This window comes from Neolewinella xylanilytica (assembly GCF_002934605.1).
Lineage (GTDB): Bacteria > Bacteroidota > Bacteroidia > Chitinophagales > Saprospiraceae > Neolewinella > Neolewinella xylanilytica.
In genome coordinates this window covers 1554728-1670070 of record NZ_PTJC01000006.1, presented here as the reverse complement: position 1 = coordinate 1670070, position 115343 = coordinate 1554728, and the positions used below count along the sequence as shown (strand labels likewise).

The following is a 115343-nucleotide window of genomic DNA, read 5'->3' as shown; positions in this document are numbered from 1 at the left end:
GGCGGAAGTATTGCGCCGGAGCGCGGGAACGGGGTGGGCAACGGCCATCGTGATCGTGGCCCTATTCGCTACCAGCAAGACCATCCTTTCCAATATCCTCGGAACGAGCCGCCTCCTTTACGACGTGGCCCGTGACGGGGAGATGCACTGGCTGAAGCGGCTCACCCGGGTCAATCAGCGGACGGAGACCCCCATCTTTGCCATTCTCCTGATCACGGTCCTGGCCATATGCTTCGGGATGATCGGTAACCTTCAGGTAGTAGCCAGCATCAGCAACATCTTTATTATGCTGGTCTTCCTCGCGGTGAACGCGGCGCTGCTGAATTACCGTCGGCGCTTCACCGATAAAGCGGAGGCGCCTTTCCGGGTACCCCTGAACGTCGGTAACTATCCGGTACCTACCGTACTGGCCTTCGCGGGCATTTTGGTGCTCCTGGGTTTCAACCTGGCTAATCTCTTCTAACACTTGGCCGATTTTGAAATGGAGAATTTCCGCGGACGCTCCTTGCATTTAGATCCAACAACATCACTAATAGCAAGCATGCTACCCCGGATCGCTTCCCCTAGTTCGGTTGTCGGGGTTCGACTGCGCTGCAGTCGATTGCGCTTAACCTCCACATACCCGGAGTTTTACTCCGGGCAATGTGGGTTGGACCGCGCTGTGGTCCTGAGTCGCTCGGAAACCCTGAGAATTGTGGTACGCAACTGTGGAGTAGTTAGGAGGCGAGGCACGGAAGGCAAAATCTCCGGGCCCTTGGGCGTCCTTTTAGGGTCGCATCGCTCGAGCAGTTTTCTCCAACGAAGCATGGCGGTAAAAGAGACCGTGAAGCCCTTACAATGCTAACCTGACAGCGCAATAGTGGCCCCGGATCCTCGATCGGGCTTACCGGGCGGCGAAGGTGGTACTCCCTTCCAACTCCGTAAACTGGACGGGCACGACGCCGGAGCCACCCTGCTCGGTAGTGTAGACGCCGTAGATGCTGTCCACCGCCTCCATCGTCAGCTTGTTGTGGGTCACGATGATAAACTGGCTGTCCTTGCTGAACTTCTTGATAATCCGATTGAACTTGGCGATGTTGGCATCGTCCAGCGGGGCATCGACCTCGTCGAAAATACAGAAGGGTGCCGGTTTGAGCAGATACAGGGCAAAGAGCAGCGCGGTGGCCGTCAGGGTTTTTTCTCCCCCCGACAACTGGCTGATCGTCTGCGGCCGTTTCCCCTTCGGCTTAGCCACGATTTCGATGTTGGATTCCAGGGGGTTCTCCGGGTCGAGGAGGATCAAGTCGCAGTTGTCGTCCTCGGTGAAGAGGCTGCGGAATACGTCGATGAAGTAGATCCGCACTTGCTCGAAGGCGTGTAGGAACTGAACGGTGGCCGTATCCTCGATCTCCTTGATGGTCTTGATCAGGGTTTCCTTAGCGCTCACGATATCGTCCCGCTGCTCGGTGATGTTGTCGTGGCGCTCCCGCATTTCGTCGTAGGCCTCCACGGCCATGGGGTTGATCTCGCCGTAGTTCCCGATGCGGCTGCGCAGCCGATCGACCTTCATTTCCAGCTCGGCGACGGTCCCGGTCCACTCCTCCACCTCCACCGCGGCCAGTTGTTCCAACGTGAGATCGAATTCGATCTTGAGTCGCTCCTCTACCCCATTGAGTTTGAAGCGAACGTCGGTGAAGCGATCCTTAAGCTGGTTTACCTTCACCTGGGCATCCTGCCGTTGCCGGTTGTCTTTGCGGAGCTCGTCTTCCAGCGCGTTGATCTGGCTGCGGGCTTCGTAGTAGGCTTTCTCGGCCGCGTTGAGGGTGGCCCGGTATTCCTCTTTTTCCGCCTGCATGCGTTCGAGATTACCATCGAGAGTGGCCTCTTGCTCGTCAAATTGCCGGGCTTCCTTTTCCAGTCCCTTCAATTGTTGGCGGTTGTCGACTTCCTGGCCGCGCAGCTCCCGCTCCCGGTTCTGTCGGAACGCCAGCTCGTTCTCCAGTGCCTGCACCCGGTTCTGCTGCTGGATGAAGGCAATGTTTTCCTGGTTGTAGCGAGCACTCGCCTCGGAAAGCGCCTCGCTTAGTTCCTGGTAGCTGGCGTCCGTGCCGCTCACTTGCTCCCGCAGCGTAGCGATGCGCTGTCGCAGTTCCTGCAGCTCCCGATCGATATCGACGTTGCCTGCCTCCAGTGCCAGGGCGTCGGTTTGCAGCCGTTCGTTCTTCGCTTCGGTATCCCGGAAGAAGTTCTGAAACCCTTCCACCTTGGCCTGTACGCCGGCGAAGCGTTGCTGCAACTGGCTGAGCTCCCGCCGGACGGCCTGAATATCGCGATCCGTACGCTGGGCCCGCAACTCGCTCAAGGTAGCCTTCCGCTCGGTGAGTTGCTTCCCCAGCCCCTGCGCCTCTTTCTCCGCCTGCTTGATGGCCTTATCCAACGCTTCCAGGTTTTTCTTCCGTCCGATCTTTTTACCCTCGAAAAGCCCGAGAGATCCACCTGCAACCGAGTAGGGCCGGCGAACGAAACGTCCGTCCTTAGATAGGACCGTTGCGCCGTCGACGGTGGGTTGGGGCAACTCGTCCGTATCGGAGATCGATACGCCATGCAAGAGGCGACGCACCAGTTGGTCGTAGGGTGGGTCAACGGTAAGGACGTCCACGGCGGGCCTACCGGCTGTCGCTCCTGCGTCCGCCGCAAGGAAAGGAGCATCCGCCAGGGCATCCAGCACGAAGAAATTGGCCTTCCCCTTTTGCTGTTCGCTCAGCAGGCGGATGGCAGCCCGGGCCTCCGCGGCGTTGGCCACCAGGTAGTAGTTCAGGTAGGGGTCCAGGTAGTTTTCGATGGCCGCCCGGTATTCCGGCTGCACCAGTAGGACGTCGCCGAGCAACTGGGGTTCGGCCGTCCAGCTACGGTTTTTACTCAAGAAGCGGATCGATTCCGGGTAGCCTTCCAGGCTGTCGATCATGCTTTTGGTCAGTTTGTATTCGTTGCGGCGGGCATCCAGCCCCCGGTTGATCCGGTTCAGTTCCGCCTGCAGGTGTTCGCTGTCGGTGACCACGTCCTCGATGGCCCGCAAACGCTCGGCCTCCTTATCCTCCAGTTGGGTGGCCGCTGCTTCCCGGCCGGAAATAGTACCGGTGAGCTCTTCCAGCAAGGCTTCCAGGTTTTCTCGTTCACCGCGGCGATCCTCCATTTCCGCCTGGTTCCGCTCGACCTGGAAACGGAAGTTCTCGATTTGGTTGCCGTTGATGGCCCGCCGTTTTTCGAGATCGAAAATCTTTCTTTCCTCTTCTTGCTGGATTTTGAGGTGCTCGTCCAGCTTCGACTTCAGCCCGGCGTGTCCCTCCCGTACGTCGGTCAGCTTCGCCTGGGCCGCTAGCCGACCCTGCTGCTGTCCCTCGAGTTGCTCACGGGCCTCGGCCACCAGGGTTTCCGTCTTACCAATCTGTGCCTGGTAATCGGCTATTTCGGTTTCGGCGCGTTGCAACGCCTCGGTGAGTTGGGTGGTCTGCCGGGTCACGAACCCCTTGCGTTGCTGAAGCAGCTGCCGTTCGCTTTCTAAACCGCGGAGCTCGCCGGTCAGGGCATTCAGCTTCCGTTGCCGCTCGCCTACCCGTTGCTCCTTGTCGACGTGCATTTTCCGTGCTTCGTCGAGACTAGCCTCCAACCGGGTGATGCGTTCATCCGTCTGCCGGTAGGACGCCTCGGCCTGTTCGGTTTCCTGCTTCAGTTTTTCGTAGTCGAGCCGGAGTTTTTCCACCCGAATGCCGGTCAGTAGGAGGCTGAGATCGCGGTATTCGCCTTTGAGGTCCCGGTATTTGCGGGCCCGTTTCGCCTGTTTTTCCAGGCTTTTCAGGTTGTTGGTGATCTCGAACAGCAGGTCCTCGATCCGGGCCAGATCCTCCTCGGTGCTTTTCAGTTTATTCAGGCTCTCCTTCTTCCGGTTCTTGTACTTGCTGATTCCGGCGGCCTGCTCGAACATCCTGCGGCGGCTGTTATCCTTATCGGCCAGGATGTCATCGACCATACCTAGGGCGATGATCGCGTAGCTATTGCTGCCAATACCGGTATCGAGAAACAGGTTCCGGATATCCTTCAGTCGGCACTGTACCCCATTCAAACGGTACTCGGAATCGCCGCTGCGGTACAGCATGCGGGTGATGGTGACCGTTTGGTATTCCGTTGGGAGGAGGTCCTTGTTGTTCTCGAAGGTGAGGCTGACCGAGGCCAGGTTCCCCGGCTTCTTCTTTTTGGTACCGTTAAAGATGATCGAAGCCATCTTGTCGAGGCGTAACTCGGAGCCCTTCTGTTCGCCAAGCACCCAACGAATGGCATCGACGATGTTGCTTTTCCCGGACCCGTTGGGACCGACGATACCGATGACGTCGGCGTCGAAATTGACGACCGTCTGATTCGCGAAACTTTTAAAGCCCTTGATATCGAGTTGCTGCAACCGCATATGGCGCGCGAAGGTAAGTCCTTCGTTTAAACTCCCGACCCCTTTACAGATGTCGCGTTCTGACGTAGAACTCTTTGTCCCTGACCCCGAAAGCACGCACGAGCCGCGGGCTGACCACCAATACTACCCGGCTGTCGTAAACCTCCTCGGGGATCCGGGCAACCACTTCGGCGTAGATGGTTTTCCGGCTACGGGGATCCTCGATCTCGATGATGCTGCCGATGGGCGCGGTACGGTGCAGCACCATCCACTTATTTTGGTCGCCCCGGTTCGTCCAGGCGGCCTTGCCGTTGGTGTATTTCAAACGCCGCTCGCTCATGGTCGTATCCCATTCCAGCCGGAGGTCCCGGTTTTGCAGCACATACCGGTCTTCGATCTTGACCTGACTGTCGGGATCGATGCCGTCGATGCGTAGGTACCCGATCGTCAGCACCCGTCCGGGTTCCAGGTCCTGCGGATTAACCCCGGGATTCAATTTGCGAATCAGGCTATCGTTAGGCTGGCTGAGGGTACGACGCGAGAGCCCGTACAGGGTTTCTCCGGGAGACAGACGGTACCGCACGGGCACGTACCAGGCGAGGCTATCCCGGGAAAATGACGGGCGTAGCGCGGCTTTAGGGATGGAAACGGTTACGCGGGTTCCCGGTTTGTACCCCAGCTGCAGCTCCGGGTTAAGGCGGTAAATGTCGTTGAGACTGTGGCCATAAAAGCGTGCCGCACCGTAGAGTGTCTGCCGCGGCGCCAGCTGGTGATCGAAGAGCAGGTGTCCGCTGAGCGCGTCGAAGCGAACGACCACGGTGTCGGACGGCAATAAAAAGTACAGACTGTCACCGGTCGCGCCGGCTTCCGGAGTCGAAAAGCAGGCTGCGAAAAAGAGAAGCAGAAAATATTTCGGGAAGGTACCCATGTGATGGCAGCAGTAAAGCGGATATACTAAATCGTAGACCCAGCGAAGGTAAGGAGAAGCGGGCAGAGCCCCGAACCGGAACTCCATAGTATTTTCTTAAAATTCTGCGGGAACTTTAAGCGTTTGGTAAGTCGTCCGTACCACGCACGGTCCAACCATCTTGGTAGTGCGTTGTTTCAAATGTGTAAGTTTCCGTGGGCGCCAAATTTTTATGGCATCCCAGGGCAAAGTGTCAGGATTTTTTGTCAGTACTTGGTTATTGGCACAGTTCTTTCACTTACGCCTTAACTTTAGGGCAGGAGGTTTTTTTCGGCGCTCAACGTTGCGTCCATACCCCCGCCCCTATCCTTGATTACCCCGACAAAGTTTATTGAATGAATCCTCCACAACGGGAATTTAACCCCGAAATAAAACAGGCCATGGCCCGCGGCAAGCAGGAGGCTGAGAAGATGGGTCACACCTACGTAGGACCCGAACACCTTCTTCTCGGTGTCCTCAGCATGGGCAATACACTGGCCACTAAGGTGCTCAAAAACCTGGCGGTGGATATTGAGACCCTGGCCGACACCCTTCGCGAAAACGTGCAACGTAACGGCGGACAAAGCAGCGGTCACACCATCTCCAAAATGCCGCTTAACGACAAGGCCGACCGCGTACTGAAGGTCACTTTCCTGGAAGCGAAAGCCCTGAAAACGACGCAGGTCAGCCCCGAACACCTAATCCTTTCTATCCTGCGGAATAAGGAACTGCCCGCAACCAAGATCCTGCGGCAGTTCGAAGTGGAATACGAAATTTACAAAGCAGAATTAGACTACGTGAAAGACGAAAAAGATTTTACCGAAGACGAATCCCTGCCGATGAACCAGGCTCCCGGTAGCGGAGAAGAAAGTTTCGAAGACGACGATTCCGGCCGTGGCGGCCAGGGTCGAGGTGCCCGCGGTCAAGGCAATTCTAAATCCCGGACCCCGGTTCTCGATAATTTCGGACGGGATATCACCGCCCTGGCGGAGGAAGATCGCCTCGACCCCATCATCGGACGGGAAACGGAGATCGAACGGGTTTCCCAGATTCTCAGCCGGCGCAAAAAGAACAACCCGATCCTGATCGGTGAGCCCGGTGTCGGTAAGACCGCCATCGTGGAGGGTCTTGCCCTGCGGATCCGCGACCGCAAGGTCAGCCGGACGCTCTTCGACAAGCGCATCGTGATGCTCGACCTCGCCGCACTGGTGGCCGGTACCAAGTACCGCGGTCAGTTCGAGGAACGCATGAAAGCGATCATGACCGAACTCGAAAAAAGTCGTGATGTGATCCTGTTCATCGATGAGATCCATACGATCGTCGGTGCAGGCGGCGCAACCGGCTCCCTGGATGCGAGCAATATCTTCAAGCCCGCCCTGGCGCGGGGCGAACTGCAGTGCATCGGTGCCTCCACCCTCGACGAATACCGTCAGCACATCGAGAAAGACGGTGCGCTCGACCGCCGCTTCCAGAAGGTACTCGTCAATCCGCCCAGCGCCGAGGAAGCCGTTCACATCCTCAATAACATCAAGCCTAAGTACGAGGACTTCCACAACGTCAACTACTCCGACGACGCGATTGAAGCCTGTGTCAAACTGAGCGATCGGTACATCACCGACCGGTTCCTGCCCGATAAAGCCATCGACGTTCTCGACGAAGTCGGTGCCCGTACTCACCTCAAGAACATCACCGTTCCCGAGCACATCGAGGAAGTGGAAAAGAAGATCGAGGAGGTCAAGGAGCAAAAGAACGCGGCGGTAAAAAATCAGCAGTACGAACGGGCTGCCGACCTGCGCGACCAAGAAAGCAAGCTCCAACGCCAGCTGGAAGACGCCAAGAAGCAGTGGGAAGAAGAAGCGAAGACCAAGCGCTATCCCGTTGATGAGGAAGATATCGCCGAAGTCGTCAGCATGATGACCGGCATCCCCGTACGCCGCGTGGCGCAGAACGAGAGCAAGAAGCTCGTTGGGATGGAGAAAGACCTGCAGTCGGTGATCATCGGCCAGGACAACGCCATTACCAAGGTAACCAAGGCCATCCAGCGGAACCGCGTCGGCCTGAAAGATCCGAAGAAGCCCATCGGTACCTTCATCTTCCTTGGCCCCACCGGCGTAGGTAAAACGGAGTTGGCCAAGGCACTTGCCAAGTACATTTTCGACAGCGAGGAGAGCCTCATCCGTATCGACATGTCCGAGTACATGGAGAAGTTCAGCGTCAGCCGGCTCATCGGTGCCCCTCCGGGTTACGTCGGTTACGAAGAAGGCGGCCAGCTGACCGAAAAGGTTCGCCGCAAGCCCTACAGCGTCATCCTGCTGGACGAGATCGAGAAGGCACACCCCGACGTGTACAACATCCTGCTCCAGGTACTGGACGACGGACAGTTGACCGACGGCATGGGGCGCAAGGTGGACTTCAAGAACACCATGATCATCATGACCTCCAACATCGGGGTTCGTCAACTTAAGGATTTCGGACAGGGGGTTGGTTTCGCGACCAAGGCCCGTACCGAGAATGCCGAGGAAAACAGCAAATCGGTCATCAACAGTGCGTTGAAGCGGACCTTCTCGCCGGAGTTTCTTAACCGAATCGACGACGTGGTTATTTTCAATAGCCTGGGACAGGAAGAAATCTTCCGCATCATCGACATCGCGCTTTCGGACCTCTACAAGCGACTGGACGGGCTGGAATTCACCCTCGAGTTGGCCGAAGATGCCAAAAAGTTCGTGGCTGAAAAAGGCTTCGATCCCCAGTTTGGCGCTCGACCGCTGCACCGCGCGATCCAGAAATACATCGAGGATCCGCTCGCGGAATTCATCCTGAACAACAATCCCGACGGCGGTGCGTCCCTCGTCGCGAAGTTGAACGAGGAAGGCGACGGACTCGTTATCGCTCAGCAGGAGGTAGTGACCTCCGAGAAATAAGGTTCCGCTCCTTCGAAGGTCCGGTCCGGCCCAGACGCCGGGGCGGACCTTCGCTTTTGGGCTAAATTACCCATCGACGGAGGTATGTTTGAACTTTACCCTATTCCATACTTTTACATTTTATAACTTAATTAACCATCTATTGGCAAAGAGAAGAGGCGGCGGCCGCAACCGCTACACGCGCAGAGAAGACACCACTCCCCAATTTCGGATCAACGATATGATCCGGGTACCCGAGGTTCGCCTGGTCGGCGATAACCTGGAAGACATCTCTAAGGAGATTGGTACCAAACTCGAAGGCGGTACCGTGTTCGATACCCGGCAAGTAAAGGGATGGGGTCGCGACCTTGGCCTTGACTTGGTGGAAATCAGCCCCAATGCCAGTCCTCCCGTAGTTCGCCTGACCGATTACAAGAAATTTCTCTACGAGAAAAAGCGGAAGGAAAAAGAAATCCGCAACAAGGCGGTCAAGACGGTTATCAAGGAAGTCCGCTTTGGCCCCAATACGGACGATCACGATTTTGACTTTAAAGTACGCCACGCCCGCGGCTTCCTGGAAGACGGTGCGAAGGTGAAGGCCTACGTCCATTTCCGGGGTCGCTCCATCGTGTTTAAAGATCGGGGCGAGCTGCTGCTGCTTCGTTTCATGAAGGAACTGGAAGACCTGGGTGCCGCCGAGGCCATGCCCAAGATGGAAGGCCGGCGCATGAACGTCATCATCAGCCCTAAAAAGGTCCAAAAGAAATCGAAGTCGAAGTCCCAGGCGGATGGCGACGACGATGATGAGTAACGATTACACCGTAAAAGATGTCGCGCCCGTCCAATCCCATTGGACGGGCGTGCTTGATTTAAGATACCCCGAATAACACCCTTTCCTTGCCAGAGATTCATACGTCCACATTCGCTTCCTCCCACGCCCGGGTTCACCAAGCGCCAAACGACGGACGCCCCGAATTCGCCTTCATAGGTCGCAGCAACGTCGGCAAGAGTAGCCTGATTAATATGTTGACCCAGCGCAAAGAGCTGGCACATACCAGCGGCAAGCCCGGTAAAACTCAACTACTGAATTATTACCTGATCAACGATAGCTGGTACCTTACCGACCTGCCGGGTTATGGCTACGCCAAGCAAAGCAAAAAGACCCGGGCCAAATGGGAGTCGCGAACGGAAAAGTACTTCCTCAATCGCCAAACGCTGGTTACTTCCTTCGTTTTGATCGATAGCAATATCCCCCCCCAGGCAATAGACCTGGAGTTCGTCAACTGGCTAGGCGAGAACGGCGTGCCTTTCGCTATCGCCTTTACCAAAACGGACCGGAAGAAAGCCCGCGGCGGTACCCACCTGGATGCATTCAAGGCCGCGCTCTTGGAATATTGGGAAGAACTCCCCCCGGTATTCGAGACAAGCGCTTTAAAGGAAACCGGCCGCGACGAAATGCTGGCTTACGTGGAATCCGCCTTAAATGAGGTAAATTGGCCTTTCCAGCAAAGCAGGGAATGAGCACATTCTACTGCTTAGCAACCTTATAGTTACATGAGTGCGACTCCGGTAAACAACAGACTTCCCCCCCCCTCATTTGAACGGGAGAGCCGACCCTACGACCACACGGTCCCCGAACTCGCCAAGTGGGAAATCTACCGCTTGAGCGAGGATCGCCAAGCGTTCATCCGTACGCTCGAGGAAGCCAGCAGCAAGCGTATCCTGCAGGAAAGCGGTGATAACCTCACCGACGTCCTGAGCAAAACGGTCTTCAGCGAGCAGGAACGGACCCGGGCCGAACCCTGGAAAGTGGATCCGCCGAACGAGCGGCGCTACTGGAAACGCCAGGCCAAACTCCTCGCCACCCAGTCTTTGGACGAAGACGAGCCCACTACCGCAGAGGAAGCCGCTCACGCTATTCTCCACCGAATCGTCAGGCGGTACGCCGATGAAATCGTCGGCACCTTCAAGATACCCACCTTCCGATTTGCCCGCCGGTTTCTTACCTTCTTTTTCGGTCGGTTATTAAATGCCGCCGACGGACGGACCTTCACCAGCCTCTTCAGTAAGAAGATCCTGCTGCAGGAAAAGCTGCTGGTACGCGGCTACGTGGATCAGGTCCGCAAGTTAAGTCGGAAAGGGACCGTCATCCTGGTTCCCACCCACTTCAGCAATCTCGATAGCATCCTGATTGGCTACGCCCTCGACCAGGTGGCGGGCTTGGAAGCCATGGCCTTCGGCGCCGGTCTGAACCTCTACAATACCGGCTACACGGCCTACTTCATGAACCGACTCGGGGCCTACCGCGTCGACCGCCGCAAGCAGAATCCGATCTATATGACCACGCTCAAAACGATGAGCCGGCTCATTATTCAGCGGGGCGTTCCCTCCCTCTTCTTTCCCGGAGGGACCCGCTCCCGATCCGGAGCCCTGGAAACCAAGCTCAAGTTAGGCCTACTGGGTACCGCAGTAGAGGCTCAGCGTGCGCGCTATCAGGAGGGGCGCGACGATAAGGTGTTTATCGTACCGGTCGTACTTAGCTACCCCTTCGTGTTGGAAGCCCAATTCCTCATCGAGCAACACCTCCGCCGGGAAGGACAGGACCGCTACATCAAACCCAAGGATAGCTTTCACAGCCTGCGTAGCATCATGAAGTTCGTCTGGGGCGTATTCAGCAAGGGCAACGAAATCACGATTTCCCTGGGCCAACCGATGGACGTGGTGGGTAACCGGGTAGACGAGGACGGGAAAAGCTACGCACCCAGCGGTCGCCACGTTTCAACCCGCGAGTACTTTCGCGATCAGTACGGAAAAATCAATGCGGACCTCCAGCGGGAAAGCGAATATACCCGGCTGCTGGCAAGCCGGATCGTCGAACGGTACCACGCAGATGGTATCGTACTGCCGAGCCACCTGATCAGCTACGCTGCTTTCGCCATTCTGGAGCGCACCTTCCCCAAGGACGACCTCTATGCCCTCCTTCGGCTACCGGCGGAAGACTTCTATTTCCATCATGCTCCGCTCGTTGAAGTGGTCGAGCAACTCCGCGACATCCTGCTTCAAATGGAGCTGGAGGATCGGGTCAAGGTGAGCGGCGAATTGCGCAATCCAGGCGAAAAGATCATTTCACTCGGGGTCGACAGCATCGGAAATTACCACATCGACAAGCCATTAAGCTACGATACGCGCGGCCACATTGTCAGTGATAATTTTTCCATGCTGCACTATTACCACAATCGGTTGTCGACCTATAACCTCAAGCGAAAGGTCCGCTGGCCTCAGAACATGATCGGTGACGAACGGAAAGAATGAAGCTCAAGGGTCTGTACTCCCGGCTTCACCTCCCCAGTGATGCCCTCCACCAATCGTTCGAAAAGTGCTTCGTCTTCGGTAAAGTTCTCTTCCCCGAGTTCTACGAGCAGGATCGGAATGTCCTTGACGCTGCGTAGATAGTCCAGATATACCTGCTGAACGGAATGCAGGTAGTCGTCCTTCATTTCTTGCTCGTAGCTTCGGCCCCGCCGGCGGATATTCGCCTGTAGGGCCGCTACCGGCCGGTGCAGATAAACGATCAAGTCGGGCTTGGGAAAGGCACCGTCGAGGGCCCGGAACAGCCTGGTGAAGAGCCGAAATTCCTGTTCACTCAGACTGTTCCGCGCAAACAGCATCGTTTTAACAAACAGGTAATCCGCCACGGTGCCGCGGCTAAACAGCTCCGGCGTGCTAAGTTCTGCTTGCAACTGCTTGTGTCGTTCCGCCATGAAGAACAACTCCACGGGAAAGGCGTAGCGCTCGGGGTCACGGTAAAACAAGGGTAGAAAGGGGTTATCGCTGAATTCCTCCAGCACCAGGCGGTGATTGAATCGTTCGGCCAGCATGCGGGCCAGGGTGGTTTTGCCGGCCCCTATGTTTCCCTCGATAACTAGGTAGGAAGGTAATGTCATGTGTAACTTTGAGCGTGGCAAAACTAACGCTATCCCTCGGATCCAATCTCGGCAACCGGGATCAATACCTAGCGCAAGCCCGTGAGCGCTTGTCCGCTGCTTTGGGGCAGGTAGTCTACGCCAGTGACGTCATCACTACCCCACCCTGGGGCTTGCTGGCCCAGCAGGATTTCCGTAACCAGGTCTTGGTCATCGACCTTGGTTTCCCGACGGCGAGTGGCGGCATTCGGGAACAGCTTCACCGGATTCTCGAGGTAACCCAAACCATCGAATGCGACCTAGAACGAGTCCGCCACCACAAGTGGGGTCCGCGAACCCTGGATATCGATATCATTTTCGTGGACGATCTGATCTACGAGGACGAGCGAATTAGCCTTCCCCACCCCTGGTGGTGGTACCGGTCCTTTGTAAAGGACCTTCTGCCCGGCGGCTTACTGGATCCGCACGGCCGCGTTCTGGATGCGGGACAACTCAGGTAATTCCCCCGCGAGGAAGCGTTCCGCAATTCGGTCGATGCCACGGTCATCTCCGTCCAGCCCGTAATTGACGTAGTCCTGGACCAGCACGCCGTCCACCCTTCGCTTGTTTACCGCCTCGCGAAAACGAATTCCCCCCTCATCGGCCTCGAAGGTGTAGGCGAGGTAATCCAGTTCTCCGGTAACCTGGTTGAAAAAGTAGTGGTAGACATCCTCGTGATCCTCGCCCCCGCCCTCCTCGTCGAAGGTGATGCGCACCCGGTCATACGCCCGCCCCGCGATGGTGGCCGTATCCAGCAGCCGGGCCTGTACCGCGGGATCGGAAAGCCCGTACGGCAACACGAAGAAGTAACGCACACTGTTGACGGAAGCCGCGTAAGCCGCGCTATCTTTGCTGGTGAGGGTTTGTACGCTGTCGTTTCGGTAGCGGACCAGTCCTTCGTTCGTCAGAACGTCGCGAACGGCATTCCCCAAGCTGTCGGCAAACGTTCGGGTATAGGTGAATCGGCCATTGCGCTGTTCGATTCCGTAGTCGCGTTCCCGGAAAGTAAAATGTATTTGAACGCTGTCGAAGCCCTCCATACCGTGGGCGCGGACCGCTCGCGCAAGCACTTTCGCTTCCGGGTTGGCATCCGTTTCGGGCGACGGCGCGCAGGAGCCAAGCCATCCCAAGAGGCCAACGTACAGAGGTAGTAGACGGTATAGCTGCATGGAAAACTAGACTTTTCGCCGGCCGCCGTGTTCTCTTACCATGAAAAACTGGTTGGTCACCTTATTTTGCGCGGTTTGGCTTTACACCTGCGGTCCCCCGCAAGATAAGTCAGCCGCATCGGAGCTGGACCAAATTGAGCAGGCAGAAACCGTTTTCACCCAGGCGTACCAGGAGCTGGACGCCGCGGTGATGGACCGGGTACTTGCCGATGACTACACGGTGGAATATCCCAGTGAACAAGCCGGAAAATCGAGACGGCAGTGGATCGGTGAGCTGCAGGGCCTGCGGTCAGTCTTTCCGGCACTGCGAATCGAGGTAGACAGCAGCGAGATCACGGCTGTCGAAGCGGACTACACGGTAACCGCTAAGCGGACCTTTATCTGGAATCAGGAGGGTACCGAAGGGCGCTACGCGGAGCGGTATACCAACTACTGGCAACGGGACGCCGGGCGATGGCGCCTCTACCGTTCCCGGATCGCACCGGAAATACCGTTGCAATGATCCGGCTTCTCCAACCCGCTCGCCGGGAAATCGCGGAACTCTACCGTTCAGCCACCTACCGCGGATTTCCGTTGGAGGAGGACGCCATCCCTTCCCGCGTTATCGTGGATCAGGCGATACGAACGGCGGATACCTCCGACCTCGGTTACCGGTGGAGCGTGCCCTTCCTGATCCTGTTCGAACCGACGGCATGCATCGCGGGCAGTATAGGTGGGAAGGGATTGCTGGAAGGAGAAGAGGAGGTGGAACTGGGGTATAACGTTGCCCTTAATTACCGGCGTAAGGGCATCGCTACCCGCGCGATCGGGCAAATGTGCGCGTTGGCAAAAGCAGACGCGCTGGGCCTATTAGCGCACGTGGAAACCGGCAACCACCCGTCCCGCCGGGCCCTGTTGCATAACGGATTCGTCCTGGATGAAATCGTACGATTACCGGCGAGTTTAGACCTGGAGCGGTGGACGTGGTCAGCGGATTAACACCACGCCCCCCTTGAAGCTTTCCGGTTCTCCCTCCGCGTTGGTAAACGTAACGTCCCACAGATACCCACCCGCCGGGCTGGAGGTCCCTTCGAAGGTGCCGTCCCAGGTCGCCTCGAAATCGCCGGTCTCGAAGATCTTTTCTCCCCACCGGTTCCAGATACGGAGCTGATAGTCCGTGGCACCGGCGAATATGCCTTTAGGTTTCCAGTTGTCATTCAGGCCGTCACCGTTGGGGGTAAAGGCGTTCGGGGCGTTAAAGGTGTTTTGCAGGTACATCCGCAAATCCTTGGTGAGCGTATCCAAACAGCCACTGGGGTGGGTTACGACCTGAGTGACGCTAAGGGTGGTAGTGTCCCGTAGCCGGTAGGTGAAATTGGGGCCGGGAGAACTGAACAGAGCTTCACCGCCACCGTCGGAAATGAAATAGCGCTGAGCGACGGCATCACGGCTGCGGTCGATGATCTCTACGTCGGGAAAGATATTGGAGGGTTGTTCCGGCGAAAAAATGAAATCCGCAGTCGGACTGTCCCGGACGTCGACCAATTGCCGGAACGTGGTATCCACGAAGCATCCAAGTGGACTGGTAATCGATAAAGAAACATCGTACACGCCCGCGGTTTCGTAGATATGGGTCGGATCGCGTTGGTCGGATACGCCGCCGTCGCCAAACTGCCAGTCAAAGAGGTAATCGTCGTTGATGGGGGTAGAGCGATTGATGAATAGATTACTGTAGGGCACGCATCCGAAGGCATCCTGGGGCTCGAGCAGGATGGTGCGGGGGGCCGGAAAGTACTCCACGTTACGGACCACGTCATCCTGGCAGCCGTTTTCGTCGGTTATAGTCAGTCGGGCGGGAAATTCCCCGGGAACTCGGTAGAGGTGGGTCGGATCGTCCCGGAAGGATCGGTCGGTATTATCCCCGAAGTCCCAATCGTAGGTGACGATGCGCTGGTTCCCGTCCGTAGTGGATAGATTGACGAAATCGATTGGTTTCGGTTCGCAGACGACCTCGCTCGAGGTAAACTCTGCCGTGAGGTCAGGAAAAACGCCAAGGAGAAACACCGCGGTATCCTTACAGTTATCGGCGAACGATTCCCGGTTGAGGAGCATCACCCCTTCGTAGACACCGACTTGTTGAATATTGGTCGCGAAGTTGCGGTCGGACCCGGTGAGCAGTTCTCCCCCCGGTCCGACCATTTCCCAATCGTAGCTGGTGATGGAAGTGACTAGCGTGCTTTCGTTAATGATGGTGTTCGGGCCGGGGCCGCACTGGCGAATAAAAAAGCGACCCTGTTCGTCGATTTCCGTTTCCTGCAGATCGGCCGTGACCGTGTTCCCGCAGCGACTGACACTGAGCTGGAATTCCCGCTTCGTTTCGCTCAACAATACCGGGTTCGGCCCGCGCGTCCATTCCTCGACGCAGACGCCCAGCACGTGGGTTCCGGGATAGATCGGTACCCCGCTAAGTTCCCCGGTGACCGGATCGATGTTAAGGATTGACCCCACGCCAAGCTGATCGTTCGTGCTGTAGGTGGGTCCTACCCAGGGAACCGAAGCGTAGGGGTAAGGACTTTCCCGGATCGGCACGATGTCGTCGAAGGGGCTCGGGGTAGCCGGGCCGTTCCGCCCACCGTTGTCGGTTCCGCCTCCGAGCTTCGGGTCGCAGAAATTGTATACCAAGCTGTCGCCGTTGCTGTCGGTGGCCCCGAGATCGATCCGGAACTCCTCGTTGATGCAGATCGCGATTGGCGGATCGATATTGAAATCCGGGCTCGTGTTGCAACGTTGCTGGGCCACGGGGCTGATCTGGATGAAGTAAGTGGCTCCGATTTGCCGCGGGTTGAGTACGTTTCGGATGGATTCGTTGCGACAGCAACGCTGGTAAACGAAGGTGTAGGTCTCATCCGAAACGGGCAATTCCGTGATGAAGGTGTAAATGCCGATCTCCTGACAAATCGGTTCATTGATGACCAGGCACGGGTTCCCCAGGTTGATGGGTACCGGATCGAAACGGGAGAGATTGATGGGAAAGGTTTCCCGGTAATAATCATCCCCGACGTAAATACTGATATGGCCGTCCGCACTGCGCACATCCGGTGTCTGTCGCGGATCGTTGCCATCGAAAAGGGCGCCTTCCCCGATACAATCCCGGTACATATTAATGGTGATCCGGTAGCGCATCACACCGGAACTGGGATCGTTATCCCGGAAGCCGAGGCATTCATAGTGAAATTCCCCCCCTACGATGTGATCGGCCAGTAAACCGGCCGGTAAAAGGATCGCGCAGAGCAAGGCGACGATACCCGAGCGTATGGCGGCAAAAGTTTGCAAAGGGAATATTTTGGTGTAATACAATCTACGGGGCAAAATACAGTTTCCTAAACGGAAGATTTATCCGCAGCATCTATTGAGCTTGTCGGATAGACGTCTCTGAGCCCCTTATGTTGTTTGCGCCTCTTATTATGGCATGATTAGTCCCAAAAACACCGACCGCTTTATGCTTTCAAACCCCTTTTTCTTCTATTGAAGAAGAAGGCTCACTAATCATGAATGAATATTCGAACGAACTTTACTCCTTCTATACAGCATCAATTACCACTCCGCGGCACTGGCGCGTTATCTACCCTAAAGGCAGGCGGTTTGGTACTCCTACCAACGTCCAACCTGTGGCAGATGGTAGTGGATGCGCGCAAAACCAGTTCGGTACATCAGCTGCTGCAAGCCTGCCCACCGACGAAGCGAAACCAGCCGGAACTCATTTTCGCCGACCGGGAAACCCTGGTGAGCTGGTTCCCACACATTCATCCGAAGCTCGACACCCTCTTCGTTTACCACGGCCGGGCGTTGACCGTTCGGCTACGAGCCAGTGCCCAGGTTCCGATCGCCCTCATCGACAGCAACGACGAAGTAAACGTCCGCTTGGCCATGGATTCGTTTTGTTACCGCCTCTGCGAAGACCTGGAAGGCCCCTTGCTGGCATCTTTTGCCATGGGACCAGGACAGCAAAGCCTGCCAACCCGCTTCGGACAGATCAACTCCGACGTACTCCGACGGGCTGATTTCACCGTGATGCGCCGCCAAAAGGAAACCCTCGCCAGCCGCCCCGCCGTCCGCGTAAGGATGGAAGGCGACGAATTGGAGTTTCTCTAGGCCGCTGCCGTATCTTGGGCCGCCGCAGACAAAGGCGCGCCCATGATCGACCAGCTCGAAGCTATATATCACCGTTTTAAGGACCTGGAAGTCCAGTTGTCCGATCCCGAGATCATCGTGGATCAGGACAAATTCACCCGGGTGAACAAGGAGTACGGCAAACTCAAACCGATTGCCGATACTTACCTCGTGTACCGGGATCTCCTGGACAATCTGGCGACCAGCGAATCGATGCGCAAGGACCCCGATCCGGAAATGCGGGAAATGGCCCAGCTCGAGTATGAGGAACTGAAGGAACGCAAGGAAGACCTTGACGACCGGGTCAAGGTGATGCTGATTCCGAAAGACCCCGAAGACGAACGCGACATCATCATGGAGATCCGCGGCGGAACGGGTGGCGACGAAGCCGCGCTGTTTGCCGGGGATCTCTTTGACATGTACAAGCGGTACGCCGAAACCCAGGGCTGGAAGATCGAGATCATCGATGAAAACGAAGGCACCGCCGGCGGCTATTCCAAGGTAGTTTTCGAAATACACGGCGACGACGTGTACAGCAATATGAAATTTGAGTCCGGCGTCCACCGGGTTCAGCGCGTTCCGAAAACGGAAAGCCAGGGGCGTGTCCACACCTCGGCGGCAACGGTTGCCGTCCTGGCTAAGGTAGAAGAACAGGACATTAACATCAACAAAGCCGACCTGAAAATAGACACCTTCCGGGCGTCCGGTGCCGGCGGTCAGCACGTAAACAAGACCGAGTCGGCGATCCGGATTACCCACTTGCCCACCGGCATCGTATCGGAAAGCCAGGACGGGCGTAGCCAGCATAAGAACAAGGAAATCGCCATGGCGCAGCTGTATCGCCGCATCAAGGAGGCCCGCGATACGGCCGCCGCGGACGAGCTCGCCAGTACCCGGAAATCGCTCGTCGGCAGCGGCGACCGAAGCGAAAAGATTCGTACCTACAACTATCCCCAGAACCGGGTCACCGATCATCGGATAAACCTTACCTTACATAGTCTCGACAAGGTCATTGCCGGCAACCTCGAACCCGTAATCGAAGGACTCCAGGTGGCCGAGAACAGTCAGAAAATGAAGGAAGGCATCTAATATGAGAGTACTTTTTCTGTTTGCGTGTCTGCTCCTGTGCTCCATTTCGTGCAACACCTCGCGAGCGGAACACGACGAAGTAGTTTCCGAACCGCTCACCACGGTCATTCTCGTCCGTCACGCCGAAAAAGATTTCGGTGACGACCCCGACCTGACCCCCGCCGGCCAGGAACGCGCCGCCCTGCTCGCCGAAATGCTCCGGAACACCCAACTGGACGCCGTATACAGCACCGACACCAAACGAACCCGACAAACCGCCACCCCCACCGCCGAGGCCCACGACCTTTCGGTCAGCATTTACGACGCGGGCGAGCTCCAGGTCGTTTCGAACCGCATCGCCCGTAAACACCGGGGAGGAACCATACTCGTGGTAGGTCACAGCAATACCACTCCCGCCCTGGCCAACCACCTGACGGATTCCGACGCTCACCCCCGCTTCAGCGAACTTGACTACGGGAACCTGCTGGTGGTGACCCTCCCCCCGGCCGGTACGCCCCGGGTACTTCAACTTCGGTACTAGTTTTGCCGGTTTCCGACCTGCTGAGCCTGAGCCTCGCCGTCTTATTCCCCATTGTGGCCATCCTGGCCACGCGGCGGCGCTGGGTCCCCGAATGGAGCAGCAGCATCATTCTTTGCTACGGTGCCGGCATCCTGATTGCTAACCTGCGCGGGTGGGAAATTAACGGTCCGCTACTGGAGGCCATTGCCGGCGGAAGTATGCTGGTGGGGTTGCCCCTCTTGCTCTTCAGCGTTCGGGTACGTGACCTGCTCCGGTTCGGTAAACCGATGTTGTTTTCTTTTCTATTATGCTGCCTTGCGGGGGTATGCGCTACGGGACTGACCGCCCTGTACGCTCAGGCACAGGTAGAGGATGTCTGGCAAATCGCGGGCATGCTAACCGGTCTGTACACCGGTGGCACCCCCAACGTCCAGGCAATTGGCCTTGCCCTTGAGGCACCCGCAGAATACGTGGTGCTGATCCAGGCAGCAGACGTACTGCTTGGCGGTGCATACCTTCTTGGCCTCCTCACCATCCTGCCCGCCCTGTACGGCAAAATTTTTTCTCCTTCCCCCGTCACGCCGGACCAGGAACCGGTGCAGAACCTATCCGATCCCCCCGCTACGTGGAGCAGGTGGGTCAAACAATTGCTGGCGGGCCTATCCGTCACCGCCGCCGGCTTCTTAACCACGCGAGCGGTTACGGGAGCCTGGTTCGACCCTACCGCGCTCATCCTGTTCATTACTACCCTTTCCATCGTCCTGGCCCTGTCGGGGGCGACCCGCCGAATCGGCAATTCCTATGCCCTCGGAGAATATTTCGTGTTAATTTTCTGCGTGGCCCTGGGCCTCCTGGCGGATTTCCGGCAGCTCGCGGAGGATGGTCTGGACCTGCTGTACTTTTCAGCTATTGCGCTGACGCTCACCATCCTGGTTCACCTACTGCTGGCCAAGCTTTTTCGCGTCGACCGGGATACCGTTATCCTAAGTTCCGTCGCGGCGCTTTACGGACCGGTTTTCGTCGTTCAGGTTGCGACGGCAATCCGGAATACGCGGCTGCTTCCGGCGGGAATAGCCGTCTCCCTAGTCGGGTTCGGAATCGGAAACTACCTGGGAATTGGACTTGCTTACGCGCTTCGTTGGATGGTGGGGTGAGCGCCGTTTCCGGAACAAACTCAGTGAAGACTTCCCGCTAAAGATATTCGACAACCGGTATTTCGGCTCGTTGTATTCGTCCAGAAACCGGTCCGATTGCTCGTATAGATCATCGCTGAGTAACAGTGCGACCGGTCGTAGAGGCTCGATGTGGGTAAGGATGATACGGACGATGGCAAGGAACGGGATAGCAATAATGACGCCGGGCAATCCCCAAAAGATACTACCCAGAATGACGGACATGATCGCGGCGAGAGCATTCAGTTTCACGCTGCTTCCCAGGACCTTGGGCGTGATGAAATTCCCTTCTACGAACTGTACGGTTGCGTACAGTAATACGACCGCGAGGGGCTGCCAGATCGATTCCGTAGTGGCGATGGCGAAAACGAACGGTAAAAGGCCGCCGATCACCGTGCCGATGTACGGAACGACGGCGAGAATCGCGGCCAAAAAACCCCAAACCAAATAGTAATCGATGCCGATGAAAAACAGTCCCAGGCTGTTCAACACTCCCAGGATAAGCATTACTAACCCCATCCCACCGAGATAGCTCTTGGCCACTTGCTGGATTTCGTTGAGCGTTTCCAAACCCTCCGTTTGATCGCTGTTCCGAAGCTGGCCGAGCACGAAGTTCTTCATCGCACCCCGGTACAGCAGAAAAAAGAAGGTGTAGATCATTACCAGCGAAAAATTAGCCAGTAGCACCCCGCTGGTTGACAATCCGGTGGATAGAATTCCCAAAGGTTGATCGCTGACGCTGGTAATGGCTTCATCGATGTAGGCCTCCACTTCCTCTCCCGAAATACCGAAGCGACCGCCACCGTATTCCGCCCACTCGTAGAAGGTTTCCTGAAGGCCCGAATAGATATCGTCCGCCTCCGTCAGAATCGCCTGGATCTGGTTGAAAAAGAACAACAGGACGCCGAGCACGACCACTCCGGCAGTAAATAGCGTCAGCACCACCGAAAAGATGCGGCTATTGATCAGCACCTCAAAGCGATAACAGATCGGCTTGAGCATCAGGGAAAAAAACAGGCCGAAAGCAATAGGTATAAAAAAGGAACTGCCTGCGTATAGTGTGTAAAGCACTATGCACAGGCAGATTAGAACGTAGGCGAGCCGGTCGAACCGCATGGTGGTGGTGGAACTCCGGCCCGGGTTGGCGCTGGCTCTTGGCATTAATCTTCGGGCGCTCCGCCCCGCTTATAGTATTGCATAAATACAAAACCGATAATGACCACGAATACCAGGGTTTCCATCGCAACGAAGAAACTGTTCATCATGGCATCACCGAAACTGGTGTTGTCGTTGAGAAATTGCTCGAAACCGAGTTCGGGATTAAAAGCACTCAGGGAAATGTTCAGCACCGCGATGACCGCCGTGGCCCATATCCCGATGCGAAACATGAGTCCGATCTCCGTTTTGAAAACCTCCTGCCCCCGGTAGATCGACTCGGCGTACGTTTTGGTTGCGTACCAAACGATGGGAATGATCAATAAGTGCTTGGAGAACCGGACCGACATCGGTACATCGACGTACAGTTGGTTGACAATTAGCAGGTAAACGCTGACGAGTAGGCCCAAAATGATCCCGTATTTACGGCCTTCCTTGGAAACATTAAAGGAAGAAGATGCCGGGGCATCCAGATGGGGCGGGTTCTCTTTGGCCGGTGAACTAGTCGGAGTCATCTTTTTAGAAAGTTAATTCGGGGTAAAGGTAGAAATTAAGCTAGATAATTTTTCGGTAAGCCCTTCAATTGTGGCACCTCGGGGCGAATACCCGGCAGGAAGGGTTTTGCCAAATCGAATGGGTGGCTTCACCCGCCTGTCCGCTCGCTAGGCCAGTTGCCGGAACCACTGAATCGGGTTAAACCTAACCACAACACGAATAAGCACGGCGCAAGATTCGCCGGGAGTGGTAAGGGGGCGGCAAGCGCAGGTGAATTGCCGGTTCCGGGGACTTGCTTCCCCTTAGCTCATAGCAGCAATTGCCCGGCAATCCGCCCGCAAGTGTTCGCCGTCGGGAGGAGAAATGGATGTGCTAACTGGCTCCCCCGGACGGCAAAAACTTATTTCTTATCGAGATCGTAGTGGTCGTTGAAATCCTGGGGCACCGTTTTAAACCGATCCGCCCGGTTCACCCAAATGAGGACTTCCCGGTGCTGCTTTTGCAGGAGCTCTTTGGCGAAATCGATCAGTTGGGTGTTTCCCAGGGCGTGCTCGTACCCATTGCTGATACCCCGCTCGTTCTCGTGGGCAAGTTCTGCCAGTTCGGCGGTGTTCTTACTCTGTAGGGCTTGGTTGAGGCGCCCTTCGTTCTTTTTGAGATAGGTTTCCGCGGAACGGGAGGGGGTATGAACCCCGCCGGACATATCTGATAGTATCTCGTTGACCGTCTCTAACATCCCGTCGTGGTATTCAGCCAAGCGGGTAAAGTAGCCGGATCCGGTATCGTCTCCCTGTTCCATGGCATCGGCGATATCCCGGTAGTAGCCGGAGGATTGCCGGTGCAGCATCGCAATTTCGTTTAGCGTAGCATCAGTGCCTTCCGGCCTTATTTCGGCGGATGGTTTCATGTCTGAATTATTGTCCATTAATCTGCTTTTTCAACTTCGGATTCCAGCTTCAATACCTTACTTCCGTCGTCTTGTTTTATCAAAAGGGCCTTGTTACCGGATTCTCCCTTGCGGGTAACCTTATTGCCTTCAATGGTCCGGGATACCTCCTCCGTAAAGGTCTCTTCGACCTTACCGGTGGCACTTCCATTGCCCCATTTCCACGTGACTTTGCTGCCTTTTCTGATCATTTGGGAAGGTTTAGGATAAAATAAAGACCCGGTGGAGGGGAATGGTTACCTGACTCCACCGGGTCGATTCGGTTAAGATTTATGCTTGGTTAGTCCAGATCGCCTTCCGGATCAAGACTACGCTCGATGTTGGTCATGAGCTCGTCGGATTCACGTTTGAAGTCCATCCAGCCTTGCTCGACGTCACCTTCAAAGTCACTCCAGCCGGCTTCCCAATTGGCGCCTACGCGGTCCATACGGCGATCAAGGTCGTCGCGGTAGCCTTCGAGTTCGGCGTACTCTTCTTCCATTTCGGCGCGTGCCTCGGCGGAAGCAGATTCCATCTCGGTTTCGAGCTCGTTCATCCGGTTATCGACGTTCGTGCGGGCCTCGCGGAACCCACGTTCGAATTCGTCGCTTTCTTCACGGACTTCAGCCCCCATGTTGGACAGCGCGTTTTCGGTTTCGTACTCAACCTGATCGGCGGCGTTGTCAGCTGGGCTGTTTTCAGCACAACTGTAAAAAAGGCCACCCATACTGAGGAGCAATGCGAGGGATAATGTGCGGATTTTCATAATGTAAATTTTGATTAACGTTTAGGGAGTGTGAGAAAAAAGAGCGGACAGTTATTGCTGCTCGTTTAAAAATAAAACAGCCTATTCAGAGTGATGTTCGCTTTCGCCGTTTTCGGTTTCCGCTTTAACATTATTCTCCCGACTAAGCATTTCGCTGAGCTTCTCTCCCCCTTTAATACCAAAATCCAGGGTACGAATCGGGAACGGAATCATGATGTCATTGCTATCGTAGACGCGCTTAATGGCCATTATCGCCTCGCTCTGGGCGGATAGATAATCGGCCTGCCCCGTCTTGCGATCCGCGATCCAGAACCGGAGCGTGTAGTTGATGGAGCTGTTGCCGAACTCGTTAAAGAACAGTTGCACCTCCTTGCTGGTGTCGTAGGGTACGGAGTCCTTTATAGCTTGAATCGTCAATTCCTTAACTTTGGCCAGGTCGTCACCGTAGCTCACGCCGCAACTTAGATCCACGCGGCGCATCCCATACTTGTTGTAATTCTTGATCGGTTCCTGGGCAACGGTTTTATTGGGAATCAGTACTTCCTGCCCCTGGAGGGTCATTAGAATGGTGTTCCGGAGATTAACCTTCTGCACTTTCCCGAAAAAGCCGCCCACTTCGATCAGGTCTCCCTCCCGGAACAGGTTTCGAATGGAGAGCATGATACCGCTGAAGAGGTTGAGGATGGGATCCTGAAACGCCAGGCCGAGTGCCAGGCCAATGACCCCCGCCGCACCGAGCAGGCTGGCAACCACTCCGGTAAGTTGCAAGACGGAGAGGGTGAGAAAAAGAAAGGCCAGGACCAGCAGGGCCGTTAGGATGGATGCGAGCAGGCCGGCTACCGTTGAGTCGTGTACTAGCCGCCGACTTACCCGGTCGATGTACCGCTTGGCAACCTTAGTGACGATGAACCCGATGAAGATGACGATGATCGCCAGGAGAATATTCGGCAGGTGCTTCAATAGGCTGGCCCACCAGGTCTGCAACTCATCGATGAGCGGCTGAAAATCCAACTCAAGTCCAAAAACTTCAAATAGGTACATAAAAGGTATTCCGGGTTATCGCAATTCCCGGTATAACCCCCGATAACAATATGTGTTCATGCCTCGGCGGCCCAGTCCTGCCGCAATGCCTCCAGATCGACGGCCACCACCCCGGGTTTGGCGATCACTTGCGCTCCAGCCAAATTGGCAAGACGCGCTATTCGGGTAAGGTCCATTCCGGCAGCTAATCCACAGGCGGCCACGCCGATGACCGTATCCCCCGCCCCGCTAACGTCCGCGATTCGGCGGGCCCGGGTAGGATGGATGGCCGAATGGGTTCCGTCGTGGGTGTAGATTCCGTATTCCGACAGGGTGATCATCACCCGCTTACAGGCCAGACGCGCGAAGATCAGGGCTGCGGCGCGGTCCAGGCTTTGCACGTCCGGGGTTACCGCAAAATCGCATTGCTGCTGAATTTCCCGCAGGTTGGGTTTGAACAGGTCTACCCCGTTGTAGCTCCAAAAATTTCGAACTTTGGGGTCGACGGCTACCGGAATCTTCGCGGTTGCGGCCCAGCTGGTTACTTGACGGATCACTTCCGCGGTCAGCACCCCCTTATTGTAGTCCTGTAGTATGATCAGGTCGACCTGACCGCTACGAATATGCTCCCGGATGGCCCCTAACAACCCTTCCTCAACGGTAGGAGCAAGGTCTTCGGTGGATTCCCGGTCGATGCGGAGCAGTTGCTGGTCCTGGGCGATTACCCGGGTCTTGACCGTGGTGGGTCGACTAGCGTCGGTTACCAGAGGAGCATCTCCGATGCCGTGCTCACGGAGGGCCCTACCCAGAAGGCCGGCGTTTTCGTCGGCCCCCATTACACCTGCGGTCGTCGCCCCCGCCCCCAAAGCCACCAGGTTCAGCGCTACGTTCCCCGCCCCGCCCAGGCGATCCTCCTGCCGCCGGTAACGAAGTACGGGTACCGGGGCCTCCGGACTAATACGCTCCACACTTCCGCTGAGGTACCGGTCCAGCATAAGGTCACCGACAACCAGTGCGCGAAGGGTGGAGAAATCCAGGAGCATACGAGCGGGAGACTATGCGAAGATCTCCGTACCGGCGAAATGGAAACTTCCCTCGATGTCGGCGTTCTCGTCGCTGTCGCTGCCATGGACGGCATTTTCACCGATGCTGGTGGCATATTTGGCGCGAATGGTGCCCTCAGCCGCTTCTTCGGGGTTGGTCGCGCCGATCAGGGTACGGAAATCGGCCACGGCGTTTTCTTTTTCCAGAATCGCCGCCACGATCGGGCCACTGCTCATGAAGTCGACCAACTCGTCATAAAAGGGCCGCCCCCGGTGTACGGCGTAAAACGCACCGGCCTTCTCCTGGCTCAAGCGGGTGTACTTCATCGCAACGATGCGGAAACCGGCGGCGTTGATCTGCTCGAGAATGGCGCCAATGTGACCGTTTCGAACGGCATCGGGCTTGATCATGGTAAAGGTGCGGTTGGTAGCCATAGAAGGGATATTTTAAGTTCCGGGGGGCAAAAGTAGGAAGTTTTGGCCGGCACACCATTTTTTCGGTACTTTTGCGCCGCCGCAGCTACCCCAAATGATTCAGGAATCTATCATGCATGCCCGACGATTGCTTGCCGAAAAGCAGGAAATCGTCATTTTCAGCCATCGCAATCCCGATGGCGATGCGGTGGGTTCCAGTTTGGGATTGATGCATTACCTCCGCGGTGAAGGACACAAGTGTCAGGTGATCGTGCCCTCCGGCTACCCCGCCTTTCTGAGTTTTCTTCCCGAGGTGGATACGATGCTGGTCTTTGATGACGCGCCGGAAGCGGCCCAGCAAGTCATCGATGCGGCGACCCTGTTCTTCATCCTCGACTTCAACTCCTTCGAACGGATAGACAAAGTGGCCGAGGGGATGAAAGACGACGACCGGCCCCGCATCATGATCGATCACCACCTGTTTCCCGAGCCGATCGCCGATCCCATCTTTAGTCGCCCCGAAGCCAGTTCGACCTGCGAATTGGTCTATGAGTTCATCGTTAACCTGGGGCACAAGGATCGGGTTACCGCAGCCATATCGGACTGTCTGTATACCGGCATCCTCACCGATACCGGCGGATTCAAATACAGTACCTCCCCCGATCTCTTCCACACCGCGGCCGAGTTACTTCGAGCCGGCACCGATGCGTACAAGATTGCTGACCACGTCTGGAACAGCCAGACGGAAAAGCAGCTTCGCCTATTAGGCCACTGTCTGGTCAACCGGATGGAACTGCTACCGGAGTACCGCACCGGTATTATCTACCTGAACAAACAGGATTACGACGCTTTCGACATACAGCGGGGAGATACGGAGGGAATCGTCAACTATGTCTTGCGAATGCCCGAGTACATGATCGCCGCTTTCATCCACGAACAGCCTAAGATTGTAAAGTTAAGTCTGCGGTCGAAGGGAAACATGGACGTTCAGCAGATCGCCAAAGCCCATTTTCGCGGCGGCGGCCACCGCAACGCCGCGGGAGGCGCCAGTTTCGCGCCCCTTGGATCCACCATCAACCGTTTCAAGAAACAGCTCCCGAAGTACGCAGACGAGATCGAGACGACTTATCTGGAATTTAACAATCAATAATTTTATGCAACAACGATTATTCCTTTTGCTCGCTGGGTTAAGCTTCGCCGCCTGCGAAGACGACACCAAGGCAGGCATGCAGACTACTGAACTCGGCAACCGGTACACGTACGTTACTACGAACGATGACGGGCAACTAGCAAATTCCGGCGATTACATCTATTTCCAGGCGCAGTTGAAGAACGAAGCCGACAGTATCGTGTACGACACCCGGGATGCCGGCGGTGACCCACCCGTCATCCAGGCCCTCTCGGATACCATCGTCAACGAAAACACGGGGCCGGTGGAAGACATCGTTCGCAAACTTCGGGTGGGCGAGCGAGCTGTCATCCGTACAAACATCAGCGAATACCCACCACAGGCTAAGCCCCCCGGGATGCAGAACGACACCGTATTGCTGTACGATGTCGAGGTAACCGAAATCGTCGACCAGGAAGCATTTGCTACCCGCCAGGAAGCCATACGTGCCGAACAGCAGGCAAAGGCCGACCAAGTGCGTGGTCGCGAGCAGGAAGTTCTCGATTTTACCCAGCAGGTATACGAAGATTACAAAGCCGGAGAATTGGACGGTCAGCTGCAGTCCACCCCGGGCGGCGTCCAGTACATCGTCCATGAGGAAGGTAGCGGCCCGGAAGCAGAACCCGGAAAAGGGGTCGTCGTCCAGTACGTCGGCCGTCTCGCCTCGAACGGCGAGATCTTCGATCAGAGCTTCGAGCGTGGTATGGGCATCCCCTTCCCCCTGGGAACGGGCCGTGTCATTCCCGGTTGGGACGAAGGCATTGACGCGCTGCAGCAGGGCGACCGCGCTACCCTTATCATTCCTTCCGAACTGGGTTACGGTGCGCAAGGCACCCCTAACGGTAGCATTCCGCCCGATAGCGAACTCGTGTTCTACGTCGAGTTGGAGGAAGTAAACTAGACCGGCTAACACCGCCACGTACAAGAAAGGGGACGGCAAGTGATTGCCGCCCCCTTTTTCTTTTTACCGGGTAAATCCGCTATTTCCCCTTGAATGCCGCCGGACGCTTTTCGACGAAGGCAGCGGCACCCTCGCGGAAATCTTCCGTCGCCGTTGTCCGGCCGAAGGCTTCGGCTTCTGCTATGTATCCGTCGCCTTGCGCGTAGTATGCGTTGATAGCGCGAATACTTTCCTGGATGGCTACCGGCCCCTTCGTCGCGATCGCTTGTAGCAGTTGCAACGCCTTGTCCTCGGCCTCTGCGGCCGGCAGGGCATAATTGACCAAGCCGAGACGTTCCGCCTCTTTAGCGTCGATCATCTTTCCGGTCAGGATGAGTTCCGTCGCTTTTCCCTTACCGATATACTGATTGAGTCGTTGCGTACCGCCGTATCCCGGAATGATGCCGAGGTTTACTTCCGGCTGACCGAAGCGAGCCGCTTCCGTGGCTACCCGCAGGTGGCAGGCCATAGCTAGTTCGCAACCGCCCCCGAGCGCAAAACCGTTGATTAGGGCGATGACCGGTCGGTGAAAATTTTCGATCAGGAAAAATACTTCGTGGCCGCGCTCCGCCATTTCCCTTCCGTTTCCCTGCTCGGCGACTGCCAGGAATTCCTTGATGTCGGCACCGGCCACGAAGGCTCGGTCTCCGGCGCCGGTAAGAATCACTCCGTGAAAATCGGTACGCCCGGCGTAATCGGTGCCGAAGAAGCGTTCCAACTCCGCGATCGTTTGCTGATTGAGGGCATTCAGGGATTGGGGTCGATTGATGGTCAAACGGATAATCCCGCTTTTTTCTTCAACCGCTAGGTTTTCGTAGCTCATTGGGGGAAGATAAGGTGCCGTCAGTTGTGGACCTCCTCCTTACGCTCCTGCAGATAACTATTCAGCCGCTCCATGGGCTTGACAATGGCTACGCGTCCGGAGCGCACGAATTCGTACAGGCCGACCAGCCGGAGTTCGTTCAGGAGCGCTTCCGTTTCGTATTCGTGACCGGTCTTTTCGATGACTACGAACTCGGGCTCGATGAGCAGCACGCGGGCATTGTGCCGCCGGATCATCATTTCCACCTCGTTCCCGTTACTGAAGACTTCGATGGGTACCTTGTAGAGTGCGATCTCTTGGTAAACGATGTCCTTATCCTCGTAGTAGAACGCCTTCAGTACGTCCACCTGCTTATCCAATTGGGCCACTAGCTTGATGACCATTTCCTCGGTCACTTCCACGACGATGGTAAACCGGTGAATGGAGGCATCACTACTGGCGCTGGTGGTCAGGCTACTGATGTTAAGGTTGCGGCGATTGAAAATACCGACCACGCGGGATAACAGTCCAGACTGATCTTCGGTAAAGACGGTGATGGTGAAGGTGCGCTTCATCGGATAGTGGGCTTAATTGACATTATTTCACTTGCAGGTCCTCGGGGCCGAGGATAACTTCGCTGACTGCCTTGCCGCTGGGCACCATCGGGAACACGTTGTCTTCCTTTACGGTGTGAAAGTGAAGCAGGTAGGGGCCTTCGTGGGCGAGCATTTCGGTGATACCATCGATGACCTCGTTCGGGTTGCGGATGCTCCGGCCCGGAACTCCGAATCCTTTGGCTATGGTGACGAAATCGGGGTTTTGCAATTCCACCGAACTGTACCGGCGCTTGTGGAATAATTCCTGCCACTGGCGCACCATTCCAAGGTAGTTGTTGTCGAGCAGTACGATCTTCACGCCTACGTTCCACTGGGCGCAAAGGCCGAGTTCCTGGAGGGTCATTTGAAACCCGCCATCGCCGATGAACGCCACCACCTGGCGGCTGGGGTCGGCGTACTTCGCACCAAAGGCCGCCGGTAGTCCGTAGCCCATCGTACCCGCACCGCCGGAGCTCACCCACTGGTCGTGGCCGCGATATTCGTAGTACCGGGCCGCCATCATCTGGTGCTGCCCTACGTCGGTAGCTACGATCGCCTGGCCATCGGTTTGCCGACTGACTTCCCGAATTACCTGGCCCATGCGGATCTGACCGTCTTCGGTCGGCTTGATGGCCTCCCGGATTACCCGCCGCTCCTCGATCTCGGCGCATTCCCGGAAGCGACCGACCCATTCCGGATAGCTTTTCGCATCGACCAGCGGCATCAGCTCCTCCAGTACTTCCCGGGCATCCCCCAGTACCGGAGCGTGGGCTTTCACGTTCTTGTTCAGTTCGGCGGGGTCCACCTCGATGTGAACCACCTTAGCCGTAGGAAGGTATTTGGAAAGCAGCCCCGTCACCCGGTCGTCGAATCGCATGCCGATGGCGACGATCACGTCCGCGTCGTTCTGTAGGAAATTGGGTCCGTAGTTGCCGTGCATGCCCAACATCCCGGTGAAGAGCGGGTGGTCGTTCGGGATGGTACTCAGGCCGTGGCAGGTCGCACCGACCGGGATGCCGGTTTTTTCCACGAACTCCCGGAAGATGGGCTGTGCCTTCGCGATATGAATACCATGTCCGGCCAGGATCATGGGCTGACTGGCGCCGTTTATCAGTTCGGCGGCGGCCCGTAGTTGCCGCTGCTTGGGCTTATTGTAGGGTAGATAACTGCGAATAACCAGCTCCTCCGGGTAGTGAAAATCCACCATCGCCAGTTGCGCGTCCTTAGTGATATCGATCACGACCGGACCGGGACGCCCGCTATTGGCAATAAAGAAGGCTTTCCGGAAGACCCAGCCGATCTCCTCGGGCTTCGTGATTTGGTAGTTCCACTTGGTAACCGGTATGGTGCTATTGACTACGTCTACTTCCTGAAAGGCATCGCTGCCAAGCAAAAAGGAGGGTACCTGGCCGGTGATGGCAACGATCGGCAGGCTATCCAGCTGAGCGTCGCAAAGACCGGTGATGAGATTCGTCGCGCCGGGCCCGGAGGTCGCCATGCACACCCCCGTAGAGCGTTTGATGCGGGCGTAGCCTTCCGCGGCGTGGATCGCGCCTTGCTCGTGGCGGGGGAGAATATGCGTGATTTGCCCCTCGAAATCGATCAGGGCATCGTAAACGGGCATGATTGCCCCGCCCGGATAGCCGAAAATGGTATCGATCCCCTCGTTCACCAGACACTGGAGCAGGGCATGGGCACCGCTCATTCGTTGGGTGGCGTTGGCGCCGTTGTTGGACGGTGCGGACTTGGTCGTTGGCATCGTGGACATAGGGAGATAATTTTCAATTCGTTACAGATCGGTCACGCAGCCCCGGGAGGCACTACTGACCGCGCGGGCATACTTCTTTAATACGCCATGGCGGGCTTTAAGCTCGGGCGCCTTCCACTGCTCCCGCCGCTTTGCGAGGATCTTTTCGTCGACCTCTAAGTTGAGGACGTTATTATCGGCATCAATGTTGATAATATCGCCATCTTCCACCAGGGCCAGCAAGCCACCGACCTGAGCTTCCGGGCTGATGTGTCCGACCACGAAGCCATGCGTACCCCCGCTGAAACGACCATCGGTGATGAGGGCGACCTTCTTGCCGAGCCCCTGCCCCATAATTTCACTCGTCGGTTTGAGCATTTCGGGCATGCCGGGTCCGCCCTTCGGACCGCAGTATCGGATCACGACGACTTCCCCTTCCTTGATATCCCGATTACCGATGGCGGCATTCGCCTGCGCTTCGGAATCGAATACGCGGGCGGGACCCATGAATCGCGTGCCTTCCTTTCCCGTAATCTTGGCTACGCTGCCTTCGGCCGCCAGATTGCCGTAGAGGATCTGGAGATGGCCGGTAGCCTTCAGGGGCGTATCGAACGAATGTATAATTTGCTGCCCTTCCCGTAGGCTTTCGACTTCGCTGAGGTTTTCGGCCACGGTTTTCCCGGTAACGGTCATGCAGTCGCCGTGGAGCATACCGCGCTGAAGCAATTCCTTCATCACCGCGGGTACCCCGCCGACGTAATAAAGGTCTTCCATTACGTATTTTCCGCTCGGCTTGAGATCGGCCAGGAACGGGGTGCGGTCGCTGATGCGCTGAAAATCATCGATGGTGATATCGATACCGGCACTATAGGCAATGGCCAGCAGGTGTAAGACCGCGTTCGTACTTCCCCCGAGTACGGTCAGGGTGACGATGGCATTCTCAAAGGATTCGCGGGTGATGATGTCCAGGGGCTTCAGGTCCCGTTGGAGCAGCTTGAGCATATACTCCCCTACCCTGGCCGTATCGCTCCGCTTATCGGCGTGGGTGGCGGGAATGCTGCTATTGTACGGAAGGGCCATCCCCATTGCCTCGATGGCGGAAGCCATGGTATTGGCCGTATACATGCCTCCACACGCCCCCGCACCCGGGCAGGCGTGGCGGATGACGTTGTCGTACTGTTCCTTTCCTACTTCGCCGGTGCGGTACTTCCCGAGCACTTCGAAGGCCGATACGACATCCAGCTTTTGATCATCGTGACACCCCGGACTGATCGTGCCCCCGTAAACCACTATACCGGGACGGTTGAGCCGGCAGAGCGCGATCATGGCACCGGGCATGTTTTTGTCGCAGCCTACCACGGTTACCAGACCGTCGTACCACTGGGCCCCGGCTACTGTTTCGATGCTATCGGCGATGACGTCGCGGCTTGGCAAACTGAAACGCATCCCGTCCGTGCCCATACTGATGCCATCGCTCACGCCAATGGTGTGATAGATAAGTCCGAGCAGGTCCGTTTCCCGATTTACACCGGCTTTCACCTCTTCGGCCAGGCCGTTCAGGTGCATATTGCAGGGATTGCCTTCCCATCCGGTGCTGACGATGCCCACCTGGGCCTTGTCCATATCGGCATCGGACAGGCCGATGCCGTACAGCATGGCGCGGGCGGCGGGTTGCTCCGGGTTGTTGGTTACGTTGCGGCTGTATTTGTTGAGGGGCAGAATCATACGGTAGTTCGGGGGCAAATTGTCAGCCGACAAGATAAGGACGCCCGCCGGCCACGTTCAAACTGCCTTTTGCCAGAACTACGATGTCTGCCGCAGCCTAATAGCGCTTCTTATCGAAGCGAAAGGTGGCCTGTATGCCCAATTGGTAGGCGGTTAGTGCTCCCCGTATCCCGGAAACTTCCAAACCGTCGCGGTTCAAGAAGATCATATCGGTGAAGTCGGTTGCCGTGTACCGCAGCGCGGCGATGGGCGTCAGCGTGATTAAATTGCTAATCCCGAAATCGATACCGATGCCCGCACCGAGCGTGAAGGCTGTTTTTCCGGAAAGATTTTCGGCCGCGGTTGACAGCCAGTGGCGGGAAACTCCCGGCGATAACTGCAGAAAGAACCCCTTCTCCAATTGGGGTCCCTGCTTACCAAAAGTGGGGCAGTCGCAGTCGGTTCCCAGGTCGAAGAGGTAAATGTTGGTCTTAAACTGGAAACCGGCTTCATTCCATCCGTACCGCTCGCCGGACCGGGCGTAGTAGACGGTAGGCTGAAACTCAATCCGGTTTTTTGGTAAGCGAAACCAGTAGTTCAAGGCTATCTCCGGCCCGTTAGCGTAGTCCAATTCGTTGTTGACCGGATCTGCGTTCTCCCCGACCATTCGGGCTTCGTTTAGGTTGTAAAAGCCGGTAATTCCGACCTGAGCGGACACAACACTACCCAGCAACAGGCAGCCGAAGAGCAAGAATAGGTATCGCATAGATTGGGGATTATTAGCGGTTAACGACGGAAAGAAGTAGAAAGTACGCGAACGATCCGGGGCGACCGTCGTACCCGCGCTCCGGCGCCCTTAACTTCCTGAAAACAACCATTAAACTTCAGATTTGGTTAACTTTGGTGTAATCTAACCTCCACGCTTGCTCCCTTTGCTTTTTTCCGCCCTGTTCACTTTCGGGCTTGACACCGTTCCCCCGGACGGACCCTATCTCTTCTACGAAGGCGATACGGTGACCGCACAATGGGCGGATACGGAGTTGAGAACGGTCGGGAAAACCATCTTCGACCCGGAGCATTTCGCCTGCATGCCCCATTTCCCCACCTTTCGGCCCGAAATGGTTGACGTCGGACGCGATTTTCAGCGGTTGACGAAAGTCCACTACGAAGGGGTAGATAAGGTAGCTGCCCTAAGCGATATTCACGGTCAGTTCGATGCCGGCCGCCAGCTACTGGAGGCTAACGGGGTTATCGACGAAAACCTGCACTGGAGCTTCGGTGACGGCCATCTGGTCATCGTCGGGGATATCTTCGACCGTGGCGACCAGGTAACCGAATTGCTGTGGCTGATCCACAACCTGGAAATGGAGGCCGTAGCCGCCGGGGGTAAGGTCCACTTTCTACTAGGCAACCACGAAACGCTTACCCTGGAAGGTGACGACCGTTACCTACACGCCAAATACCGGACGACGGCCGGGCTGACGGGCAAATTTTACCGGGAGCTATACGGGCCGGACTCCTACCTGGGCCGGTGGCTCCGGAGCCTTCCTTTGGTCGTAGAGATTAACAACACCGTCTACATCCACGGTGGCCTGAGCCGGAAAATGGTTCGGGAAGTTAGCAGTATCGACCGGATCAATGAGATCTACCACAGCCGGTTAATCGATGCCGAAGACATCAGCGAAGTCAAGCAAAACAACCGCCGGCTACAGATGCTACACGGCGCGGAAGGTCCGCTGTGGTACCGGGGATATTTCACCCGGGACGGCTTCGACGAACGGGATCTGGAGTACGTCTTACGCAGGATCGGAGCAAATCGAATCGTCGTTGGGCACACCAGTTTTACGGCGATTCATGCTTATTACGACAGTCGCCTGATCGCCGTCGATTCCAGCATCAAATTCGGGGGCGTAGGCGAAATTTTGCTTTACGACGACGGAGACTATTTTAGAGGAACCATCCACGGAGACCGGATCCCGTTGGTGGCGACCACAAAATAGCATGCGCCTTTCGGTATTGTTCCTTCTAGTCAGTCTGTCCGTGTCGGGTCAGCGGTCGCTGTTCGACGCCCTTTCCGCAAACGGGGATACCCCCCTCGTGCTACTCGAGACCGATTGGGATAAGATGCTCCAGGCAAGAACGGATAAAGTCTACCAGGAAGTTACGCTTACCGTCAACGGGCACCGCTTTCCCGGTAGGGTACGCACCCGCGGCCACGCCCGGCTCCGCACCTGTCTGTTTCCTTCCCTGAGAGTAAAACTCAACAAGAAAGTACTTGCCGCCGCGGGCTACAGCTCCCTGAACGATCTGAAGTTCGGACTGCAGTGCAACGCAAGTAAGCGAGGACTGGGATACTTGCAACGGGAAAGGCTACTCTACGACCTGTACGCTATGGTAAGTCCTTACCACCTCCGGACCCTGTCCGTCCGCGTCGTCATAGAAAAGGGCGACACCCTTGCCGGCTTCCTAATCGAAAGCGAGGAGCAACTAGCCGCACGGTACGATGCTACGGATTACCGCAGCGAGCACGTTAGCACCCGGGGGCTGGATCGAATGACTTACGCAAGGCTCTGCCTGTTCAACTACCTGATCCTCAATACGGACTGGAATATCTACAATTTACATAACGTAGCGTGCCTCCGTAGTAATGCGGATTCTCGCCTGTTCCCCCTACCCTACGACTTCGACCACAGCGGACTCGTCGATACCCACTACGCCGTGCCACGGGAAGATCTAGGCATGACCTCGGTGTACGAGCCCCGATTCCTCGGCCGTCACCTAACCGAAGACGAAATGTCGACTGCCGCCAGAAGCTTCCTGGAGAAGGCGGATGAACTTCACCAACGGATACTAGAGGATCCCGATCTGGACCGGGTGCACCGCCGGCAGATGATCGCCCGACTGACGGCGTTTATGGATGAAATAAGTGATCCGGACCGGTTGGCCCGATTAGTTGCTGACTGACCGGCTGGCTTATTGCCGGAACGCGAATTCAATCACGTTAGCGCCCATCTTCAGGGCTTCGGCCCGAACGGCGGTGGGATCGTTGTGGACCGACTCATCTTCCCAGCCGTCGCCGAGATCAGCGGAATACGTATAAAAACAAACGAGGCGGTCCTCCCAGAAGAGCCCGTAGCCCTGGGATGCTTCCCCGTCGTGCTCGTGAATTTTCGGTACGCCGCCGGGAAAATCGTAGGTCTGGTGGTAGATGGGGTGGTCGAAGGGCAGCTCGACGAATTCCGCTTCTGGAAAAACCTGCTCCATCGCTACGCGGATGAAGGGATCCATTCCGTAGTTATCGTCGACGTGGAGAAAACCACCGCCGATCAGGTAGTTGCGGAGATTTTCCGCTTCCGAAGCGTTGAATACGACGTTGCCGTGCCCGGTCATGTGTACCCAGGGATAATTGAACAGCTCGGCGCTGCCGACATCGACGGTTCCGTAATCCGGGTCGAAATCGGTATGGAGCACCTGGTTGCAAAAATTGGCCAGATTGGGTAACGCGGTGGGATTGGCGTACCAGTCTCCACCACCGTTATACTTCAGCAGCCCCAACCGCAAGCGGGCGGCGTCGGGGGCGGCCAGACCAAGCAGCAGAGGAAGTGTAAGGAGCAGGAGGAGAAACGTTCGCATACCGGTCTAACGCCGCGGGCGGGCGGCTGGATTATTCACCAACCCAAAGATTCTAGCGTGTGGACGGCAGTAATGGCCGCCGTTTCGGTTCGGAGGCGGTGAGGACCCAGGCTCACCCAGGTAAAATTACGGTCGCGCGCTGCATCGGCCTCGGCGGGACTGAAGCCTCCTTCGGGGCCGATGGCGACCACTACGGAGGCGACTGGAACGGGCTGGTCGCGAAGCAGAACGGGCGTTTCGGCACCCAGGTAAGCCAGGTAGCGGTGGGCCGCGGTAACGGAATCCAATAGGTCTGAAAAAGCAAGGGGTTCTTCCAGCCGGGGCATCCAGGCTTTCAGGCTCTGCTTGGCGGCGGATTCGATGACCCGCGCGAGCCGGTCGGTACGCAGTCGGTTGCGCTCACTGTGCTCGGTAAACATCGGCTGAATCACGTCAACGCCGATTTCGGTGGCCTTTTCCAGAACGAATTCGAAGCGATCGATACTTTTCGTCGGGGCGACCCAGAGGCTTAGCCGGTGGGGAGCGCGACTACTTTCCCGGCGTATTTCCCGGGCATCAACAGTACAACCGCGTTTGCTGATGGCCGTGATCCGGGCGCGGAACCACCCGCCGAGCCCGTCGACGATATCGATTTCATCGTCCACCCGCTTACGCAATACACGGGCCGCATGAATGGCCTCCGCCTCACGAAGTTCGTGCAGACCCGGCTGGATATCGGGATCGAAAAATAGCTGCAACCTGAATCAGTTGACGGCGATCACGCCAGTAATCTGCGGTAACCGTGTTTTGATCGCCTGCTCGACGCCCGCCTTCATGGTCATGGCGGTCATGGAACATCCGTGACAGGCTCCCAGCCATTTGATCTCTACGACCTGGCTATCGCTGATATTGACGACCTCGATGTTGCCGCCGTCGATGGCCAGGTGGGGGCGTACCTCGTCGAGGGCGGCATCCACGCGGGTGATCAAGCTGCTTCTTTCCTCGGGGGTCATGTACGGTTGTTTGGGCACAAATGTAAACAACACTTCCCTAGGTATCGGTTGCATCGCCCGGCAGGATAAGCCGGTAGCCGACGCCCCGCAGCGTAATTATCCGCAGATCATCCTCCGTCTGTAGGTAGGTCCTCAGTTTTCGGATATATACGTCCAGATTCCGGGAGTGGAAGAAACCGTCGTCTCCCCACAGGGTCAGCAGGATGTCGCGGCGCTCGATCTGGGGTTCGTGCCGGTGCTGCAGTAAGTACCGGAGCAACCGGGCCTCCCGGTGGCTGAGAGAGACGAAGCTCTTCGGACCGATGAGTGTCATTTCCAGGTAGTCAAACTTCAGGTTTCCTAATACCCAGGCGTTCTTTTCCGGGCGCCGGGGCGCAGGTAAATCGATTTCCCCGGACCGCATGTTAACCAGGTTCCGCATCCGGATCAAGAGTTCCTCCATGCTAAAGGGCTTGCGGATGTAATCATTCCCCCCCGCTTCGAACCCGGCCACGGCGTCTTTTGCCTGGATGCGGGCCGTGAGATAGAGGATAGGCAGGTGGGACCACTTCGCGCGCAGTTCCTTGCCGATTGCCAGCCCGCTGCGGCCGGGCAGCTGGACGTCCAGTACCGCTATGTGGTACGCATCGGCCGCCAGCAGGGCCGCGGCAGCGGAACTTTCGGAGGTGAACCAGTCCACCGTGCATGCCCTGCTCTCGAGACTTTCCTTGACGATGCGCCCGAGTACCGGCTCGTCTTCCAGGTACAGTATTCTCACGGCAGGGGAAGTTGTAGGCTAAAGGTTGCTCCCCCCGTATCGTTTCGCCGGACGCCAACCGTTCCCCCGTGAAGATCAGCCACTTGTCGTACCAGGCTTAGTCCCAGTCCGTGTCCCTTCACGGCATGCCCGGTCCGCTCGTCGGCGATCCGGTAGAAACGCTCGAATATGCGTTCGGACTCCGTAGCAGGTATACCCGGTCCTTCGTCCGCTACGCTGCAGGTAAATACACCAGGTGTATACACCAGTAACAGACGGACGACCGGGGGGGAACCACCGTACTTGATCGCATTCTCCAGCAAGTTGGAAAGGGCCAACCGGAACTCCTGCGCGTAAAGTCTTACCGGCACGCTATCCCCCGTGGTGGTGATGGTCAAAGCGGTTGGATCGACTCCGTACTGAAGAGAGAGTCCCGACCAGACCTTTACGGCTATCTCCGGTAAGTCAACCGGCTCCCGGTCGACGTGCGCCTCGCCACTTTTGAGCTTCAACGCACCGATAGCGTAATCGGCCAGCCGATCCAGACGACTCAGCTCCTGGCGACTCAGTTGGATGTATTCCCGTCGCCGTTCGGGTTGAGCGTCCGCCCCGAAGCAGTCCATGGCTTCCAGTGCCACGCTCACCGCGGCGATTGGCGTTTTCAGTTCGTGGGACAGGTTAGCCAGTAAGGCTTCGCGATCGGCCAGCTGACGGCGGTGTTCCCGCAGACTACGAAAGGCGGTGAAAGCGGCAAAGCCGAGCGCAATCAATAAGAGGCAGGAAGACAACAGTTCGAAACCAAGACTACTCACTACGGCCAAACGATAAGCGGTCATACCGATGACCGGCCCATCCCCTTCGCGCCCGGACGATAGCAGTCCGACCTGCTGACGCACGACCAATACGTCGTGCTCCCCTGCCTCCGTGGCGGAAGTGAATTCCCGAAGCTGAACTTGATAGACTTTACCCAGGCTATCCAGGCTGGGAGACAGCTTCTGGGAATGTAAAGTGAGGTGGCGGGTGATTCCCGCAAAGGGATGACGAGCCGGGTCGATGGACCCCGTCACCTGATCCGTCGTATCAAAGATGCGGATAGAGACATCGACATCGTCCTGATCGGGTGATGCATTACCACTCATTGACAGTGACTTGAACTGGATCAACGTATCCAGACGTAAGGAGTCGGGTTGACGGGATCTGATCAATTTGATGTGCTGTAACAGATTGTTCGTGCTCAGCTGATTCAGGTCGGCATCGATACGCTCTATAAGTAGCTCCCGGGCGTCGACGTACGACTCCCGCAGATAAGCGAAAAGCAGCCCGGTAACTAACAAGGAGGCAAGCAGAAAGGAAATACCCAGCCGAGTCATAGCGGCAAGGTAAAGGCTTCCATCTGCCCTGCGCTAGCCGATTAACCTTAATTAACCCTATTACGCATGGGTTAACCGGCTTCGCCAATGGCGCGGTAGACCTTTAGGCCAGTCAAAATAGATGCCATGCGCCTTCCCCTCCTTTATTCTTTATTTGTAGTGGTATGTACCGCCGCGCTCTTGCCGGGCATTGCCTGGTCGCAGGTCCAATATGGAACCGTGACCTATACTGCTTCCCCCACCTTCAGGATGACGCCCTCCCACGATGCGGTGCCCCAAACGGACAAAGTGGCCAAAATGCTACGCGACTTCAGTGCCGGAGGCGGTTTTGATAAGCAGTACACCCTCACCTTCACTTCAGGCGCGTACCTATTTCAGGAGATAGCGAAACCGGGTCAAACGCTTGAGAACGGCGGAATGACCGTGACCATCCTGAACGACCAGACCGACCCCGAAGCATTCTACACCGACACCCAAACGGATACCTACGTTAACCAGGAAGCGATTGCCGACCGGTTATTTCTGCACGACGGATCGGTACAGGCGGTAAACTGGATACGGCTGGAATCTACCATTCCAGCCTCCGATGCTACGCTGGGGTTCGAGCTGAAGACGGCTACGGCCATTACTTCGCGGGGAGACAGCCTGACGGCGGCTTACGCCCCCGCCCTGCCCCTCCCCTTCGGCCCTCGGAATTACTACGGCCTACCGGGGGCTATTTTGCAACTGGATGTCTGCCGCAACGAATCCTGTACACGGTACCGAGCGACGAAGATGAGCGTACTTCCGGTGGAACCGACGCTGTCGCCGCCTACCGAAGGCAAGCACGTTTCTCGGGAGCGTTTCAACGCGCTGAGAGACAAATTTCGGGCACGGAAGCAGCCTTCCACCACCCAGATCGTACGGCAAAATTAACTTCCCCGGGGCCGGCATGCAACCCGCCAAGAGGAACCACGGTCCCTTGTTTTGCGGGTCAGCGGGAGGAACTTATCCCCGTTATCACCGATCCTGGTGGCGAATCATCCAGGAATTTGACCTAATCGTCGATTAGACACGCCATCGACTGGACATTCCGCATCCTAAGTCCTAATTTGTAACAAACCCAAAGTTGTTATATGCCCCTCAAAACCATATGTTTTACTGTTATACTGGCTTTTAGTTCCCCTTTGGTACGGGCCCAGATTACCCACGGGACGATCGATTACCTAGAACACCGCGACATCGAGATCTGGGATGGTATGTCTCTGGACGACAAGAAGCGGATGGAAAAATTGAAGGAAGAGGGCGCCTTCGATCGCACCGGCAGGCTGACCTTCAACGACCAGGCATTCAGCTACCAGCAGGTAGAGGAAGAAAGGGACCCCAACGATCGCCGGGGCTGGATGGGCCGGCAGACCGAAAATCCGGACATCTACTATACCAGTTTACAGGACAGCCTGGTCACTGACCAGCGGCAGATCATGGATCGCACCTTCATCATGGAAGATAAGTGGTTGAAGCCGGAGTGGGAAATACCGGAAAACCAGCGGGCTAATATGGCCTATACCTTGCCCAGCAAACTGGCCTTCGCGGTTTCTCCGGAAGGGGACACCCTGACCGCCTACTTCACCGAATCCATTCCCCTCGGTATCGGTCCTCAGGGTTACGGTGGCTTGCCGGGTGCCATCGTTTACCTGAAAGTGGAAAACGAAGGCTCCTTTACGGAGTACACGATGAAAACCATGCAACCGAATCCGGGGGAACTCAGCTTGAAAAAACCTTCGGAGGGCGATAAGATTTCCCGGGAAAAATTCGAAAAGGTAGCCGAAAAACGCCGCGAGGTGATGGAGCGGCGCCAACGCGGATGGGAACGACAATGGTAAGCACCTTAACCTTTTAACCCCCCAGTACAATGAGACACCTTCTATTTATTTGTTTTTGCATCCTCGGTGCCTCCCTCTGGGCACAGTCGGATATCAGTGCCACCGTAGTCGACACCACCGGTACTACCTTGCCGGGGGCCAACGCCATCCTGCTACGCACCTCCGACACCCTGCTGACTTCCTTCGGCACCACCGATAACAAGGGCGTTTTCCTCATGGAGAAAGTCCCCGCCGGCGACTACCTGCTGCGCGTTACTTTCCTGGGATACGAGCGACCCGATCAGGAGGTCACGGTATCGGAAAGTGACCAGTACCTCGGGCTCGGGGAGATCGTCCTCTACCCTTCCGGTTACGAGTTGAGTGGGGTGCAGGTTACGGCCGACCGGATCCCCATCCGGATGAAGGGCGACACCATGTTGTACGACGCCGCGGCCTTCGCCGTAGGAGAAAACGCCAAAGTGGAAGACCTGCTGCGCCGGCTACCTGGAATGAGTATTGACGCCAACGGTCAGCTTACCTGGCGCGGAAAACCCGTGCAGGAGGTAATGATCAACGGTAAACCCTTCTTCGCCGGCAACTCCAGTCTGGTAACGCAGAACCTGGATGCGAAGGCACTGAAGAACATCGAGGTCTTCGATCAGAAGACCGACAGTGAAGAAATTTCCGGCATCGACGACGGAGAGGAAAATACGACCGTCAACCTGGAAATGAACGAGGAATTCAAGGCCAAACTCTTCGGCGAACTCTACGCGGGAAGTGGCGTAGCCGCCGGCGACGACGACCCGCGCTACGATGCCGGCGGTAAGCTCTTCCGAATCAGCGACGCTACGCAGCTCGGCCTACTGGGCACCATCAACAACGTCAACCGCGTAGGCTTTTCGGGCGACGAACTGATGAGCTTCAACCAAAATTCCGGCCGCGGCGGCTATTTCAGCACCGGTGGTGGCCTCCCCTACTACGACGGCGGCCAGACTCCGGGGCAAAACCGAAGCATCGCGGCGGGCGTCAACTTCGGAAAAACAGTCGGAGAAAACGGCCAGCTCACGCTCGATTACACCCTCTTCGACCGGCAACAAACACAGGTCGTCACGGAACGCCAGGCCTTCACCCGCGCCGATAACGAACGGACGGTGCTTTCGGATCAAACCGACGCCTCCAGCCGGTACAGCCACCGGATCGGCTTTGAATACGAACACGAGCTGGATACCGTAAGCCGGTTCCGGGTAGAAGGCTCCGGTCAACTGGCCGGGAACGACAACCTGGGATCCGCGGTCACCGTAGTGACAAACGACCAGGGTGATTCCCAGACCTATACCGTCGAGGAATTCAGCGAGGGCCAAGTACCGAGCGGGGATATCGACTTGCGCTACAACCGCCGCTTACCCGGTAAAGCCGGAAGGACATTCGGCGCCAACGCGGAGGCTTCCTACGGCGAAGACCAAACCGACCTCGTCGTAGAGGTCGACGGACTCGAAGACACCAACGGCGAGGTTCCCATTCCCGGATCGCTTCAAAACGGTACCCAGGTGCAAAACCGCCGGACCAACTCCACGTCCGTCGGCGCGGAGGTAGACTACACCGAACCGCTTTCGGAAAAGATCCGGTGGGAAACCGAGCTGGGATTCGGACACGACCGGGACGAGGGAGATTATCGCTTCCGCCTGGACGAGGGCCGGGAAACGGAAAACCTCCTGACCCGCGGGTGGACGAGCTACCGCGGCGGCACGAATCTGCTCTACCGATTCGGCGACCGAAATAACTTTCAAATAGGCGCGGACTTCGAGCAAGACAAACTGGACATTTCCGGTGATACTTCCTACCAACGCGACTATACCTTCGTGCTACCCAGCGCCCGTTTTCGCATTCAGGCCGGCAAGGCGAACCTGTACTTGAATTACAATGCCAATGCCCAGGCCCCCTCGGTCAACCAGTTGCAGACGATCGCACGACCATCCGTTACCGGTAGGGTAAGTGTAGGCAACCCCGATCTGGATCCCGCCGTCCGCCACAGCGTGTGGAGCGGCATGTGGTTCAACGATCAGTTCCGGGCCCTGTCGATCAATGCCAACGTGGGGGGAGATTACACCGACAACGCATTTGGAAACAGCCTGACGTTCACGTCCAACCAGCAAATCTACCAGACGGTCAACGTCAGCCACGCCTGGGGCACCAACGCCTACGTCGGTACCGTCATCGGGATGGCCTTCATGAACGGGGAGCTGCGCGCCAACGGCCAGGTAAACGGCAGTATTGGCCAGGGCTTTGTGGACGGAGTCGCCCGGACCAATATTTCCCGGAATACGAGCGGTACGGTCGACATCACCACCGAGTTAAACGAAAAGAGCTTCCTCAAGGCCGGCTACACCTACGCCCACAGCATCAACAGCTTCGACGATGAGGAAAGCGTGGACATCGTCACCGTTACCCACGACATCGTAACCCAATTCGAGCTGGAGATCTCTCCGAAGTGGCGGCTGGAAACCCAATTTCTCTACCGCATTTTCGAGGAAGCCAGCTTTGCCGCGGCTACCAATATACCCGATCTCCAGGCCGCTATCGAGATTCGCCCCTTTAAGAAAGCAGGTCACTATTTCCGCATCATCGGTCGGGATTTACTCAACAACAACCTCGTTATCAACCGGCAGGCTCAGGCCTTCGTGACCACGGAAACCCAGAGTAACGGACTGGGACAGTACTTCCTGGCTACATTTAATTATCAGCTTTAGTTTTTTGGTCTTTAAGTGGGTAGTCTTTTAGTCGGGTAGTCCTTTAGTCTTTTAGTCGGGTAGTTCTTCAGTCTATTAGTTTGTCAGTAATTTAAGCTAGGCTTAGGGGGCTACTATTACATAAAGCATATCTAACGACTACCCTACTCAGCACGCGAAGCGTGACGAAAAGACTACCCCCTACATGACTAAAAGACTACCCCCCCTACCCGACTAAAAGACTATCAACTCACCACGCGAAGCGTAACAGAGACTAAAAAACTAAAAAACTAACCAACTGAGTTTGGAAGTTTACCGAAAGCCTCCCTATATTTGCACCGCTTTAGAAATAAAGCATGGCTGAGCAGCCAGCAGACGCGGATGTAGCTCAGTTGGTAGAGCGCAACCTTGCCAAGGTTGAGGTCGCCGGTTCGAACCTGGTCATCCGCTCCAACAGACGAAGCCGCTTCTCCCCGGAGAAGCGGCTTTCGTTGTTTTTATACCTTCGCTCCGTGCCCGCCTTCCACCGCCCATACTTCCGCCCCGCCCTGTTCGCCGTGTTGGGCATGGGCCTGCTGATCTGGGGAATCAACTACGTCTACGACCGCCCGCTCTTTTTGGACGAAGCCAATCTGGCGCGAAACCTCTACGATCGCTCGTTCGCGGGTTTATTCCGGCCCCTCGATCACGAACAGTACGCCCCCCCATTGTACCTCCTCCTCACCAAATTGCTGGCGGAGCTACTTGGATACCTGGAATACGTGCTCCGCCTGCCCGCGCTACTGGGTGGAATCATCGGAATTGTCGCACTCTTTCGCGCCGGCCAACGGCTTCAGTTAGGTCACTGGACACTCCTGCCATTAGCTTTACTCTTCGTCAATCCGACCGTACTTCACTACGTGACCGAGTTTAAACCCTACGGAACGGACCTCGGGGTAGCCGCCTGTCTGCTCGCCGCGGAGCTACGGCCTGCGCGGGGGAATAAACTAGCCTGGGGCCTTGCCGGCGTACTACTCCCGTGGGTATCGCTGCCGTCCGTATTCGTACTTGCCGCTATCGGCCTGCGCCGGTTACGGACGGACATCCGTTGGCTAGCCGTCATCGGGCTTTGGCTAGCCTCCTTCGGTGTCCTCTACTACCTGGTTTTACGAACATCGGTGGGCTCGAGCTACCTCAACGACTTTCATGCCCCGTACTTCATGCCGCTTCCCTTTAGCGGGGAAGCACTACAGCAGAGCGGTACCCTGTTCTTCTCCTTACTCCGACTCACCTATGGCTTTACCGTAGCGGCCCTGCTCTGGGGAGCGAGTACGCTATTGATCGGTCTGTGTTCAGCGTCGGTACGCCGACACGCATGGCTGCTACTGCCACTACTGGTATCGATTGCCGCTTCCCACTTTCGCCTCTACACCCTGATCGATCGCCTGATGTTGTTCGCCTTGCCGGGAGTCTGGCTCTTCACCGCGGTCGCAGCCCGGTGGATCTACACCAGCCTGTCCAAATGGCCCGGATACGCTTACCTGGCGGCAGTGCTCATAACGCTCGGGGGTACGAACATTTACCGGGCGGTGCTACGACCGTACCGCTTTAACGACGGTCGGCGGTTGGCGGAACTCGCCGAAGGAAATGTTCCCTACGTTGCCGATCTGGGTGCGGTACCCGTTCTGGATTACTATCTACGCGTGAAACCGGAAAGGAGCGGCCCGATGGCCATCAACCGTCCGGAACCCGGAGCGCCATTGCCGTACCGAAGGGTACGGGTACTGTTCGACGGAACCAACCACGGACCGACCCGACAGGTCATTAGGGAATACGAGCAGCGGGCGACGGAGCGCGGGTGCAATGTATCCTGGATTGAATTTTACCTTTCGGGAAGTTTGGACATCAAATGTCCCTGACGGAATTACGATCCGTAACGACTTCCATCAACTCCCGCAAAAACTGGATTTGACCGGGGCTGAGTCGATTTTTAAGGGCATCCTTAACGGTAAGAAAGGTGCCGGACTCTAATTCCTTCAGCCTTTCTTTCAGCTCCCCGGCGTCCTCGTACAGCATCTGCTTAAGACTGGGGATTTCGTGCCAATCGCCTTCCACCGCCACGGCTTCTTCCCGGTCTTCGGCGGGTTCCAGGCTGATCAGGTCCGGACTATCCACTTTGAGATCGCCGCTGGGAAGGCCCCATTCCTCCGATTGCTGGGTCAGGAAGACCTCCAGACCGCGTTCGCGGAAACGGTAGATGATGAGGCGAGCTTTCTTTCGTAGTCCCATAAATGTAGAATAACGCCCCGGGCGTCTGGTTGCGGTAAAGGCTTGTTAATTATAGATAGTATCTACAACAACATATGTTTGTACGCAAAGATACAACGATGGGCTTGTCCCGGCCGTTCCCCGTTAACAAACTACCATAATGAAAGTACTCATCTTTTTACTATCGCTGGCCCCGCTCACCAGCTTTGCGCAAGCCCCGAATTCGGATCTGGAGGGAGCCTGGTCCACCACTTTTTCCTCCGCCGACGGCGCTACTAACCAGCTGTCGATGATCATTCAGGACGGCTATTTCGTCATGACGGCCTACAACGAGGAAAATAACGAATTTATCAGCACCCTCGGTGGCGCATATACCGTCAGCCCCGATAGTTTTACCGTTCACTACGAATGGGACTCTTCCACCCCGGCCAACGTCGGCCAGGACCGGAGCATGAGCTACGTGCTCAACAACAGTCTGCTGGTCTTTAACGGCAACGTCGTATGGCAGCGGGTCGACGAGGGAGAAGGGCCCTTAGCCGGCGCCTGGCAAATCACCGGTCGTAAGCAGGACGGGGAGATGCGCCGCCGCACGCCCACCGGTTCCCGCCGCACCATGAAAATCCTCTCCGGCAGCCGCTTCCAGTGGATCGCCTACAACACCGAAACCAAAGAGATGCTCGGCACCGGCGGCGGCACCTACACTTCCGAGGGGCAGCAGTACATCGAACGGATCGAATTCTTCAGCCGAGATCCCGAGCGGGTCGGCGACCAGCTCAGCTTCGACTACAAGATTCGCAACAACGAATGGCACCACATGGGGTTCAGCAGCAAGGGCGAGGCCCTCTACGAAACCTGGGGCCACCGGACGGAGTAGTAGCCTTCGCGCGAAACTTATTAAATAGCAAAGGGCCGCCGTCTCGTGGAGACGCCGGCCCTTTTCGGATTGAGTAATCTTAGCCGGTTCTAGCGGTTGACCACGAGACGCTGCGGGCGCACCCCACCCTGATCGCCGACCGGGCGCACGAAGTACATGCCCGCGGATACGTTGCTGACGTCCAGGCCTTCGCGGCGGACTTCGTTAGCGGTGAACGACCGGACCACCTGGCCGGAGGCCGCGATGAGGTCGACGGTGTGAACGCCTTCCGGTACGGACATGCGTACATAGTCAGTGGCGGGGTTCGGGAACATTTGGAATTGCTGCTCGGCGCCGTCGTAGCCCTTGACGAAGATCACATTGCTGTAATCGTAGGTGCCGGCGTGGTCGAGCTGTTTGATCCGGTAGTAAGTACCGGCGGTTTGGCGGGGCGTAAGTACTTCGTAATCTACCTGGAGGCTACCATTTTCATGGTAGGGTATGTCCGCTACCTTTTTAAATGAGGTCATGCCGATCATTCGCTCTAGTTCGTACCCCTTCACGTCCACTTGCTCTGAGACGGCCCACGTCAGTTGAAGGTCGTTTTCACCGTAGGAGTCGTACGTTAAGTCCTTCGTCCAGTTAACCGGTGCTGCACTGGTGATTTGAATGTCATATACTCCATTATATCCAGGTGCATTAGTTACTTGAACTTCTAGCTGCCCAACACTCGTAAAAGCGAGCACAAATCCAAAGTTGTAGCTCGCTTCGTTGAAAGTCACATTGAATTCTTCGTTAGCTACATTAATGGATTGCGTGGTTGTTGCTGTACCATTCACCGACCTGAATTTATAGGCGGTAATTAACGTTCCTTCGTTAGATTCCACGCCTCTAAAAATGAGAACCGGATTGTCGAATTTATTGGGATAAGAAGTAAAACAATCCTGGATGACAGTGAGGACATCCATTGATTTGGTAGTCTTAAGCTTATCGAGTAAGGTAGTGATGTCAGGCGAGACGGTTGGGTTTGGCCCGGCGCACGGGTTATCAGGGCCAAACTGGCCCCAACCCGCAGCGGAGCACATCAAAAGGCAGAGCGTAAGAATTATGCTATGTAAGAGTCGTTTCATAGTGGTCTAGTTAAGAGAAGCCTCCGATAATCGAAGGTTAAGGTCGAATGGTACCACAATATAGCGCGGGAAGCGAGTTCCAAAGCCGCTGGGGAAAAATTTATTGTGCAAACGGGCAATAATTCCCCAAATCAGATGAGCGGAGGCTTACCGATGCCCCGACACAACCAGCAGCCGCCCCGCGGGGCGGCTGCTCCGTGGGGCTTAAGGCAATTTTAGGTTGCGGAATCTTTAGTGATTAACCACCAGGCGTTGGGGCGTAGCGGCACCGTCGCCCCCTACCGGCCGTACGAGGTACATGCCGGCGGATACGCGGCTCACGTCCATGCCTTCGCGGCGGACTTCATTAGCCGTGAACGACCGTACTACCCGACCGGATGCCGAAATGAGGTCGACCGTATGGATACCTTCGGGTACGGACATCCGCACGTAGTCGGAGGCGGGATTAGGGAACATCCTGAATTCCTGGACGGCTCCGTCGTTGCCATTCACGAAGACCACGTTGCTGTAGTCGTAGGTACCGGCGTAGTCGAATTGCTTTATCCGGAAGTAGGCGCTGCGGCCGGGCCAGTTGACCACGGTGGAGTAGTCGACTTCCAGGCTGCCGTTTTCCCGGTAGGATACATCGGCTACCTTCTCGAAGCTTTCCCCCTCGAACATTCTTTCGAGTTCGTAGCCGGCCACGTCTACTTGCTCAGCTACCGACCAGCGCAGCTGGATGTTTTCACCGAAGGGTTTGTAGGTTAGGTCTTTTGTCCAAGTTACCGGAGCTACGCTCACTACATTTACTGTTGTAAAGCTTGAGTTTGGAAGGCTTGAAATATTCGTGCTTTGTGGCACAATAGCGTATTGAAATGTACCAACAGCCCCGAAGACACTTCGAACTCCGAAGTCTGCATTGCTACTGAATTCGATATCAATCCTTGAATTGACCTCAGTGAGGGACGTTTCCTTACTTGTTTGGCCACGATAAGTAGTGATAGTTACGATTGCACCTTCTCCCTCGGTGATTCTTTCCAAAACTATTTTCTCTCGATCATTACCATTCGGAGCCTTCCCACATATTACATTTCCAGATCCTAAAAGGACATCCTCACCAGGTGTAGGAAACAAAGTCGGCAATAGTGGATCCAGATCTGGAATACTGGCAGAAGGTATGGAGCCACAAGGGTTGGAAGTGCCATCCTGAGCGGTCGCCAAGGAAGAGTAAAACAGTAGCCAGAGACAAAGAATCGGAAGTAAAAGTCGGTTCATAGTAGGAGTTAGTAAGCAAATGAGTCGGCGATAATTAGTGTGTTAATTATCAATGCCGGCACAATATACCTGTAAACACTACCGGATGGATTGCGCATTTTGCAGGAAAATTTTTGCTAGCGGTGTACCGGTAATAACCGTACACGAAGTCCGAAATACCGGGTAGTAAAATCAGCCATCGGATTAGCAAGAGGTACCCAACCTGCTCGGTAGAGGGATGAAGAGGAGTCACTTTTACCCCACGGTCTGGGATCAGGGGGTAGCCAAACACAGAAAGCCCCGTGGAAACTTCCGTTTCCACGGGGCTAGAAAAGCGTAATCGTCTATCCTTTGCACCTCACGTGTAGGGAAAGGGTGATCAGTGATTCACCACCAACCGCTGGGGCGATGCGGCACCTTCACCTACCGTACGTACCAGGTACATGCCGGCGGTCACCCGGCTTACGTCCATACCTTCCCGGCGGACCTCATTAGCGGTGAACGAGCGCACCAAGCGGCCGGAAGCCGAGATCAGATCCACGGTGTGAATGCCTTCGGGTACGGACATGCGCACGTATTCGGAGGCGGGATTAGGGAACATCCGGAATTCCTGGACGGCTCCGTCGTTGCCATCCACGAAGACCACGTTGCTGTAGTCGTAGGTACCGGCGTAGTCGAGTTGCTTTACCCGAAAGTAGGCGCTGCGGCCGGGCCAGTTGACCACGGTGGAGTAGTCGACTTCCAGGCTGCCGTTTTCACGGTAGGCTACGTCAGCTACCTTCTCGAAGCTTTCCCCCTCGAACATTCTTTCGAGTTCGTAGCCGGCCACGTCTACCTGCTCGGCTACCGACCAGTTGAATTTTACGTTTTCACCGAAGGGTTCGTAGCTCAAATTTTCGGTCCAGGTAACCGGCGCCGCTACCCCGGCCAGAACCTGAACGGAGATTTGATTAGAGCGGGGTGGGGAATTGCCGGTATTTACACGCGTTATAACATCAAAACTACCAACTGCAGTTAAGCGAACTACGACACCGTATGCGCCTTGCGCAATGACTAGTGGAATTTGAAAACCGTCCTGGGATATGTCGCCACCATATTGTTGGGTTGCCAAAGGAGAAGAATAAACGGTGAAGTCACCGATTACTTCTTCGTCGCTCTCAATATTCGTAACCTCTATAGTACGGACATTTTGGTTAGCCGAACGCTTAGAGAGGCAAAGCGTAATCAAATCGCCGACAGTCTGGGTGAAGGTAGCGTTATTGTTTGAGGTAAAGAAGCTATTGAAGTTAGATACAATATCGGGTGGCTGTGGCGTGGAACAAGTGAACTGTTGTCCGACCAACGAAAAGGGTAACGAAAACAGCATTAAGCTGAATAAGGGTAGAAGTTGTTTCATAGTAGTAGTTAGTTAGCTAAAAGGTCGTGTCAGTGATAATTAGCATGTTAATTATCAACGTCGACACAATACACTCCCTAAAGCGAACAAACTACTCGGGTGTTCAGACTTATTGCGGTCTTAACAATCCCACTACCAGGCAACTATGAAAGAGGGATGGGGATAACTGCATCCAGTTTCGCTAGAATACTAGCCTGATACCGTCAGCCAACCCAAGTCCGGAAAATCGGACAGGCGAGGGCTTGAATAAAGTAGCCCCAGCAAGACTCGAACTTGCATTTTCGGTTTAGGAAACCAACGTTCTATCCCTTGAACTATGGGGCTATGGCCGGCCAGAACGGCGGCGGGCCGCAAATATACTATTTACAGGTCGGCTTCGGGAACGAAATTCAGTGCTACGCCATTCAGGCAGTACCGCAGACCGGTGGGTTGGGGACCGTCGGGGAAGACGTGGCCGAGGTGACCGTTACAGCGGGCGCAGCTTACTTCGGTGCGCTCCATGCCGTAACGACGGTCGACTTCCTCCATGACGTACTTGGGTTCGAGGGGTTGGTAGAAACTCGGCCAGCCGGTTCCGGACTCGAACTTGGTACTGCTGCTGAAGAGCGGAAGCCCACAGGCACGGCAGGCGTAGATGCCGGCCTGCTTATTATCGTTGAGCGGGCTACTGAAGCTTGGTTCGGTGCCGTCCTGCCGTAGTACGTTGAACTCCTGGTTGGTAAGGATCTCTTTCCAGTAATCGGTGGTGGTATCGAATTCCTCCACGGTTCCGTCGGTCGGCGGATCGTAGCGGTAATCGGGCATGGAAGGATCTACCCCCGAGGCCGTGTCACCCGAGCTGACGGTGGTTTGGGAGGTAGAATTACAGGCGAGCAGGAGCAAAAAGGAAAAAGCCAGAAAGAAGCGCATGGAAGATAGTTTCTACTACAACACGCGAGCGACAGCCAAGGGTTCACCAGCTTATCGGGGGAGGACCGGCTGGACCACCGGCCGACTCCGTTCACCCGCGCTCCGGCGCCCCCCTGCTACTGCGTATGCTCAGTACGTTGCCGGCAGTACTTAAAGACTTCCGCTTCGATCAACTCGGCGGCCCTTACCATTTTCTCGTTCGTACTGATTCCTTCCAGGCCGTCCAGCGACAGGATGGCCAGTGCACCCAGGTCCTCCGCGGCGACCGTGCTCCGTCCGCAAACCGCTACGGTAGGTCTTCCGGCGCCGATGACCTCGGAAACGACCTTTCCCCGCTCGGTCTGTCGATCGATGCTTCCCTCCCCCGTAAACAGCAGATCGGCGCGGGCGGCCGCCTTCGGAAATCCGATCTCGTTCAGTATCACCGGCGCACCCTTTTGCAATTCCGCACCCAAAAACGCCACGGCTCCGGCACCCAGTCCGCCCGCCGCGCCGGCTCCGGCCAGGTCGGCAACGTCCTGACCGAGGTCGCGCCGCAGCAGCTCGTTGAAGTGGTGCATGCCTTCTTCCAGGTGATCAAGCCGGTCTTCGGCGGCCCCCTTCTGCCGGGCGTAGGTATAGGTAGCGCCGGTAGGACCTAGCAGGGGATTATCTACGTCGCACAGCACGGTTATCCGGGCCTCTTGCAGGCCGGGGTGCCGGTCCGTTACATCGATGCGCGCCACGTGCCGCAGGGATCCCGCCATCGGTACGATCTCGTATCCCTGAGCGGTGTAGAACCGGTAGCCCAGGGCCGCGGCCATGCCCGCACCACAGTCGCTGGTGGACGTTCCGCCGATGAGCAGGGATAGCTGACGGGCACCGCGGGCGAGGGCATCGTCGATCATCGACCCTACGCCAATGGTGGTGGTGTTCTCCGGATTGCGACGCGGGGGCGGAATATGGTAGAGCCCACAGGCCGCGGCAGACTCGATCACCGCACGCCCATTACCCAAATAGTAGGCCGCATCGATGGGTCTGCGGAGGGGGCCCGCCACGCGTACGCGACGGGCCTTCAATCCGTAAGCTTTGCCGAGCAATTCCATGCTCCCCTCCCCACCGTCCGCCAGGGGGAGGCGCGTAATTTCGGCTTCGGGCCAGGCGGCACGTACCCCCCGGGCAATGGCCGTGGCGGCCGCCCGGGCGGAGAGACTCCCCTTGAACTTGTCCGGGCAGATCAGGACGCGCAAAGAAAGGCGGATTTAAAGTTCGCGCACCCAGATATTCCGGTACGCTACCGCGTTGCCGTGGTCCTGGAGCGAAATAACGTCGTCGCCGTGGGCTTCGTAGTGGGGTAAGCCGATGTATTCGGTCGGGCCCTTGATCTCGAAGTTATTTTGCACCACCACGCCGTTCATCAGTACCGTTACGTAGGCGGGGCGGATCAGGATGCCGTCGTCATTGAAGTGGGGGGCGGTGTAAATGATGTCGTAGGTCTGCCACTCGCCCATGGGCTTTAGGGCGTTGACCAGCGGAGGCGTTTGCTTATAGATGGATCCCGCCTGGCCGTTGGTGTAGGTGTCGCTGCCTTCGCTCTCGAGCACCTGCACTTCGTAGCGGTTCTGCAGAAAGATGCCGCTGTTGCCCCTACCCTGCCCTTCCTTGTCGGGTTCACTGGGGCTGCGCCACTCGACGTGGAGCTGCATGTCGCCGAATTTGCGGCGGGTAGAAATGTTCCCGGCACCGCCTTTGACGATCAGGGCGTCTCCATCCACGGTCCAGTCGACCGCGCCGCCCGATGCGGCATTGACCCATTCGCTGGCGTCCGCGCCATCGCCGAGGAGCACGATGGCATCCGCCGGCGCCTCGCCGAGCTGAGCGCCCGGCTTCACTTTCGGGGGTACGGGCTCGTAAAACTCCGTGGCCTTCGGATCGGTGATCTGGGCCTGGAGTGCCGTAACGGCGGCGAGCAGAAAGAGGAATAGGTACTTACGCATGATTCGATGATTATGGGGGCAATTTAGCTATTTGCCCTTAATTGACCGACCCCGGCTCCCCCCGCCCCGCGTAGGGCACCAGGTAGCGGTACAAATCGCGGACGGCGTAGCTGTTGGGGAAAATGGCGCGGGCCTCGCGCTCGTGGGCGGTGGTGTCGGCGTAGCGGGCACTGAAGTGCCCCATGATCAACCGACCAACGGCGGCGGCGCGGGCGGTCGTTGCCGCCTCGCGGGCCGTGGAGTGTCCGCGATCCCGCGCTTCGGTGGCCATCTCGTGCAGAAAGGTGGCTTCGTGGTATAGCAGGTCGACGCCCTTGACCCATTCCACCAATTGGGGAAAGTATGCCGTATCCGAACAGTAGGCGTAGGACCGCGGCGGGGGTGGCGGAACGGTTAGCAAGTGATTGGGAATTACCCGGCCGGTGGGATCGGTGTAGTCCGCCCCTTGCTTGATGCCGGCAATGGACTGCCAGGGTATGGCGTGTCGCTCGATCGCTTCCTTGACCATATTGGCCTCCCGCTGCTTCTCCCGGATCAGGTAGCCGTTGGTCTGAATGCGATGACGAAGCGGAAAAGCGAAAATGGCAACGTCCTCCAGCTCCCGGACGGCTACGAGCTTGTCAGCGGCCACGGAGTCGAAGTGAAGATCGAAGGGCAGTCCGTAACGGTCCAGTTCCAGCAGCGGGGCAATCCGCTCCCAGAGTCCTGGCGGACTCACGATGCGCAAGGGGATGGTGCGGCCGTTCAGGGCCATACTTGTCAGCAGGCCGGGTAGACCGAAGTAATGGTCGCCGTGCAGGTGGGTAATTAAAATTAACCCACAGCGCCCCATCCCTAGGCCGGCGGCCTGCAGGCGCATTTGGGTACCTTCTCCGCAATCAACGAGGATATCGGACACCTCGCTCCGAAAGAAGTGGGCGGACGGGTGGCGGCGGTCACTGGGCAGAGCGCCGTTGGAGCCGAGAACGGTAACTTCGAAGCGCACGGTGCCGACCGGCTATTCGTCGCCGGGCTCGGCCTGCATGTCGCGCTGAAGCTCTTCCATAAAAATGAAATCGACGGCCTCGCTCATGGTCGGCAGAATGGTCAGTACGGTATCCACTTTGCTGATCTCCACCAGTCGCTTCACCGCGGGTTGTTCTACGCCGGTAACGACGAAGGTGCCCAGGTTGCTCCAGAGCCGGCGGGCGGTGAGGATCGCGCTCAGTCCGGAGGAATCGACGTACTTCACGCCGCTGAGGTCAAGGATAAGGTTGGTGATGCCCTCGTTGGCCAGAATGACAAACTCGGACTTGAGCTGAGGCGCTACGGCGGAGTTGAGGTTGTCTTCCTCCGGTTTGATGACGCTGTACCGTTCCTGTTTGTCGATGCTGAATTTCATTAGTTTGATTTTGGTCGTTCTCAGGCGCAAATGTATGGAAAAGCCCAGGAACCACGCCATCGGGCGTTAATCTTCTACTCTAAGGTAAAAGGCCGACAAAATGAAGAGTAGCACCATCAACAGCGCAACCACTCCGAGACCTACCCGCAGACCGACCACCCCATCGAAGGGGCCGATCCCGCCGGGCAACAACGCATTCTGGTAATCCGAAACAAAACCGATCGCCGGCGGTCCCCACAGAAAGGCACTGTAGCCAATGGTACTTACCGAGCTGATGCCCACCCCGGACCGGAGCCCGGGCACCCTACTCGCCTGGCTGAATACTACCGGGATGATGTTCGACAGCCCCAATCCGACGAGTCCGAATCCCGCAATCGCTACAGCGGGCACGGGATAAAGTATGGCCGCCATCACGCCGACTAGTGCCACCAACGCTCCCCCTACAATCACGATGCGGGAACCTAACCGCCCCCGAATGCCGTCGCCAAAACTCCGCCCCAACAGCATCGCGCCGCTGAACGCGGCCTGGCCGAAGGGAGCAATAGCCTCCGTACTTCCGGTTACCCGCGTCATATATAGCGGCGTCCAGTCGGCCATGGCGCCCTCACCGATCATGGTGCAGAGCGAAGCCAGGCCGAGGAGTACGATCGCCAGACCGAAGCGGCCGGCGCCGGGGCCGATTTCCGGACCGGCGTCCGGCCCGTCATTCAAAAAATTACGGAGGGCGTAAATCGACAACAGGGAAGTGATCAGGGAAATGACCAGAAAATGCGGACCCAGGTCCATCCCCAAATAGATAAAGGCGGCCGCGATGCCCGCTCCAACGAACATACCCCCCGAAAAACAGGCGTGGAAGGAGGAGGTGATGGGCTGTCCCCAGAGTTTTTCCACCTCCACCGCCTGGGCGTTGATGGCTACGTCCATTACCCCGGTCGAGATCCCCACCAGCGGCATGAGCAGCAGCAAGCCGGCGTAGCCCGGCATGTAGGCCATTAAAGGCACGACCAGGATAAACCCTACCGTAGAGACCACCGCCAACCGGCGACTCCCGTTTTTGACGATCAGATAGCCAGCGAGGGGCATCGCGATGAGCGACCCGACGGCCAGGCTGGTCAGCACGAAGCCCGTCTGCCCGTTGTCGATCCCGTACAGCTCCTGCAAACGGGGTAAGCGGCTCGTCCAGTTGGCGTAGACCAGGCCATTGATCGCGAAGGCCAGGGCCACGGCAATGCGGGTGCGAAGAAGGGAAGCGGAGCGTTCGATGCGGATGAAAATTGAGGCCGCAAAGCTACGGCAGGCGGAAGCATACGCGATAGAACGTATCCCGTCAGTAGCGCCACATATCCAACAGCTTGCGGAACACCTTAACGGTGTTCTCCGCATCGTCGAGCGCGCGGTGCTGTTCACCCGTCCACTCAAAGCCCTCGTGGCGGACGGCGGAGGCGAGGCCGCGTTTCTTGGGCAAACCGCGCAGCTCCCGGTATTGTGCCTTGAGGTTGATATGCGGCAGTAGCCATTCGTCGTCCGCATGGTGCAGCCAGCAGTCTTGGAGCAGCTGCCGCTGATCGAAATCTCCCCAGGCGGCCAGCACGTAGGGCTCGGTATCCGGAGCGACCCATTCGCGGAAGGCTTCGATGACGCGGGAAAAATCCCGCGCCCGGTCGATATCCGCCTGTTCGATGCGGGTGAGGCGGCGACAGAAGTAGCTCAGCTGGGGGTGGAGGATGGGCTGGATCAACCGGCTGAAGGCACTGCCTACTTCTCCGTAGGCAGTGACCTCATAGGCGCCGATTTCTATTGTTTCCTGGACCATTCCGGGAGGGCGGCCTTCCCAGCAGGTGGCCTCGATATCGTAGACGATGAATCTCACCCAGGGAGAACGGCTACTCCTTCAGTACGTTCAATGGTTAGAGTCGCGGCATGCGGCTCTTGATGTCAGCGTGGTAAGCCTTCCCCATCTTGAGTTGCTGATCGGCGAGCTGCAACACCCCATCCGCGAAACTGACACTGCTGACCTGCTGAAAATTGACTAGTAAACCGCGGCTGGCGCGTACGAACTGTTCGCTGTTCAATTCGTCGGCGATGGTGGCCAAGCTACGTTTGATGGCGAAGCGTTTATCACGCGTCTGGATGTAGGCGTAGTTGCCGTCGGCCTGGATGTAGTGGATGTCTTGTAAAGGTATCTTTACGTAGGTCGTCCCTTCCCGTAAGAAAAGATGATCCATGAGCTGTGTATTGTAAGAATTCATAAGTTTGGCGGCTTAGTCAATTTACGGTTGTAAGGCAGTGCTACTTTTACAGACGGATAATCCTCCAAATAGTCACCCTCAACCCCCAAAGACCTACGGTGAAACGAGATTTGTGGATTGAATCGGGCCGTTTAATGATCAATTTTAAAAAATGTTTATGCATAATCTACCGCTATACCAAGTTGATGCCTTCACCGACACCCTTTTCGGTGGCAATCCGGCCGCTGTCGTCCCGGTTCCTGAATTTCCCTCCGACAAGCTGATGCAGCGCATCGCAGCCGAGAATAATCTTTCCGAAACCGCCTTCGTCGTGATCCGTGGAAAAGGCAAGTTTGACATTCGGTGGTTCACGCCCACTACGGAAGTTCGCCTGTGCGGGCATGCCACCCTGGCCGCGGCCCACGTGCTGTACCGCTCCGGGGGCCAGGACCTGGATAAATTGCGCTTCAAAACTAAGTTAGCCGGCACGATCGTGGTCAGTCCCGACACCGATGAAGGCGGCTACACCCTCAGTTTTCCCGCCGATAAGCCCCGCAAAATTAAGTCCTCCAAGAAGATCCGTGGCGCCCTGGCCGGCCTCAAACCACAGGCGGTATACGAAGGGACCGACGACCTGATCGTCGTACTCAAAGACCAGTCGCAGGTCGAAAGCCTGTCTCCGAATCATCACGTCATCGCTAAGCTGAAACACCGGGGACTTACGGTCACCGCCCCCGGAGACAAGGTGGATTTTGTCAGCCGTTGCTTTTATCCCGCCCTGGGTATTCAGGAAGACCCCGTTACCGGTTCGGCGCATACCGCCCTGGCACCGTTGTGGGCCAAGGAATTGAAGAAGAAAAAGCTTACCGCCCGACAGCTCTCCCCCCGCGGCGGGCGGCTCTACTGCGAGGTTCGGGGAAAGAAGGTCCGTATTTCCGGTCAGGCAATCACGTATCTGGCTGGTCAGATTCTGCTGGATCGTCTGTAGCCCGCAGTTCCGCCATATCCTCCGGACTTATCACCTGAACGGGTCGCTCGAAGGTCTGCTCCAGGGAGATGAAGGTCTCCGTCCGCTGGATACCTTCGAACGCCTGGATACGCTGCAGCACTTCCCGCAAATGATCGGTATCCCGGCAGATCACGCGGGCGAAAATGCTGTATACCCCGGTAGTGTAATGGGCCGATACGATCTCCTGGATACCGCGGAGGTAGGCAGCCGCCTGGTTATAGAGACCGCTTCCCTTCAGGTAGATCCCCAGAAAGGCGCTCACGTCGTACCCGAGTTTGGTGTGATCCACGACCAGCGTCTGCCCCTGCACTACCCCGGCCGCGATCAGTTTATTCATCCGTACGTGGATCGTTCCGCCGGAAACGAAGAGTTTTGCCCCAAGATCCGTATACGGCCGCTTCGCATTCTCCATGAGCAGCGCCAGAATTTTCCGGTCCAGATCATCCAGTTCGTAGGCAGGTTTCATAGTGTATCGGGATTGAGGGTGACGTGTAGCGGCGGCTTACCCGGCGATTTGGTTTCGGCAATGTGCAGTTGGTTTCCCGGCTCAAGGGCTTCCTCCAGAAATTCGCGAACGGCTGCGGCATAGTCCGGCGTCCGTTCCGGTGTTTCCATCCACAACAGGCAGACGGTACGGGAAGCCTGTTCCAGTCGCCGCTCCGCTTCCGCCCAGAACCAATAGTCCGATTCGGGTCGCTCCCGCTTGCGCCAGGCGTACCACAGTAGTACCAACCGCAACCACCATCGCTGCTGCATGGCGCGGTTCACTACCCGGATGATCCGCTTCGAATCCGAAAACTTCTTCCCCACCTGCTGGGCCAGTCCTTCGGGGCTTCGTCTTTTCATGGAGGACAATTCATTACGCCGGCGGAAGTTTTTGATTTCCACCAGCCATAGCTCGCCCTCCGGGGTCAGACAAAGAAAGTCGACCCCCTTCAGCCCATGGCCGCTCACGCTACGGTAAGCGGTGGTCTGATCGAACCTACGGACCGACCAATCATTCGGAAACTCGATCTGCAGGTCGCTTTCGGAAAAGGTATTCACGCGGCGAAAATACGCTTAGCCGGCCAATGCCTAACCCACCACGAAATTGACCATCCGCTTAGGCACTACGATCACTTTGCGAATGGCTTTCCCTTCCAGGTACCCCTGCACCTGCGCATCGGCGCGCGCCGTTTCCTCGATGGTCTCCCGGGTAGCTTCCGCGGGAAACTCCAGCGTCAACCGCGTTTTCCCGTTGAAGGCGATAGGATAGGTGATGTTGTCCTCGACGAGATGCCGCTCTTCGAAGGTCGGCCACCCCGCCCGGTGCACGGTCTCCGTCCCGCCCAGGGCGCGGTAGAGTTCCTCGGCCAGGTGGGGAGCGAAGGGTGCGATGAGGCGAACCATGGGCTCGAGTACGGCCCGCTTGTCGCAGCGAAGCTTGGTCAGGTCGTTGGTAGCCACCATAAAGGCGCTAACGCAAGTGTTGAAGCTCAGTTTTTCGATGTCCTCCGTAACCTTTTTAATGAGGGTATGCAGAATTTTAAGCTCCTCCCGGGTGGCCTCCGCATCGGTGACGGCCAGGCGATCTCCCTCCCCGACAAAGAGGGTCCAGAAGCGCCGCAGAAAGCGGTAGACCCCGTCGATGCCCGACACGCTCCACGGCTTACCCTGGTCGATGGGGCCGAGAAACATTTCGTACATGCGGAAGCAGTCGGCACCGTACCGCTCGCAGATGTCGTCGGGATTAACGGCGTTGTACTTCCGCTTGGACATTTTCCCCTGCTCCACGCTCAGCTCCAGGTACTGACGGCCTTCCTTGTCCAATGACCAGGCAAAGGCGGTAGCCTGCTGCAGGATGGTCCGGAAGTACGCGGCATCCTGGTGATCCAAACGCTGGGCCTCGTCTACGGCATCGTGGTACAGGCGGTAGCTGCTTTCGTTATTGACGGAGGTTTCGGTAACGAAGCGCAGCGGCGTCAGTCGCCTACCGGTGCTTTCGTCGAGCACCAAGTGGCCGCTACCGATACCGGGCACCTCGAGGCCGCTCCCTTCGGCGACGTTGCTGCTGACCCACACCGGGTGGCGCTGTCCGTCGTCGGTGAGCAGGATACCGAGGTGAATGTAGCTGATCGGTCCACCGATCATGCCCTGGTTCAGCAATTTCTTGTAGGGTTCGCGGGTAGGTACTTTACCGATATCAAACAGAAATTTGTGGATCAGCCGGCTGTAGAGGATGTGGCTGACGGCGTGTTCGGCCCCGCCCACGTAGAGGTCCACGTCCTGCCAGTAATTGACGGCGTCGGGGCTTACGAACTCGTTCGCATTGGTCGGGTCCATGTATCGCAGGTAGTACCAGTTGGAACCGGCGGTAGCGGGCATGGTGTCCGTTTCCCGCCGCCGGGAATCGTGACGGATCCAGTCCGTGGCCCGTTCGAGGGGGGAAGCGCCGTTAACGGCCCGGAAATCCTCCATCTGCGGCAGCTCGACGGGCAGGTCTACAGTGGCCACGCGGTGGGGGACGTCCTCGTCGTCGTACTCGATGGGCCAGGGTTCGCCCCAGTAGCGCTGGCGGCTGAAGACCAGATCGCGGATGCGGTAGTTAATCTGCCGTTGTCCGCGGCCCTCGGCTTCGATGCGTTCGGTGGCCGCGGCGATCGCATCGGGTACTTCCATACCGTCGAGGAAGCCGGAGTTCATGAGGCGACCTACCTTATCCTTCAGCGTCGCTCCCGGGTAGTCGGATTTATCGACCACGTCGATGATCTCGATGCCGAATTTCTCGGCGAAGCGCTTATCCCGGTCGTCGTCGCTCGGCACGGCCATAATGGCTCCGGTACCGTAATCCTTGAGCACGTACTCGGCGATGTAAATGGGTACTTCCGCCCCGTTGAGCGGGTTGATCGCGTACGCCCCGGTGAACGCCCCCGTCACCCGGTTTTCGCTCATCCGGTCGAGCTCGCTTCTTCTGCCCACGTAGGTCAGGTAGTCGTCGATTTCCCCGCGCTGCGCTTGGGTAGTCAGCCGATCGACCAGCTCGTGTTCGGGCGCGATCACCATGAAGGTGGTACCGAAAATGGTATCCGGCCGGGTGGTGAACACGTCCAGTTGCCCTTCGTGCCCCTTGATGTCAAAGTGCACCAGGGCCCCGGTGGATTTACCGATCCAGTTGATTTGTTGTGCTTTTAATCCCTCGCTGTAGTCCACGGTGTCCAGTCCGGCGAGCAGCCGTTCGGCGTAGGCGGTGATCCGCAGGCTCCACTGCAGCATGGGCCGTTGTTCCACCGGGTGGTTGCCCCGTTCGCTGCGACCGTCCTTCACTTCGTCGTTCGCAAGTACCGTTCCGAGCGCTTCGCACCAGTTGACGTAGCTGACGCTGCGGAAGGCCAGGCGGTAATTCATCAGTAGGTCGCTGCGGCCCTTGGCATCGAGACGGTTGAACTCCTCGGCCGAGATCCGGCGGGGTTCGGTTTCGGCGGCGTGCAGCCCTTCCGTCCCGTGTTTTTCCAGGTGGTCGATTAATTCGGATACGGGGCGGGCTTTATCCGCGTCGCGGTCGTACCAGTGCTCGAACACCTCCCCGATGATCCACTGCGTCCATTTAAAGTAGCCGGGGTCGGAGGTATTGACGCTGCGGTCCCAGTCAAAGCTGAGTCCCAGGCGTTCCATCTGTTCCTTGTAGCGGGCGGTATTGACGGCGGTGGATTGGGAGGGGTGTACGCCGGTGTCGATGGCGTATTGCTCCGCGGGCAAGCCGAAGGCGTCGAAGCCCATGGGGTGCAGCACGTTAAAACCGGCCTGCCGGCGGTAACGGGCCACGATATCGGAGCCGATATACCCCAGCGGGTGACCGACGTGGAGGCCGGACCCGGACGGGTAGGGGAACATGTCCAGTACGTAGTACTTTGGCTTCGAGGTATCGTTGAGGGTACGGTACGTCTTGTGCTCCTTCCAGTACGCTTGCCATTTGCGGTCAAGGTGCTGTACGTCAAATTTCATGGGGCCATACTTAGTGAGGGAGCAAAGGTAAAGCATTGCGCCGGGGCGCAGGTGCAATAGATCGTCACAAACCGGAACGCCCGGCTGGCTACCAAACGTAAATCTTCCGGCGGCGGTAATCGATGCCAACGGTAAATTGGCTTAGAAAGGCGGATCCGAGAATGCCGGCAAGCTCGTGGCCTTCCTCCTGCAGGTGACTCAGGTCCATGGTAACCAGCTCGATGGTCTCCTCCCCTTCGGCAAATTCTCCCGGCGTCGGCAGGCTCACGATCGCGGCTTCTACGTGGCGACCGTCCAGCCCCAGAATATTCATCGCTTCCCCCGTATCGGCCAGCTGCAACCCTTCGGCGGCCTTGCTATCCACCAAATTGCTTCCCGCACCCGTGTCGATGGCAAAGGCGTAGCGTTTGCCCTTAATGCGGAATCGCACCACGGGGAGATGGTCTACCATCGAAAATTTGAGTACCGCGCGGGGAGCTACACCTAGGTGCTTCGGGTGACGTTCGGAAGGCAGCAACCGGAAGGATCGGGCGGCATAATCGATGCGCAACTCCCCGTCGTTGAGCAGTTCGTAACCTACCATACCATCAATTCGCTGACCGACCCGATTTTCCATTCCGCGCAGGTCGATACCGATCGCCCAGTAGTTCTCTACGGTAAGCCCGCCCATCTCGAAGAGATTTACGCGGTGGTCCGTCAACGCCACCGATCCGCCCGAACCATACCCGGTGTAGTTGCTTCCGCTTCCGGCGGAGCCGCGGTTATTCATCACCAGGGTTGGGGCGCCGGTGTCTAAAATGAAGTTTCCCGGACTTCCGTCCACCATCGCTTCGAAAAAAATGAGGTTCCGGTCGAAGGTGAAAGATTCCGCGAGCGGAGCCAGGGCGTCGCGACTGGCCTCACCGCGCTCGGTTCCCGTCGGGGCGTGCAAAAGGTTGACCGTCCGCTGGGCATGCGCCGCCCCTACCAACAGGGAGGCGAGCAGCAAGAGAATACACCGCGATGCGAAACGTAGGCTTAACATAGTGGCCGTTTGTACAACTAAAGTTAACCAATTATTTACATACAGTTAACATTAAGGCGATGATTTATTAACTGCCCCCAGCCGGTATTTGTTTTATCGTTAAGGGAGCGGGCCATAGAAAGGCATTTAGCCGCGGTCGGGGCCGGTGGTTCCACCGGCGTAGTGTACCTTTGTGTCCCGTAATCCTTATATATGACCAAGTATATTTTCGTTACGGGCGGGGTGACTTCCTCCCTCGGCAAAGGCATTATTGCCGCTTCTCTCGCTAAGCTGTTGCAGGCCCGGGGGTTATCCGTTACGATTCAGAAATTCGATCCTTACCTCAACGTCGACCCGGGAACGCTGAATCCCTATGAGCACGGTGAGTGCTACGTGACTGACGACGGTGCCGAAACGGACCTCGACCTGGGGCACTACGAGCGTTTTTTGAATACGCCCACCAGCCAGGCGAATAACGTCACCACCGGACGAATTTACCAGAGCGTCATTGAAAAGGAGCGCCGTGGCGATTACCTGGGTAAAACCGTACAGGTGATTCCCCACGTCACCGACGAGATCAAGCGCCGCATCCAGTTGCTGGGTAACACCGGGGAGTACGACATCATCATTACGGAACTCGGAGGCACCGTCGGGGATATCGAAAGCCTCCCCTACCTGGAAAGCCTACGGCAGTTACGCTGGGAACTCGGGGTAGACAACTGCCTGACCGTGCACCTGACGCTGATTCCCTACCTCGCGGCGGCCAAGGAATTAAAAACCAAGCCGACCCAGCATAGCGTAAAGGAGTTGTTGCAGACGGGCATCCAGCCCGACATCCTCGTGGTGCGCACGGAGCACGAGATCGACGAATCCATTCGGCGCAAGCTGGCCCTGTTCTGCAACGTGGAAAAGAGCTGCATCGTAGAAGCCCTCGATGCCTCCACGATCTACGACGTTCCCCTGCACATGCTAAAGGAAGGCCTGGACGCGACGGTGATCAGCAAGCTGCGGCTACCGGATCGCAAAGCGCCGGACCTGCGCCGGTGGAAGGACTTCCTCGGCAAGTTAAAAAACAGTACCCACGAGGTCACCATCGGTCTGGTAGGTAAATACAACGAGCTGCAGGATGCCTACAAATCGATCTACGAGTCATTTATCCACGCCGGGGCGATCAATGAATGCAAGGTAAAGGTCGTACCCATCCATTCCGAGCAGCTGGAGGGGGAAGCCCATAACGTCGCGAAGTTCCTCAAGGATAAATTTGATGGCATCCTCGTAGCCCCTGGCTTCGGCGAGCGCGGGATCGAAGGAAAAATCGAAGCGGTACGCTACGTGCGGGAAAATAAGATTCCCTTCTTCGGCATCTGCCTCGGTATGCAGTGCGCCGTCGTGGAGTTCAGCCGTAACGTAGCCAACATTAAGGAAGCCGGTTCCTCCGAAGTGGACGAATTGTCCCAGGCTCCGGTAATCGACCTGATGGAGGAGCAGAAGAACATCGTTACAAAGGGGGGCACCATGCGGCTGGGCGCCTACGACTGCCGGTTACGCCCCGGCACCCGGGTGGCCGAAGCCTACGGCAAAACGGACATCAGCGAACGGCACCGCCACCGCTACGAATTTAACAATGCCTACCTGGAACAGCTGACGGAAGCGGGCCTGATCATTGCCGGGGTGAATCCGAAAACCGACCTCGTGGAAGTCATCGAGATTGAAGACCACCCCTACTTCGTGGGCGTCCAATACCACCCCGAGCTGAAGAGCACCGTGGAAAATCCTCACCCCCTGTTCGTATCCTTCGTCAAGGCTGCCCTGGAGCGAAAGATCCGGCTGGAACGGGAGTGAGGAATTTCCGATGGGCGAAGCTTACAGTCCGAAAGCCGCTTTCACGCGGTCCACGTAGTCGAGCTTCTCCCAGGTGAAGGTTTCCACGGTCATGGTCTTGGTTTCTCCCGATCCGTTGCGGAAGGTGAGTTCCTTGGTTTCGCTCTGGCGGCCCATGTGGCCGTAGGCGGCCGTTTCCAGGTAAATCGGATTACGGAGCTTGAGGCGCTGTTCGATGGCGTATGGACGCATGTCGAACAGGCTGGCCACCTTCTCGGCAATTTTGGCATCGGAGATGCCGACCTTCGAGGTGCCGTAGGTATTGACGTAGATGTTGGTCGGTTTAGCTACCCCGATGGCGTAGCTGACCTGCACCAGCACCTCTCTCGCCACGCCGGCCGCCACCAGGTTCTTGGCGATGTGGCGGGTAGCGTAGGCCGCTGACCGGTCCACCTTACTCGGATCCTTTCCGCTGAAGGCACCACCACCGTGGGCACCCTTACCCCCGTAGGTATCCACGATGATCTTGCGGCCGGTGAGGCCGGCGTCGCCGTGGGGACCACCGATGACGAATTTACCGGTCGGGTTAACGTGGTAGGTGATGGTATCGGTGAAGAGCTTGCGCAATTCCGGGCGCAGTTGGTCGCGTACCGCCGGGATAATGTAGTCGATCACGTCCTGCTTGATCGTAGCCAGCATCACCTCGTCTTCTCCGAAGGGGTCATGTTGGGTGGATACCACGATGCTGTCGATGCGGATCGGCCGGTGGTCGTCGTCATACTCGATGGTGACCTGTGACTTCGCGTCGGGGCGCAGGTACGTCATCCGTTCGTTGCTCCTGCGCACCGTCGCCAATTCCTTCAGTATCCGGTGGCTTAGGTCGAGGGCCAGGGGCATGAAGTTCTCCGTTTCGTCGGTGGCGTATCCGAACATCATGCCCTGGTCGCCGGCACCCTGGTCTTCGGCCGAGGTACGCTCCACGCCCTGGTTGATGTCCGGCGATTGCTCGTGAATCGCCGACAGCACCCCACAGCTGTTGGCCTCAAACATGTATTCCGACTTCGTATAGCCGATGCGGCGAATGACGTCACGCGCCAGATCCTGTACGTCCAGGTAAGTAGCCGATTTTACTTCTCCGGCCAGGACCACCTGCCCCGTGGTTACCAGGGTTTCGCACGCCACCTTCGAATTGGGGTCGAAGGCTAAAAAGTGGTCGACGAGGTTGTCGCTGATCTGGTCGGAAATTTTGTCGGGATGGCCTTCCGATACGGACTCGGAAGTAAAAAGATAGGGCATGAAATGAATTTTGCGATAAGGGGCGCAAGGTATGTATTTTGTACAACGTGGGTGGCAACGGCGCGGCCGCCGCCTTCTTAGGTAACCGAACCGCAGGATTGAGCGTCCGCACCTACCCTTTTTGTTTCCTCCACCCAAGATTCAGCCCGAGCAACCGAACACCGCGACGGCGAAAGGACTGTACCTTGCAACAACAAAATCTTCCGGTTTGCCTACCCTCTACCCCTTTTCGGGAATCATTCAGCACTACTCCTGGGGCGGATTCGAATTCCTGCCCGCCTTGCTGCAACGCGAAAACAGGGAAAAAACACCCTGGGCCGAGCTTTGGATGGGCGCCCATCCAAAAGGTCCGGGTAAGCTGCGGGGCGACGCAGGAGACCTGGGTCAACTGATCGATTCCGCGCCGGAGCGGATTCTCGGCCCGGCGGTGGCCGAACGCTTCGCGGGACGTCTTCCCTTTCTCTTTAAGGTGCTGGACGTCCGGGAAATGCTCTCCATCCAGGTCCACCCTACGAAAGCAGCCGCCGAAAAGGGCTTTGCCGCGGAGGAGGCGAACGGACCTGACCGGGATGCGAACGACCGTAATTACCGCGACGACAACCACAAACCGGAGCTGGGGGTAGCCCTGACCGATTTTTACCTGCTGCACGGTTTTCGTTCCCGAGACCAGATTCAACGGACGCTCACTTCCGTACCCGGTTGGAAAGAACTTATCCCCATTCTCGAACGTGACGATGTAACCGGCTTATACGCCCACGTCATGAACGCCGACCAGGACACCGTGGACCGCCTGCTGCGTCCGCTCCACCACCGGTTACCGGACAGCCAGCCGGAAAAGAGCGAGGCCGCGTTCTGGGCGAAACGGGCCTATGAGCAATATACCACGGATGGCCACTTCGACCGAGGTATTTTCTCCGTCTACTGGTTCAACCTGGTCCACCTACGACCCGGAGAAGGCATCTTCCAGGCGGCTGGCATTCCGCACGCTTACCTGGAAGGGGCTTGCCTGGAGCTGATGGCCAACAGCGATAACGTGTTGCGTGGCGGCCTCACGCCAAAGCACATCGACGTTCCCGAGCTGATGAAGCATACCCGCTTCGAGGAAGTGGTCCCGGAAAAACTTCGTCCCCGGCAAGGGGTCGACGGTTGGAACCGCTACCCTACTCCCGCCCCCGACTTCGAGTTGTCGTTTCGCGACATTGCCAAAAAGGAAAAAGTCGCCATAGCCGCTTCGGACGGCCCGGCAATACTGCTGCTGATGGAAGGAGAGCTCACCACGGCCGACGGCCTGACCATATCGAAAACCGACCGTACCGTCTTCTTGGCAGCCGGAGCGGAAGTGGTGCTGGAAGCAACGGAAACCAGCCGGGTCTTCCTGGCCCAAGTGGGCCGGTAACCAGGTAAAAAGAAAGGCCCGCCGTAACCGGCAGGCCTTCTCAACACAGGGAAATATCTACTCTGGTCACACGGATGTTAACGCAATAGCGTCACATCGCCAGTAAATAGCTGGCTGCTTCCGTCGATAAACTCGACTTCGGCCGCCCAGATATAGACACTTTGCTCTACGGGCCTTCCGGCCACTGTTCCGTCCCACCCTTCTCCGCTACTGGAGGCTTGGCAATCTTGGCATTCGTACACGACCGCACCGTAGCGCGAAATCACGCGTAGGTATTTCACCCGTTCCACGGTGTGGCTTTTCACCTCGAATCCAAAGCGGTCGTTGTAGCCGTCGCCGTTCGGACTGAAAATGTTCGGCACGAACACGCGCTCTTCGTAATCCTTATTGACTATCACGCGAATCGAATCCGAGGCGGTACAGCCGTTGGTATCGGTAAGGTGGATGGTATAAAATCCGTCGTTGATCGGTAGCGCGGTAGTGAAGGGCGAAAACCGGTTGTAGATGCTGTCGCCCGTCCAGGCAAGCTCCGTAATGTTGCGGGGGGGCGTGATGTGTACGTCGAGGTCGAGCTCGTCGCCCAATTCTACGATGGTCCGGGCTGATTCCGTCTGGATCTTTGCCTCGAATCCGGTCTGTACGGCTACCACGGCACTGCTGTCGCGGGAGCAACCGTTTGCCGAGGTGGCACGCAGTTTGAGGGTATACTTTCCCGCTTTGCTGTAGGGCTGATCGATGGGGGACTGGGACACTAAGCCGTTGCCGTAATCGATCGTCCATCCGGTCTGCGGGGCCCGGAGATCAAGGCCGAACAGGGCGTCTTCGCACACCGATGCGGGCGTCGTGACATCCCAGGCGGGACCGTCGTAATCGCCGATGGTGAGGTCCAGGCTATCGACGGCCGAACAGCCGTTACGGCTCACCGCTTTAGCGTACACGCGGTAGGTACCGGTATTGGCGTATCTGTGGGTGTCGCTGAAGCGGCTCGACCCCGTTCCGTCGCCAAAGTCCCAGGTATAGCTATGCGGTTTTTGGGCTGCCGTGGATTGGAAGATCATTTCCCGGCCGACGCAGTTGGCCTCTGCGGCCGTCACGTCGAAGGAGGCGTCCGGAGAAGGTCTCACCGTTACGTTTCGCCGGAAGGTGTCGATACCACACAATTGGGCGGCCAGCGAGATCTTGAAGGTCCGATCCTTGTCCGTCTGATACCTGTGCGTCAGCGTTTCTAGGTCATCGATGTACTGTGGGCTGCTGCCGTCACCCCAATCCACAAAGGTGAGGGCGCCGGGAGTGGAGGCGTTAGTAAGTTCGATGGCACCGGAGGAACACACGTTGTCGTAGGCCAGTCCGAAGGCCGCTTCGGTGGTAATCGGCAGCACGTGAACGGTATCGTACGCTACCTCATCGGGGCAGCTGGTATTTGAACCTTCCAGTCTTATGGGATAGCTCAGCACGGTAGTTCCGAAGTTTTGCAGGACCAGGCTTCGGGGTAGCTGCGTTTGTTGGCGTCCGTCCGGAAAGGTGACCCGGTAATTGTGGGCATTCACGGAGGTGTTTGCTAGGAACACCGTATCGTCGGAACAAATGGTGTTGTTGTCGTTGAGGACACTGAAGGAGACCCGGAAGCGCTGGGGAAGGGCTACACCGAAGGTATCTTCGGAGACGTAGCAGGCGTTTTCCACGGCAATCTTGACGCCGAGTACTTCCGGGGCAAGCGGCCGGAGCAATTCCAGGTGGGGGGTCGAGTCAGCGCTGAAATCGAGATTGGAAAATTTCCAATCGTAGGTTACTCCGGGATGGTGTATACCGGCGGCGAAGTCGATTTGCAGCGAATCACAGGACGTACTGTCCATCACGAACCCATGGTCGATAACCGGCGGCATGATTACCTCAATCACTTTCCGCAAGGTGTCGCTGCAACCTCCCCCGGGGAAGGCTACTACCTGCTGGAGGGTATAAACACCCGCCGTGGCGAAAACGAATTTTGCTTTTTCCCTTCCGCACGCCTGTTGGCCGGTCTCGAGAACACTGAAGCAAAGGCTCCGGGCGGTTGACCGGCTCTCGACGAAGAGCGGATCCAAGCCGGCATAGATACTGCCCAGGGCACCGGGGGCGCAACTGTCACCGAGCACGACGAAATCGGCGCGCGGATATTCCTGGACGGTAATGCTGACGGTATCTTCTCCCCCGCAGTACGTCAAGCTGGAAAACGCGATGCGGTAGGTACCTACACTAAGTCCATCGGAGTAAAAAACCCCGTCTTTGACCCCGGTGCCGGAATAGGTGCCGGGCTGTCCGCCCGCCAGGTCAACGGTGTCACCCTGGCAGATGGTTGGATCGATGCCATTGTAGACTTCCTGGGGGATAACGTAGATGGATACCTCGTATGCTGCTCCGCAACTGTCTATCACCGTGAGCGGCGTCGTACCGGCTACCGCGGATGGGTCGAAAATGTTGTTGACCACCCCGTTGCCGGTAATGCGGCTCACGTTTTCCGCCGGGACGATGTAATCCAGCAGATTGATGGCGGGATCGACCGTGCAGAGGGTATCGATGGAGCTAAAATCGATCTGCAGGCGGGCGCCGTCGCGGACGCGAACGTCGACCGGAATATCGTAACGCTCTCCACAGGCATCGAAGCCCGAAGCCATCAGTAGGTATTCATCGTCGGTGTCGAAGGTGACGGTCGGGCAGGCTGCATTGGGGTCGCTGAAGTGCACTCCAGGCTTGTTGGCGCTCCAACTGATGCTTTCCGGCGTGGGGGTATAATTCAGGTATTCACAGAGCTGCAAGACATATCCCGTACAGGTGATGATTTCTTCTGGCATGTCGATCTGCTGGCCGCGCTGGGTTTCTACCGTGATGGTCTTTTTCACTCCGGAGCAAACGCCATTGCTGGCTTCCACGGTGATGGTGCGCAGGCCTGCTTTATCGTTACTGATGTTGATCACCGGATTGGGAGCCGATGCATCGCTGAAGGTCACACCCGGAGAGGTGGTGCTCCACTGGTACTTATTGGCGTACTTATACTGATTATTGGGAATGATCTGAATGTCGTCATTACATAGCTGGGTGGAATCCAGCGTGTACGAGACCGTTACCACCGGAGAGGCATCAATCGTGAAACCCTGGTTTCGGCGGTACACGGCGCACCCCTTGAAGGTTTCTACTTCGATCGCGACCGTATGGGTTCCCGGGGTGTCGAAGACGTGGCGGAGGCTGGGGTTCGTAGCCCCGTCCACCATGACGCCGTCGACGTACCACTGAAAGGATTCGGCCAACTCTTCGGAGCAAAGCTTGGCGTTAAAGTTTACCTCGAAGGGGGCTTCGACGCATTTTACGTCGCTATAGGTGATTTCGTTGATCGGGTTGGGTACGACGCGAAAATCGTAGGTACCCTTCTGATTGTCGCCGCGTTCGTCGACGCAGTCTTCGCGCACGACCGTGAGGGCGCCGGAGTATTCGTAGTACAGTGCACCCGCCCGCGGTGGCGCCGGTTTACCGGGTGGTGACTGGCAATTAAACAGAAATCGCTTTTCCACGGTGACGGTGTTGACCACCCCGAGGTAAACGGTATCGGTTCCATCCGGAAAATTTACCCGGTAGGTACCGGGGTCGCCGTTGTTGTAAATTTTAAAACTTACGGTCACGAATCCATCCGAGTCCGCGCAGAACGTACTGGTGGGCGGTAGCAGGAAGGGTTCGTCTTGTCCACAACTGGTTTGGCCGCTCAGGTCGAGCGTAGTTAAACCTAGTGTTATCAGGAGCAAAAGCTTGGTAAAGTTGGACATGCAGAAACTATACGTTTCAGCCAATCCTGTCGGGTCCGATCGTAAGAAATATCAAATTTCCCCACGTACCGATAAGCGGCAGCGTGATAAATTCCGGGGGCTGTGACCATCCCGGCAAGGAATTTTTTCTTTCGAGAGACGCTGGCAATGAATTGACCAGGAGATAAATAATCCAAAATCAACGACCCGTTCGGGGCCGATAAGACAACACGTCGGGGGCTTCACCCCGACCTACTAACATATCGCCTCCACGGCAGCAGATATTGCCATTTACCTTTAAACTTTAACAATGACCGCGTGGCCAACGACCCTCTTCCCGGTAAAGCGGTCGCAACGCTGACTCAGTAGCGAGAGAAGGCGTGGAATAGCCGTTCGGGGAGTTCCCCGGCACTACTGGCGGCAACGTAATCGGCGTAACTGCAAGAGACCAGGCGGTTGCGCACCTCCCCCGTCGCCTTGTCGATGGGCACCTGAACCCACCAGCGGTCGCTACGGGGTGACCGCCAGAATACGAAGCGATCGTTAACCTTGCTGTCGACCACGTATTCGACGAGTCCGGTGGCGGTAGTCGGAAAATCGGCATGCCGCCGACTGACTCCGTGCAGGAAGTACCAGATGAGCTGGGCGTAAGCGGCCGCGGTCAGGCGATCCGGTTGGTTCTGGCCAATGGGTTGCGCGCCATATATCCCGAAGGAAGCGAGCCGATCGCTGTTCCCGGCGTAGTAGGCGAGTTGACCGGCTTCCTGCAGGGAAAATCCGGACGGGGCGATTTCCGATTGGCTCGGAGCCTCCGCGGCTAAAACGGCATTGATATTCAGGACGGTCAGGTCGACATCCCGGATGGCGGGCTCCAGATCTCTGAGGTCGGACCGGCTTTTACCCAGGGGATATCGCTCAAAATGCCTGCTCAGAAACAGGAGGTCGAGCCGGGGATCGGAGAGATGGCGTTGATCGCCAAGGTGGGCGAGGTGAAAGGCGGGAGAGTTGGTCCGGTGAACGGCCCGGTCTAAAAATCGCCGATCGCCTTCCGCAGCGGCTTCGTAACTCAGTCGCAGCTTGCTGTCGATACTGCATATCCCCACTTCCCGATTCACTTCTGCGAAGGCCAGGTACTGGGCTTCCGCCAGGAGGGGGGAAGCGCCAATCAGCACAGGAAGGATGCCGGATACGTAAAGTTCCTTCAGAAGGGGGATGGCGAAATCGACGGAGGGTTTTCGCAAATTTCCGAGATCGGCAACCTGCAGGTCCCCGTGATCCCAGAAGTGCCCGTAGAGACAGTCCCGCACCTGATCCGCCCACGCCGGGTGCATCCCGATGATGGCGACTTTGGCTTCCGATTTAGCGGTCTGGAGCAGGTGATAGCCAAACGATTCCGGGGCGTGGCCGGGTTGGGGGAGATAATCGGACTGTAACCAGGGAGCGTACATAAGTGAATTGGCGCTCAAAGGTAAAGATTGTAGGGGCTTTTCTAAACAAGCAGTACCTTTACCCTATATAAACTGGATCAGAGACCCATCTATCCGCTAACAAACTTGCTAGAATCACTTTCATGAACTTCTTGAGATCATCCATTACCGGCCTGCTGCTTTGCTTGTGCGGAGCAACTTTTGCGCAGGGTACCCCGCTCTCCGACGCTGACACCACTTATACTGTAGAGTCGACCTCCCAAACCATTGAAATGAAGCGCGACCAGCCTACCATGCTGGAGTTGGGTATCTCGCCTTACGCTTCGACCATGTCAAGCGACGTCGACGCCAAGTTTGGATATGGTGTGGGTATTCACGCGCGTAAATCGCTGGATCACTTATTCTCGCTCCGCCTCGACGCGCTATACGCTAAATCAAAGGGCGATGCCGAATTTGACGCGGGTGATGGCAACCGTCGTTTCGAGGCAGACTGGATCGGCGGTACCGCCTTCGGTGTAGTCACCCTGAATAACTTCCTGCTGAAGGGTGACACCCGTAATTGGAACGTCTTCCTTATGGCCGGTGCCGGCTTCAATTTCGTGAGCACCGAATTTCAGTGCAATGATGAAGCTTCGCGCTTCGGCTGCTCCGGCGACAACCAAACCTGGCAGGAGGGCAGAAACGGCATGATCGATAGTGAATTCCGCACCAACGCCGCCGCCGGTGGAGGTGTCAGCTACCGCATCAACGAAAAAATCAATATCGGACTGGAATACCAGGCCCTTATCCCCCTCGGCAACCGCGCCGACCTCATGGACGGCTACAGCGCCAGCACTTTCCGTGACGTACTCAATGTTTTCGGCCTCGCCGTTAATTTCAATATCGGCAACTCCTCCACCCGCGCCGAACCCCGCTACTGGACCAACGCCTTCAGCCCGCTGAAGGAAGATATCAGCAACCTGAACCGCCGCGTGGATGCCGCTACTACCGACTCGGACGGTGACGGCATCGTCGATTCCGTCGACCAGGAGCCCGACACCCCCGCCGACGTTCCCGTCGACAGCCGCGGCCGCACGCTGGACAGCGACAAAGACGGTGTGCCCGACTACCGGGACCTGGAACCCTTCTTCCCCCCCCGGGAAGGTGAGCAGATCAACGCCGACGGTGTCGTCATCGAGCGGATGGACCGCGGACTGACCGAAGACGAAGTGACTTCCATCGTCGACGACCGGATCGAACGCGTTATCGAACGTGACGGCATCATGAACGCCACCACCATGGTGAACTCTCCCAACGGTGCTATCTACCTGCCGATGCTATATTTCCCGCTGAACGCTTCCGAAATCGCCTACGATGACTACGGAATGTTGGCCAGCGTTGCCCGAGTACTGCAGGCGAACCCTGCCATGCGGGTCATCGTACGGGGCTACACGGACCGGGTCGGTAATCCCGAGTTCAACCAGAAGCTCAGCTATATGCGGGCTTACAACGTCATTCGTCACCTGGTGTCCGAACACAACATCGGCCGGGAGCGGCTGATCCTGCAATACCGGGGCGAAGACGAAGCAATCGTGCCCCTGGACCGCAGCCGCACCAACCGCCGCGTTGAATTCCTAACCGGCCAGGGCGATGCCACGGAAGACCCCGCCCCCGAAGGAGTTGACGTTCCGGAGATCCAAAACAACATGATGGACGGCGACGGAAACTAAGCACCGTCGGTCAGCAATCATTAAAGCCCCCCGGAATCCGTTTCCGGGGGGCTTTTTTACGCAAGAAAAAAGCCCCGGGGATTTTCCCCAGGGCTTGAAATTCGCTCTGAAAATCAACTCGATATACTACTGTGATCCACCTGCGGGAATAAACGTGGCCTAACGTCTAAATTTCCGTGCATTTTCATCCTGGTCCATGCTACGCACTCTGCTCCCCGCCCTTTTATCGCTCTTCCTAACTACAGCCCTTCAAGCCCAATTCGAACCGGATCTAAGCGGGATATGGACGGGCACCCTGTATCAGAATGAAGGAGGTATAGCCGACCGCTTCGATTTATATTTCGACCTGGAGCAGATCGGGCCCGTAGTCAAGGGGAAAGCTTACGTGCAGCTCGGAGACCTGCACGCCGAAATGCGGCTGAGCGGTTACCAAACCGGCTCCGGCAGTTGGCGAATCACGGAAAGTGAAATCCTCCGCAATAACAAGGCCGGTTTGGAGGTATCTTGGTGTATGAAAGATTATGAGCTGCGCCTGGCGTACCGCGACGGGAACTTGGTGCTGAACGGACCCTGGTGGGGCAGCAGCGAATACGGCCGCTGCATACCGGGTTCCATTACGCTACGCCGCGAAGCCAAAGTAGCTTCATTCCTGCTCCGCGGCGAGCACCCCGTTGATATCCAGCCGCATGGCCAGATCCATTACGGTTACTACGCCCTCCACGGGCGCCTCCCGATCAGGAGCGATGAGCATACTGTAACCGGTGCCGGCGCGGCCGGATAGTTGACTTTCCAGCTCGCTCGCACTGATGCGAAGATCGTTGTAATACAGGCTACCCTCCGCGTCAATGCGTACCTCATCCAATTGACGGGCATCGGGGCTGGCGGGTGTATCGCTGCGACCGGGGAGCTTGAGGTTCAGCGCGTTCGGTGCTACCACCGTAGAGGTGAGCATGAAAAAGATCAGCAAGAGGAAGATGATGTCGGTCAGGGAAGACATATTGAATTCCGCGCTGACTTTCGATCTTTTCCGGAGTGCCATAATTTCGATAGTTTATCCCCGCCGGGGCTGGGTGGCAATGATGGCGCGGGCACGCCGTTGGGCCGCGAGGTTCATGACCGGGGTGATCCGGCTGAAGGGTACGCCCGTTTCGGCTACGATGGTGACCGTGGCCGAAGCCTGGTCGTTCACCTCCTCCAGGGCGTCACCGAGCGCCCGTAGCATGACGCTTTCGCTCACTTCGATGTTGTTCACCCGGATTGCTCCGGACTTTTCCAGTTCCACCACGATGTTGGTGGGAGCTACGGTCTGACTATCGGACTCGGGGAGGTCGAAGGGCCGAATTTGCACGAAGTTAGAGGTCAGCATGAAGAAAATGAGCAATAGAAAGATAATGTCCGTAAGGGAGGACATATTGAATTGCGCATTCGCTTTGTTCGCTCGTTTAAGGCCCATAGTTTGTTGGCTTGGCTGCGGGAGCCGTTAGTCGGAGCTCCCTACCCGGGTTCCTGGAGGAGATCCATGAATTCGGTGGTCGAGCGCTCCATCTTATAGACTACCCGTTCGACCTGAGCTACGAGCAGGTTGTATCCGACGAAGGCCAGGATACCGATAAACAGCCCCGCTGCGGTAGTCAGCAGCGCGGAATAAATACCGCCGGCTAGCACGTCGGGGGTAATGTTTTGGGCATTCGACATTTCGTAGAAAGCATCGATCATACCGGTAACGGTCCCGAAAAAACCGATCATGGGAGCGGCGCCGGCAATACTGGCCAGGGTGCTGAGCCCCCTTTCCAGGCGAAACACCTCCAGGTTGCCGACGTTTTCGACGGCGGCGTCGATGTCGCGGAGGGGCCGGCCGATCCGTTGCAGTCCCTTATCCACCATCCGGGCTACCGGGCTATCGGTGGTGGTACAAAGCGCACGGGCGTTGGCCATGTTACCGGAGGAGATCTCTCTGCGGATCCGCTCCATGAACCCCTCGTCGTCGGACCCGGCCGCCTTGATGGTGATGTACCGCTCGGAGAAGATGTAGAGCGCGATGACGAAGAGCAACAGCAAAATACCCACAATGACGAGGGTAAGCAGGCCCGACTCGAGCAAAACGTCCATCAGGCTTTCACTTTCGATGGCCGGTTCTACCGGGTCGAGGTTGATTTCGCCCTGAGCTTGGAGGAGTAATAGGAAGTTAGAAAGATACATGCGGTAGCTTTTGCGCCTGCTTAACGTTATCCGACGGGGTGATATGTCGGAGCGGCGGGCACAAATGTAAAAAAATAAGTAGGTGCGCCACCGGAAGTTCCCCCCAACCGGAATCCGCTACAGCGGGGTATCTTTGCAGCTTAAACCCGTTGTATGCGTCTAACTTTGTGTGCCTTACTTATATTGTTCCTCCTGCCATCCTGTGAAAATAACGGTCGCGGCGGGTATGGTGAGCTGGACCTGACCGCCTACAGCATCCCCGTTACGATCCAGGCCCCCGACAGCGCTACCGTCCAATCGCAATCGCTCTCGGGAGTGATCGACGACGTGCTCATAAAAAGCCCGGCCGACCGCTATGCCGTCCAGGTACTGGCCAGCGACGCCGCCACCAACGACATGGCCCGTCTGAAAGCCGATCAGCTGGAATTGGTGCGAGACAACCGCTATTTCGCGCGCGTGGTGGAAGAGGAACCCCAGGGCTTCATCTTCGAGAATAAGATCGACACCACCTCCGTTTATGGCTTTCGCTACATCATTTACCGCGGCGACCGGGAAATCGTTTTTCAAAACAGTTTCGACGGGGTATTTACCCTTCCGGAGATTGAAAGCATGTACGCCAGCGTCAAACCCCAGGAAACCAAGTAGATGAATCTCTCCCTAATTTTAAAGGGCATGGCCATGGGCGTAGCCGAGGCGATCCCCGGCGTAAGCGGTGGCACCATCGCCTTCATCACCGGCATCTACGAACGCCTGCTGGCCGCGATCGGCGGCCTGCTCAGTACGAAGGTCATTAGCGCCTACCGCCGGGGCGGAGTGAAGGAAGCCTGGAAGGAAGCCGACGGCACTTTCCTGGTATCGCTGGGCGGCGGAATGGTGGTTGGCTTAGGCGTGGCCGTCGTAGCCATCACCTCGCTGCTCGAAAACTACCCCCCCGTGGTGTGGGCCTTCTTCTTCGGCCTTATCGTTAGCTCAGCCATTTATGTAGGCCGGCAGATCACGGAATGGAGCGTCTGGAGTATCCTGCTGCTGGTAACCGGAGCGGTGATTGCCTACGCCCTCACGACCATCAATCCCCTGGCGGGAAGTACCGCTCCCCTCCTCGTATTCTTCTCGGGTATGGTGGCCATCTCCGCCCTGATCCTCCCGGGCATTTCCGGGAGCTTTATCCTGGTATTGCTGGGCATGTACACCGTGGTGTTCGGAGCGCTGCGTGGGGTAGTGGAAGGCCAACCCGGTGCCCTGCTAACCGTGGCTTGCTTTGCGGCGGGCTGCCTCATCGGCCTGGCGGCATTCGCCCGGCTGCTGACCTGGACCTTCAAAACCTACCCCAATCGGACCTTCGCCATCCTCACGGGCTTCATGCTCGGCTCCCTGAATAAGCTTTGGCCCTGGCGCAACGCGCTGACCACCCGCACCGACAGCAGCGGCCACGAAGTAGCCGTACTGGAAGAGAACGTCCTGCCGGAAGCCTATACCGGTCTCGACCAGATCGCCGACAGCCCCTACGTTGTCGCTACCCTGCTGGCGCTGGTAGTCGGACTCGCCATCGTATTCCTGCTCGAAGCTACCGCCGTAGACCAAAAGGAGGAACTCGAGATAGCGGAAGAAGAACTCCTCGACGACCAAGCCCGCTAATGCATGCCGACCTTCGCCCTAATTGGTTACCCCCTTACCCATTCCTTTAGCCAACGGTACTTCACCGACAAGTTCGCGGCGATGGGACTATCGGATACCCACCGCTACCTGAACTTCGAAGTAGCGGACGTAGCGGAATTCGCCCAACGACGGGCAGCTCACCCCGATTTGCTCGGCTGCAACGTCACGATTCCGCACAAGCAAGCCATTCTGCCGCTGCTGGATGAGGTCGACAGCGTAGCCAGGCGGATCGGGGCGGTCAATACCATCCGGATTTCCGAGGGCCGGACTACCGGTTTCAATACCGATTACCTCGGGTTTCGTGACGACCTGCTGGCCCAGCTCCGGGCACAGGGGCGCAGCACCGAGCTGCGGGGTACCTCGGCCCTGGTACTGGGCACGGGTGGCGCCGCTCTGGCCGTCCGGGAAGCCCTGCTCGACCTGGGGATGAACTCCCAATGGGTGAGCCGACGGGGGGGTGCGGACCGCATTACGTACGCGGCCATCGACCAGACCGTCCTGAACCGCCACCAGGTGATCATCAATACGACTCCCCTGGGTATGCATCCCGACACTCAGGCCGCCCCGCCCCTACCCTATCACTTGCTCGGATCCGGGCATTTCTGCTACGACCTGATTTATAACCCGGCCGAAACCCGCTTCCTGCAACTCGCCCGGCAGCGGGGGGCCGGCGCCGCCAACGGCCTGGGCATGTTACACCTCCAGGCGGAAGCGTCCTGGAAAATCTGGAACCCGGAATAATTGCGATCTTACCGCGGTCAATCATGTAATCGCCGTGCGCTACCTCATCTTTTTATTCCTGTTTTGCCCCGGGGGGCTGCTGTTGGCTCAGGACCTGGAATTATTCGAACTGTTTACCGACCACGCGTTGCTCCAGCGCAACGTCGCCCATCCGATCTGGGGCCGGGCCAGGCCGAATCGTACCGTTCGAATTATCCTGGACGGGGAATCCGTTAAAACGAAAACCAACCGGGACGGACGGTGGCAAGCTGAATTGCCTTCCCGGGACGCAGGCGGTCCGTATGTCCTATCGGTAACGGATGGCCGATCCACCGTCGAAATATCCGACGTGTATTTCGGAGACGTCTACCTGCTTTCCGGCCAGTCGAACATGGAATGGCGGCTGGCGCAGTCCGACCCCGACAGCTCCCGCGCCAAGGCCATTGCCGATCCGCTGATCCGGCAAACTTTGATCGCCAAAACCGGTTCGGGTAGTCCGCAAACGGAGATCCAACTGGACGAAGAATGGAAACCGGGCACCACCGACGAAATTGCCGACTTTAGTGCCGTCGGTGGCTATTTCGCCCACTACCTCCGCGAATCCGGCGTAGACATTCCCATCGGGCTGGTGCATTCGAGCTGGGGCGGCAGTCGCATCGAACCCTGGATCCCCGCCGCTTGGCAGGAAGCAGACGCCCAGGCATCCATGGAGGAAATAGAAAAAGAAATGGATGGGCGCCGCGCGCGGGTGCAAAGCTTCTACCAAGCCGAATTCGGGGACGGTTTCCCTCCGGTCTCGGAAGACCAGCCCAATCTGGCGTACTTGTCCGACACCGAACCGCAAGCCGACTGGGGCGTAACCACCCTACCCGGGCTTTGGGAGACCCGGGGCTACGCGGACGTAGACGGCGTGTTTTACTACCGCAAGCGTTTCACCCTCAACGACGCTCAAATCGCCGGTGCCGCTGAATTGCACCTCGGGCCCATCGACGACAACGACATTACTTACCTCAACGGGAACCGCGTAGGGGCAACCAATCTCTACTCCCAGGACCGGATTTACCGGGTTCCCCGCGACCTACTTCGTCTGGGCGAAAACGTGCTCACCGTACGGGTGGACGATACCGGCGGCGGGGGCGGCTTTCACGGCCACCCCGATAGTCTTTACCTCGGTACGGCCGCCGGACGGGTGCCCCTCGCCGGCGACTTCGCCTACCGAATCGCCGCCTTTCGGATCAACAGCAACAGCCGTGCCAATCAGACCCCGACGTTACTCTACAACGCGATGATCGCTCCGCTCCGGGAATGGCCGCTGACGGGCGTCCTGTGGTACCAGGGGGAGAGCAACGCCGGGGAAACGGACGCGTCTAGCTACGCCGCACAAACAGAAGCACTCGTCGAGAGTTGGCGCGAACAGTTTTCCAACGACAGCCTACCCTTCTATTGGGTACAACTAGCCAACTTCATGGCAGCACCCGTCGAGCCCGACGCACCGGGCTGGGCCCTGCTGAGGGCGCAACAGACTGCAGCCCTATCTATCCCAAATTCAGGACAGGCAATCATTACGGACATTGGGGAGGCGGACGATATACACCCCAAGAATAAGTGGGAGGTGGGCCGCCGTTTGTCGCTGCACGCTAGAAAGCATATTTACGGGCAGCAGGTGCAAGCCAGTAGCCCGGTGGCCCGAAACATCCGCCTGGAGGATGGCGCCGCACTAATTGACTTCGATCAGGTCGGCGAGGGCCTGACGTTGAAGATGGCGGAAGGAGACCGCTACCCCATCGTCCGCTCCCTGAGCGTACGGGATACGGCCGGCGAGTGGCATTGGGCGGTTGGCCTGCTGACGGAGGAAACGAATGCCTTACGCGTCCTGAACCCCGCCGGTACGGGGATCACTGCCGTTCGCTACGCCTGGTTCAACAATCCGGACGACGCGAACCTATTTAGCAAGGGCGGTCTGCCGGTGACGCCCTTTGAACTTCACGTGGACTGAGGCCCATAGCCCGGTCCATTGTCGTAGATTGCCCCCTTGAAACTAGGTACGTCATACCGCAGCATCCTTAGGGTCAGCTTTCCCATCATCATCGGCAGTGCGGCCCAGAACGTGGTGGCGATGACCGATTCGGTGTTCTTGTATTACCGCAGCGAGGACGACTTCGCTGCGATTGGCTTCGTGTCCGCGTTTTACATCATCGTCGCCGCCATCGGTTTCGGATTCAGCCGCGGCGGGCAAATCCTTATTGCCCACTACGCCGGTAAGGGGGACAAGGTGGCGGTAGGAAGGTCCTTTTACAGCACCGTCTACTTCGAATTCGTACTGGCCCTGGCGCTATTCTTCTTCATGACCTACGGCGCGTACTGGCTGTTTGCGCTATTCGTGGATTCGGACGTCATTTTTTACAAATCGCTGGAATATCTGGAAACCCGCAAGTGGGGCGTCTTTGCCAGTTACCTCGGCGTGGCCTGCCTGGGGTTGTATACCGGCATCGCCCGGCCTGGATTCATTATCGTCGATACCATCATCCTGGCCGTCACCAACATTTTTCTGGACCGCGCGCTGATCTTCGGCATGTACGGATTCCCGGAAATGGGCATTGCCGGGGCCGGCTTGGCGAGTACTATCGCGGAATACGTTGCCCTGTTTGTTTTCCTCATCTATATGGTTTTCGACCGCAAAAACCGGAAATACGCCATCGGAAAACTTCCGAAATGGGATCGCAAACTGATTTGGGAAATCATCGGGTTGTCGGTACCCATCGTGGCGATGTCGGCCGTCGGTCTAGGGAGTGCCTTCTTCTTCTTCGGGCTGGTCGAAAACTTCGGTGAACGCCAGCTGGCGGTTACCAATATCGTGCGGATCGCCTACCTCATACTCAGTATTCCCGCCTGGGGGTTCTGCACGGGCATCAATACCCTGGTCAGTTACTTCGTAGGCAAGGGGCAGCCCCACAATGTGAAGGTAGTACTCTGGAAAACAGCTTACATGTGTCTCGGCATAACCTTACTGATGGGGCTGCCGCTCGTGATCGGGCCACGCACCGTGCTGTATCCGATTCTGGGAGACGAGCGGGCCTACCTCATCGAGATGGCCTACCCGATCTTTTGGGTGTTGCTGGGCATTCTCACCACCTTCAGTTTCGGAAGCATATTTTTCAACGGACTGATCGGGGCGGGAGAAACCAAGAAAGCCCTAATATACCAGACCCTCTGCGCCGTGGTCTACATGGCGCTGATCTTCATTGTAGTCCGCAGTGGCTGGGGCAACCTGACCCTCGCCTGGAGCGTGGAAATCGCTTACTGGGTGCTGATGTTCGCCCTGAGTTACCGCTACTTTATCCGGCCGCGCTGGGACATGTATCCCGAGCACATGGCGTCCGGAAAATCCCCCTGATTCGTTAGCCTTCCAGCGCTGCGGCACCGCCAACGATCTCGAGGATTTCGTTGGTGATGGCTTCCTGGCGCGCCTTGTTGTAGCTGATGCGGAGGTCGCGTAATAGCTCTTGAGCATTTTCGGTGGCCTTATCCATGGCGGTCATCCGCGCTCCGTGCTCACTGGCCTGGGTATCTAGCAGAGCTGCCTGAAATTTGGTTTCCAGGATACTGGGGACCAGGTAGGCCAACAGCTCTTCCTTACCGGGCTCGAAGATGTAATCGGCGCGGTAGCGACTATGCTTGGAGGTGTCCGTTTCGACCTCATCCGACAGGAGTTCTTCCACCGGCAGGTACTGCTCGCTGATGGCGTTTTGTACGGCGGCGTTGCGGAAGCGTGCGTAGGCCAGATACACTCGATCATAGCGTTCCGACTTGAAACGGCTCATGATAAGCTGGGGCACTTCCTTGGTGTTGTCGAAACTGAGGTCATCGAATAGGTTCTGGAAATCGGTGACCACCTTCACGTCCGACCGCTTACCGTAGTGCTTGCGAAAGTATTCCGCCCCCTTGCGTCCGATACAGATGATATCGAGCGGACCATCAAAGGTGCCGAGCTCCCGGATGGAAGCTTCGGCGGCCTTAATGATGTTGGTGTTGAAGGCCCCGGCCAGTCCGCGGTTGGACGTAACCACGATCACGCAGGCGCCCGTTACCGGACGGACCTTGTTGAAGATCGTATCGGCATCCCCCTCCAGGTTAGTGAGAATGTTGCGCAGCATCTCGTCGAGCTTGTCCGCATAGGGACGCAGTTCAGTGATGGCTTGCTGTGCCCGCCGCAGTTTGGCCGCGGAGACCATCTTCATAGCACTCGTGATCTGCTGGGTATTCTTTACCGAGCCGATGCGTTCGCGTACTTCCTTGAGGTTTGCCATGGGGTCTTGTTGGGGGGGGGGAGTTACTTCTTAAACTGGGGAGTCAGCTCCTTAGCGAGCGATTCGATCTTCTGCAGATCCTCGTCCTGGTACTTCCGTGCGCGGATGTTTTCCAGTACTTCGGGGTACTTGCGGCCGAGTTCGCCGAGGAAGAGGTGCTCGAATTCCTTCACCCGGTCGACGGGAACCTCCCGCATGAGGTTCTTCGTACCCAGATAAATGATGGCCACCTGCTTTTCGACCGGCACGGGGCTGTATTGCGGCTGCTTGAGGATTTCCACGTTGCGCTGTCCTTTGTCCAGGATGGCCATTGTCGACGGATCGAGGTCGGAACCGAACTTGGAGAAGGCCTCCAGTTCCCGGTAGGAAGCCTGGTCGAGCTTCAGCGTACCGGATACTTTCTTCATCGGCTTGATCTGTGCCGAACCTCCTACCCGGGATACGGATACCCCGACGTTAATGGCCGGACGGATGCCGTTGTTGAACAGGCTGGATTCGAGGAAGATCTGACCGTCCGTAATCGAGATTACGTTGGTAGGAATGTACGCCGAAACGTCACCGGCCTGGGTTTCGATGATCGGCAGGGCCGTCAACGAACCGCCACCCTTGACGATGCCGGCATCCACCAGACTCTGGGGAAGGTCGTTCATGCTCTGGGCGATAGCGTCGTCGTTGATCACCTTCGCGGCGCGCTCCAAGAGGCGGCTGTGGAGGTAAAAGACGTCACCGGGGTAAGCCTCACGGCCCGGCGGGCGGCGCAGCAGCAGGGATACTTCCCGGTAAGCGACGGCCTGCTTGGAGAGGTCATCGTAAATGATCAAAGCGGGGCGTCCCGTATCCCGGAAGTACTCGCCGATGGCGGCTCCCGCGAAGGGTGCGTAGAACTGGAGGGGCGCGGGCTCAGCGGCCGAAGCGGCTACGATGATGGAATAGTCCATGGCGCCGTTATCTTCCAGCGTCTTGGCAACCTGGGCTACGGTGGAGGCCTTCTGTCCGCAGGCAACGTAGATGCAGTAGACCGGTTCACCCCGCTCGAAGAATTCCCGTTGATTCAGGATGGTATCGATGGCGATGGCCGACTTTCCGGTCTGGCGGTCACCGATAATCAGCTCCCGCTGGCCACGACCGATCGGGATCATGGCATCGATGGCCTTGACACCGGTCTGAAGGGGCTCGTTTACCGGCTGGCGGTAGATAACGCCCGGAGCCTTACGCTCCAGTGGCATATTGTAGGTGGTGCCGGGGATGTCTCCCTTTCCGTCGATCGGCTGACCGAGGGCGTTGACCACGCGACCGACCATGCCTTCACCAACATTGATGGAGGCGATCCGTCCGGTACGGGAAACGCGGCTACCCTCGTGGATCCCCGTGGCGCCGCCCATGAGTACGACACCTACGTTGTCTTCTTCCAGGTTCAGCACGATGGCCTCGGTACCGGTCTCGAAGGTTACGAGCTCACCGGCCTGGGCGTTACTTAGCCCGTACACGCGGGCGATACCGTCTCCGACCTGCAAAACGGTACCGTACTCCTCGAGCTCGGTAGCCGTATCGAATCCGGAAAGCTGCTGCTTCAGGATTGCGGAGATTTCGTCAGGTTTTACGTCAGCCATGATTGATAGATCTTATTAATTTCGGTGACCCGCCAGCGGGCGAGCTTAGATTATGATACCGGAGTACGGTAAGCTACTACTCCGTGATTTGATTTACGTAAAGATTGGGTTTGCGCAGCTCGTCTTTCATATTCTTGAGCTTATGGGATACGCTCGCGTCATAGACCTTCCCGTCAAACTCGAGAATGAATCCGCCGATGAGATCCGGGTTAATTTGGGTCTGCAAATCGATGGTGGCCTCGGTCTTACCACTGGCCACGAGTTGCCGCTTCACGGCCGCCAGGGTATCGGCCGTGAGGGGAGCCGCGCTGGTCATTTTGACCGTGGAGATATGCTTGATGGTTTTGTACTGGGAAATAAATTCCCGCAGGATACCCAGCATATCAACCTCCCGGCCTTTATCGATCAACAACTTGACGTAAAGCCGGGTCAACTGCTGGGCGTTCGCCTTGTCGAGCAATTGGGTAAGGACGGCCTGTTTCTTGCTGGGGTTGACGACCGGGCTACTCAGCAACAGCGCGAAATCGCGGTTCTTTCCCATTGCCAGCAGCGTATCTACGTCGGCCTTGATCACCTCGAGCTGGTCCCGTTCCTGGGCGAGCTCGATTAAGGACTGGGCGTAGCGGGAGGCTACTCTGGAGTTGGTCATGCGGTGCTTAGTTTAGGTCGCGAACCAGTTCACGGACAAAAGCCTCCTGGTTGGCATCGCTCTTAAGGTCCTTCTGGAGGATCCGTTCGGCAATTTCGATGGCCATGCTACCTACCTCTTTCTTGAGGTCGACCATGGCGGCCTTGCGCATGTTATCGATGTCGCGACGGGCGTCGCTGGCCACCTTCTGGGCGGCTTCCCGGGCTTCGTTTTTGGCCTCGGCGATCATTTCCTTACGTTGCTTCTCGGCGTCGGTGATGATGCGGGTCCGTTCTTCGCGGGCCTCGATGAGGAGGCGCTGATTCTCGTCGGCCTGGGCCAGCATTTCGGCCCGCGCACGCTGGGCTTCGTCAATGCTGCGCTGGATTTCCTCGTCGCGCCGGCGCAGCGCACGCTGGATGGGTTTCCAGGCAAGCTTGCCGAGAATGGCGTACAGGACAAGGAAGATCAGTACCGTCCAGAAGATCAGACCGATGTCCGGTTTGATTACGTTGAAGTCGACAAGAAAGAGCGTAGACATAGTTGACATTAGTAAGTCATGCTAATATGGCGAAGGAAAAACAAGCCGGTAACGCTGCCAAGCGCAGTTCGCTACCGGCTTTGTGGTGTGCTTCGGACGCAACCGCTACTAGAGCAGCTTGTCCAGAAGACCTACAATGATCGCGAACAGCGCGGCACCTTCGACGAAGGCGGCGGTAAGGATCATAGCACTACGGATATCGGCGGCGGCTTCGGGCTGGCGGGCGATACTTTCGGTTGCTTTGCTTCCGATAAGTCCGATTCCGATTCCAGCGGCGAGGGCGGCGATACCTGCTCCAAGAGCTCCCATGTTGAAGTATTTAAATGGGTAAAGAAAATTCTTGTGATTCGTTGGTTAGTTGGCCGGGGTGTGCATGCCGGTTACGGCGCCTCCCATGGCACCGCCTTCGGCTATTTTTTCCTCCCCGTGGTGGCCCAGCTCGTCGTGGTGATGGGCATCCTCCACCGCGGCACCGATGTAGGTAGCCGACAAGATGGCAAAAATGAACGCCTGCACGAAGGCCACCAGCAGCTCGATACAGTTCATGAACAGGGTGAAGGCCACGCTGACCACGGCGCCCGCTCCGGCCCCGTAGACGTTTTCACCGTTGTTACCGAAGATGAAGATCAGGCTGATCAGGCTCAGGATGATGATGTGGCCCGCCGTAATATTGGCGAACAAACGCACCATAAGCGAGAATGGCTTGATCACCAGACCGAGGACCTCCACTACCGTCATCAGCGGTTTAACGGCGGTGGGCACCCCGGGCATCCACAAGGTATGGCCCCAGAAGTGGGCGTTACCGTGTACGTAAGCCACCACCGCGGAGATGACCGCTAGGGCCATGGTTACCGCGATGTTACCGGTCACGTTGGCGGATCCGGGGAAAATAGGTACCAGCCCGAGCAGGTTACAGAAGAGCACGAAAAAGAAGATCGTCATGATGAAGGGCTGAAAGCGCTCGTAGTGCTTTGTCCCGATCATCGGAATGGTGATCTCGTCGCGGAGAAACACGAAGAAGGGCTCCATCAGGCTCTGAATGCCGCTCGGTGCTTTCCCCTCGTTCTTCTTGTATCCCCGGGCCACCGCTCCCCAAAGCCAAATCAGCGCCAAGGACGCTAGGATCATGGTGAAGACGTTCTTGGTGATGCTGAAATCATAGAAGCTGGTGATGCCCCCGCCGAGCAACCCACCGTCACCAACGGAGGGTGCGTCCAGGAGATACCGCTCGCCCCCGATCAGCGCGTAGTACATGTCGCGGGTCTTTCCGTCCACTTCCGCGGTGGTATGCGCGATACATTCTACTTCCTGGTGACCTTCCATCAGGGCCGCCGGAGCGTCCGCCAGGCGGTTGATGCGGCCGTGGTTCATGACGTAACCGTCTACGGCCGTCTGCCCGTGGTGGAAAGAGCTGCTCAGATCTACCGTCAACCCTTCCCCGGGTGCATACAGGATGACCGGTAAGGGAATGCTGATGTCTCCGATGATGTGGAATTCGTTCGCGTCGGCGATGTGGTGCAGGATAACCCCGGCCGGGTCGTAATCGTCGTGCCCCCCGCACTCGATCTCCGGACTGTGGTGGTCCGCCGCCGCTCCGTGATCGTCAACCGCCTGCGCCGAAACGAAGGTGAAAGCAGTGCTGAAAAGTAAGAGCAGGGACAGGCGTACGCTGGACGTCATAAGTTGGGGGGTTTAGTCATCCCTCAAATGAGCCGCAAAGGTAAGCAATAACTCAGACCTGTGGTAGTCGTTGCTTCACTTTCTACCATCAACGGCCCAAGTGGATGATCGGCACGGGTACTAGCACCGGAGAATCCGCAATCCCCCCCCGCAAATCAGAGCTCCAGGTCGACCCCGACCCGCTCGTGCCATTCCAGGCCGTGCTTGCCCAGGACGTCCAGGAAGGGGTCCGGATTAAACTGCTCCACGTTGAAGACCCCGGCACCCTCCCAGTTTCCCTGGATGAGCATCATCGCCCCGGTCATCGCCGGTACCCCCGTCGTGTAGCTGACGCCCTGGGCGCGGGTTTCCTGAAAAGCACGCTCGTGGCTGCAATTGTTCCAGATGTAATAGGTCTGTTCCTTGCCGTCCAGGATGCCCCGGATCCGACAGCCGATACTGGTTTCGCCACTGTAGCCTTCGCCCAGTCCGCCGGGATCGGGTAAAACGGTCTTGAGGAATTCCAGCGGAATGATTTGCGTGCCCTTGTGGTTGACCGGCTCGATGCCCGCCATGCCGATGTTCTGGATCACCCGCAGGTGGGTCAGGTACTCGTCGCCGAAGGTCATCCAGAAGCGCGCCCGTTTCAGGGTGGGGAAATGCTTGACCAGGCTTTCCAATTCCTCGTGGTACAGCACGTAGCTGGGTTTGGGTCCGATATCCGGGTAGTTGAGGTCCTTGCGGATGCTGAAGGCGGGAATTTCAACCCACTGTCCGTTCTCGTAGTACTTGCCCGGCTGGGTGATTTCCCGGATGTTAATCTCCGGATTGAAGTTTGTAGCGAAGGCCTTGCCGTGGTCGCCGGCGTTGGCATCCACGATATCGAGGTAGTGGATCTCGTCAAAGAAGTGGGCCGCCGCTCGCGCCGTAAAGATGCTTGTCACGCCGGGGTCGAACCCACAGCCGAGGATAGCAGTCAGCCCCGCCGCCTTGAAGCGGTCGTGGTAGGCCCACTGATGGCTGTACTCGAACTTGGCTTCCTCCTTCGGCTCGTAGTTGGCGGTATCCAGATAGTGGACGCCGGCGTTCAGGCAGGCGTCCATGATGGTCAGGTCCTGGTATGGCAGGGCCACGTGGATCACCATGAAGGGATCGTACTCTTTGATCAGCTTGGTCAGGGCCGGTACGTCTTCGGCATCCACGGCAGCCGTCGTGATCTTATCGTACCCGAGGTCCGCCTTGATGTCGCTGGCAATCTCGTCGCATTTGCTCTTCGTGCGGCTGGCGAGCATAAATTCGGTGAAGATTTCCGGGTATTCCGCGCATTTGTAGGCTACGACGCGTCCGACGCCACCGGCGCCAATAATGAGTACTTTAGGCATGCTAGTTTTTTTTGGGCTAACGTTGCGCCGGGGCGCAGGTGCAAAGCAAACCCAAATTATTGTACTACCAACCGGGAAACATACCTACTACCGCCCAGCACCACGGCAACGGTATAGACGCCGGCAGCTAAATCCGGAACCCGAAGTTCCGCCTTTCCCCCCGCAAAACCGACGCCGGTCACCGTTGCTACGGTGCGCCCTTCCGGACTGATGTATTCCACCGGGGCGGTACCGGTGAACGGGGCGGGCAACTGGACGGTCAGCAGGTCGGTCGTCGGATTGGGATACAGGCGAAGGTTGTTTTCTACCCGTATAGCCTGTCGCACCGAGGTAGCACTTTCCGTAGTAACCCGATAGATGGTGCCCCCGAAGTCGGCCACGTACAGTTCCCCGTCGGCACCCTCCCCGAAGGTCGATATCGCGGTCGTCGCCAGGTCGTCGTAGACGATGATTTCCGGCTCCTCCACATCGGTCGGATAGAGAAAGAGTCGCTGCCGCACGAAATCCCCGAATACATAATAGCCCCGCAAATCCTCGGCCGGGCCCCGGTAAACGAATCCACCGGTAATCGACAGTCCGTTCACCCGTTCGCTGTTATCGTGGGCGTAATCCAGTACGGGCTCGGTAAAATCCGCCGCGGTACGGTCATCACAACGGGAAGACGGATCGCTGAATGCGATGAAACCTTCCCGGCAGTTCCATCCGAAGTTGGTTCCGGCACCCTCCCCCGCGGGCAGATAATTCACTTCCTCCCGCACCCCCTGGCCGACGTCCCCGATCCAGAGACCGCCGCTTTCCCGGTCGAAGGATATTCGCCACGGATTGCGTAAGCCCATGGCCCAGATTTCCGGCAGGGTATCGGCGGCGCTATCGTACGGATTAGTGGCTGGAATGACATAATTCGTGGTCGCCGTGGTGCTGTCCACGTCAATGCGGAGCATCTTTCCGAGGAGGGAAGTCGGGTCCTGGGCGTTGTCGAATTCATCGTCCGCGCCACCTCCGTCACCCGTCGGGATGTACAGCAAGCCATCCGGACCGAAGGCCAGATCGCCGGCGTTGTGGTTGGTTGCCGGTTGGGGGATACGCAGCAGGATCCGTTCGCTTACATCTTCCACGATGCCTGCGTTATCGAGGGTAAAGCGACTGATACGAGTGGTCATCACTCCCCCAAGCTGTTCGGCCGGGGAGGTGTAGTTTACGTACAGGTAGTTGCTGTCCGGATAGTTCGGGTGAAAAGCCATGCCCAGGGCTCCCCCTTCGCCGCGCGCATCGACCAGCCCCGTCAAATCCAGCACGATAGCTACCGACTGGTTACGGAGATCGTAGCGACTAATGAGTCCCTGTTTCTCGACGATATAGATGATCTCCTCGTTAACCCCGTCGGAAGCCAGATCCGTCGGTTGGGTAAACGTCGAATCGAGTACCTCGAGCACCAGGTCGGGTTGGGCAGCCAGAGTGAAGGTGCCGAGGAGGAAAAACAGGAAGTAGGCGGGCCTTTTACGCATGGTAGGGATTGCTTAGGTGGCTAACAAGATAGCAGAGATTAGCGGCATGGCGTACACGCGGGAGCAACCTCATCTCATCTGCGACGCACCTCCCCCTGCCGTCAAACCGGTATGGATAGGTAACCGGCCCATTATTCGGCGGCGCAAGGGTGAAGCGGCTCAGCGCTCCGATTCCCCAACGGGCACATCCACCTTTCTCCCGGATAGGGGTGTACTCAGGCGTACGTTAACCCGCAGGTTTTCCGCCCCTTCGTTACACAGATACAGTACGGCTCCCGGGCCCACCGTTACGGTTTCCCGACTTCCCGCTCCCAGCCCGAAGCCCATGAGCTGCCGCCGGGTAGTATCGTCGATGACCCGCAGCTCAATCTGCCCCATCCGGGCTAGAACCTTTGCCGAGTAGGGTCGATCCGCTCCTTCACCGATCAGGTAGCATTGCCCGGGTTCCACCGCCTCCCGAAATCGATCCACCGGCTTAGCGGGCCATTCACTGGCCGGGGGCGGGATCCGGTCCCGAATGGGTTGCTTCGATTCCGAAGGCACGGACCCGTCGAGCGACCGGAGCCGCATTCCCTCCACCCCTTTATTCATCACGACCAGGATTTGGGCTTCGCGCTGGCCGGCGTTAGTCATCACTACTTTCTGGCCGGCCGCCACGAATACGCTTTGCGCCGCTCCCGGAGCAAGGGCTAGCGATTGGGCAATGGCCCTAGTGTTCTTTTCCAGGATAGCCACGGTGACGAGCTGTGACCCTGTGTTGGTTAGGGAGGCGGAATAGCCCGATGCCATATATTCCCCCAGCACGAATTGCTGTCGGGCGGGTATCGTGAGGCCGGCCGTGCTTTTCGAACACGAAGCTAGGGCCAGCAGCAGGATGGGTAAGAATAGGTTGCGCATGGGGAAGGAATTGATTTCCCCAAAGCACGGCCCGATGCCTGCACCGCGCGCTTCAAATCATCTTTTGGGTCAAGCTTTGACCGCTCCGTAATTGGGCAAGCGCCTCCCCGGGGCTGCAGGCATAGCACTTGCGGAATGCACGGTTAAATGTCGACTTGCTATTAAAGCCGGAATCAAGTGCCAGTCTGAGAAGGGTACGCTGCCGGTGCTCCTCCCGCTCCAGCAGCCCGATGAAGTAGGCACAGCGTAAGCCATTTATGTAGTCGTTAAAGTTCAGTCCGGAACAGGCATTGATGGCGGCACTTAGTTGCTTGTCCTGCACGGCGATCCGTTGGGCAAGATCGGCCAATTTCAAATCGGGTTCCAGGTAGTCCCGGTGCCGCTCCATACGCGCCTGGGTAAGATCCCAAACGGACAGCGAGGAAGCGGGCGGTACCCGGCTCGGCTCGGGCCTGGGCGGTTCGTACCGAAGCACGGCGATGCGGTCGCCATCGACCTGCAGAAACTGGATTCCCGCGGCGAAGACCACGATGGAAAGGGTCAGGTGGTGGAACCATTCCCGGACGTAAGCGGCTTCCCCGTATTGCGACTGGTAGACGGCCGTCAGCATGGTCAGCACGATGCCGACCACCAGGATCATCAAAAGCGTACCCAAACCGGCGAAGCTGCGGCCGTTTGAATCGCTAAACGCCTCCTTCAGGTAATTGCGGTAGTGGCGATACCCACGGGCCGTAAAGATCAGATACGCGGTCAGCTGCAAATAGGCGGCGGTCGCCAATCCGGAAGCCACGACCGGCCCGAACAGCCATGAATTCTCCCGCATCGGTCCACGCGTACCGAAGAAATAATTAAGGGGCTGCCCCTTTACCCCGGATAAATAGACTAGGTCGTATCCGAAAGCGGCCAGGTAAGGCAGCACGGTAAACATAGCCGGCAAGAAATGCCAGAACATGCTCCCCTTCCACCGAAAACCACCGTTGGTTGCCGCCCGGAAATAAAGCCAAATCAGCGGCCCGAGGAGGAGGAGTTGATCCCACGGAACGTAAAACATACAGGTCGTTCGCCAGTCGTGGGCGTCGTACCAACCGGCAAATCCAAACATCCATTGCGCCACGTACAGACTAGATACCACCAGGATCGAAGCGGCAAACGCATCGCTGATCCGGCGTTCCCGACCCGCGCGGAGGAAGAGCAGGACAGCGTACACACTTCCCTGCACCCACCCCACCAATAACAACCCGGAGTACAGGTTGACTTGGAAAAAAGCAAGTTCCATGCTTTGAAGATACGCCATTCACGCTGCCGGTCTCCTGCTTGCTACCGTCCGGATGGCCTGCGCTCGCCGCAGGTACTCCGTGTATACCCGCTACCGCCGTTTCCGGCCGGGGGCGCAGCGACCCGTGCCTTCGCTCACACGTAAAGGCAGCCGATCACCGGGCCCTAGTACGAACATCTACCCCCTTGATTACCGTTGAAATTAGGACAGTCGACAAATTCGACCCCCGTTTACTTTATTAAGACACTATGAACATGCGATTTATACCCATTTTAACATTATTATTTGTTCTAACCGCTGCTTGCGAGGTAGACCAGACCCAGGAAGGTGAACTACCGGAAGTCGACGTAGACATCGACACCGAAGCCGGTCAGGCCCCGGAATACGATGTAGAATGGGCCGACGTGGACGTGACTACCACCACCCGCATGGTGGAAGTCCCGAAAGTGACCGTGGAAATGGTCGAAGAGGAGGTAGAAGTTCCTGTACTGGACGTAGACTGGCCACAGGACTACGGCGAACCCGAGGAAACGACCTTTATGGTAGAAGCCGACGTCGACCAGGAAGCGGCACTCGAGATCGAGGAGATCTACACCACCGGCCAACGCATGGTCGTACTGGCGCGCCTGGAAAAAGCGGGGGAGATGCTACAGAACGGGCAAATGCTGCGCGTCAGCGACCAGGTCGTCGTGAACGCACCCGATATGGATGTACGCTACTACATCATTGGCGATCGCCCGGAAGGAATCAGCAATACCCGCTACCGGTACATCAGTGACCGCAGCGAAATTGCCGATGTGCTGAGCAACGGCCGGTCCATCTACACCAAGTAAGTTCCTGCCAAATTAAGATCCGCAAAGCTCCCCTGCCAGTGGCAGGGGAGCTTTGCGGTTTTCAGTACCCTACCCTGACGCTGACATGATGCCTCTGAAGCGTAACCGATCAGTAAGTATTCTCGATCAGCGCAATAGCTTCGTCGGCGGTGGCTACGGGCCGGTACTCCCGGAACCAGGTGCGCTGCCGCTTGGCATACCGGCGGGAGTTACGCTGGATCAGTTCGATGACCCGGTCGCGGTCGTAGGTGCCGTCGAAGTAGGGCCACCATTCCTGGTAGCCCACCGTCTGCAACACCGGTCGGTAGCGCTCTTCCCGCAGGGCGGCCACCTCCGCTTCCAAACCGGCTTCCAGCATGTGGTTTACCCGCTGGTTAATCCGGTCGTATAAGCTTTCTCTATCGATCAGCGGCTGCAAGTAAATAGGACGAAAGGGACGCTCCTGTGGCTTGCCGAGAAAGGAACTATACGCCGTATCCGATGTGTAGCAGACCCGAAGCGCCCGCTCTAGCCGGCGGTGATTCTGACGGTCGACAGTGGCGTAGTACTCCGGGTCGAGGCGGGCCAGTTCGCGTTGGAGACCGGCCAACCCTTCTTCGGAAGAAAGTCGTTGCACCCGCGCTTCGGCGCCCTCGGAAACCGCAGGAAAATCGTCCAGTCCCTCGCAAACGGCCCGGATGTAGAGTCCGCTACCCCCCGCAAGTATAGCTACCGACCGGTCCTGGTAAATACGGTCCAGGAGGGGCAGCGCCGCTTCGGCGAAGGTGCCGGCGGTAAGGGGTTCGGCGAGCGACCGGTCAGCTATGAAGTGATGGGGGGCCGCGGCCAGTTCCGCTTCCGTGGGTCGGGCGTTGCCGATGCGCATCTCCCGGTAAAATTGCCGGCTGTCGGCGCTCAGGATTTCCGTTCCGAAATGACGCGCCAACTCGATCGCCAGTTGCGTCTTTCCGGACGCGGTGGCTCCTCCGATGACGATAAGCAAGGGTTTGTCCCGGGTCACCGGACTACCTTTTTGCCGCCAGGCTGGGCTCCAGGATCCCGCGCACGAATTCCCGGGTGGCTGCTTCTACCCGTTCCTCCTGGTCCTTTAACGCGCGGATGAAGGCACTGCCGATAATGGCTCCGTTGAAGTATTCGCAAGCGGTACGGAAGGTTTCCGCGTCGCTGATCCCGAAGCCGATCAGTTTCGGGTTCGGCAGGTCGAGGGCGGCGATGCGGTCGAAATAGGCGCGCTGCCGGTCGCTGATCTGCGAACTGCCCCCCGTGATGCTGCTGCTGCTAACGACGTAGAGGAAGCCGCTGCTGCTTCCCGCGATTTCCCGGATGCGCTCGTCCGTCGTATGCGGGGTAATGAGAAAGCTCACTTCCAGTCCGGCCGCGTCGGCCAGTTGCCGAAAATCGCGCTGATACTCGAAGGATGGCAGATCGGGAAGAATAAGCCCGTCCACACCGGCAGCGGCCGCGGCCCCTACGAAACGCTCGGCACCGTACTGCATCACCTGGTTGTAGTACCCCATCATCACCAGCGGGATCTGGGTGTGGCGGCGGGCCTCGGTGAGTTGTTCGAAGAGGAGCTTAAGCGTCATGCCGTTCTGGAGGGCGACCATGCTACTCTGTTGAATGGTCTCTCCGTCGGCCATGGGATCCGAATACGGCATGCCGACCTCGATCAGGTCCGCCCCGGCCTCAGCCAGGTTCCGGATGATCGGCACCGTGCTGTCGAGGGCGGGATAGCCGGCGGTAAAGTAGATATTAAGGACGTCGCGTTTCTTTTCGGAAAATAGTCTGCTCAATCGATTCATAATGGTCCAAGGTCGAGGCCCTCCGGGCCGGGATGACTGATAATATTTACGTCAGGGAATCGCTGTCCAAATAAGCTGAGAAGGCGGCTAAGTCTTTATCGCCGCGGCCGCTGAGGCAGACGACGATGACATCCTCCGGACCGTAGGTCATCTGATCCAGGGCGGCAAAGGCGTGGGCCGTTTCCAGGGCGGGAATGATGCCTTCCTGCCGGGCCACGAACAGGGCGGCCTTCAGCGCATCGTCGTCGGTGACGCTGATGGCCTCCGCGCGCGCGCTGTCGATGAGGAAGGCGTGCAGCGGACCGATACCCGGATAATCGAGGCCGGCGGAAATGCTGTAGGGTTCCACGATCTGGCCGTCTTCGGTCTGCATCAGCAGCGTGCGGCTACCGTGGATGATGCCTTCGGTACCGAGCTGGCTCGTTGCGGCCGATTCGCCGCTGTCGACGCCCAGGCCGGCGGCTTCCACGGCGATCAGGCGCACCCGCTCGTCGTTGAGGTAATGGTAATAGGCTCCGGCGGCGTTACTGCCCCCGCCCACGCAGGCCACGATGGCATCCGGGTAGTCGCGGCCGATCTTCTCCTGCAACTGCCACTTCGTCTCCTCGGAGATGATCGCCTGGAAACGGGCCACCATATCCGGGTACGGGTGCGGCCCCACTACCGAGCCGATGATGTAGTGGGTATCGTCGGGGTTGGCAATCCAGTCGCGAATGGCCTCGTTCGTGGCATCCTTCAGGGTGCGGGATCCGCTGCGGGCCGGACGTACCTCGGCCCCGAGCATCCGCATACGGGCTACATTAGGGGCTTGGCGCTCGATGTCCACCTCGCCCATGTAGACGATGCACCGCAGTCCCTTCAGGGCGCAGACGGTCGCCGTAGCGACCCCGTGTTGACCCGCACCCGTTTCGGCGATGATGCGTTTTTTACCCAGGCGTTCGGCCAGCAGGATCTGGCCGATGGTGTTGTTGATTTTATGGGCACCGGTGTGGTTGAGGTCTTCCCGCTTCAGGTATACCTTAGCCCCGTAATGCTTACTGAGCCGGTCGGCGTAGTACAGCGGACTGGGCCGGCCGACGTAGTCCTTCAGTAGCAGGTCGAACTCCCGCCGGAATTCGGGATCGGCCATCATCTGCAGGTAATTTTGCCGCAGCTCTTCGACGTTGGCGTGCAGCATCTCGGGGATGTAGGCCCCCCCGAAGCGGCCGTAGTATCCGCGGTCGTCTATCTTGGTCTGTATCATGGGTTATGCTTGGGCGGCGGCTTGCCGGCTTTTCACGAAGTTCAGTAAATTTCGGATCATGAGCCGTCCGTGTTCCGTCATAATGCTCTCGGGGTGGAATTGAACGCCGAAAACGGGGAGGTGGCGGTGGCGCATGGCCATGATTCCGCCCACTTCGTCGGTAGCGGTAATCTCGAGCTCGTCGGGCAGCGTGGCGGGGTCGATCACCCAGCTGTGATAGCGGCCGGCCCGGAAGCGCTCGGGCACCTCGGCGAAGAGGACGTCATCGGTGAGGGTGCGCACCATTTCCGTCTCCACCCCGTGGTGCACTTGGCTCAGGTTGTGCAGGCTGCCTCCGTAGGCTTCCCCGATCGCCTGGTGACCGAGGCAGACTCCGAAGATCACCTTTTCGCTGGCGTAGCGCTTGATCAGGGCGGGCATGATGCCGGCGTCCGCGGGGAGGCCCGGGCCGGGGCTCAATACGACGAGGTCGTAGGCGGCTACGGCGTCGAGGTCGATGGCGTCGTTGCGGAAGACGTCAATGTCTTCACCGAGCTCGTCCTCTATATAGTGAACGAGGTTGTAGGTGAAGGAATCGTAGTTATCGAGGATTAGTATTTTCATTAGATCACATGTAGTGCGGCTGAACGGAATAACTGCGGTTGCTCGCGAACGCTCGCATCGTTGGCGCGGGGAGGACCGGTGTGCGCGGCCGAGCAATTAAAGAGAACATCCACGACTCAAAAAATATGGCGCGAGCTTCCTCAAAAGCTAGCCGGCAGGGTTTCCGCCTTGGCGATGGCTTTGGTAAGCGCGCCGAGCTTATTATACACCTCCTGCATCTCGCTTTCCTCGTTGCTGGCCGCCACCACCCCGGCACCGGCCTGGTAGTGGAGGGCGTTGTCCTGGCTGAAAAAGGAACGAATGAGGATGGCTTGGTTCATTCCCCCTTCGAAGTCGATAAAGCCGATGGCGCCGCCGTAGAATCCCCGTTGCTGCTTTTCGTACTGGTCGATCAGTTCGATGGCCCGGTACTTCGGTGCGCCGCTGAGGGTTCCGGCGGGAAAGGTGTCTCCGAAGACGCGAACGGCTACATCATCCGCCTCCAGCTTGCCGTCGACGGTACTCACCAGGTGGATGACGTGGCTGTAGTAGTGTACTTCCCTCAGGCTGCGCACGGTGACCTCCCGGGTATGGCGGCTGAGGTCGTTGCGGGCCAGGTCTACCAGCATGACGTGCTCGGCATTTTCCTTCGGGTCAGCCAGGAGCCGTTCGGTGGCTTCCCGGTCTTGGTCCGCGTCGCCGGTACGGCGATAGGTACCGGCGATGGGATTGAGGCGGGCCACCCCGTCGCGGATCACCATCTGGCTTTCGGGACTGGAGCCCATGATCCGGTAGTCCCCGTAATCGAAGTAAAAGAGGTAGGGCGAGGGATTGATACTGCGCAACGCCCGGTACACCTGGAACTCATCCCCGTGGAATTCCTGGCGGAACTGGCGGCTTAGCACGATCTGGAACACGTCGCCGATCCGGCAGTGGTGCTTGCCCTTCGCCACGAGCGCCTTGAAATCGTCGTCCGTCATGTTACTGGTGGACTCCCCCCGGGGAGTGAACGGATGCACGGTGCCCCCAGCCCGGATGCAGCGTTCGACCTCGTCGAGGCGACTGGTTTCTCCGTCGGGCAGGTTCTCGATGAGGAGGAGTTCGTCGCGGTAGTGGTGGAACACCAGCACGAAGCGGTACAGGTGGTAGCGGAGGGCGGGGGACCGCAGCCGCGATGGATTTCGGAACGACAGCGTATCGAAATACGCGACGCCCTCGAAATTCGTGTGGCCGATCAGTCCGTTGAACTGCCTCACCAGCTGGGGAGTATCTCCGTAATCGATAGCGAATGATTTCAGGTAAGCGCTCAGGTCGTCGCTGACGGTGTCGGCGTCGGTGCAGGGCAATTCCCGGATCGTCTGCCCTACCCTGCCCCGATGAATGCGGCCGTCCTCGACGCGGTAAAAGGCGAGTGTTTCCAGTCCGATGATGCTGAAGTAGTGCTCGTGGTTGCGGGTTTCGTTGGATTCCAGCAGCACGGGATCGGTGAACCGGTCGCGCAGGGCCAGGTAGAGCGAAACGGGCGTCAGCTGATCGGCCGTCAGGCGCCGGCTGCGGACGGTCAGGGCAGTTTGTTCGGAAGCTAGCGTAGTCGTAGACAAGGGGGAGAGAGAGTTTATATCGGCAGCTGCGGGGGCTAAAATAGCGAAAGGCCCGCCGGAGCAACCGACGAGCCTTTGATTTTTTGTGCAAAAGGGCTAGCGCGTGCTCATTCGGGAGTACGGTTCAGCCACCACCAGTTGGTATTGGTCATTTGCATGGCGGCAAGATAGGGGGAAAAAAGTACGATTTCCAAAGGATTAAGGACAAAGTTTAAAGGTCTAATCAAGCTGCTCGTTGGGCGTTTGGGATTTTCGGCCGAGCAAGTGTTGGCTGTCATCTTAGCCACGAAGGCTTGATCTTGGATCGCTCCCGACCAAAGCCTACGCTCCAAGGTCAAATCCTTCTGTGGTAAGCTGAGCATCTAGGGTGTGCGTAGCAACTCAGCCCGGAGGGCTTCGACCTTGGTTGAACGCAGAACCGCCGCCACGTTCCGAGGTCGAACCCTTCTAGGGTGAGCTGTTGGGTAGCTCATCTCAGCCCGGAGGGCTTCGACCTTGGACCACTCTTAACCGAAGCCTACGCTCCAAGGTCGAACCCTTCTAGGGTGAGCCGGTGGGAAGCTTATCTCACCTCAAGGGCTTCGAGCTTGGACCGCTCCCAACTGAAGCCAACGCTCCGAGGTCGAACCCTTCTAGGGCGAGCCGGTGGAAAGCTTATCTCAGCTCAAGGGCTTCAACCTTGGATGATCGCAGAACCGCCGCCACGTTTCGAGGTCGAAGCCTTACTAGGCTGAGCTATTGGGTAGCTCATCTCAGCCCGGAGGGCTTCGACCTTGGATTATGGTGACCGGCGTGTCAATTGCGGGATCGAAAACTTGTAGTGGGGAGCTGGTGGATATACCATCTCAGCCCGGAGGGCTTCGAGCTTGGACCGCTCTTAACCGAAGCCTACGCTCCAAGGTCGAACCCTTCTAGGGTGAGCCGGTAGGAAGCTTATCTCAGCTCAAGGGCTTCAACCTTGGATGATGGCGACCGGTGTACCCGTTTCGCGGTCGAGAACTCGGAGGTCGTGAAAGCGCAACCCGGTAATTCGGCACAGTGTGGACCTCCCTTCAGAGCGTAGGCAAAGCAGCGACTATCTTCCGTAAAAAGATCGAACGGATACCAAGAGATGGAGGCCGTAAACGAGGCGGGCGTAATGCCGCTGACCGGAGGAGCCTCGGCCGGAAATGAACATTCCCCCGCTGACGATCCTTGCACCTGCGCCCCGGCGCCCACCGCTTGGCCGAACGGGAGCTCGCTGTTGTTTCGCCCTTCATCCTTTTAAATTGCCCTTCTTATGTCGGACTTCCTACTGTACGGTGCTTACGGCTATACCGGCCGACTGATTACCCGCATGGCCGCCGATCATGGCCTGCGCCCCTTGCTGAGCGGTCGCAACGCGGAGAAACTGGAGGCCATGCACCACGAGTTTGGCTACGACTACCGGGCGGTAGACCTGAATAACCGGACCGAACTGGATGATTTGCTGCAGGACTTCACCGTAGTACTGCACGCGGCGGGGCCCTTCGAGCATACGGCCGAACCGATGATGGAGGCTTGCCTGCGTACCGGCACCCATTACCTGGACATCACCGGTGAAATTCCCGTATTCGCCCGGGCAGCAAAAATGGGCCCCGAAGCACAGCGGGCAGGGATTATGCTAATGCCCGGCGTCGGCTTCGACGTGGTGCCCACCGACTGCATGGCCGCCTACCTGAAGCAGCAGATGAAAGCGGCCACCGAGCTGGTGCTTGCCTTTGCCTGGAAGGGCGGCGGGATAAGCCGGGGAACAGCGAAGACCATGCTGGGCGGGGCCGGCAACGGCGGAGCGATCCGGGAACACGGGGCCATCAAAAAGGTAAAGGCCGCCCACGAAACCCGCGACTTCCCCTTCACCGAGCAAATTTCCCTGCGGGCGGTGACCATTCCCTGGGGTGACGTCTTCACCGCCTACTTCACCACGGGCATCCCGAATATCAAGACCTTCTTCGCCGTGCCCCCCAAGCAGCTGAAAACCATGGAGCGCAGCAACTGGCTGGGCCCGATACTCCAACTCGGTCCGGTACAACGCTTTCTCCAGAAGAAAATAGAGGACCGCCCCGCGGGGCCGGACGACGCGCAACGGGCCGAGGCCGAGACCTATATATACGGCGAGGTAAAAGACGTAAGCGGACGCACCGTCGCCGCCCGGATGCGAACGCCCGAAGGCTATACCCTGACCGGGATCACCAGTCTGATGATCGTGCGGCGGGTGCTTGACGGACAGGCGAAGCCCGGGTACCAGACGCCGGCCGGACTCTTCGGAGCGGATTTTATCCTGGAAGTGGAGGGTACGGAACGGGAGGATATTTTGGTCTGACCGGATAGCTACAGCTGCGTGGAGGCTTAGATACCAGGCCGGATACTCCAAGGTCCTTTGGACACTTGCAGGTCCTATACTCATCCTTCCGGGAAAAAGCGATAGCAACCCGGCGTGTAGCCGTACGCGGTAGGCGACCTGCGGGGGCGCGTGTTTTCGGTGTGGAAGTCCACCGTAAGTAATACTTAACGTCTCCTTAGTAATCTCCCGGGCGAGCCAGCCGTTTACTTGCTTAAACCCTTACCTTATGAAACTTCGCCTACTTTTCATTCTAGCGCTTACTAGCCTCTTTGCTTTCCCCGCCAACGCGCAATTCGGAAAGCTGGGTAAATTAGCCGACAAGGCGGAAGGGGTGTTGCGCGGCGATAGCCCGTTGAGCAACGAAGAAGTCGGACAAGCCCTGAAAGAGGCCCTGGACCAGGGGGTAGGCCAGGCGGTGACCAGCCTTTCCGCCGAGAACGGCTACTACGGAAGTCCCTACAAAATCCTCCTGCCGGAGGAAGCTCAGGCGATCGTCAGCCGGGTGAGTGCCCTACCCGGCTTCGGTAACATCGAGCAGGACCTAACCGAGCGGATCAACCGCGCGGCCGAACTGGCGGCGAAGAAAGCCACCCCGATCTTCGTGGACGCGATCAAGGGGCTCACCTTTCGGGACGCGATGAACCTCCTGATGGGCGAAAAGGACGCGGCTACCCGTTACCTGGAGACCAGTACCTCCACCGCCCTGACCGGAGAGTTCCAACCCGTCATCCGGGCGGCCCTGGACGAAGTCAACGCCAACGAGATCTGGAACCGGGTGGTTACCGCCTACAACAAAATCCCCCTCGTGAAAAAAACCGAACCCGAACTGGACGTTTACGTTACCAGCCGCGCATTGGACGGAATGTTTGGTTTGATCGAGGTGAAGGAAACAGAATTACGCGAAAAGCCCGCGTTGCGCAATACTGAATTGCTGCGGAAAGTGTTTGCCCGTCAGGACGCGAAGTAGAATGGCGCCCCGTATGGCGTGAGCGGGAAAGGTTAACATTAGGTTAACGTGGAGGTCGGAAATCCTTTCGACCTTTGCGGCCAATTACACCGGTATTCGCCGGAACCTAATCAACCAAATCAATTCCTTCCTCATGAAAGTACGGTTAGCGTATTTTATGATTTTTCTGCTAATTGGTGCAGGGCTACAGGCTCAGATCACCAACAGTAGCATCACGGGACATGTTACAGATGCCTCCGGTGAAGACCTCATCGGGGCCACTATCGTGGCGATCCATACGCCTTCCGGCAGCCAATACGGTACGGTAACCAACGAAAGCGGTTACTACACCATTCCGGGTATGCGCGTTGGGGGACCCTATGCGGTTACGGCCACCTACGTCGGCTTCGAGGAGCTGTCCAAGACCGGCATCGAGCTTAAACTGGGCGCCCAGAGCGTCATTGACTTCGAGCTTTCGGATGGATCTGTAGTGCTGGAGAACGTGACCGTTACCGCGGACCGCGATGCACAGTTCACCGACGAAAAGACGGGTTCTTCGCTCAACGTTTCTACGGAGCAGATCAACGCGCTGCCAACCGTTAACCGGAGTCTGAATGATTTTACCCGGTTGACACCACAGTCCAACGGTACCAGCTTCGCGGGTACCAGCAGCCGGTTCAACAACTATACCATTGACGGTAATATTTACAACAACAACTTCGGCTTAGGTAGCGGGCAGTTCGCCGGTGGCAGCCCCATCTCCATCGACGCCATCGAAGCGGTAAGTGTGAACCTGGCCCCCTACGACGTTCGCTACTCCGGCTTTACCGGTGCTGCGGTAAACGCCGTTACCAAGAGCGGTACCAACGATTTCCGCGGTTCGGCCTATTATCTGCTGCGGAACGACCAAACGCAGGGCACCCGTGCGGGAGACATCACCGTCGATCCGGGTAATTCCAAGAACGAGATCTTCGGCGCCACCTTCGGCGGTCCGATCATCAAGAACAAGCTCTTCTTCTTCGGATCCTACGAAAAGGAAACGGAGGCCGTTCCTTCCTTCCTCAAGCGTGCCGCCCGCGACGGTGAGCAGCCCGACGGACTGATCATTTCCCGCGTTCCCCTATCGGAGGCTAATTTTGTCCGCGACCGTATCCAGGAGCTTTACGGCTACGATACCGGTGCCCCCGACGGCTACCAGTTTGCCTCCGAGCAGGAGCGGATCAACGTTCGCCTCGACTACAACATCAGCAACCGCCACAAACTGACCGCGCGGTTCAACGATTATACCGCCTTCACCGACGTGCCTACCAACGGGAACTCCGTGCGGTACATCTCTACCCGCTTCCGCAACACGGACCGTACCGGTATCGAGAACATCAACTTCCGGAACAACAACTACACGAACGACCGCCGCGTCACTTCGTACGTAGCGGAGTTGAACTCCATCTTCACCGACAACCTGTCCAACCAGTTTAACATCGGATTCACGCGGGTAGTCGACCCGCGCCGCGGCATCCCCGGTGGCCAAAACTTCCCGATGATCGAGGTATTGGAACCGGATGCTTCCGGCAATCCGCTGTACTACATGACGCTGGGCAACGAGCTCTTCACGGTGGGTAACCTGCTGGAGAACAACGTATTCAACGTGACCAACAACGTGACCTTTTACAAAGAGGCACACACCATTACGGCCGGTATCAACTTTGAATACATGAGCTTCCTGAACGCCTTCAACCCGGTGTTCAACGGATTCTACCGCTACGATACGTACGACAACTTCGTATCCGCCGTCATCGATCAGGATCCGAACGTCTTCCCCATCGCATTCGCCAAGGGCTACGCGCTTGACGGAAGCACCACGCCCCCGGTCGACGAGACCAAATTCGGTCAGCTCGGAGTGTACATTCAGGACGAGTACCAGGTTACCGATCGCGTCAAGGTCACCGGTGGTCTACGCATCGATTTGCCTTTCTACCCCATCGACATTCCCAACAACGAACTGCTCGATAACCTCGACAAAGAGTTCACCAATCTGGACGGTGAAACGTTCACCCCCGATGTTAGTACCTTCCCCAAGGTCAATCCGCTGTTCAGCCCCCGCCTTGGCGTTAACTACGACGTTACCGGCGACCGTACTACGGTAATCCGGGGCGGTACGGGCCTGTTCTCTGGCCGTATTCCCTTTGTATGGCTGTCCAACCAGGTTAACGGATCGGGCGTCATTCGTGGTGGTATCGGCTATGAAGGCGACGAAGTAATCGAGCAAGGCATCACCTTCGACCCCGACGTCACCGCTTACAATCCTGAAAATCCCGAAGCTACCCTATCTAACGAGCTCAACCTCACCGACCGCAACTTCAAGCTGCCCCAGGTTTGGCGTACGAACCTGGGCATCGACCAGACGCTCCCCCTCGGCATCAAGGCTACCGTCGAGTTGATGTACAACCGGGACGTATACACGCCGATTGCTTATAACCCCGTAGTCCGCGACCCGGACGCTTTCCTTGAAGGTCCCGATAACCGTGGGATCTGGACGGAGCAGCCCGGCCTTTCCGGCTACAGCAACGACGAGGATTTCCGCAATGTATTCCTGTTGACCAACGCCGAGCGGAAAGCTGATTATTACTCGTTCACCGGTCAGTTGTCCAAAGAATTCGACAACGGATTCTACGCCATGGCCGCGTACACCCACTCCCGTTCGCGCGACCTGGACGCAGCGGGCGGATCGCAGGCCGTTTCGCTCTGGCCCGCTACCGTACGCTACGACCGGAACGATCCCGAACTGAGCTACGCCGCGTTCGACATTCCTAACCGCGTGGTCGGTAACCTCAACTACCAGACCGGCAACACCACCTTCGGCATCTTCTACGACGGCGCCAACTCCTTCCGTTATTCCTATACCTACTCCGGTGATTTCGGCGACAACTCCAACCGCCTGATCTACGTGCCCACCGACGCCAGCGAGCTCAACTTTGAAGCAGTGACCGTTGACGGCGTGGAATACACCGAATCGATGCAACAGGACATCCTGGATGCCTACATCGACCAGGACGATTACCTGAGCGAGCAGCGCGGACAGATCGCCGAGCGCAATGGTGCCCTTGCTCCCTGGGTCAATCGCTTCGACGTACGCATTCTCCAGAACGTAAAGTTCACCGAAGGCGATCGCAACTTCCTACAGTTCACCATCGATATTCTGAACTTCGGTAACCTGCTGAATAGCGAATGGGGCATTCCCCAGGTCCCCTTCCAGCAGAACCTGCTGAACTACCGCGGAGTAAACGATGCGGGTGAGCCCGTCTACCGCCTCAACACCATTCCAGGAACCACGGAATTCCCCACGGAGACGTTCCGCTACACTTCTTCCGTTCTGGGCAATGCCTGGCAGATGCAGCTTGGCGTGAAGTATATCTTCTAGCCCGTAGCATTTTCGACGTAGCATTCCCAAACCAATTTGGTTGAAGCCCCCGGTCATTCAGTTGATCGGGGGCTTGTTTTGCCTGTATTCGGGATAATTTGGGTCAAATCGCTAACAAAACAGAACATATACCCCCTCCACGCACATCTATAATTGATGGCGGACACAACAAAGCAGCACGAAGAAATTAGACGCGATCAGCCAAAAACCGGATACCAAGAAATCATACCGGTGGTTGAAGAGAAGTTGGTCGTCACATCCCGCGAGCAAGTAACGGACGAAATCACCGTTGACAAAATCGTGCACAATCAAACGGTGGAGGTGCCCCTTACTCGTATCGATACCCATTACCGCGAATTCCGTATCCCACAAAACCGCGTGGTCGAAACCATGCCGGAAGTGCGCTACGAAGGAAAGAACCTGATCGTTCCCGTCGTACGGGAAGAAGAGGTAGTTATCAAACGGCTCGTCCTGGTGGAGGAGATTCACCTGATTCAGGAAGTTGACACCAGCGAACGCACCGAAAGCGTCACCCTACGATCGGAGGATGTAACCGTGTCGCGGAAACCAGCACAATAAAATACCGTCGATCCCGCAAGGCGATCGACACCCATTTATATCATTTAATTAAAACGCATTAGTAATGAATAACCAAAATAACCAAACAGTAATAGGTGTATTTGACACCAAAAGCCAAGCCCGCAGCGCCAAAGAGGCCCTCGTCGAGCAGAAATTTAACGACAGCACGATCGACGTGAGCCAGTACGGTGAGCACGGTAAAGTCGGCGATAATTATCATCAGCAGTCCGGAAAGGTGCAGAGCTTTTTCGATCGCCTGTTCGGAGACGACAACTCGTACGATGATGACCGCGGTTATACCCGCAGTGAAGCCGCCCACGGAGTAGCCAGCCGCGGAACCGTCGTGACCGTACACACATCGACCCTGGAGGAGGCGAAAAAAGCAGCCTCGATCCTTGACCGGTACGGTGCTATTGATTTCGACGATCGGTACCAACAGTACCAGGATAAGTCGTTCGATGCCAACCGGAACCGGAAGCAACTGAATGACCGCTACGGCGACGTAGATAAGCAGGAGACGCTTAAGGTACTGAAAGAGGACGTTGCTATCGGCAAACGGGAAGTGGAAACCGGCGGCGTAACCGTACGGAGCCACGTCATCGAACGGCCGGTAGAAGAAACGCTTCGCCTCCGCGACGAGCACGTGTTTGTTGATCGGAAGCCGGTCGACCGCCCCGCCGGTAATGCAGACTTCCAGGACAGAACGATTTCGGTTAAAGAAAAATCGGAAGAAGCCGTAGTCTCCAAAGAAGCCCGCGTGAAAGAAGAAATCACGGTCGGTAAAAAGGTAGATTCCCACCAGGAAACGGTGCGAGAAACCGCCCGGGAAACGGAAGTCGACGTTGTCAACAAGGGGAAGGACGCCCCACGCAATCGCGACCAAAGCGATATCAAGCGGAATAACTAAACCGACGGTTTGTGGCCCCTCACGGGATGCCACCCATTATTGGCGGACCGGACCCTTGCCGGGCCGGTCCGCCATTTTTTTTAATCCAAAATCAACATTATCATGGCACAAATTAGAATAGAAGAAAAACCAACGGGCGGATCGAGCATCTGGCCCTGGATCATCGGCTTGTTATTACTCGGACTCGTCGTTTGGGGAGTAGCGGAAGCCTTTGACGATTCCGAGGAGGTTTATACCGAGGAGGTCGTTGAGGACAATGACGGCGTCGCTGGCGTTGCTACCGGCATCGACGAGAATAACAATTACAATGACTACGATGAAGTCGAAGGCAGTCTGCCCGCGGTAGCCACCTACATGAATACCACCGCCAGTATGGACGGTGAAATGGGTCTCGACCATGAGTTTAGTCACCGTGCGCTTACGGAATTAGCCGATGCAACCAAAGCGATCGCGGAGGAGAAAGGACTGATGTCCGAAGCATCCGTAATGGACAAATCCGACCGGATCGACCGATTGGCTAACGAAATCATGGAAGATCCCATGGCCGGCGACCACGCCGACAAAATCAAGATGGCCTCGATGCTCATCGTCGAGATGATGGAAGATATCGATACCCAATCCAACAGCGGTAGCAACTCCGCCGATATTGACGCCCTGCGGCAGGAAGCCCAGGCCATGACAGCGGAAACATTGACTCTGAATCAGAAGGAGGATGTACGTAGTTTCTTCAGTCAGGCCCGGACCGTACTACAGAATCTGAGCTAGTAATCGGATCCATTTTACGCATTATCCAACCATAAATAACACAACATGAGCACTATAGTAAACGAAAACACCCGCAACGACCGAGACCGGAATACCGGCGATCGGAACGATACCCATACGCGGAATACCAAACTCAAATTCCTCGATAACCTGTCAGGCTACAAAGTCCACCACGACGACGTGGACCCCCGCGGTTATACCGTCAAACTCCCCTCCGGCGAGACCGTCGGTGAGGTAGAAGGACTCCTGGCCGATGTAGATGCCAAGATGGTACGGTACGTCGAAATCGAGATCGATGACGACATTATCAATCGCTACGACCGCGGCCGGTACACCGAAGAGGACCGCCACGCCCTTATCCCCGTTGGCCTGGTACATATCGACACCAAATCGAATAGTGTCACCCTATCGGGATTGGAGAACGATCACATGACCAACTACCCCCGTTTCCGCAAGGACCGGGGCTACTCCACCCGCTACGAGATTGATACCAACGATTACCTATCGGGTTTTCACGACTACGGCAACAGCTACGACCGTAACCGCTTCTCGACGGATGAGTACCGCCGCGCCGACCGGCTCGACGACGACTTTTACACCAGCGACTTTTACGCGACCCGCGCCTCGCGGCAGACGATCTGATCGCAGGTGATAATGGAATAAGAAAGCCCGTCTTCCTAATTAGGGAGGCGGGCTTTTTTATCTAACCTAGTGTCGAGAGCTACATCCGATCGCGGAAGCCTGACTTACGTACCGAAGAGATTGCGCCCGTCGTAGCGGTTCTGATTCACCGGCACTTCCAGGAAGTCGAAGGTCCCCGGCTTGACGGCGATGGTGAACTGGTAGGTGTTGCGTTGTGGCGCCCAGCTGAAGCGCATCTCCCAGCAGTGCAGGTCGCGGGCAAAGCTGAGGTAAGGGTAGGTAATCCGCTTACTGGTGAAGTCGTATCCGATCTGCCCGATATTGACGCTCCAGTTTTCCGTGAGCTGCAGGGCCCCGCGTAGCTCGATGCTGTTGGCGACCGTGTTAAAGCGCAGGGTGTCCCGCTGGCCGGCAACCACGGCTACTTCCCGGTCCAAACTGTAGTTATACGTATGCCGGATACTGAATTTTTCGAAGAGGCTCAAAATGTCGGTTTCCTCGAATAGCGTGTTGGCCTCCTCCCGCTGCTGCCGCCTTTCTTCCGCGACGTCTTCCACGTACTCTTCCTCGGCACCCTGAAAAAGCTGGCGAATTTTGGCGACCGTCAGATTCGTAGAAATGGTGCCACTGAAATTGGTCAATTGGAAGGGCACACCGTCTTCCCGCAGCGTCGTGCGGTCCAGGCGCACCGCCCCCCCCTGCGCCTCATCGAATACCGCGATGTAGGGATCGAGGCTGGCCCGCAGGTTCACCTGGGTAAGCCCCTTGAAGAAGCTGGTGCTACCGCTTACCCGAATGACACTCCACTGCAGGCTGTCGGCCGCCAGATCGTACCGACCACTGACCGCTATGTTCTGAAACAGCTTGACGATGTTATCCGTGCTGTCCTTCCGGTTCCAGACCTTGGCTTCGAAGAGGTTGGAGATACTGTAAGAGGCGGCAAAATTTCCCTCGCTGCGGCTCGGGGCGGAAAAGATTTGCCCGGCGAAAGGCGACCGGAAATTGTTGGGGTTCCCGCGGTCGGGATCGATCCGGTTGTCGCGAATGAAGTAGGGCTGGCCGCTGATGAAGTCCCTGGCATCCAGGTAGGAAGGGACGTAGCCAATGCTCACCGAGGGTTTCATGACGTGCCGTAGCCCCTTGAGTCCGAACAGCCCCCTACCCCCGAGGCGGACGGTACCGAAAAGCTGGGTACTAACGGAAACGCCGGCGTTGAAGCTCCGGAATCCGGCCAGGCCGGGATTCAGCCTGGAATCGATCGTAGCAAAAGAAGTAGTGTCGACTGCCGGATTGCCATTTTCGTCAATGATATCTTCCGTTTCCAGAGTGGATTCGTCCAGGAAGTATTCCAGCGTCTTCCCGTAGTAAGTTTCCGAGTAGCTGGCATTAGGGCTTACGTTGAAATAGCGCAATACGTTCAGGCTCAGGGCGGTATTAACCCGGTGGGTAAAACCGTAACGGACGTCGTCGAGGGTCTGCTGGGAAAAGAAGCTGGTACTGTCCGTGTCGATACCGCTGAACTCGCTCCGCAATTCACTCACGTAGCGGAAGCTCAGTTTTTTGTACCAGGCGCGTTGGCTACCCGGCAGATTGCGCAAGGGGTAGATCGTCTGCGTCTGGAAGCGGGCATCCGGGAAATTGACGTTGATCACCCCCGTCTGGTTGTTCTGGCTGTGGGTAATGCCCGCGGTCAGGGTGCTCTTCAGGGCGGGAAAGGACTTGGTGATATTCATTGAAGACCGGATCACGTTCGTGCTCGCCGCTTCGTAGCTATTGAGGTAGCGCTGGTTGACCTGGTTGGTCTGAAAGTTGATGCTACCGCCGAAGGTGAAGGTCGGATGCGCCCGAGGGTCCTGGCGGTGTCGCCAGCCAAAGGAGAACCCTTGGTTATTGACGTCCTGGTAGTTCTCCGCTACGCTCGTTTTTTCCACCAGGCGGCGGTAGCTGAAGTCGAAATTTCCGCTGTACTTGTACCGCTTGCGGTAGCTGGAGGCGGCGTTCAGGGTGAAGGTTCCATTGAGGTAAATATCGCTGGTCACCTGCAAGTTGACGTGCTCGCCAATGGGAAAGAACCAGCCGATTCCCTGGAAGCCGAACCCCCACTGTTGGCTGTACTGGTAGTCGCTGGGGAAAAGCAACCCTGTAGACCGGCCACTCTTCAACGGAAAAAAGCCGAAGGGCAGCCAGAAGGGCGTCGGCACCCCCATGATCTCGAGGTTGGAGGGCCCGATGATGGCCAGCTTGTTGGGCACCACCTTGGCCTTCTGGGTACGTACGCCGAAGTGGGGGTGCTCGGCCGAACAGCTCGTGAAGATGGCCCCCTCCGTGTAGATCACGTCGGAGCGGGTGGAGTCGTTGGTCTGTACCGCTCCACTGACGAACTTGGATTTTCCGCCACGGACGTAAACATCGTCCTGGGTCGTGACCGTTTCCGTTACGATACCCTTCTTGGATTTAAAGTTATACTTTATGTTCTTGGCGGTAAATTCCTGGCCGCCATCACTGAATTGGGGGTCGCCTACTAATACGCCGGAGGTATCCGGGTAGGGTTCTGCGGTGACGAGGTTGGTGCCGTAATCGAGCACGATGTGCTCCGCCTGAAGGCTGATGCTTTCGTAGTTCACCCGGGCGGCTCCGTAGAGGTGGATCCGCTGATTGGCGAGGTCGACCTCCATACTGTCGCGACTCTGGTAGTCGACGGGTGCCGTGAGGCTATCGGGGCTGATCTGGTACTGCGCGGTGTTGCCGGAGAAGTTCGCCTCCACGGCACTGCTATCCACCTGCGCTCCGGCGCAAAGGGAAAACAGCAACAGCACGGCAAGGATGGCGACGGGGCGCAGGTGCAAAGACAATCGGGTCAATCTGGTAGTTAGTCGTGACAAACAAACGATGCCGCCGGAGAATACGCGGTTGGCCGGGCGGTGCTTTAACGCTTCCTTAATAGGGGCTAGCCGCTCGGGGCGGGCAAAAGTACGCAAGTGCCAACGGCCGCCCAAGCTAATGGCCGACCGGTTAGGCGCTCCCTCCCTAAATCGCTATATTTCCGGGAATCAATATTTATCCAACGCCAGTCAATTATCTATGATATGTCTTCCAACTTCATCTTCGAACTTTTATGTATCGACCCCGATGACATCAGCGATCAGCGCGGCTTCATCCACGCCATCAGTTACAGCAACGACGTCTGGAACGGCAAATCGCCCATTATCACCAAAGACAAAAACGGCAACGACTTCATTAAAGGCGAGAGTGGCCTGACCGTATCCGTTATCAATGTCGACACCAGTAAAATTCTGACCGATTTAGTAGAAGCCGCTTTCGTACTCCGCGTCGAAAGTCCGATGTTCGAACCCCTGGAGCCGTTCCGGCAGCGGTTGCTGCGCCACCTGAGCGAGAAGCTTCGCTTCGCCCACCTGCGGGTGCTGCAGGACGATATCAGCAGTGAGATCGCCAACCAGCTCTACCCCAAGATCAACGCGGTGGAGAACCTGCTACGCCGCTACCTCATCAAGTTCTTTTTTCAGCGGGTGGGTATGTCCTGGTGGGAAGTGACCGCCACGCCAAAGATGATCGAGAAGGTTAAGGCACGCCAGCGCAACCGCTCCAACCAGTTCAGTTACTTCATCAACAGCGACATCGAGTTTGCCGACTTCGACGATCTCGGTCTGCTCATCTACAAGCAGTCTACGGGCTTCAACGAACCGGAAAAGGTACTGGAACGGCTCACCAGCATCGAAACCTTGGAAGAGCTGCGCGAACTGAAGGGCAACCTGGAGGGCAACTACACCAAGTACTTTAAAACCTTCTTCCGCGACAAGAATTTCGAGCGGTTGTGGAAAGAAATGTCCAAGATCCGCAACAAGGTGGCCCACCAGGCTACCTTCTTCCATTCCGAGCTGCGGAAGGGGATCGAGCTCTCTTCCGAACTGACCTCCATCATTAAGGAAGCCGAAAGCCACATCGACGAGATCGTCTTATCCCTAAAGGAAAAGCAAGCCATTCACCAGGCCGCCGCCGAGGTCGTACGGGAGGAGCAGGAGGAGGCCGCCGTGCAGCAGGCCCACGAAATCAACAACCGCAGCGCCCACGTTACGGCCCAGGAAGAGGTGGCCACCCCCATGCCCGCTACCGTGGAGCAAAAGGAAAATTCCGGTGAATACCGCGTCAAGCTCACCGGCCCGAAGATCATCGGCAAGATCAAGCTCGAACATAAGACCAATACCTACCGCGACACGGCCCCGCCCGGCTACCGCGTCATCACCGCCGAGGAGATCATGGAAGAACTCCACGAAGCCCTGCACCTGAACTTCACTACCTACGTGGGCCTAAAGTGGTTCGTGACCCAGTACCTAGCCAATAAAGGCTACGCCATCGGCACGACCTACAGCCTGGTCAATATCCTCATCGAACAGACCCACATCGAGCTGTACGATTACGAGAGCCCGGAGGGGTATATGATCAAGGCGGTGCGGTTGCCGGTTGGGAAGTAGTGAATTGGTGAAGGGCTGAATTGGTGAATTGGCTGCCGCTGGTTTCTGCTCGCTTCGCTCGAGGGGAAGTGGTGAATTGTTGAAGGACTGAATTGGTGAATTTGCTGCCGCTGGTCTCTGCTCGCTTCGCTCGTGAGGGAATGGTGAATTGTTGAGGGACTGAATTAGTGAATGGCCTGCCGGTGGTTTCTGCTCGCTGCGCTCGTGAGGGAATGGTGAATTGTTGAGGGACTGAATTGGTGAATTGGCTGCCGCTGGTTTCTGCTCGCTGCGCTCGGGGGGAAGTGGTGAATTGTTGAAGGACTGAATTGGTGAATTGGCTGCCGCTGGTTTCTGCTCGCTGCGCTCGGGGGGGAATGGTGAATTGTTGAAGGACTGAATTAGTGAATTGGCTGCCGCTGTTTTCTGCTCGCTGCGCTCGTGAGGGAATGGTGAATTGTTGAGGGACTGAATTGGTGAATTGGCTGCCGCTGGTTTCTGCTCGCTGCGCTCGGGGGGAAGTGGTGAATTGTTGAGGGACTGAATTAGTGAATTGGCTGCCGCTGTTTTCTGCTCGCTTCGCTCGTGGCACGGCATTGCCCGGCTGCACCTCGTCGCGAATACACCAAACTGCCGAAATAACCGGCCCTGGAAAGCCCCTCCCCCTAGCGCGGTCAGCGCCGAGCGTAGCGAGCACGGGCCTCGCCGACCACTTGCGGTAGCCCATTCAGTAATTCACGAATTCAGCCATTCACCAATTCGTGTCGAGCGTAGCGAGTGAGGGCCTCGCCGACCACTTGCGGTAGCCCATTCAGTAATTCACAAATTCAGCCATTCACCAATTCGTTTCGAGCGCAGCGAGCGAGGGCCTCGCCGACCACTTGCGGTAGCCCATTCAGTAATTCAAGAATTCAGCCATTCACCAATTGGTGTCGAGCGCAGCGAGCGAGGGCCTCGCCTACCACTTGCGGTAGCCCATTCAGTAATTCGCTAATTCAGCCATTCACCAATTCGTGTCGAGCGTAGCGAGCGAGGGCCTCGCCTACCACTTGCGGTAGCCCATTCAGTAATTCACGAATTCAGCCATTCACCAACTCAATCCTCAACTCACTCCAAGATCCGAAAAGTAGTACGCCGGTTAAGCTGGTGCTGGGCTTCGGTACACCGCTCGCAGATACAGTCGGCGACGGGTTGGGTTTCGCCGTAGCCGCGGGCGGTGAGGCGCTCGGCGCTGATGCCCTGTTCGACGAGGTAGGTGACGGCGGCGGTGGCGCGGGCTTCACTGAGCGTTTCGTTGTAGCGATCGGTGGCGCGGCAGTCGGTGTGGCTACCCAGCTCGATGGAGATGTCCGGATTCTGGCGCAGCAGTTCGGCCAATTCATTTAGGGTGGGTTGGGCGTCTTCGCGGATAAAGCTTTCGTCGAGGTCGTAGTAGATATTTTCCAACACGATCTCGCGGTTCCGGAAGATCTTTTCGATTTCCAGTTCGAGCTCGTAGCGCTGCTCGGGATCGTCGGGGTCACGCGGCAGATTGCGGCTGCTGAAGCGGCCTTGGGCGGCGAGGTAGTCCGGTCGCTCGGCGCGGAATTCGTAGCGCTGGTCGTCGGTGAGCACCAGGCTCAGGACACCTTCCTCGTTGGTGGCCACGGTCCGGCTCTGTTCGCCGACCCGGG

The 115343-nt window shown here is 57.3% G+C and carries 101 protein-coding genes and 2 tRNA genes (2 of these 103 running past the window's edge); 40 read left to right on the top strand and 63 right to left on the bottom strand.

Annotation, left to right across the window (positions count from 1 at the left end; genetic code table 11):
• On the top strand, positions 1-463 hold the 3' end of the coding sequence (locus CLV84_RS16200) for an APC family permease (protein WP_104420802.1). Its footprint begins 761 nt before the window's first position; the window shows 463 of its 1224 coding nt (coding positions 762-1224); its start codon lies off the left edge, out of view; its stop codon occupies positions 461-463.
• A 420-nt stretch (positions 464-883) separates the two neighbouring features.
• Here CLV84_RS16200 and smc read toward each other — a convergent pair whose 3' ends face one another.
• Together smc and CLV84_RS16190 are read right to left on the bottom strand one after the other, a co-directional pair.
• Positions 884-4438 carry a chromosome segregation protein SMC gene (gene smc / locus CLV84_RS16195; protein ID WP_104420801.1) on the bottom strand — a complete coding sequence of 1185 codons (3555 nt, stop codon included), beginning with the start codon at positions 4436-4438 and terminating at the stop codon, positions 884-886.
• A 43-nt stretch (positions 4439-4481) separates the two neighbouring features.
• Entirely contained in the window at positions 4482-5432 is a 951-nt protein-coding gene (locus tag CLV84_RS16190; protein WP_104420800.1) for a LysM peptidoglycan-binding domain-containing protein, read from the bottom strand.
• A gap of 287 nt (positions 5433-5719) precedes the next feature.
• On the opposite strand from CLV84_RS16190, the gene CLV84_RS16185 reads away from it, so the two are divergent.
• From CLV84_RS16185 to CLV84_RS16170, 4 genes are all read left to right on the top strand, one after another.
• The gene (locus CLV84_RS16185; RefSeq protein ID WP_104420799.1) at positions 5720-8284 is read left to right on the top strand and encodes an ATP-dependent Clp protease ATP-binding subunit; all 2565 of its coding nucleotides are present in this window, start codon (positions 5720-5722) and stop codon (positions 8282-8284) included.
• Positions 8285-8426: 142 nt separating this feature from the next.
• Positions 8427-9074, top strand: coding sequence for a translation initiation factor IF-3 (infC, locus tag CLV84_RS16180; RefSeq protein WP_211295273.1), 648 nt, complete (start codon positions 8427-8429; stop codon positions 9072-9074).
• 86 nt (positions 9075-9160) lie between these two features.
• Entirely contained in the window at positions 9161-9784 is a 624-nt protein-coding gene (gene yihA, locus CLV84_RS16175) for a ribosome biogenesis GTP-binding protein YihA/YsxC (RefSeq protein WP_104420798.1), read from the top strand.
• Between the two features lie 33 nt (positions 9785-9817).
• Positions 9818-11575: a 1-acyl-sn-glycerol-3-phosphate acyltransferase gene (locus CLV84_RS16170; protein WP_104420797.1), complete on the top strand. Its 1758-nt coding sequence runs from the start codon at positions 9818-9820 to the stop codon at positions 11573-11575.
• Here CLV84_RS16170 and CLV84_RS16165 read toward each other — a convergent pair.
• Complete coding sequence (locus CLV84_RS16165; protein ID WP_104420796.1) at positions 11542-12207, bottom strand: deoxynucleoside kinase; 666 nt, start codon at positions 12205-12207, stop codon at positions 11542-11544. The genes CLV84_RS16170 and CLV84_RS16165 overlap by 34 nt on opposite strands.
• Before the next feature lie 14 nt (positions 12208-12221).
• On the opposite strand from CLV84_RS16165, the gene folK reads away from it, so the two are divergent.
• On the top strand, positions 12222-12686 hold the full coding sequence (gene folK / locus CLV84_RS16160; protein WP_170067743.1) for a 2-amino-4-hydroxy-6-hydroxymethyldihydropteridine diphosphokinase: 465 nt from the start codon (positions 12222-12224) through the stop codon (positions 12684-12686).
• Here folK and CLV84_RS16155 read toward each other — a convergent pair.
• Positions 12639-13394, bottom strand: a complete 756-nt coding sequence (locus CLV84_RS16155; RefSeq protein WP_146088834.1) for a DUF6503 family protein — start codon at positions 13392-13394, stop codon at positions 12639-12641. The genes folK and CLV84_RS16155 overlap by 48 nt on opposite strands.
• 40 nt (positions 13395-13434) lie before the next feature.
• Here CLV84_RS16155 and CLV84_RS16150 point away from each other — a divergent pair, with 40 nt between their 5' ends.
• Together CLV84_RS16150 and CLV84_RS16145 are read left to right on the top strand one after the other, a co-directional pair.
• A complete protein-coding gene (locus CLV84_RS16150) occupies positions 13435-13896 on the top strand; it encodes a nuclear transport factor 2 family protein (protein ID WP_104420794.1) in 462 nt (153 codons plus the stop codon).
• A complete protein-coding gene (locus tag CLV84_RS16145; RefSeq protein ID WP_170067742.1) occupies positions 13893-14372 on the top strand; it encodes a GNAT family N-acetyltransferase in 480 nt (159 codons plus the stop codon). The genes CLV84_RS16150 and CLV84_RS16145 overlap by 4 nt, the downstream gene beginning before the upstream one ends.
• Here CLV84_RS16145 and CLV84_RS16140 read toward each other — a convergent pair.
• The gene (locus tag CLV84_RS16140) at positions 14361-16706 is read right to left on the bottom strand and encodes a PKD domain-containing protein (RefSeq protein WP_104420792.1); all 2346 of its coding nucleotides are present in this window, start codon (positions 16704-16706) and stop codon (positions 14361-14363) included. The two genes, CLV84_RS16145 and CLV84_RS16140, sit on opposite strands and share 12 nt — an antisense overlap.
• Positions 16707-16925: 219 nt before the next feature.
• On the opposite strand from CLV84_RS16140, the gene CLV84_RS16135 reads away from it, so the two are divergent.
• From CLV84_RS16135 to CLV84_RS16120, 4 genes are read left to right on the top strand one after another with little or no spacing between them, the layout of a single operon-like run.
• Positions 16926-17525, top strand: a complete 600-nt coding sequence (locus CLV84_RS16135; RefSeq protein WP_104420791.1) for a Sua5/YciO/YrdC/YwlC family protein — start codon at positions 16926-16928, stop codon at positions 17523-17525.
• Between the two features lie 42 nt (positions 17526-17567).
• On the top strand, positions 17568-18632 hold the full coding sequence (prfA, locus tag CLV84_RS16130; protein ID WP_104420790.1) for a peptide chain release factor 1: 1065 nt from the start codon (positions 17568-17570) through the stop codon (positions 18630-18632).
• 1 nt (position 18633) lies between these two features.
• Complete coding sequence (locus tag CLV84_RS16125; RefSeq protein ID WP_104420789.1) at positions 18634-19152, top strand: phosphoglycerate mutase family protein; 519 nt, start codon at positions 18634-18636, stop codon at positions 19150-19152.
• Between the two features lie 2 nt (positions 19153-19154).
• On the top strand, positions 19155-20285 hold the full coding sequence (locus tag CLV84_RS16120; protein ID WP_104420788.1) for a DUF819 family protein: 1131 nt from the start codon (positions 19155-19157) through the stop codon (positions 20283-20285).
• Here the strand turns inward: CLV84_RS16120 and CLV84_RS16115 are convergent.
• The 8 genes from CLV84_RS16115 to CLV84_RS16080 form a co-directional block, all read right to left on the bottom strand.
• Complete coding sequence (locus tag CLV84_RS16115) at positions 20214-21419, bottom strand: AI-2E family transporter (protein ID WP_245911557.1); 1206 nt, start codon at positions 21417-21419, stop codon at positions 20214-20216. The genes CLV84_RS16120 and CLV84_RS16115 overlap by 72 nt on opposite strands.
• Positions 21420-21463: 44 nt before the next feature.
• Positions 21464-21973 (bottom strand): hypothetical protein, encoded by a 510-nt coding sequence (locus tag CLV84_RS16110; protein ID WP_104420786.1) that lies wholly within the window; start codon positions 21971-21973, stop codon positions 21464-21466.
• Positions 21974-22353: 380 nt separating this feature from the next.
• Complete coding sequence (locus CLV84_RS16105) at positions 22354-22860, bottom strand: hypothetical protein (protein ID WP_104420785.1); 507 nt, start codon at positions 22858-22860, stop codon at positions 22354-22356.
• Positions 22861-22877: 17 nt separating this feature from the next.
• Entirely contained in the window at positions 22878-23090 is a 213-nt protein-coding gene (locus tag CLV84_RS16100; RefSeq protein WP_104420784.1) for a hypervirulence associated TUDOR domain-containing protein, read from the bottom strand.
• Positions 23091-23179: 89 nt separating this feature from the next.
• The gene (locus tag CLV84_RS16095) at positions 23180-23644 is read right to left on the bottom strand and encodes a sll1863 family stress response protein (protein WP_146088833.1); all 465 of its coding nucleotides are present in this window, start codon (positions 23642-23644) and stop codon (positions 23180-23182) included.
• Positions 23645-23725: 81 nt separating this feature from the next.
• A complete protein-coding gene (locus CLV84_RS16090; protein WP_104420782.1) occupies positions 23726-24685 on the bottom strand; it encodes a mechanosensitive ion channel family protein in 960 nt (319 codons plus the stop codon).
• Between the two features lie 56 nt (positions 24686-24741).
• Entirely contained in the window at positions 24742-25707 is a 966-nt protein-coding gene (locus CLV84_RS16085) for a bifunctional heptose 7-phosphate kinase/heptose 1-phosphate adenyltransferase (protein WP_104420781.1), read from the bottom strand.
• Between the two features lie 12 nt (positions 25708-25719).
• Positions 25720-26142, bottom strand: a complete 423-nt coding sequence (locus tag CLV84_RS16080) for a nucleoside-diphosphate kinase (protein WP_104420780.1) — start codon at positions 26140-26142, stop codon at positions 25720-25722.
• Between the two features lie 94 nt (positions 26143-26236).
• On the opposite strand from CLV84_RS16080, the gene CLV84_RS16075 reads away from it, so the two are divergent.
• Entirely contained in the window at positions 26237-27271 is a 1035-nt protein-coding gene (locus CLV84_RS16075) for a DHH family phosphoesterase (protein ID WP_245911534.1), read from the top strand.
• 4 nt (positions 27272-27275) lie between these two features.
• Positions 27276-28190, top strand: a complete 915-nt coding sequence (locus CLV84_RS16070; RefSeq protein WP_104420779.1) for an FKBP-type peptidyl-prolyl cis-trans isomerase — start codon at positions 27276-27278, stop codon at positions 28188-28190.
• Positions 28191-28269: 79 nt separating this feature from the next.
• Here CLV84_RS16070 and CLV84_RS16065 read toward each other — a convergent pair whose 3' ends face one another.
• From CLV84_RS16065 to CLV84_RS16045, 5 genes are all read right to left on the bottom strand, one after another.
• The gene (locus tag CLV84_RS16065) at positions 28270-29052 is read right to left on the bottom strand and encodes an enoyl-CoA hydratase/isomerase family protein (RefSeq protein ID WP_104420778.1); all 783 of its coding nucleotides are present in this window, start codon (positions 29050-29052) and stop codon (positions 28270-28272) included.
• 20 nt (positions 29053-29072) lie between these two features.
• Positions 29073-29606 (bottom strand): acetolactate synthase small subunit, encoded by a 534-nt coding sequence (gene ilvN / locus CLV84_RS16060; RefSeq protein WP_104420777.1) that lies wholly within the window; start codon positions 29604-29606, stop codon positions 29073-29075.
• Between the two features lie 22 nt (positions 29607-29628).
• Positions 29629-31395 carry a biosynthetic-type acetolactate synthase large subunit gene (gene ilvB / locus CLV84_RS16055; protein ID WP_245911533.1) on the bottom strand — a complete coding sequence of 589 codons (1767 nt, stop codon included), beginning with the start codon at positions 31393-31395 and terminating at the stop codon, positions 29629-29631.
• Positions 31396-31416: 21 nt separating this feature from the next.
• On the bottom strand, positions 31417-33093 hold the full coding sequence (ilvD, locus tag CLV84_RS16050; protein ID WP_104421219.1) for a dihydroxy-acid dehydratase: 1677 nt from the start codon (positions 33091-33093) through the stop codon (positions 31417-31419).
• 103 nt (positions 33094-33196) lie between these two features.
• Complete coding sequence (locus CLV84_RS16045) at positions 33197-33844, bottom strand: hypothetical protein (RefSeq protein ID WP_104420776.1); 648 nt, start codon at positions 33842-33844, stop codon at positions 33197-33199.
• Positions 33845-34001: 157 nt separating this feature from the next.
• Here CLV84_RS16045 and CLV84_RS16040 point away from each other — a divergent pair, with 157 nt between their 5' ends.
• The gene (locus tag CLV84_RS16040) at positions 34002-35078 is read left to right on the top strand and encodes a metallophosphoesterase (RefSeq protein ID WP_146088832.1); all 1077 of its coding nucleotides are present in this window, start codon (positions 34002-34004) and stop codon (positions 35076-35078) included.
• Position 35079: 1 nt separating this feature from the next.
• Positions 35080-36042 carry a CotH family protein gene (locus CLV84_RS16035; RefSeq protein ID WP_104420774.1) on the top strand — a complete coding sequence of 321 codons (963 nt, stop codon included), beginning with the start codon at positions 35080-35082 and terminating at the stop codon, positions 36040-36042.
• Positions 36043-36051: 9 nt separating this feature from the next.
• On the opposite strand, the gene CLV84_RS16030 is transcribed toward CLV84_RS16035, so the two are convergent.
• Genes CLV84_RS16030 through CLV84_RS16010 form a run of 5 tightly spaced genes read right to left on the bottom strand, consistent with a single transcriptional unit; the run spans position 36052 to position 39809 of the window.
• Entirely contained in the window at positions 36052-36711 is a 660-nt protein-coding gene (locus tag CLV84_RS16030) for a DUF4159 domain-containing protein (protein WP_104420773.1), read from the bottom strand.
• Between the two features lie 35 nt (positions 36712-36746).
• The gene (locus CLV84_RS16025) at positions 36747-37448 is read right to left on the bottom strand and encodes an RsmE family RNA methyltransferase (RefSeq protein WP_104420772.1); all 702 of its coding nucleotides are present in this window, start codon (positions 37446-37448) and stop codon (positions 36747-36749) included.
• A 6-nt stretch (positions 37449-37454) separates the two neighbouring features.
• Positions 37455-37703 (bottom strand): NifU family protein, encoded by a 249-nt coding sequence (locus tag CLV84_RS16020; RefSeq protein WP_104420771.1) that lies wholly within the window; start codon positions 37701-37703, stop codon positions 37455-37457.
• 37 nt (positions 37704-37740) lie between these two features.
• On the bottom strand, positions 37741-38460 hold the full coding sequence (locus tag CLV84_RS16015; RefSeq protein ID WP_104420770.1) for a response regulator transcription factor: 720 nt from the start codon (positions 38458-38460) through the stop codon (positions 37741-37743).
• Positions 38457-39809 (bottom strand): sensor histidine kinase, encoded by a 1353-nt coding sequence (locus tag CLV84_RS16010; RefSeq protein WP_104420769.1) that lies wholly within the window; start codon positions 39807-39809, stop codon positions 38457-38459. The genes CLV84_RS16015 and CLV84_RS16010 overlap by 4 nt, the downstream gene beginning before the upstream one ends.
• A 126-nt stretch (positions 39810-39935) precedes the next feature.
• On the opposite strand from CLV84_RS16010, the gene CLV84_RS16005 reads away from it, so the two are divergent.
• The 5 genes from CLV84_RS16005 to CLV84_RS15985 all read left to right on the top strand — a co-directional run bounded on the left by CLV84_RS16005 (position 39936) and on the right by CLV84_RS15985 (position 46274).
• The gene (locus tag CLV84_RS16005; RefSeq protein WP_104420768.1) at positions 39936-40724 is read left to right on the top strand and encodes a GLPGLI family protein; all 789 of its coding nucleotides are present in this window, start codon (positions 39936-39938) and stop codon (positions 40722-40724) included.
• 200 nt (positions 40725-40924) lie between these two features.
• A complete protein-coding gene (locus tag CLV84_RS16000) occupies positions 40925-41671 on the top strand; it encodes a GLPGLI family protein (RefSeq protein WP_104420767.1) in 747 nt (248 codons plus the stop codon).
• Positions 41672-41700: 29 nt separating this feature from the next.
• Positions 41701-44397, top strand: coding sequence for an outer membrane beta-barrel protein (locus tag CLV84_RS15995; protein ID WP_104420766.1), 2697 nt, complete (start codon positions 41701-41703; stop codon positions 44395-44397).
• Between the two features lie 356 nt (positions 44398-44753).
• Positions 44754-44829, top strand: a tRNA-Gly gene (locus CLV84_RS15990).
• Positions 44830-44888: 59 nt separating this feature from the next.
• Positions 44889-46274, top strand: a complete 1386-nt coding sequence (locus CLV84_RS15985) for a hypothetical protein (protein WP_104420765.1) — start codon at positions 44889-44891, stop codon at positions 46272-46274.
• On the opposite strand, the gene CLV84_RS15980 is transcribed toward CLV84_RS15985, so the two are convergent.
• The gene (locus tag CLV84_RS15980; protein WP_104420764.1) at positions 46261-46644 is read right to left on the bottom strand and encodes a hypothetical protein; all 384 of its coding nucleotides are present in this window, start codon (positions 46642-46644) and stop codon (positions 46261-46263) included. The two genes, CLV84_RS15985 and CLV84_RS15980, sit on opposite strands and share 14 nt — an antisense overlap.
• A 139-nt stretch (positions 46645-46783) precedes the next feature.
• Between CLV84_RS15980 and CLV84_RS15975 the strand changes: the two genes are divergently transcribed.
• Positions 46784-47497 (top strand): membrane or secreted protein, encoded by a 714-nt coding sequence (locus tag CLV84_RS15975; protein ID WP_104420763.1) that lies wholly within the window; start codon positions 46784-46786, stop codon positions 47495-47497.
• Positions 47498-47586: 89 nt separating this feature from the next.
• Here CLV84_RS15975 and CLV84_RS21885 read toward each other — a convergent pair whose 3' ends face one another.
• The 12 genes from CLV84_RS21885 to CLV84_RS15915 all read right to left on the bottom strand — a co-directional run bounded on the left by CLV84_RS21885 (position 47587) and on the right by CLV84_RS15915 (position 57726).
• On the bottom strand, positions 47587-48006 hold the full coding sequence (locus CLV84_RS21885) for a T9SS type A sorting domain-containing protein (RefSeq protein ID WP_170067739.1): 420 nt from the start codon (positions 48004-48006) through the stop codon (positions 47587-47589).
• Positions 48007-48837: 831 nt separating this feature from the next.
• On the bottom strand, positions 48838-49386 hold the full coding sequence (locus CLV84_RS21880) for a T9SS type A sorting domain-containing protein (protein ID WP_170067738.1): 549 nt from the start codon (positions 49384-49386) through the stop codon (positions 48838-48840).
• An 832-nt stretch (positions 49387-50218) separates the two neighbouring features.
• Positions 50219-50731, bottom strand: a complete 513-nt coding sequence (locus CLV84_RS21875; protein ID WP_170067737.1) for a T9SS type A sorting domain-containing protein — start codon at positions 50729-50731, stop codon at positions 50219-50221.
• 756 nt (positions 50732-51487) lie between these two features.
• A tRNA-Arg gene (locus tag CLV84_RS15955) sits at positions 51488-51559 on the bottom strand.
• 39 nt (positions 51560-51598) lie between these two features.
• Positions 51599-52144 (bottom strand): peptide-methionine (R)-S-oxide reductase MsrB, encoded by a 546-nt coding sequence (msrB, locus tag CLV84_RS15950; RefSeq protein ID WP_104420759.1) that lies wholly within the window; start codon positions 52142-52144, stop codon positions 51599-51601.
• A gap of 116 nt (positions 52145-52260) precedes the next feature.
• Positions 52261-53373 (bottom strand): glycerate kinase family protein, encoded by a 1113-nt coding sequence (locus tag CLV84_RS15945; protein WP_170067736.1) that lies wholly within the window; start codon positions 53371-53373, stop codon positions 52261-52263.
• A 12-nt stretch (positions 53374-53385) separates the two neighbouring features.
• Positions 53386-54120 carry a 3-keto-disaccharide hydrolase gene (locus tag CLV84_RS15940; protein WP_104420757.1) on the bottom strand — a complete coding sequence of 245 codons (735 nt, stop codon included), beginning with the start codon at positions 54118-54120 and terminating at the stop codon, positions 53386-53388.
• 37 nt (positions 54121-54157) lie between these two features.
• On the bottom strand, positions 54158-55105 hold the full coding sequence (locus CLV84_RS15935; protein WP_104420756.1) for a ribonuclease Z: 948 nt from the start codon (positions 55103-55105) through the stop codon (positions 54158-54160).
• A 12-nt stretch (positions 55106-55117) separates the two neighbouring features.
• Positions 55118-55501 (bottom strand): STAS domain-containing protein, encoded by a 384-nt coding sequence (locus CLV84_RS15930; protein ID WP_104421218.1) that lies wholly within the window; start codon positions 55499-55501, stop codon positions 55118-55120.
• A 66-nt stretch (positions 55502-55567) separates the two neighbouring features.
• Positions 55568-56725, bottom strand: coding sequence for an MFS transporter (locus tag CLV84_RS15925; RefSeq protein WP_170067735.1), 1158 nt, complete (start codon positions 56723-56725; stop codon positions 55568-55570).
• A gap of 103 nt (positions 56726-56828) precedes the next feature.
• Positions 56829-57371 (bottom strand): 3'-5' exonuclease, encoded by a 543-nt coding sequence (locus CLV84_RS15920; RefSeq protein WP_104420754.1) that lies wholly within the window; start codon positions 57369-57371, stop codon positions 56829-56831.
• Between the two features lie 37 nt (positions 57372-57408).
• Positions 57409-57726: a LytR/AlgR family response regulator transcription factor gene (locus CLV84_RS15915; protein WP_170067734.1), complete on the bottom strand. Its 318-nt coding sequence runs from the start codon at positions 57724-57726 to the stop codon at positions 57409-57411.
• A 181-nt stretch (positions 57727-57907) separates the two neighbouring features.
• On the opposite strand from CLV84_RS15915, the gene CLV84_RS15910 reads away from it, so the two are divergent.
• Positions 57908-58717 carry a PhzF family phenazine biosynthesis protein gene (locus CLV84_RS15910; RefSeq protein WP_104421217.1) on the top strand — a complete coding sequence of 270 codons (810 nt, stop codon included), beginning with the start codon at positions 57908-57910 and terminating at the stop codon, positions 58715-58717.
• Here CLV84_RS15910 and CLV84_RS15905 read toward each other — a convergent pair.
• The 4 genes from CLV84_RS15905 to CLV84_RS15890 form a co-directional block, all read right to left on the bottom strand.
• Positions 58677-59204: an Lrp/AsnC ligand binding domain-containing protein gene (locus tag CLV84_RS15905; RefSeq protein WP_104420752.1), complete on the bottom strand. Its 528-nt coding sequence runs from the start codon at positions 59202-59204 to the stop codon at positions 58677-58679. The genes CLV84_RS15910 and CLV84_RS15905 overlap by 41 nt on opposite strands.
• Positions 59201-59782, bottom strand: a complete 582-nt coding sequence (locus CLV84_RS15900) for an ATP-grasp domain-containing protein (protein WP_104420751.1) — start codon at positions 59780-59782, stop codon at positions 59201-59203. The genes CLV84_RS15905 and CLV84_RS15900 overlap by 4 nt, the downstream gene beginning before the upstream one ends.
• Positions 59783-59812: 30 nt before the next feature.
• Positions 59813-62719 carry a leucine--tRNA ligase gene (locus CLV84_RS15895; RefSeq protein WP_104420750.1) on the bottom strand — a complete coding sequence of 969 codons (2907 nt, stop codon included), beginning with the start codon at positions 62717-62719 and terminating at the stop codon, positions 59813-59815.
• 88 nt (positions 62720-62807) lie between these two features.
• Positions 62808-63743: a retropepsin-like aspartic protease gene (locus CLV84_RS15890; protein ID WP_104420749.1), complete on the bottom strand. Its 936-nt coding sequence runs from the start codon at positions 63741-63743 to the stop codon at positions 62808-62810.
• Between the two features lie 192 nt (positions 63744-63935).
• Between CLV84_RS15890 and CLV84_RS15885 the strand changes: the two genes are divergently transcribed.
• Complete coding sequence (locus CLV84_RS15885; RefSeq protein WP_104420748.1) at positions 63936-65564, top strand: CTP synthase; 1629 nt, start codon at positions 63936-63938, stop codon at positions 65562-65564.
• Between the two features lie 21 nt (positions 65565-65585).
• Here the strand turns inward: CLV84_RS15885 and metK are convergent, their stop codons facing one another.
• Positions 65586-66839, bottom strand: coding sequence for a methionine adenosyltransferase (metK, locus tag CLV84_RS15880; RefSeq protein WP_104420747.1), 1254 nt, complete (start codon positions 66837-66839; stop codon positions 65586-65588).
• Positions 66840-67047: 208 nt separating this feature from the next.
• Between metK and manA the strand changes: the two genes are divergently transcribed.
• On the top strand, positions 67048-68235 hold the full coding sequence (manA, locus tag CLV84_RS15875; protein ID WP_170067733.1) for a mannose-6-phosphate isomerase, class I: 1188 nt from the start codon (positions 67048-67050) through the stop codon (positions 68233-68235).
• A 77-nt stretch (positions 68236-68312) separates the two neighbouring features.
• On the opposite strand, the gene CLV84_RS15870 is transcribed toward manA, so the two are convergent.
• Together CLV84_RS15870 and CLV84_RS15865 are read right to left on the bottom strand one after the other, a co-directional pair.
• Entirely contained in the window at positions 68313-72026 is a 3714-nt protein-coding gene (locus CLV84_RS15870; protein WP_104420745.1) for a PKD domain-containing protein, read from the bottom strand.
• A gap of 341 nt (positions 72027-72367) precedes the next feature.
• A complete protein-coding gene (locus tag CLV84_RS15865; RefSeq protein ID WP_146088831.1) occupies positions 72368-73471 on the bottom strand; it encodes an arginase family protein in 1104 nt (367 codons plus the stop codon).
• 104 nt (positions 73472-73575) lie between these two features.
• On the opposite strand from CLV84_RS15865, the gene CLV84_RS15860 reads away from it, so the two are divergent.
• Positions 73576-75141: an OmpA family protein gene (locus tag CLV84_RS15860; protein ID WP_104420743.1), complete on the top strand. Its 1566-nt coding sequence runs from the start codon at positions 73576-73578 to the stop codon at positions 75139-75141.
• 643 nt (positions 75142-75784) lie between these two features.
• Here CLV84_RS15860 and CLV84_RS15855 read toward each other — a convergent pair.
• Genes CLV84_RS15855 through CLV84_RS15845 form a run of 3 tightly spaced genes read right to left on the bottom strand, consistent with a single transcriptional unit; the run spans position 75785 to position 77340 of the window.
• Positions 75785-76180: an ExbD/TolR family protein gene (locus CLV84_RS15855; protein ID WP_104420742.1), complete on the bottom strand. Its 396-nt coding sequence runs from the start codon at positions 76178-76180 to the stop codon at positions 75785-75787.
• 12 nt (positions 76181-76192) lie between these two features.
• On the bottom strand, positions 76193-76594 hold the full coding sequence (locus CLV84_RS15850) for an ExbD/TolR family protein (protein ID WP_104420741.1): 402 nt from the start codon (positions 76592-76594) through the stop codon (positions 76193-76195).
• A 41-nt stretch (positions 76595-76635) separates the two neighbouring features.
• Positions 76636-77340: a MotA/TolQ/ExbB proton channel family protein gene (locus CLV84_RS15845; RefSeq protein ID WP_104420740.1), complete on the bottom strand. Its 705-nt coding sequence runs from the start codon at positions 77338-77340 to the stop codon at positions 76636-76638.
• Between the two features lie 153 nt (positions 77341-77493).
• Here CLV84_RS15845 and CLV84_RS15840 point away from each other — a divergent pair, with 153 nt between their 5' ends.
• Genes CLV84_RS15840 through CLV84_RS15820 form a run of 5 tightly spaced genes read left to right on the top strand, consistent with a single transcriptional unit; the run spans position 77494 to position 83110 of the window.
• Positions 77494-77985, top strand: a complete 492-nt coding sequence (locus tag CLV84_RS15840; RefSeq protein ID WP_146088830.1) for a hypothetical protein — start codon at positions 77494-77496, stop codon at positions 77983-77985.
• The gene (locus tag CLV84_RS15835) at positions 77986-78975 is read left to right on the top strand and encodes a DUF368 domain-containing protein (protein ID WP_104420738.1); all 990 of its coding nucleotides are present in this window, start codon (positions 77986-77988) and stop codon (positions 78973-78975) included.
• Between the two features lie 3 nt (positions 78976-78978).
• On the top strand, positions 78979-79737 hold the full coding sequence (locus tag CLV84_RS15830; protein WP_104420737.1) for a shikimate dehydrogenase family protein: 759 nt from the start codon (positions 78979-78981) through the stop codon (positions 79735-79737).
• A 34-nt stretch (positions 79738-79771) separates the two neighbouring features.
• Complete coding sequence (locus tag CLV84_RS15825; protein ID WP_104420736.1) at positions 79772-81712, top strand: sialate O-acetylesterase; 1941 nt, start codon at positions 79772-79774, stop codon at positions 81710-81712.
• A gap of 36 nt (positions 81713-81748) precedes the next feature.
• Complete coding sequence (locus CLV84_RS15820) at positions 81749-83110, top strand: MATE family efflux transporter (RefSeq protein WP_104420735.1); 1362 nt, start codon at positions 81749-81751, stop codon at positions 83108-83110.
• A gap of 4 nt (positions 83111-83114) precedes the next feature.
• Here the strand turns inward: CLV84_RS15820 and atpG are convergent, their stop codons facing one another.
• The 10 genes from atpG to CLV84_RS15770 all read right to left on the bottom strand — a co-directional run bounded on the left by atpG (position 83115) and on the right by CLV84_RS15770 (position 93521).
• On the bottom strand, positions 83115-84023 hold the full coding sequence (atpG, locus tag CLV84_RS15815; RefSeq protein WP_104420734.1) for an ATP synthase F1 subunit gamma: 909 nt from the start codon (positions 84021-84023) through the stop codon (positions 83115-83117).
• A gap of 23 nt (positions 84024-84046) precedes the next feature.
• Positions 84047-85633, bottom strand: a complete 1587-nt coding sequence (atpA, locus tag CLV84_RS15810) for a F0F1 ATP synthase subunit alpha (protein WP_104420733.1) — start codon at positions 85631-85633, stop codon at positions 84047-84049.
• A 76-nt stretch (positions 85634-85709) separates the two neighbouring features.
• Positions 85710-86282, bottom strand: coding sequence for an ATP synthase F1 subunit delta (atpH, locus tag CLV84_RS15805; RefSeq protein ID WP_104420732.1), 573 nt, complete (start codon positions 86280-86282; stop codon positions 85710-85712).
• 7 nt (positions 86283-86289) lie between these two features.
• Positions 86290-86802, bottom strand: a complete 513-nt coding sequence (atpF, locus tag CLV84_RS15800) for a F0F1 ATP synthase subunit B (protein ID WP_104420731.1) — start codon at positions 86800-86802, stop codon at positions 86290-86292.
• A 108-nt stretch (positions 86803-86910) separates the two neighbouring features.
• On the bottom strand, positions 86911-87111 hold the full coding sequence (gene atpE / locus CLV84_RS15795; protein ID WP_104420730.1) for an ATP synthase F0 subunit C: 201 nt from the start codon (positions 87109-87111) through the stop codon (positions 86911-86913).
• Positions 87112-87156: 45 nt separating this feature from the next.
• Positions 87157-88482: a F0F1 ATP synthase subunit A gene (gene atpB / locus CLV84_RS15790; RefSeq protein ID WP_104420729.1), complete on the bottom strand. Its 1326-nt coding sequence runs from the start codon at positions 88480-88482 to the stop codon at positions 87157-87159.
• A 155-nt stretch (positions 88483-88637) separates the two neighbouring features.
• Positions 88638-89843 (bottom strand): saccharopine dehydrogenase family protein, encoded by a 1206-nt coding sequence (locus tag CLV84_RS15785; protein WP_104420728.1) that lies wholly within the window; start codon positions 89841-89843, stop codon positions 88638-88640.
• Positions 89844-89899: 56 nt separating this feature from the next.
• Complete coding sequence (locus CLV84_RS15780) at positions 89900-91348, bottom strand: PQQ-dependent sugar dehydrogenase (RefSeq protein ID WP_104420727.1); 1449 nt, start codon at positions 91346-91348, stop codon at positions 89900-89902.
• Between the two features lie 159 nt (positions 91349-91507).
• Entirely contained in the window at positions 91508-92245 is a 738-nt protein-coding gene (locus tag CLV84_RS15775) for a hypothetical protein (RefSeq protein ID WP_104420726.1), read from the bottom strand.
• 52 nt (positions 92246-92297) lie between these two features.
• Positions 92298-93521 carry a helix-turn-helix domain-containing protein gene (locus CLV84_RS15770; RefSeq protein ID WP_170067732.1) on the bottom strand — a complete coding sequence of 408 codons (1224 nt, stop codon included), beginning with the start codon at positions 93519-93521 and terminating at the stop codon, positions 92298-92300.
• 254 nt (positions 93522-93775) lie between these two features.
• On the opposite strand from CLV84_RS15770, the gene CLV84_RS15765 reads away from it, so the two are divergent.
• Positions 93776-94354 (top strand): hypothetical protein, encoded by a 579-nt coding sequence (locus tag CLV84_RS15765; RefSeq protein ID WP_170067731.1) that lies wholly within the window; start codon positions 93776-93778, stop codon positions 94352-94354.
• Positions 94355-94463: 109 nt separating this feature from the next.
• Here the strand turns inward: CLV84_RS15765 and miaA are convergent, their stop codons facing one another.
• The 5 genes from miaA to CLV84_RS15740 form a co-directional block, all read right to left on the bottom strand.
• Positions 94464-95336 (bottom strand): tRNA (adenosine(37)-N6)-dimethylallyltransferase MiaA, encoded by an 873-nt coding sequence (gene miaA, locus CLV84_RS15760; protein ID WP_104421216.1) that lies wholly within the window; start codon positions 95334-95336, stop codon positions 94464-94466.
• A gap of 22 nt (positions 95337-95358) precedes the next feature.
• Positions 95359-96156 (bottom strand): tryptophan synthase subunit alpha, encoded by a 798-nt coding sequence (trpA, locus tag CLV84_RS15755; protein WP_104420723.1) that lies wholly within the window; start codon positions 96154-96156, stop codon positions 95359-95361.
• Between the two features lie 46 nt (positions 96157-96202).
• On the bottom strand, positions 96203-97399 hold the full coding sequence (trpB, locus tag CLV84_RS15750; protein ID WP_211295271.1) for a tryptophan synthase subunit beta: 1197 nt from the start codon (positions 97397-97399) through the stop codon (positions 96203-96205).
• A 3-nt stretch (positions 97400-97402) separates the two neighbouring features.
• A complete protein-coding gene (locus CLV84_RS15745; protein ID WP_104420722.1) occupies positions 97403-98002 on the bottom strand; it encodes an anthranilate synthase component II in 600 nt (199 codons plus the stop codon).
• 140 nt (positions 98003-98142) lie between these two features.
• Positions 98143-99582, bottom strand: a complete 1440-nt coding sequence (locus CLV84_RS15740) for an anthranilate synthase component I family protein (RefSeq protein ID WP_245911532.1) — start codon at positions 99580-99582, stop codon at positions 98143-98145.
• Positions 99583-100861: 1279 nt separating this feature from the next.
• On the opposite strand from CLV84_RS15740, the gene CLV84_RS15735 reads away from it, so the two are divergent.
• The 7 genes from CLV84_RS15735 (at position 100862) to CLV84_RS15705 (ending at position 109201) form a co-directional block, all read left to right on the top strand.
• Positions 100862-101923 carry a saccharopine dehydrogenase family protein gene (locus tag CLV84_RS15735; RefSeq protein WP_104420721.1) on the top strand — a complete coding sequence of 354 codons (1062 nt, stop codon included), beginning with the start codon at positions 100862-100864 and terminating at the stop codon, positions 101921-101923.
• A gap of 247 nt (positions 101924-102170) precedes the next feature.
• On the top strand, positions 102171-102911 hold the full coding sequence (locus tag CLV84_RS15730) for a DUF4197 domain-containing protein (RefSeq protein WP_104420720.1): 741 nt from the start codon (positions 102171-102173) through the stop codon (positions 102909-102911).
• 157 nt (positions 102912-103068) lie between these two features.
• Positions 103069-106308 carry a TonB-dependent receptor gene (locus CLV84_RS15725; protein WP_245911531.1) on the top strand — a complete coding sequence of 1080 codons (3240 nt, stop codon included), beginning with the start codon at positions 103069-103071 and terminating at the stop codon, positions 106306-106308.
• Between the two features lie 231 nt (positions 106309-106539).
• The gene (locus tag CLV84_RS15720) at positions 106540-106887 is read left to right on the top strand and encodes a DUF2382 domain-containing protein (RefSeq protein WP_170067730.1); all 348 of its coding nucleotides are present in this window, start codon (positions 106540-106542) and stop codon (positions 106885-106887) included.
• A 64-nt stretch (positions 106888-106951) separates the two neighbouring features.
• Positions 106952-107794, top strand: a complete 843-nt coding sequence (locus CLV84_RS15715; protein ID WP_104420717.1) for a YsnF/AvaK domain-containing protein — start codon at positions 106952-106954, stop codon at positions 107792-107794.
• 102 nt (positions 107795-107896) lie between these two features.
• Positions 107897-108559 carry a hypothetical protein gene (locus tag CLV84_RS15710; protein WP_104420716.1) on the top strand — a complete coding sequence of 221 codons (663 nt, stop codon included), beginning with the start codon at positions 107897-107899 and terminating at the stop codon, positions 108557-108559.
• 45 nt (positions 108560-108604) lie between these two features.
• On the top strand, positions 108605-109201 hold the full coding sequence (locus CLV84_RS15705; protein ID WP_104420715.1) for a YlmC/YmxH family sporulation protein: 597 nt from the start codon (positions 108605-108607) through the stop codon (positions 109199-109201).
• A 104-nt stretch (positions 109202-109305) separates the two neighbouring features.
• Here the strand turns inward: CLV84_RS15705 and CLV84_RS15700 are convergent, their stop codons facing one another.
• Positions 109306-112062, bottom strand: coding sequence for a putative LPS assembly protein LptD (locus tag CLV84_RS15700; RefSeq protein ID WP_146088829.1), 2757 nt, complete (start codon positions 112060-112062; stop codon positions 109306-109308).
• Positions 112063-112287: 225 nt separating this feature from the next.
• Between CLV84_RS15700 and CLV84_RS15695 the strand changes: the two genes are divergently transcribed.
• Positions 112288-113691, top strand: coding sequence for a HEPN domain-containing protein (locus CLV84_RS15695; protein ID WP_104420713.1), 1404 nt, complete (start codon positions 112288-112290; stop codon positions 113689-113691).
• Positions 113692-114777: 1086 nt separating this feature from the next.
• Here the strand turns inward: CLV84_RS15695 and CLV84_RS15690 are convergent.
• A protein-coding gene (locus tag CLV84_RS15690; protein ID WP_104420712.1) for an OmpA family protein crosses the window boundary here: on the bottom strand, positions 114778-115343 show its 3' end. The gene runs 1414 nt beyond the window's last position; only the last 566 of its 1980 coding nucleotides appear in the window; its start codon lies beyond the right edge, outside the window; the stop codon is at positions 114778-114780.

Bases quoted from the DNA above. Each gene is read 5' to 3' on its own strand.
- CLV84_RS15730 (WP_104420720.1), top strand. From the start codon at position 102,171: ATGAAACTTCGCCTACTTTTCATTCTAGCGCTTACTAGCCTCTTTGCT.
- atpF (WP_104420731.1), bottom strand. From the start codon at position 86,802: ATGTCTACGCTCTTTCTTGTCGACTTCAACGTAATCAAACCGGACATC.
- CLV84_RS16005 (WP_104420768.1), top strand. From the start codon at position 39,936: ATGCGCCTTCCCCTCCTTTATTCTTTATTTGTAGTGGTATGTACCGCC.
- CLV84_RS16145 (WP_170067742.1), top strand. From the start codon at position 13,893: ATGATCCGGCTTCTCCAACCCGCTCGCCGGGAAATCGCGGAACTCTAC.
- CLV84_RS15715 (WP_104420717.1), top strand. From the start codon at position 106,952: ATGAATAACCAAAATAACCAAACAGTAATAGGTGTATTTGACACCAAA.
- CLV84_RS15745 (WP_104420722.1), bottom strand. From the start codon at position 98,002: ATGAAAATACTAATCCTCGATAACTACGATTCCTTCACCTACAACCTC.
- CLV84_RS21885 (WP_170067739.1), bottom strand. From the start codon at position 48,006: ATGACCTCATTTAAAAAGGTAGCGGACATACCCTACCATGAAAATGGT.
- CLV84_RS15885 (WP_104420748.1), top strand. From the start codon at position 63,936: ATGACCAAGTATATTTTCGTTACGGGCGGGGTGACTTCCTCCCTCGGC.
- CLV84_RS15905 (WP_104420752.1), bottom strand. From the start codon at position 59,204: ATGAAACCTGCCTACGAACTGGATGATCTGGACCGGAAAATTCTGGCG.
- trpA (WP_104420723.1), bottom strand. From the start codon at position 96,156: ATGAATCGATTGAGCAGACTATTTTCCGAAAAGAAACGCGACGTCCTT.
- CLV84_RS15775 (WP_104420726.1), bottom strand. From the start codon at position 92,245: ATGCGCAACCTATTCTTACCCATCCTGCTGCTGGCCCTAGCTTCGTGT.
- CLV84_RS15705 (WP_104420715.1), top strand. From the start codon at position 108,605: ATGAGCACTATAGTAAACGAAAACACCCGCAACGACCGAGACCGGAAT.
- CLV84_RS16110 (WP_104420786.1), bottom strand. From the start codon at position 21,973: ATGACTCCGACTAGTTCACCGGCCAAAGAGAACCCGCCCCATCTGGAT.
- CLV84_RS15890 (WP_104420749.1), bottom strand. From the start codon at position 63,743: ATGTTAAGCCTACGTTTCGCATCGCGGTGTATTCTCTTGCTGCTCGCC.
- CLV84_RS15770 (WP_170067732.1), bottom strand. From the start codon at position 93,521: ATGGAACTTGCTTTTTTCCAAGTCAACCTGTACTCCGGGTTGTTATTG.
- CLV84_RS15710 (WP_104420716.1), top strand. From the start codon at position 107,897: ATGGCACAAATTAGAATAGAAGAAAAACCAACGGGCGGATCGAGCATC.
- ilvB (WP_245911533.1), bottom strand. From the start codon at position 31,395: ATGTCCACGATGCCAACGACCAAGTCCGCACCGTCCAACAACGGCGCC.
- CLV84_RS15980 (WP_104420764.1), bottom strand. From the start codon at position 46,644: ATGGGACTACGAAAGAAAGCTCGCCTCATCATCTACCGTTTCCGCGAA.
- CLV84_RS15915 (WP_170067734.1), bottom strand. From the start codon at position 57,726: ATGGATCATCTTTTCTTACGGGAAGGGACGACCTACGTAAAGATACCT.
- atpA (WP_104420733.1), bottom strand. From the start codon at position 85,633: ATGGCTGACGTAAAACCTGACGAAATCTCCGCAATCCTGAAGCAGCAG.
- CLV84_RS16000 (WP_104420767.1), top strand. From the start codon at position 40,925: ATGCCCCTCAAAACCATATGTTTTACTGTTATACTGGCTTTTAGTTCC.
- CLV84_RS15975 (WP_104420763.1), top strand. From the start codon at position 46,784: ATGAAAGTACTCATCTTTTTACTATCGCTGGCCCCGCTCACCAGCTTT.
- CLV84_RS15845 (WP_104420740.1), bottom strand. From the start codon at position 77,340: ATGTATCTTTCTAACTTCCTATTACTCCTCCAAGCTCAGGGCGAAATC.
- CLV84_RS15830 (WP_104420737.1), top strand. From the start codon at position 78,979: ATGCCGACCTTCGCCCTAATTGGTTACCCCCTTACCCATTCCTTTAGC.
- CLV84_RS16165 (WP_104420796.1), bottom strand. From the start codon at position 12,207: ATGACATTACCTTCCTACCTAGTTATCGAGGGAAACATAGGGGCCGGC.
- ilvN (WP_104420777.1), bottom strand. From the start codon at position 29,606: ATGAAGCGCACCTTCACCATCACCGTCTTTACCGAAGATCAGTCTGGA.
- atpE (WP_104420730.1), bottom strand. From the start codon at position 87,111: ATGGGAGCTCTTGGAGCAGGTATCGCCGCCCTCGCCGCTGGAATCGGA.
- CLV84_RS16045 (WP_104420776.1), bottom strand. From the start codon at position 33,844: ATGCGATACCTATTCTTGCTCTTCGGCTGCCTGTTGCTGGGTAGTGTT.
- CLV84_RS15835 (WP_104420738.1), top strand. From the start codon at position 77,986: ATGAATCTCTCCCTAATTTTAAAGGGCATGGCCATGGGCGTAGCCGAG.
- CLV84_RS16065 (WP_104420778.1), bottom strand. From the start codon at position 29,052: ATGAGCTACGAAAACCTAGCGGTTGAAGAAAAAAGCGGGATTATCCGT.
- CLV84_RS15725 (WP_245911531.1), top strand. From the start codon at position 103,069: ATGATTTTTCTGCTAATTGGTGCAGGGCTACAGGCTCAGATCACCAAC.
- atpB (WP_104420729.1), bottom strand. From the start codon at position 88,482: ATGACGTCCAGCGTACGCCTGTCCCTGCTCTTACTTTTCAGCACTGCT.
- CLV84_RS15940 (WP_104420757.1), bottom strand. From the start codon at position 54,120: ATGCGTAAGTACCTATTCCTCTTTCTGCTCGCCGCCGTTACGGCACTC.
- CLV84_RS16100 (WP_104420784.1), bottom strand. From the start codon at position 23,090: ATGATCAGAAAAGGCAGCAAAGTCACGTGGAAATGGGGCAATGGAAGT.
- trpB (WP_211295271.1), bottom strand. From the start codon at position 97,399: ATGATACAGACCAAGATAGACGACCGCGGATACTACGGCCGCTTCGGG.
- CLV84_RS16115 (WP_245911557.1), bottom strand. From the start codon at position 21,419: ATGCGGTTCGACCGGCTCGCCTACGTTCTAATCTGCCTGTGCATAGTG.
- CLV84_RS16035 (WP_104420774.1), top strand. From the start codon at position 35,080: ATGCGCCTTTCGGTATTGTTCCTTCTAGTCAGTCTGTCCGTGTCGGGT.
- CLV84_RS16010 (WP_104420769.1), bottom strand. From the start codon at position 39,809: ATGACTCGGCTGGGTATTTCCTTTCTGCTTGCCTCCTTGTTAGTTACC.
- prfA (WP_104420790.1), top strand. From the start codon at position 17,568: ATGATCGACCAGCTCGAAGCTATATATCACCGTTTTAAGGACCTGGAA.
- CLV84_RS16070 (WP_104420779.1), top strand. From the start codon at position 27,276: ATGCAACAACGATTATTCCTTTTGCTCGCTGGGTTAAGCTTCGCCGCC.
- atpH (WP_104420732.1), bottom strand. From the start codon at position 86,282: ATGACCAACTCCAGAGTAGCCTCCCGCTACGCCCAGTCCTTAATCGAG.
- CLV84_RS16190 (WP_104420800.1), bottom strand. From the start codon at position 5,432: ATGGAGTTCCGGTTCGGGGCTCTGCCCGCTTCTCCTTACCTTCGCTGG.
- CLV84_RS16105 (WP_104420785.1), bottom strand. From the start codon at position 22,860: ATGAAACCATCCGCCGAAATAAGGCCGGAAGGCACTGATGCTACGCTA.
- CLV84_RS16150 (WP_104420794.1), top strand. From the start codon at position 13,435: ATGAAAAACTGGTTGGTCACCTTATTTTGCGCGGTTTGGCTTTACACC.
- CLV84_RS15850 (WP_104420741.1), bottom strand. From the start codon at position 76,594: ATGGGCCTTAAACGAGCGAACAAAGCGAATGCGCAATTCAATATGTCC.
- CLV84_RS16155 (WP_146088834.1), bottom strand. From the start codon at position 13,394: ATGCAGCTATACCGTCTACTACCTCTGTACGTTGGCCTCTTGGGATGG.
- CLV84_RS16020 (WP_104420771.1), bottom strand. From the start codon at position 37,703: ATGACCCCCGAGGAAAGAAGCAGCTTGATCACCCGCGTGGATGCCGCC.
- CLV84_RS15785 (WP_104420728.1), bottom strand. From the start codon at position 89,843: ATGCCTAAAGTACTCATTATTGGCGCCGGTGGCGTCGGACGCGTCGTA.
- CLV84_RS16095 (WP_146088833.1), bottom strand. From the start codon at position 23,644: ATGAAAATCCGCACATTATCCCTCGCATTGCTCCTCAGTATGGGTGGC.
- CLV84_RS15780 (WP_104420727.1), bottom strand. From the start codon at position 91,348: ATGCGTAAAAGGCCCGCCTACTTCCTGTTTTTCCTCCTCGGCACCTTC.
- smc (WP_104420801.1), bottom strand. From the start codon at position 4,438: ATGCGGTTGCAGCAACTCGATATCAAGGGCTTTAAAAGTTTCGCGAAT.
- CLV84_RS16075 (WP_245911534.1), top strand. From the start codon at position 26,237: ATGATTCAGGAATCTATCATGCATGCCCGACGATTGCTTGCCGAAAAG.
- CLV84_RS15930 (WP_104421218.1), bottom strand. From the start codon at position 55,501: ATGAAATTCAGCATCGACAAACAGGAACGGTACAGCGTCATCAAACCG.
- CLV84_RS16080 (WP_104420780.1), bottom strand. From the start codon at position 26,142: ATGGCTACCAACCGCACCTTTACCATGATCAAGCCCGATGCCGTTCGA.
- CLV84_RS15855 (WP_104420742.1), bottom strand. From the start codon at position 76,180: ATGGCACTCCGGAAAAGATCGAAAGTCAGCGCGGAATTCAATATGTCT.
- CLV84_RS16170 (WP_104420797.1), top strand. From the start codon at position 9,818: ATGAGTGCGACTCCGGTAAACAACAGACTTCCCCCCCCCTCATTTGAA.
- CLV84_RS15840 (WP_146088830.1), top strand. From the start codon at position 77,494: ATGCGTCTAACTTTGTGTGCCTTACTTATATTGTTCCTCCTGCCATCC.
- CLV84_RS15995 (WP_104420766.1), top strand. From the start codon at position 41,701: ATGAGACACCTTCTATTTATTTGTTTTTGCATCCTCGGTGCCTCCCTC.
- CLV84_RS15895 (WP_104420750.1), bottom strand. From the start codon at position 62,719: ATGAAATTTGACGTACAGCACCTTGACCGCAAATGGCAAGCGTACTGG.
- msrB (WP_104420759.1), bottom strand. From the start codon at position 52,144: ATGCGCTTCTTTCTGGCTTTTTCCTTTTTGCTCCTGCTCGCCTGTAAT.
- CLV84_RS16135 (WP_104420791.1), top strand. From the start codon at position 16,926: ATGAATATTCGAACGAACTTTACTCCTTCTATACAGCATCAATTACCA.
- CLV84_RS16090 (WP_104420782.1), bottom strand. From the start codon at position 24,685: ATGTACCTATTTGAAGTTTTTGGACTTGAGTTGGATTTTCAGCCGCTC.
- CLV84_RS15735 (WP_104420721.1), top strand. From the start codon at position 100,862: ATGTCGGACTTCCTACTGTACGGTGCTTACGGCTATACCGGCCGACTG.
- CLV84_RS16030 (WP_104420773.1), bottom strand. From the start codon at position 36,711: ATGCGAACGTTTCTCCTCCTGCTCCTTACACTTCCTCTGCTGCTTGGT.
- metK (WP_104420747.1), bottom strand. From the start codon at position 66,839: ATGCCCTATCTTTTTACTTCCGAGTCCGTATCGGAAGGCCATCCCGAC.
- CLV84_RS16185 (WP_104420799.1), top strand. From the start codon at position 5,720: ATGAATCCTCCACAACGGGAATTTAACCCCGAAATAAAACAGGCCATG.
- CLV84_RS15870 (WP_104420745.1), bottom strand. From the start codon at position 72,026: ATGTCCAACTTTACCAAGCTTTTGCTCCTGATAACACTAGGTTTAACT.
- CLV84_RS15860 (WP_104420743.1), top strand. From the start codon at position 73,576: ATGAACTTCTTGAGATCATCCATTACCGGCCTGCTGCTTTGCTTGTGC.
- CLV84_RS15765 (WP_170067731.1), top strand. From the start codon at position 93,776: ATGCGATTTATACCCATTTTAACATTATTATTTGTTCTAACCGCTGCT.
- CLV84_RS16125 (WP_104420789.1), top strand. From the start codon at position 18,634: ATGAGAGTACTTTTTCTGTTTGCGTGTCTGCTCCTGTGCTCCATTTCG.
- CLV84_RS15695 (WP_104420713.1), top strand. From the start codon at position 112,288: ATGTCTTCCAACTTCATCTTCGAACTTTTATGTATCGACCCCGATGAC.
- CLV84_RS16085 (WP_104420781.1), bottom strand. From the start codon at position 25,707: ATGCTCCTGGATTTCTCCACCCTTCGCGCACTGGTTGTCGGTGACCTT.
- CLV84_RS15910 (WP_104421217.1), top strand. From the start codon at position 57,908: ATGCATAATCTACCGCTATACCAAGTTGATGCCTTCACCGACACCCTT.
- atpG (WP_104420734.1), bottom strand. From the start codon at position 84,023: ATGGCAAACCTCAAGGAAGTACGCGAACGCATCGGCTCGGTAAAGAAT.